The sequence below is a fragment of the Lactobacillus helveticus genome, assembly GCF_046109915.1.
In the GTDB taxonomy this organism is placed as follows: Bacteria; Bacillota; Bacilli; order Lactobacillales; family Lactobacillaceae; genus Lactobacillus; species Lactobacillus helveticus.
This window is the reverse complement of record NZ_CP151471.1, coordinates 748,639-863,981: the sequence shown is the minus strand read 5'-3', so window position 1 is coordinate 863,981 and position 115,343 is coordinate 748,639. Positions and strand designations below refer to the sequence as shown.

Here is a 115,343-nt window from a genome sequence, read left to right as displayed (position 1 = left end):
TTTCATTAAGATCAAAATAATTACTCCTTTTTTAAAAACTTATCTAATATATTTTTACCATATTTCAAGCGATTTTGCTTGATTTTAGATGAAAACAATTAAAAGTTAACTTATTGTTAAGCGTTGACCCGCGTGCAGTTAGGTGGTAGAATTCACTAACGTAACTATACAGATCAAAAATAGAAGCACTTCGATAAGGCGCAACTGCGTTACCGAAACTGTGACTCTGTCACAGTTTTTTTATTGAAGAGTGGGGAGGAATACTTTTGTCAGAAAAAAGAAGAGACGATCTTAGAAATATCGCTATCATTGCCCACGTTGACCACGGTAAAACTACTTTGGTTAACCAATTATTAAAGCAATCCGATACTTTGCCAGAACATATGAATCTGGAAGATCGTGCTATGGACTCAAACGCTATTGAACGTGAACGTGGTATTACTATTTTATCTAAGAATACTGCTGTTCGATACAAGGATACTACTATCAACATCTTGGATACACCAGGTCACGCCGACTTCGGTGGAGAAGTTGAACGTGTTATGCACATGGTAGACGGAGCATTGCTTTTGGTTGATGCTTATGAAGGTCCAATGCCACAGACTCGTTTTGTTTTGAAGAAGGCTTTGGAAGCTGGCGTAAAGCCAATTGTTGTTTTGAACAAGATTGATCGTCCAGGTGCTCGTCCTAAGAAGGTTTTGGATGATGTGCTTGAACTCTTCATCGAATTAGGTGCTAACGATGAACAGCTTGATTTCCCAGTTGTTTACGCATCAGCTTTGAATGGTACTTCATCATACGATGCAGATCCAAGTATTCAAAAGGAAACTATGGATCCTATCTTTGATACCATTATTAAGAATATTCCTGCTCCAATCGACAATTCAGATGAGCCTTTGCAATTCCAAATCACAATGCTTGACTGGGATGACTACGTTGGTCGAATTGGTGTTGGTAGAATTTACCGTGGTAAGGTTAAGGTTGGAGACAACATCACTGTTATGAAGCGCGATGGCTCTACTCAAAACTTCCGCGTTACTAAGTTATTCGGTTACTTCGGTTTGAAGCGTAACGAAATTAAGGAAGCTAAGGCTGGAGACATTATTGCCATTAGTGGTATTAATGATATTTATGTTGGTGAAACTATTGCTTCAGCAGAACATCCAGAAGCATTACCACTTCTTAAGATTGATCCACCAACACTTCAAATGGACTTTGTAGCCAATGACTCACCATTTGCAGGTCGTGAAGGTGATCAAGTAACACCTAAGAAGCTTGAAGACCGTTTGATTCGTCAAACTCGTACTGATGTTTCATTAAAGGTTGAACCTACTGATCAATTGAATGCATGGACTGTTTCTGGTCGTGGTGAACTTCACCTATCAATTTTGGTTGAAGAGCTTCGTCGTGAAGGATTCGAATTACAACTTTCACGTCCTAAGGTTATTTACCGTGAGATCGATGGTACTATGTGTGAACCATTTGAATCTGTACAAATTGATACTCCAGATGAATACGTTGGTTCAGTTATTGATTCTCTTTCACAAAGAAAAGGTGAAATGAAGAACATGGAATCAACTGGTAACGGTCAAACTCGTCTTGAATTCTTAGTTCCATCACGTGGTTTGATTGGTTACAACAACGAATTCATGTCACAAACTGGTGGTTACGGTATCATGAACCACACCTTTGAAGCATACAAGCCAGTAGTTAAGAATTGGAACCCAGGTCGTCGTAATGGTGCTTTGGTATCAATTAATCAAGGTCAATCAACTACTTACTCACTTCAATCAGTTGAACAACGTGGTGAATTATTCATCGGCGCTGGTGTTGAAGTTTACGAAGGTATGATCGTTGGTCAATCATCACGTGAACGTGATATTGCCGTTAACGTAACTAAGGGTAAGAACTTGACTAACACCCGTGCTGCAGGTAAGGACCATGCTGCTGCAATCAAGACTCCTAGAACTTTGACTCTTGAAGAAGCTATCGAATTCTTGAACGATGATGAATACTGTGAAGTAACTCCGGAATCAATTCGTTTACGTAAGAAGATTTTGAACACTTCAGAACGTCAAAAGGCTGATAAGAAGCGTAACCGTGCTAATTAATTTTAGATAATCTTAAAAAGGTCATCACTTAATAGAAGTGGTGGTCTTTTTGTTTTATAATGAAAAAGTATTATTTCATAAAAGGGGCAACGCTCGTGCGTCGAAAATTAAGATACCTTAACTATCGTATATTTATCCCGTATCTAATTTTGGTAGTACTGGGGATAGTTTTGGTTTATTCAGCAAGTTCAGATATTTTATTAGTTAATGGTTTTAAACCAAATGTTTACGGCATTAGGCAGGCAATTTATGCTGTAGTGGCCTTCTTATTTTTTGGTGTTCCATTTTTTGCATTAAAAATAAAAGTATTTAAAAGTCCTAAATTTGTTGCGGGCTTTTTAATTATTTGTATTTTGATGCTGGTATGGCTAGTTTTCTTGCGGTTCTTTCATAGTTCGGCGGCAGTTAATGGTGCTGTGGGTTGGATTAATTTAGGTTTTATAAATTTGCAGCCACTGGAAGTTACCAAATTAGCATTAGTTATTTACTTAGCTTATGTTTTAGATCGGCAAGATGGAAAATTTACTAGAGGAAGAATTAAGACTAATTTATCTCATCCAGCCATCTTAGCCGCATTTTTAATGTGCTTAGTTATTGTTGAGCCCGATTTAGGTGGTACAGCAATTCTTTTTATGATTACTCTGGTAATGTTTTCGGTATCAGGCATACCAGCTAAATTAGCTTTGACTTGGTTAATTGGCATCGCACTTTTTATTGGGCTTGTGGTGCTTTTAATCATTATTTGGAATCCTGAATTTTTGCAAAAGAGTTATCAATTCCAACGATTAATGTCGTTTTTGCATCCGTTTGAACTAGAAAGAAAAGGTGGAGCACAGTTAGTAAATTCCTACTATGCTATCCATAATGGCGGAATATTAGGAGTTGGACTAGGTAATAGTATGCAAAAAAGAGGCTACTTGCCAGAGCCATATACTGACTTTATTTTGTCAATCACAGCGGAAGAAATAGGGGTAATTCTAACTATTTTATTAGTAGGATTATTATTCTATCTAATGCTGGAAATCATGAATGTTGGTATTCATGCCGTTTCTCAATTCGACGCCTTAATTTGTTTTGGTGTTGCTACAATTATTTTTACCGAAGCATTTTTTAATATAGGGGCCGTATTAGGGCTATTGCCAATTACTGGGGTAACGTTGCCGTTTATTTCATATGGTGGTTCTTCTATGATTGTGTTAACCGCAGCGATTGGATTAGTTTTAAATGTCTCTGCAAATGAAAAAATGCTCAAAGAAAAGGATGAAGCAGTAGCGTGAGTATTAATCAAGAAATAGAAAATACACATTTAACTAAGCGTGTTGCATTAATTATTTATCTAAAATCTGTCAGTGATCAGTACAAATTGCGTCATTATGGCGATATAGTTTATTTCTCTAAAAAAATGAAATATTGCATTTTATACGTAAATCGCAAAGAAGCTAAAGATGTGAAAAATCAAATAGTCCAACTAGATTTTGTAAATTATGTCGAAATTTCTCCTGAAGAAAAGGTCAATTTAGATAGCCAACATATTGAAGGACAGTTGGTTAAAATGGCTAAAGAAGCAGAGAAAAAGTTACAACTTGAACAAGAGAAGAATGAGGATCAAATGCAATGAGAATCATTTCAGGAAAATATGCTAAAAGAAATTTGTTTACTTTAAAGAGTAATAAAACACGTCCTACAAGCGATAAGGTTAAGGAATCTCTTTTTAATTCATTAGGCCAATTTTTTAATGGCGGTAATGTTTTGGATTTATATGCCGGCAGTGGTGCTTTAGGAATTGAAGCTGTTTCAAGAGGTTATGATCATGCTAGTCTGGTAGATATCAATCATGCTGCATGTTCTATTATTAAAAAGAATGTTGCTTTAACTAAAGAAGAAAATCGTTTCAGTGTTTATAACATGCGCAGCAATGCTGCTTTAAAGTTATTTGCAGAAAACCAAGAAAAATTTGACTTAGTTTTTCTAGATCCACCATATGCTAAGGAAAAAATTGCAAAAGATATGTTGCAAATGAATAAATTAGGATTGTTAAACTCAAGCGCTACTATAGTAGCAGAAACTGATGATCATACTGAATTAGGTGATATCAGCGGTTTTTCTTTAATTAAGGAACATCACTTGGGTAAAACGATTGTAAGAATATATCGAAAGGATTAGAAATGACTATTGCACTTTTTCCAGGAAGTTTTGATCCTATTACAAATGGGCATATAGAAACCGCTAAAAAAGCAGCTGAAATTTTTGAAAAAGTTTATTTGGTAGCAATGACTAATACTTCTAAGCATTATCTGTTTTCTCCAGGAGAAAGAGCTGATTTTGCTAGGGATGCATTAAAAGATGTGGCTAATATTGAGGTGTTAGAAAAGCCTGATGAAATTACAGTTGATTTAGCACATGAATTGAACGCTAAGGCAATTGTGCGTGGAGTTCGTAATAGTGCCGATTTTCGTTATGAACAAGAAATTGCTGGGATTAATAAGCGCTTGGCTCCAGATATCAATACGATTTTATTATTCAGCAGTCCAGAAAATTCATTTGTAGCTTCCAGTATGATTAAAGAATTGGCTAAGTTTGATAAAGATGTTAGTCAATTTTTACCTGAAAAAGCTGCTAAAGCTTTAAGAAGGAAGTTAGGTAATGAATACGCAGAATAAAAAGCATCAACTACGAAATTGGCTACTTGCGCTTCTTGCCATTTTAATTGTCGGTATATTAGTATTTTGGCCGACTGATTATTTTATTGAATCTCCAGGTGAAGCTGTTCCAGTTAGTCAGTTTATTAAGTCTAAAAATAAAAAGCCAGATAATTTTTATCTTGTTACTGTTAGTGTGACTAGTCGACCTGCGTCTATTTTGCAGTATTTGTGGAGTTATACCAAACCGTATGATGAACGCGTTCCAAGTAAGGAACTATTGGGTGGCCAAACTAATGCTCAATATAATGAATTGCAAGATTGGTATATGGAAACTAGTCAGCAAAATGCCATTTATTATGCAGCTAAAAAAGCAGGTAAAAAGCATAGCTTGCAGTACTTAGGAGTTTATGTGATGGAAGTTCAGAAAAACTCTAGCTTTAAACATAAACTTCAACTAGGCGATACTGTTTTAGGCGCAAACGGTCATCGTTTTCATTCTACAGAAGAAATGATGTCTTATTTGCGCAAACAGAAAATCGGTTCTAAGATAACTATTTCAGTTTTAAGAGGAAAACAAAAGAAAAAGTTTACTGGTAAAGTTGTTAAGGTTAAGGGTACCAATAAACCAGGAATTGGAATTCAGTTAGTTGAACATGTTGAAGTTAAAACTAAGCCTAAATTAACAATCAATGCTGGTGAAATCGGTGGCCCTTCTGCTGGATTAATGTTTACTTTAGAAAGTTATGAAGTATTTAGTAAGCAGAATCTCAGTCATGGTCATAAAATTGCAGGTACCGGTACAATATCGCCAACTGGTAAGGTGGGTATTATTGGCGGTGTAGATAAAAAAGTAGTAGCAGCTAGTCGAGAGGGTGCGGAAGTCTTTTTTGCACCAACTGATTCATCCAGCGTGAAAAAGAGCGAGACCAATTATGCTGTTGCCAAAAGAACTGCCAAAAAGATTCATACAAAAATGAAAATAGTTCCAGTCGATACTTTTGATGATGCAATTAACTATTTAAAAGCACACTACTAAAAATTTTTGCAAAAAATTTAAAGTCCAGAAAAAATTCTGGGCTTTTTTTGCGTATTAAATAGTAGAGGTGAAATTTTATGGATTTTGAAAAAATCAAAGAATTCGTGTTGGAAAAGAAGTTATATTTTATTGTGGCAGTTGTACTGCTAGTAGGAGGACTGTGGCTCAAAAAAGGAGATGGAGCAGAAGATTCATATGATAATGCTCAAAAAATGAGTCAATCTAGCAGCGCCAATACCAGCGCATCAGCTAAAGTCAATTCGGCAAGCAGTGCATCAAATTCCGCTACAACTAATTCTAAAACAGTAACCTGTGATATTTCAGGAGCTGTTAAACACCAAGGTGTTTATACCTTGAAAAATGGGGCTAGGTTGCAAGAGCTAATTGAAGCCGCTGGTGGTACTACGGGAAAAGCACAACTAAAGGCGATTAATCGGGCTATTCTGTTAAAAGATCAGGATAAGATTCATATTCCGTATAAAGGCGAAAAAGTAGAAAGTGCGGCAACTGCAGGGACAGGTACAAGTACTAATTCAACTTCAACGTCTTCAAATAGTTCAGCTTCAAACCAAGAAAGTGGAGAAAAAGTAAATTTAAATACAGCTGATGTAGCTGGCTTGCAGAAATTGACAGGGATAGGAGAAAAGAAGGCAGAACAAATTATTGCCTATCGTGAACAAAATGGTCCCTTTAAAAAAGTAGAGGATTTGATGCAAGTATCAGGTATAGGAGAGAAGACCTTTGCAAGCCTCAAAGATCAACTTACTGTTTAAAAATGATGTTGGATTTTATTTGTTGACGGCGTTGTTGCTGATTGCAGTTTCATTTCTAGCCTTTGTTTGTGAATCATTTAGTCAAAAAATTATCTGCATTCTGATTACTGGCTACTTTGCTGTATTGTTGCTGAAAAAATATGCTACAAGTTTAAAACTAGTTCTAATATTGGTTAGCTTGTTTATAGGCGTGATTACTTTAAATAAAAGAGAGGCGTCGTTTGAATTAACTGAACAAAGTCAAATTAAAATTTATCCAGATCAGGTTCATGTCAAAGATGATTATTTAACTGGTATTGGGCATTTTCAACGAGGGAAGATTTTAATAAGCGGCAAAGTTACAAGCAAACAAGAAAAAGATTTAAAAAAGGGTTTGCCACTAATAATCAGTCAAATTAAAGGTGAATGCGGAGAAATTGAACCTGCGACTAATATTGGTGAATTTGATTATCAAAATTATTATGCCGCAAAAGGGATTATCCAAAAAATAAAATATTCTACTTGTAATATGCGGGTTATGAGATCTAATAGTGTTTTAACTAATTTACATAAAATACGATTCGATTTGCAAAATTATTTTCAAAAAATGCCGCAATTGTTGGGCTTTTTTGCTAGTGAATTAATCCTAGGTGAAAATAATGCGCAAGAAAACCAAGAGATTTTGAACAATTATCGTGATTTAGGCGTAATTCATTTATTGAGTATTTCAGGTTTGCACGTTGGACTATACGTCTTGATAATTAGTACGATTTGCTTTTATTTGAAAATGACGGATGAAGAAGCATTTCTTTGTTGCTGCATAGTATTGTTGTTAGGTATCTTTTTAAGCTATGGGCAAGCAGGGTTCGTCAGAGCAAGTTTAACGTATTTTTTGGGTAAAATTTGCAAGTTCAAGGGCTATCGGGTAGCTGGAATTGATATATTGGGATTAGCCTACATTTTGCATATTATATTTGTGCCACGTTTATTTATGATGGCGGGGGCGATTTTGAGCTACTTGTTAGCCATAGGACTGCAGTTAACAAATAAATTTGGCAAAATGTCACAATCAATTTTATTAAATGTATTGCTGACACCTTTATTATTGTTTTATTTTTATCAAGTTAATTTTCTTACTGTTCTGTTTAACTTGATGGTAGTTCCATATTTTAATTGGGTTGTGATGCCTATTGCTTTTGCTAATGTCTTGTTGTTTGGCTTTACTAAAAAGCTAGCTCCGTTTTTTGAGCAAGTTTTAGAGTTAGGTGAAAAAGCAATTGGCAATTTATCTAATACTAAATTAGGTTTGTTAACATTTGGCAAAATAAATTGGTGGCAGTGTTTGATTTTGATATTGCTGACTGTTTTGCTGATTATTGCTTTAAGAGAAAAAACAGAATGGAAGATTAATAAAAAGAAGCTGAGCTGTAGTTTAATTGGCACGTATTTTCTGTTCTTTAGCATGATTCATTTCCCGTTGCGAGGGCAGGTGACCTTTATTGATGTAGGTCAGGGTGACAGTATTTTGATTACTACTCCGTTTCCGCGCAGAGCGTATATGATTGATACAGGCGGAAAATTGAATTTCTCTGGTAAAAAAATGACACCGCAAATCAACCGTATTACAATTCCTTTTTTAAAGAGTTTAGGGATTAGTACGCTTGATGGGGTATTTGTTTCTCATCAGGATGCAGATCATGTTGGTGATTTGGGGCCGTTGCTGGAACAGATTTACGTAAAAAGACTTTTTATGGCAAAAGGGTTAATTAATAATCCTTCTTTTCAAAAAAGATTAAATGGGCGAGTTAAACATACCAAGTTAATAGAGTTATTGGCCGGGATGCAAGTAAAGGAGCCGCAAATCAAATTTAACGTTGTTTATCCGTATCAGCCAGGAGAAGGGAAAAATGAAGATTCCTTAAGCTTGTTTTTTAGAGTTGCCAATAAAAATTGGCTTTTCACAGGTGACCTAGGTCAAGATGGCGAAAAAGAAATTATGCAGAAATCAAATTTATCTGTTGTTTATTTTAAGTTGGGACATCATGGTAGTAAGACTTCGTCTAATCCAGATTTCTTGCGAGCAATTCATCCGCAAAAGGTTTTTATTTCAGCGGGACGTAAGAATCGTTTTGGACATCCGCATCAAGAGACTTTAACGACGCTCAGCGAGCAACAGATACCATGGGTTTCAACTCAAGACTGTGGTATGATTAGCTGGTACTATGGTGGAATGCAAAAGCCAAAATTTAGTTACTTTTTAAAGCGGGGTAAAAGATGACCTTACTTTCTTTGTTTAAGAATACAAATAATAATAATCCCCATACTTTAATTTGGGGTGGGGATGATTTTCTCAATGATTATTTAGCTAATTCATATATTAAAGAAGATCAGTTTAAAGATTTAGAACATGTCAGTGTAGATTGCGAAAATGATGGTTTGGATGAACTGATTGCCAGTTTGACAGAATCGAGTTTATTTAGTGAAAATAAATTGATTTTAGTGAAAAATCCGTTCTTCTTGACTGAAAAGGTGCCAAAAAAGCTGAAGAAGCAGATTGATGATTTACAAAAAATATTTGATAACCTAAATGAACTAGAAGATGTAGTGGTGATCGTTGCTTCATATGATAAGCTGGATCGCCGCAAAAAGCTGACTAAGACAGTTTTAAAGCAATTCAATGTGGTTGAGCCAACTATTCGTTCTTACGAGGTAGGAGCGGTAGTCAAGTCGCTAATTAAGACTGAAGGCTACACTATTACTCAATCAGCCTTACAATTGTTGATTGAACGCAGTGATCAAGTAATTGATACCATTTTAAGCAACTATCAAAAGCTTAAGATGGCAGTTAATGATAATAAGATTACAGAAAAATCCGTTATTCAAAATGTAGATCTGTCATTAGCACAAAATATTTTTGCTATTTTAGAAGCTGCGCTAAATAAAAATTATCAAGAGGCAATTGAGCGTCTTGATAATCAATTAAGAGAGGGCACAAATCCGATTCAGCTATTAGCAGTTTTTGAAAATCAATTAGAATTAATTTTAGTGGTAAAAATTTCAGCTCAAAGAGGCAGAAGTGAAGTTCAAATTGTTAAAGAACTAGGTGTTCATCCTTATAGAGTGAAGTTAGCATTGAGAAACAAATTAACCGTACCTAAGCTGGAACAATTGCTGCAAAAAGCAATTCAGTTGGAGTTTAATTATAAAAATGGAATATATCATGAAGACAATTTCTTAAAATTGTTTGTATTATCTGTTTAAGGCAAAAAAAGAGAGAAGAAACATAGTTCCTTCTCTCTTTTTGATTAGTAATAAGTAAAATTACTTGTTTGCTAATTTAGTTAAACGACTCTTGTCACGAGCAGCCTTGTTCTTGTGGATTAAGCCCTTTGAAGCAGCCTTGTCCAAAGCGCGAACAGCTTCTAAATGCAATTTGGAGACGTCTTCTTTACTATCACTTTCAACAGCGTTCTTGAACTTCTTAACAGCAGTTCTTAACTTGCTCAATTCAGAAGCGTTGCGTTTGTTAGTAGCATTTTGCGTCTTAACACGTTTGATAGCTGATTTGATTTGTGGCATGAAATTCACCTCCAATGATTTAGAAATTTACTCCATCCATTATACTTAAGAACTACTTGGGATGCAAGATAACTAAGTGTATAATTTTTTGCGGTAAGCTGAATAAAGGATTAAAAAAAGCTCAAGTCCGTTGAATTTGGACTTGAGCTAAAACAAAAAGACCAGTAGTCTGATGTTAACCAAAAAAACACATTAGAAGCTGGTCTTTTATGGAATCTATTATAACTGATATCGTGAAAATTATTAAGTCTGAAAATAATGTTCTTGCCCGTGAAAAGGCATTAATGTGCTATTTCTTTGATCTGATTGGAGAGTTGATGAAGCTGGCACTAGAGGAAGTTGATGTTGGTTTAGTTGATGAAACTAAAAAGCAAGGCTATCAGATTGAAAAGAAAAATAAGCGTTCAGTGGTGACAGTTTTTGGCGAAATCAGTTACTGGCGCAGAAGATATGTCTGTCCAGGCAGGAAGGCAAAATACCCGTTGGATCAATTGATGGGCTATGACAAGTATAAGCGCTATAGTGTTTTAGCAGTTAAAAATATTTTGCAGGTTAGTGCTGTATCAACTTACCGCAATACTGCCTTAGCTGTTAATACCCTGTCTAGCTTTAACATTAGTCATAGTCAAGTTGGTAAGCTGATTGTTCAAGCGGGCAAGCAAATCAAGGCACAGCAACAGTCTGAAGAAAGGTACGATGGCATTACCCAAAAGAAAAAAGTACCAGTGCTTTATCTTGAAGGCGATGGCGTTGTAATTAAAGGGACCAAAAAGCGGCTGGAGTTTCACCGCTATCAAGTCTGTGAAGATATTATTAATGTGAGCAAGACGCGCAGAAAGAGAGTTCAAGCCAAAGAGTTCGTTTCTTTAAGCCGCTTGAATGCCTTGCAAGAAATCAAAGCTTATTTAGCTAATACCTATGACTTAAGCGATACTTTGATCATCAGTAATGCCGATGGCGGCGCTGGCTATGCCAAAAAAGATTTTGATGAAATAGTCGGTCGCTGCAAGCAGCACGAACACTTCTTGGATGTCTTTCATTTGAATAAAAAGATTAAAGATCGTCTGGGCTTTATGCCGGCTATGCAAGGCAAATTAATTAGTGCAGTTGAGTTTAAGTACGATCGTCGCTTGACTGATGTGATTTTAGATACAATTGAAAGCAATCTGATTGACGAACTGAATACGCCAGAAAATCATGAAAACCTAAGGCGTCTGCGCGGCTATCTTCATCGGCACTGGGCTGATATTGAGCCGTTTAAGATGCGCAATTTGCCAGTAATTAAAGCAATAGGCTGCTGCGAAAGCAATCACCGCAAGTATACCTATCGGGTTAAAGGACAAGGAAAATACTGGTCAGAGGATGGCGCCGAAGGGATTCTGCGTGTGCTGACTTGCATCAAAAACAATGAACTGGAATATTGGCTAAGCAGCGAGTTTGCAGGCTCAGAAATAAATGCAATAACTGAGCAAGAATTAAAAGCGGCAGCCCGTGATAGCCTAAAGAAGCGACATGAAAGTCATTTAGGCATACAGCGCGGAGCTTTAACAACGCAAACGGCTGGAAGCAGCTATTTAAGCAAATTCAATCGGATGCTAAACCGCATAAATTATTAAGAAATTAAGGTCAGACTAATGGTTTTTAGGTTACCGCAAAAACATTGACACTTACCAAGATAATTTGAGCTTGCTTTTTTAAAAAATATTGTGTAATATAGTTCGAGTGAACCGTTAACGCTGTTTACCCGCTCACACCGACGATAAACGTTGTTAATGGCAATTTAATTTATGAAAGGTGAAATTTTTATGGCAATTTCAAAGACTGAAAAAGATAACATTATTAAAGAATACGCAACTCATGAAGGTGACACTGGTTCTGTTGAAGTTCAAGTTGCTCTTTTAACTGCAGACATCAACAACTTGACTGACCACATGAAGAGTCACAAGCACGACCACCACTCATACGTTGGTTTGCTTAAGAAGATTGGTCACCGTCGTAACTTGCTTCGTTACTTAGAAAACAACGACATCAACCGTTACCGTGAATTGATCAAGAAGTTAGGTCTTCGTCGTTAATTTTTTAATTAGCAATAATAAGCCAGCCCGTGGGGCTGGCTTTTTTGCATCTGTCATATTTTCTTTCTTTATGCTAAAATTGAAACAGATATTTTTACGTTGTGATCTTTTAGATCCATAAAAAATTAAAAATTTTAATATAGAAAAGGAAATATAATGGCTAATCAACTAAAGATTATGATCTTGAGTGGTGTGCGTGAACAAGGTAAAGACATGTTCGCCGTTCAAGTTAATGATGAAATTTTTGTCCTTGATGCCGGATTGAAGTATCCTGATAGTTCTTTATTTGGTATCGATGTAGTAATTCCTGACCTTGATTTCTTTGAACAATATGGTGATCGAGTAGCAGGAATCTTTTTGACGCATGGGCATGCTGATTCAATTGGTGCATTACCATATATTTTGAGTAAGTATGATATTCCAGTTTTTGGTTCTCAATTAAGTATTGAACTTGCTAAGATTGAGGTTCAACGCGAAAACAAGCACCGCAAGAACAGTTTGTTCCATGTGATTGATGCAGATACTGAAATCGATTTTAAGAATGCAAGTATCTCATTCTTCCATACTACACACTCAATTCCTGATTCATTGGGAATCGATGTACATACTCCAGCAGGTGAAATTGTTTATACTGGTGATTTCAAATTCGATCCAACAGCTGCTGATAACTATCGTACTGATATGGATCGTTTGGCAGAAATCGAACAAAAAGGAGTTCTTGCTCTTTTAAGTGATTCTTCAAATGCCGAAGCTTCATATCCTAATGCTTCAGAACAAGATATTGGTAACTTTGTAACTAATGTCTTTAGGAATGCAACAGGTCGAATTATTGTTGCAGCTAAGGCTTCTAATTTGAATCGTGTACAAGAAGTTTTGAATGCAGCAAAAGCTACTGGCAAGAGAGTGCTCTTAACTGGTCGTGATTTGGCTAAAATCGTTAGAACTTCAATGAAATTAGGCTATTTAGACGTTCCAGATGGCCTTTTGATGAGAGTTAAAGATTTAAAGACAGTGCCCGATAATCAAACGGTTATTTTGGAGACTGGCCGAATGGGCGAACCACTTAACTCTTTGCAAAAGATGGCTAAAAAGCGTCACAGCATGATTACTATTCATGATGGTGATTTAGTCTTTATTGCTACCACTCCATCTCATGCAGTTGAAACTATGGTGGCTGAGACTAGTGACTTAGTTTATAAAGCAGGCGGAACCGTTATTCAGTTAGGTCGCAACATACATACTAGTGGTCACGCAACCGGTCGTGATATTCAATTATTGATCGATACTTTAAAGCCTAAGTTTTTGATCCCAGTTATTGGTGAATATAGATTGTTAGAAATTGTTCGCAGTTTGGCTATCAAGACTGGAATGAGTCCTAAGAATATTTACATTACTAAAAACGGTGATTGCTTAGATTACGACTTTAAGAAGAAGAGTTTCTACTTATCTGATCCTGTTCCTGGTGAAGACACAATGATCGATGGCTCAGGCGTTGGTGATGTGGGCAATATTGTTTTGCGTGACCGTGAAGTGCTTTCCGATGATGGTATTTTCATTGCTGTAGTTACGATTGATCGCAAGAAGAAAAAGATTATTGCAGAACCTAAGGTAACTAGTCGCGGATTTGTTTACATTAAAGCTAATAAACAATTGATGAATGATTCAATTGAGGTAATCAAAAAGGCGATTAACAGCAATTTCGAACACAAGAAGTTTGACTGGACAGAATTAAAGCAAGATATTCGTAGCGATTTGGAAAAATTCTTATATAAGAAGACAAATCGGCGCCCAGTTATTTTGCCAGTTGTAATGGAAGTAAATCAAAATCGTCATCGTGCAATGCAAAAGCGCAATGAGAAAAAACAGGAAAACAATAAGACGCATTCGTCAAATAATAAAACCAGAAATAATAAAGAAAAGAAAGATTAATTATGACATCAGTAAGTCAAAAGAATTTATTGAAACTTGCTGAAGAAAATAAGCACAAGGGAGATCTTGCTGCAGCAATTCAAAATTTAGAAGAAGCATTGCGGGGAGAGCATTCATTAGATGTGATCTTGAAGCTATGTGATCTCTATTGTGCAAATAAACAAGAAGATCAGGCCTATGCTTTAATTAAAGAAGAGCCTGATCTTTTTTCTGATAAGCAAGTATATCGCATGTATTGTAAAGTTTTAAAAGAAAATAACTTCTTAATAGAAGCTTTGCAGTTAAAAGAAATTACAGGATTAGAACTGCCTTTTAAAGTGCAGCCAGTTTCTGAAGAAAAGCAAAAACAAATTATGCAATCTTTTAAAGCAAAAAAGCAGGTTAACCAAATGGATTATGAAAGTTTGCATAAATTAAATTTAATTAATTTTACAACTTTTGCTCAAAGTATTTTATTAGAACCAGTTTCTGATTTTGCCGTACGTTTATCACTTTGCGAGGATCTTATTAGATTGAAGCTAAAAGATAAATTTAAAGTATGGGTTATAGATGATTTAACTGAGTTTGTACCTGCAGATACGTTGCTTTTAGAAAAGGATCCTAAATATAGAGAAATAATTTCAGCTATTGGAGCAAAATTTAGTCATAACCCCAGTCAATTGCCTTTAATGATAGGTGAAACCAACTTAGTGTTGGGCAGTTTGTATCCCAAGTTGAATAATTATGTAGATGAACCTGATAGTTTTGCCAGTGATTTGGTAGCTTATTTGCAACAAAAAGATGGTAGAACTCATCAAAAATTATTTGAAAGAATTTATCAGAAACTTACAAATTAAAAAATAGGTAAAAAAGGTTTACATTTTCAAAGTATTTAGTATAATTAGCAAAGGATATTTTCGTTAGGCAAATTAGCTTAAGCTTTTTTACTAGGCAATTGCCGAAGAAAGTAGTACAATATTCAACAGAGAATTATCCGTTAACTTATCTCAACGGACTTCTTGCAAATTTACAGGAGGGTCATTTTAATGGCAGAAAAAGAACATTACGTTAGAACTAAGCCACACGTAAACATTGGTACTATCGGTCACGTTGACCACGGTAAGACCACTTTAACTGCGGCTATTACTACTGTTTTAGCTGAAAAGGGTTTGGCTAAGGCTGAAGATTACTCACAAATCGATGCTGCACCAGAAGAAAAGGAACGTGGTATCACTATTAACACCGCCCACGTAGAATACGAAACTGAAAATCGTCACTACGCTCACATGGACGCTCCAGGCCACGCCGACTACATCAAGAACATGATTACCGGTGCTGCACAAATGGATGGGGCCATCTTAGTTGTTGCTGCAACTGATGGTCCTATGCCACAAACTCGTGAACACATTTTGCTTGCTCGTCAAGTTGGTGTTAACTACATCGTAGTATTCTTGAACAAGTGCGATTTAGTTGACGACCCAGAGTTGATCGACTTGGTTGAAATGGAAGTTCGTGACTTGTTAACTGAATACGATTACCCTGGTGACGATATTCCAGTTGTTCGTGGTTCAGCTTTGAAGGCTTTACAAGGCGACAAGGAAGCTCAAGAACAAATTCTTAAGTTAATGGACATCGTTGATGAATACATCCCAACTCCAGAACGTCAAACTGACAAGCCATTCTTAATGCCAGTTGAAGACGTATTCACTATCACTGGTCGTGGTACTGTTGCTTCAGGTCGTATCGACCGTGGTACTGTTAAGGTCGGCGATGAAGTTGAAATCGTTGGTTTGGTAGACAAGGTTCTTAAGTCAGTTGTTACTGGTTTGGAAATGTTCCACAAGACTTTGGACTTAGGTGAAGCCGGCGATAACGTTGGTGTATTGCTTCGTGGTATTGACCGTGACCAAGTTGTTCGTGGTCAAGTATTGGCTGCTCCAGGCTCAATCCAAACCCACAAGGAATTCAAGGCTCAAGTTTATGTCTTGAAGAAAGAAGAAGGTGGACGTCACACTCCATTCTTCTCAGACTACCGTCCACAATTCTACTTCCACACCACTGATATTACTGGTGAAATTGAATTGCCAGAAGGTACTGAAATGGTTATGCCTGGTGATAACACTGAATTCACTGTTACTTTGATTAAGCCAGCTGCCATCGAAAAGGGTACTAAGTTCACCATCCGTGAAGGTGGTCGTACCGTTGGTGCCGGTCAGGTTACTGAAATCCTTGACTAATTTCTAACGATATAGCAAAAAAGATGCACTTCTTCACAGGAGCGCATCTTTTTTCTTTTAGATTTGTTTTTTGTGCCAGTTTAAGGTAAGATAACTTAGTATGCAAGAAGCAAACTCAAACTTGACATTGGAGGTATTTTATTAATGTCTGTAAAATGGAAAAAGACCGGTAAAACAACCGGTGAACTTACTTTTGATATTTCAAAAGATGAAATTAAATTAGGTTTGGATCAAGCTTTTAGAAGAGTTAAGAAAAACTTACGTGTTCCTGGTTTTAGAAAAGGTCACGTTTCTCGTGTTATCTTTGATCAATACTATGGTGAAGAATCATTATATGAAGATGCTTTAAACATTGTATTGCCAAATGCATATTCTGCTGCTGTTAAGGAAGCAGGTATTGCTGCAGTTGGTCAACCTCAAATTGTTCCAGTATCAATGGATAAAGACAAGGACTGGACTATGAAGGCTACTGTTACTGTAGAACCAGAAGTTAAGTTAGGCGACTACAAGGGTATTGAAGTTCCAAAGCAAAATACTCGTGTATACCAAAAAGACGTTGATGCTGAACTTGACAAGCGTCGTGAACAAAATGCTGAACTTGTACTTAAGAAGGGTAAGTCAGCTAAGGGCGACACTGTAACCATTGATTACAAGGGTACTATTGATGGTAAGGAATTTGAAGGTGGCTCAGCTGAAAACTACTCACTTGAATTAGGTTCAGGTGCATTCATTCCTGGCTTTGAAGACCAACTTATTGGTCACGAAGCAGGTGACGATGTTGATGTTGTTGTAACCTTCCCTAAGGATTACGGTGCAAAGGATTTAGCTGGTAAAGAAGCACACTTTGCAACTAAGATTCACGAAGTTAAGTCAAAGCAACTTCCTAAGTTAGACGATGAGTTTGCTAAGGATGTTGACGATTCAGTAGATACTCTTGATGAATTAAAAGACAAGATCAAGAATCAATTGAAGGATCAAAAGGAACAAGCTGCAAACGATGCTATTCAAGAAGCAGCTATTGAAGGTGCAGTAAAGAACGCTACTGTTGACGAAATTCCTGATGCAATGATTCAAGACGACGTTGATACTCAATTGAACCAATACTTAGGTAACATGCAACGTCAAGGTATCGATCCACAAACTTACTACAAGTTGACTAACACTAATGAACAACAATTACGTTCACAATTTGCTAAGAACGCTGCTGAAAGAGTTAAGACTAACTTAGTTCTTGAAGCTATTGTTGAAAAAGAGGGTCTTAAGGCAACTAAGGAAGAAATTGATAAGGAAATCAAGGACCTTGCTGCTGAATACAACATGGATGAAAAGACTATACGTAACACCTTATCAGATGATATGTTAAGTCACGACATCACTGTACGTAAGGCTATGGATCTTGTTACTGATAATGCTAAGCAAGTTGCTAAGGCAAAGTTTGAAGCAAAAGAAGCAGAAGACAAGAAGGAAAACAAGTAATAAAAAATTATTACTGATTTCTCATTAAAAAGCGGCTTTAGGCCGCTTTTTTTGATATATAAGTTTAATATTTATCAAAATATGATAATTTATGATAATCTATTTTGGTAGGTATAGGGAGGAAATATAATGGCAAATCAGTTTACAGATCAAGAAGAGATTAAATGTTCTTTTTGTGGTAAAACTCAAGACCAAGTCAAAAAGATGATCGCCGGCAATGGCGTTTATATTTGCAACGAATGCGTTGACTTATCTAAGAAAATAATTGATGATGAACTGCGTGCAGATTCTGTTAAGACTGCAAGTGAATTACCAAAACCAATGGAAATTAAGAAACAGCTTGATCAATACGTAATTGGCCAAAATCGTGCTAAAAAAGTATTGTCTGTTGCTGTTTATAATCACTACAAGCGAATTAGTCAGATGGACGTTGATTCTTCTACAGAATTACAAAAATCTAACATTGCAATGATTGGACCTACTGGATCAGGTAAGACTTATTTAGCTCAAACTTTAGCTAGAATCTTAAATGTACCTTTTGCAATTGCCGATGCAACTACATTAACTGAAGCTGGTTATGTTGGTGAAGATGTAGAAAACATCTTGCTCAAATTATTGCAAAATGCAGATTACGATTTGGAACGTGCTCAACGCGGCATTATTTATATCGATGAAATTGATAAAATTTCTAAGAAATCTGAGAATGTTTCAATTACTCGTGATGTTTCAGGTGAAGGCGTACAACAATCATTATTGAAGATTTTGGAAGGTACTATTGCTTCAGTTCCACCTCAAGGTGGTCGTAAGCATCCACAACAAGAAATGATCAAGATGGATACCACAAATATCTTATTTATTGTTGGTGGTGCCTTCGATGGTATTGAACAGATCGTTAAGAATAGATTAGGCAAGAAGACAATTGGCTTTGGCGCCGAAAATGAAGTTGATAAAATTGACGCAGATGATTGGACTCGTCATTTGACTACAGCAGATTTAGTTAAGTTTGGGATGATACCTGAATTTATCGGTAGAATTCCAATTATCACAACTTTAGATAAACTCAGTAGCGAAGATTTGGTTAGAGTATTAACCGAACCAAAGAATGCTTTAGTTAAGCAATACAAGAAGTTGCTTTCACTTGATGGCGTTGATCTTAAATTTACTGATGGTGCACTTAAGGCAATTGCTGACTTGGCAATTCAAAGAAACATGGGTGCTCGTGGTTTAAGAACTATAATTGAAAACTCAATTATGGATATCATGTACAAGACTCCAAGTGAAAAAGATATTGAAGCTGTCGAAGTAACTAAAGATGTAATCACACGTCATGCTGAACCTAAAGTTATTCGTAAAAAGGATAAAAAAGAAAGTAGTAAAGCACGGGTAGGCGCGAATGATAATTAAAAGTAGTAATTATGCTGTCAGTGCAGTTAGAGAAGATCAGTATCCCAAGGATAATTTGCCTGAGATTGCATTATCAGGCCGTTCAAACGTGGGAAAGTCAAGCTTGATTAATACTATACTTAACAGAAAAAACCTGGCTAGAACCTCTTCACAGCCTGGTAAAACACAAACTTTAAATTTCTATCTAATAAACGATGAGTTTTATCTTGTAGATGTACCGGGATATGGCTATGCTAGAGTTTCACAAAAGAAACGCCAAGAATTTGGTGAAATGATCCAAGATTATTTGGAAACAAGACCTAACTTAAAGGGTTTAGTAATTTTAATTGATTCTCGTCATGAACCAACTAAAGATGATATTGCAATGTATAATTATGCTCAATATCTGAATTTGCCTATTTTAGTTGTATGTACGAAGATCGATAAAATAAAAAAGAGCCAAGTAAATAAAGTAATGTCCCGTTTGAAAAAGAACATAGATCTTAATTATGATCATGTAACGGTTTTGACATTTAGTTCTGTAACTAAATTACATGTTGCAGAATTAGGTAACTGGATTGAAGAAAAGATTAGTAAATAAAAAGCAAGAAAGCTGTTAACTTAGGTTAGCAGCTTTTTCTTATGAGATTCTTATTAGAATAAATTTGCTTAAAAGAAAGGGTGCTAAAATTGAAAGTGTAGTAAAGAAAGTAGAGGCTTTATCTTGGATGATAATAAAACGCAGAAAAAGACATTAACTACACTAAGCCTGGTTTTGATGATTATTACTACGGTTTATGGTTTTGGTAATGTCTCAGTTTCATATCGGCAAATGACTTATGCCGGAATTATTTGGTTTATTTTAGCCGGAATATGTTTTTTCTTTCCAGCTGGATTAATGATGGCAGAATACGGTTCAGCCTTTCATGATGCTAAAGGTGGGATTTATTCTTGGCTTGCTGGCTCTATTGGTGAAAAATGGGCCTTTATCGGGACTTTTGTATGGCTGGCCAACTGGGTATTATGGCTAGTATCTAGCGCCTCAAGGCTTTGGATTTCGATCTCAGCGCTAATTTTTGGTAAAGATATAACGCAAAGCTGGGATTTATTTGGCTTGCGCGGAACTCCATTAATAGGTGTGCTGGCTATCTTATTCATGATTGTATCTACATACTTATCATCAAGAGGGATGACCGGAATTAAGATCATGTCCTCAATTGGTGGTTGGTTTATGATTGGCATGAACTTGATTTTTATTCTATCTAGTTTACTAGTTATTATTATGAATCATGGACAATTGGCTCAACCAATCACTGGTTGGCAGAGTTTTATTATTTCACCTAATAAAGATTTCCAAACGCCAATAACCATTATTTCCTTTGTTGTCTATGCGGTATTTGCATATGGTGGTATGGAAACTGTTGGTGGGGTTATCGATAGTATGAAGCACCCAGAAAAGGACTTCCCTAAGGGCTTAATTATCGGTAGTTTATTTACTATTATCTCTTATGTCTTAATGATCTTTATGACCGGTTTTTCAGTTAATTATCAAAAAGATATTGTTCAAACTGGAGCCAATACAGGTAATATTACTTATGTGGTTTATGGTACTTTAGGTAAGGCTTTTGGGTCTGCGCTTAATTTAGATCCTCAAACCAGCTTAATGATTGGCAAAATCTTTACGAGAGCGATCGCATTATCAGGATTGATGGGAATGATGGGTGCTTTCTTCGTTTTGCTGTATTCACCTGTTAAGTCCTTTATTATGGGGTCTGATCCACGACTTTGGCCTAAGGCTGCTACTAAATTAAACAAGCACGGCATCCCTGCCAATGCAATGTGGGCCCAAACTGTTTTCGTTTGCTTATTGATTGCAGTAGTTTCATTTGGCGGTAGTGCAGCAACAAGCTTTTATCAGATTTTGACTGATATGGGGAATGTTGCAGCCACAGCACCGTATATCTTCTTGATCGGTGCGTTTCCATTCTTCTTAAAGAAAGATTATCCACGTAAATTTAGGGTATTTACGAATTATAAATGGACAGTAGCGTTAGTTGTGTTTGTAGAAATAATTGTCTGCACAGGAATCATATTTACGGTTCTACAACCAATTTTGGAACATAGATATGCAACAGCCTTCTGGACTGGATTTGGCCCAATATTCTTTGGTTTAATAGCCTATATCTTTTATCGTACTTCGAAGAAAAAACATGGTTTAACTGATTTAGATTAAAAACAAAAAAGACTTGCTTCAAAAAAGCAGGTCTTTTTGATTACGCTAAAGTTGTAATGTCGTTGAATTTATGTAAATTATCGACAAATCTTTCATAAGCATTTTGCTCATTAGTCTCAGTAATTTGTGCAGTAGCAAAGTTACTATTTCTTAAATCTTCTTCATCAATAGAAATTTGATGAGTAAATGTGGCATTTCCAATAAGTTCAATCCAATAATTATTGTTTTCATAATGGACAATAGTTTTAACCATGCCACCAGGATTATACACGTTAATTGGCGTATCAAATTCTGCTATCTCCGGTTTGGTTAAACAAAACGCTAATGAAGTAGCAGACATTCCAGTACCACAGGCATTGGTAAAGCCGACGCCGCGTTCATAAGTCCTTACAAATAAACGATTTTTATCTAAAATTTGGGCAAAATTAACATTAACGCCATCAGTAAAATAAGGATTTTTATCGTTGAGTCGTTTGCCAATAATTCCTAAAATAGGTCCAGTGATTTGTCTTTGATTAACGAAACTAATTAAATGAGGATTGGGTACGGCAATGGAAGAAAAACGCAAACCTTGATAAAGTTCGGGAGCAAAGTCGTCTATTAATCGATCATGTCCTAAATTATCGAATGGTAAAGCCTCTTTGTTGAAATGAACAGGCGAGATTTCAACGGCAAAAGCAGGAACGTTTGATGCGAAGTCATCGTCTTTTCTGACACGGAGACTCGCATTCATCGTATCAACCAAGAAATTAGTTTTTTGGTACTTTTCGCTTAAATAACGAGCGACAGTTCTAAGACCGTTGCCACACATAGAAGCTTCACTGCCATCGGCGTTAATAACACGCATTTGAGCTAAAGCATTTTCTCTGACAGGATCATTGACTACTAAGACACCGTCTGCACCGCCAAGGAGTCCGGTCTTTGGATTTGTAAGTTTAATAGTTAGCTTCTTTAATTCCTCGTCAGACAATTTTTGCTTTAATTCAGTTTGATCAAGAATAAAAAAGTGATTTTGTGAGCCGTGTACTTTTAATAAATTAACCATGATTTTCTTCCTTTGCAAAAAATTGATGATAGATAATCTTAACTGCTTCGTCTGCTTTTTCTTTTTTAGTTCCAATCATCATTGAAATTTGGGATGCACCTTGGTTGATCATGCGAGGTGAAATATCATGATCACCTAAAGAATCTAAGATTTGACGACTTACGACATGATATTTTTTCATCCCTTCACCAACGACCATGATGATTGCGTAATCGTCAATCCACTCAAGCTGATCTGGATTGATGGTGGCTTGAATTTCATTACAAATTTGATCGATCAACTGATCATTTAAAAAGTCATTGTTAAAAATAATTGTAATATCATCAATACCAGAAGGCATGTGTTCATAAGGAACATTGTGCTTGTACAAGATTTGCAGGATACGCAGTGTAAAACCAGCTTCTTTGTTTAATAAATATTTATGCAAATAAAGAGCTGAAAAGTGTTTTTGACTAGTTACACCTGTAATGATGTTATCTGGTACAAAATCTTTTTCTGGAACAATAATAGTGCCAGGTTGGTCAGGCTCATGTGTATTTTTAACATTGATAGGAATTTGACCTTGGATAGCTGGGATCAAAGCTTCATCGTGGAAAACGGAAAAGCCAGCATAAGATAGTTCCCGCATTTCGCGATAAGTCATTTTTTTAATGGATTGCGGATTATCTACGATATGCGGATTAGCTGCAAAAATTCCATTGACGTCGGTAAAGTTTTCGTACATATCAGCATGAAAGCCGCGAGCTAAAATTGCTCCGGTAATGTCGGATCCGCCACGTGAGAATGTAGCAATATTGCCTGATGGCGTGATGCCAAAGAAGCCAGGGAAAATAATGCGTTCACCTGTTGCAATTTTTATTTGATCAAGATTTAAATAGCTTTCTGGATTAACGAGCGCATCATTAGGTTGACCAGTAACGATTAAACCAGATTCTGTTGGATCAAGAAAGCGACTTTTAACGCCTTGGTGTTGTAATATCATAGCAATTAAACGTGCGTTAAGGCGCTCACCATGAGCCTTAAAAGCAGCCATTAAATAGCTGGAGTTAGGGTAGGTCTGATTAGGCAAAGCTAACAGAATATCCTTGATAACCTTGAGTTCTTGATCTGATAAGCCGAAATAATGACCAATTTCTTGATAACGCATAAAAATATTTTGAACGATCTCATTCGTATCTTCGCTCTTAAGCGTCATATCCGCATATTTGATTAAAAGATCCGTGATTTTGATATCGTCATCGCTTCTTTTTCCTGGTGCGGAAACTACGATTGCGCGTCTTTCAGGATCGCTCAAAACTATATTTAATGCTTGTTCAACATTTTGTCCATCAGCTAAAGAGCTGCCACCAAACTTAACTACTTTCATAACACAATCCCCTTAAAGTGAAATTTCATAATTCATTAATTAAAAATGGATTCAAACTAAATTAATTTGAATTTTAGCATTATTTTTTAATCTTGCAACTAAAAGTTGGTAATACTAGTCTTGAATAGAAAAGCATATATAGTACAAATTAAAAATTAATAAAAAAGTATTGACTAAAATTTAATAAGAATGTAGACTACATGTAAATCGAAGAGGCGCAAATGACAAAAGTAACAATTACGAGTTAGGCGAAACGAAGACTAATTGTGAAAGGGGAAGTTGCCGAAGCTTAAACCAAGCTAAAGGTATTAAGCTGGGTCGTGATTGAACAAATTACGGACTGTCGCGAACAAAATTCGCGGAGCGCTGTCGACCATAAGATTAAGTGAAAACTAATCCATTGTTTGTTTAGCGCAGACAATGGATTTTTTTATTGGGTGCTTCGCATGTATAAAGGCTAGGGGCAAGATATGAATTCACAAATTTCAGAAAATCAAATCAATCAAGCAGGACATTTAACTATTGGTGGTGTTGATACGGTTGAATTAGCTAAGAAGTATGGCACACCTCTTGTTGTATACGATGTAGAGCAAATTCGTCATCAGATTAGAGCTTTTAAGAAAGTATTTGAAGAAGAAAACGTAAAATATGCAGTTAGCTACGCTAGTAAAGCTTTTGCTTGTATAGCGATGTATCAAGTAGCTGCAGCAGAAGGTGCTTATACTGATGTGGTTTCGGATGGAGAGTTATATACAGCTTTGAAAGCCAATTTTCCAGTAAAGAAAATCAGTTTTCACGGTAATAACAAATCTAAGTCAGAGCTTGAAATGGCCGTTAAAAACCATATTGGCAAGATCATCATTGATAATTTTCATGAAATTAAGCTATTGGATCAGGTATTGCAAAAGCACGATGCCAAAATTGATGTCATGTTAAGAATTACACCAGGCATTTCAGCTCATACGCATGAATATGATCAAACCGGTCAAGTAGATAGCAAGTTCGGATTTGATTTGGAATCAGGCCAAGCAGATTTGGCTTTAGAACAAGTTCTAGCTAATTCAAGAATGAATATGATTGGAATTCATGCTCATATTGGATCACAAATTTTTGAATTAAATGGCTTTGAAATGGCTGCAAAAAAATTAATGGAAGTTGCTGAAAATTGGCGCAGTCAATATGGTTATACCGCTCAAGTAATTAATGTTGGCGGTGGATTCGGCATTAAATATACTGTAGAAGATAATCCATTAAGGCCAGAAGAATTTGTTAGAGCAATTGTTAAAACTATCAAGAAAGAAGCTAAGAATGCTGCCTTTCCACTTCCAGAAATTGATATTGAACCTGGACGTTCTATCGTAGGACCAGCTGGTTATAACTTATATACAACTGGTAGTCGCAAAATTGTACCAGGTCATTGTCCTTATGTAACGGTGGATGGCGGAATGGGTGATAACATTCGTCCGGCTCTGTATGATGCAAAATATGAAACAGTTTTAGCCACTGATCCGCGAGCTGATTTGACTGAACATGTGAGAATTGCCGGCAAATATTGTGAAAGTGGCGACATCTTAGCTGATGATCAAGCACTTCCTGCAACGAAGTCAGGTTCACTTTTGGCAATGCTTGATACTGGAGCATATGGCTATTCAATGGCCTCAAATTATAATCGAAATGCTCGTCCAGCTGTTGTTTTTGCGGAAAATGGCAAGGCCCAACTAGTCATTAAACGAGAAAGTCTAGAAGATTTAATTCATTTAGATCAACCATATAATAATGAAGATTAATTTTTAAAGAGGAAACATTATGACGAAATTAGATGCAAAAAGTATTATCAATTACATTGGCAATGCTCCTAAGAAAACGCCAGTTAAGGTCTTTATTAAAGGACAACTTGATCAAATTGATTTCCCAGAAGAAATTGAAAATTTTAATGAAACACATTCTGGGGTGATTTTCGGCGACTGGAAAGATGTCGAACCATTTTTAAAAGAAAATCAGGATAAGATTCAAGATTATCGTATTGAAAATAATGCTAGAAATTCAGCTGTGCCTATGATCGATATGAAGAAATTTGATGCGCGGATTGAACCAGGTGCCATTATTCGAGATCAAGTGGCTATCGGTAAAAATGCAGTCATCATGATGGGTGCAATTATTAATATCGGTGCAGAAATTGGCGATGATACCATGATTGACATGGGCGTGGTTTTAGGTGGACGTGCAATTGTCGGCAAGCATTGTCATATCGGTGCAGGCAGCGTGCTAGCCGGTGTAATTGAACCAGCTTCTGCCACTCCAGTTAAGATTGATGACAACGTAGTGATGGGTGCCAATGCAGTGGTGATCGAAGGCGTCCATGTTGGTGAAGGTGCCGTGATTGCTGCTGGTGCTGTAGTAACTCATGATGTAGAACCACATACAATGGTAGCGGGTGTTCCAGCTAAGGTGATTAAAAAGGTTGACGATCAAACTGAAAGCAAGACAGGTTTAGAAGATAATTTGAGAAAGATTTAGTTATGGCGGTTTTAACTGAAAGTGAACTAATTCAGATTAGAAGACATTTGCATGAGATTCCTGAATTAGCTTTGCAAGAAAAAGAGACTCATGATTATTTACTAAAAGTAATTAAGGGATTTAATTCAGAGTTTTTAACTATAAAGGTTCCTGAAGAATTGCCGACCGCAATTTTAGTACTAATTAAAGGAAGCAATCCGCAAAGAACAATTGGCTATCGGACTGATATTGATGCGTTGCCGGTAGAAGAAAAAACTAATTTGCCTTTTTCATCAACGCATCCCGGAATAATGCATGCTTGTGGCCATGATATTCATATGAGTGTTGCATTAGGGCTGCTTAGCTATTTTAGTGAAAATCAGCCTAAGGATAATCTGTTGTTCTTTTTCCAGCCAGCTGAAGAAAGCGAAAGTGGCGGTAAAAAAGCTTATGAAGATGGAATCTTTGAAGGAAAGTTTAAACCTGATGAATTCTATGGCTTGCATGACAATCCTGAATTGCCTGCCGGAGCCATTGGCTGTCGTGAAGGTACACTATTTGCTGGAACCACTGAGGTCAACATTGACTTGATTGGTAAGGGTGGACATGCAGCTTTTCCGCAAAATGCTAATGACACTGTGGTGGCTGCTGCGAGTTTAATCATGCAGATTCAAACGGTAATTTCACGAAGTATTGATCCAATTCAAAGTGGTGTGATCACTTTAGGTAAGGTCAGAGCTGGAACTATTAGAAATGTGATCGCTGGGCAAACACGGATTGAAGGAACAATTCGAGGCTTGACGCAAAAAATGATTTTGCAAATTGATCAGCGTTTGCAAGATTTATGTGAAGGCATAGCTCGTAGCTACAACATGAAAGTAAATCTGGAATTAAATCAAGGCGGTTATTGGCCGGTAGAAAATAATCCAGAGTTAACTAAAAACTTCATTAATTATATGAAGAATAATCCTGAAGTCGATTTTGTTGAAACTAAGCCAAAAATGACGGGAGAAGATTTCGGCTTTTTACTTGCCAAGTTTCCAGGAACTATGTTCTGGTTAGGTGTTGGTGATCCAGATTCACAATTGCATTCGGCAACTTTGAATCCAGACGAAAAAAGTATTATTCGTGGAGTTAACGCAATTAAGGGATTTTTAATCAATAGAATGGGGATTTAATATGGCTACATTAATTGATGCAGATTTATTGACGGCAATTGTGACGCCATTTGATGAGAATAAAAAGATTGATTTTGATAGTTTAAAGAAATTAACGAATTATTTAATTGATCAGGGATGCAACGGTTTTGTAATTGGTGGCACAACGGGTGAAACACCAACTTTGACTCATGATGAAAAAATTGAACTCTACAAGCAGTTTGGTCAAATCGTTAATGGCCGCGCTGTTGTAATTGCTGGAACTGGCAGCAACAATACTGCTGAAACTATTAAGTTTACCAATGAAGTGGCAGAAATTGACGGTATTGATTACGCCTTAGTCGTTGTACCGCCATATAATAAGCCAAATCAACGCAGCATGGTTGCGCACTTTACTGCAGTGAACGACAACGTTAAGATGCCATTTTTAATCTACAATATTCCAGGCAGAACTGGGGTCAAGATGGAAAAGGAGACTGTTGTTCAACTATCTCAATTAGATAATATTAAAGGAATTAAACAATGTGCATCTCTTGAAGAGATGGAATATATCATTGATCACAAGGCTGCAGATTTCCAGGTCTTTACCGGAGAAGATACCCAAGCATTAACCGCAAGATTGCTTGGAGCAAATGGGGTTGTTTCCGTAGCTTCTCATATCTATACCAAAGAAATGCGTAGAATGTACGATGCTTTATATGAAGGAAAATATCCTGAGGCAGCTAAAATTCAACGTTGGTTGACACCTAGAATGCAAGCCCTATTCATGTATTCATCTCCATCACCAGTAAAGGCAGTTTTAAATGCACAAGGCTTTGAAACCGGAGATTGTCGCTTGCCTTTAGTCGCCTTGAATGATGAAGAAAAAGTAACCCTGGCTCAACATTTAGGCTTAGAAGATAATGCTTTATTGCAAAAATTGCCATTAGATTTAGGAAAGGATCTTGAAAATGACTAAAAAAGTATTAGTTGCTGGTTTTACGGGTGCAATGGGACAAAAGGCTGTTAATTTAGTTAACAATATGCCAGGTTTTGAAGTAGTTGCTGGACTTTCTCCAATTGCAGAAAATAATCCTGAGCAATATCATTTGCCTGCAAGTGCTAAAATTTTTAAGAATTTAACAGAAATTTCTGATAACTTAGCAGATTTTTGGATCGACTTTACCACTCCTAAGGCAGTATACGAAAACGTGAAATTTGCCTTGCAACACCATATTAGACCAGTAGTAGGAACTACCGGGATGAGTGATGAACAAGAAGCAGAATTAATTGTGCTTTCCAAAAAAGAAAAAGTAGGCGGCTTAATTGCTCCTAATTTTGGGATGTCTGCAGTTTTATTGATGAAATTTGCTAAAGAAGCTGCTAAATACTTCCCAGATGTTGAAATTATTGAAATGCACCACGCAGATAAGAAAGACGCTCCATCAGGCACTGCCTTGGCTACTGCTAAGATGATTGCAGAAAATCGCCCTGAACATCAAACAGCGCCAGATGAGGTAGAAACTTTGAAGAATGTTCGCGGTGGAGATTATCAAGGAATTAAGATTCATTCAGTGCGTCTGCCTGGCTATATTGCACATGAACAAATATTATTTGGAGGACCAGGTGAGGCCTTGACCATTCGCCAAGATTCATTTGATCGTGGCTCATTTATGAACGGAGTAAAAGTAGCCTTAGAAAAAGTTGACCAATTAGATGAATTGGTAATTGGATTAGAAAATATCCTTTAAAGATAAAGGGAGGAAAAACTATGCAAGAATTAGCTAATGATTTGGGTTTTAGCCAAAAAGTACAAAATGTCAGAGCTTCTGGAATTAGAATTTTTGATAATAAAGTCTCAACCATTCCAGGAATCATCAAACTAACTTTAGGTGAACCTGATATGAATACGCCTGAGCACGTTAAAGAAGCTGCAATTAAAAGTATTCAAAATAATGATTCTCACTATGCTCCTCAAAAAGGCAAGCTGGAGTTAAGAAAAGCCATTAGCAACTATCTCAATAAGACTATCGGTGTTAAATATGACCCAGAAACAGAAGTTGTAGTAACCGTTGGTGCCACTGAAGCGATTAATGCTGCACTTTTTGCTATTACTAATCCTGGTGATAAAGTAGCTATTCCAACGCCAGTTTTCTCATTATATTGGCCGGTTGCTACCTTAGCCGATGCCAGTTATGTGTTGATTAACACTACTGAAGATAATTTCAAATTAACACCGCAGAAATTGACTGAAACTATTAAAGAAAATCCTACAATTAAAGCAGTAATTTTGAATTATCCCACTAACCCAACAGGCGTGGAATATACAGAGGATGAAATTAAGGCCTTAGCCAAAGTAATTGCAGAAAATCATTTGTACGTTATCACTGATGAAATCTATAGTACTTTGACTTATGGTGTTGAACATCATTCTATTGCTAGTTTGATTCCTGATCGAGCAATTTATATTTCAGGTTTATCAAAGTCTCATGCAATGACTGGTTATCGTCTGGGCTATATTGCAGGTCCTGCTAAAATTATGGAACAAATTGGTAAGGTGCATGGCTTAATGGTGACGACGACAACTGATTCATCGCAAGCTGCGGCTATCGAAGCGTTAGAAAATGGATTAAATGATCCAGCAGAATATCGTAAAGTTTACCAAAAACGAAGAGATTTTGTTTTAGAGAAATTAAGTGAAATGGGGATGCAGGCAGTCAAGCCTGAGGGAGCTTTCTATATTTTTGCAAAAATCCCCGCCCAATATGGTGAAGATGATATGAAGTTTGCATTGGACTTAGCCTTTAAGGCTAAAGTTGGCGTGACTCCCGGTAGCGCCTTTGGTTCAGGCGGCGAAGGATATGTAAGATTGTCATATGCATCTAGCGATGATAATTTACGTGAAGCAATGAAGAGAATGAATGATTTTTTACAAAAGGTTGAATAAGAATGGTAAGAGAATATAATGTTGCAATTTTAGGTGCTACAGGTGCCGTTGGTAGAAGAATGATTGATCAATTGGCTAAGTCAACTATTCCAGTAAAAAGCGTGAAGTTGTTAGCTTCATCACGTTCAGCTGGCATGGTATTAAAGTTTAGAGATCAAGACTTGGTAGTTGAAGAAACTACACCGGAATTTTTTGATGGCGTTGATCTAGTTCTTTCATCAGCTGGTGGTGCCGTATCAAAGAAATTTTTACCAGAGGCTGTTAAACGTGGCGCAGTTTGTGTAGATAATACTAGTGCCTTCAGAATGGAGCCAGACGTTCCATTGGTTGTTCCAGAAGTAAATCCAGATGCTTTGAAAGACCATCACGGTATTATTGCCAATCCAAATTGTTCAACCATTCAAATGGTAATGGCCTTAGAACCAATTAGAAGAAAGTTTGGTTTAAAGCAAATTATCGTTTCAACTTATCAAGCCGCTTCAGGTGCGGGTCAAGCTGCAATTGATGAGTTAAAGAAAGAAGCCCAAGATTATTTAGATGGTAAAGATACGCAAGCAGATGCACAAATTTTGCCAACTAAAGGGGATAAGAAGCATTATCCATTAGCATTTAACCTCTTACCACAAATTGATGTTTTAGAAGATTCTGGCTATTCTCATGAAGAATGGAAAATGATTCATGAAACTAAGAAGATCATGTTAAACGACATGAATGCTAAAGATATTAAAGTAACCGCAACTTGTGTTAGAGTTCCTGTTCCAATTGCACACGGCGAAAGTGTTTACTTCACTGTTGAAGATGAAAGTGCAACGACTCAAGATATTATGGATGCAGTTGCTAACTTTCCAGGCGTAGTTCTTGAAGACGACATTAAGCACCAAATTTACCCTCAACCAATCAATGCAGCTGGCAAGCGCGAAACTTTTGTTGGTCGCATTCGTCCTGACTATGAAAATCCAGGTGCCTTCAATATGTGGATCGTAGCTGATAACCTCTTAAAGGGTGCAGCTTGGAACACTGTTGAAAATGCTGAATACTTAGTAAAAATGAATTTGATCTAAAACTAAAAAGAAAAAGCACAAATATTGTCAAATAGGCAATATTTGTGCTTTTAATTTTGTGGTAGAATATTTCAGGATTAAATGGCAGAGGGGGATTTTTAGATTGAAGTCAAAAAAGATAATGTTAGCCATTGCATTTTTATCTTCGTTTATTTTTTTAGGTAATAGCACAACAGTTAATGCTAAGACTTATTCTAATAGTCAATTGCGTAAGTATGCTATTAAGGCAATGAATAAGCATCATTTACTGGGCACAATTGAAATTGTAAAAGATGGACATCGTCAGACAGTTAATGTTGGCTATGGTTATTACAGACGTAAAATTAAAAATGGTAATAAGAAATTACTATATCCTGTTGGTTCGTTGCAAAAATCTATCACAGCGGCAATTATTACTCAGTTAATTTATCAAAAGAAATTTTCGCAAAATACCAAAATTTCGCGTTGGTATCCAAAATTAAAACATTCTAAGTATATTACAGTTGGTCAATTAATGACCCATACTTCAGGAATTAATGTAATTGGAACCGAATCGAGTCACGGTATTAATTTCTCTGAAAAGGGTGCAATTAATTGGACGATTGCTAAGGCAAATGCGACAGCTAGAACCAAGCGTGCAAGCTTTAATTATAATAATGCTAATTATGTTCTTCTAGCAGGCATCATTCGTAAAGTAACAGGCAAGTCTTATGCTGCTAACGTCAAAAGCAGAATTGTTAAGTCACTTCATTTGAAACATACATATATTTATCAAAATATTCCTCGTTCAAAAACAGATGCTATTTCTTACTTATACCATCATGGTAAAAACTATCAAAGTGCATCTTATGCTAATAAGTACGTAGTTTCGCAATTGCCAGGTGCAGGGAACTTATTCTCTACAGCTAGTGATTATTATAAGATTCAACAAGGATTGCATAATGGCAAGATTTTAACTGAAAAACAGTTTAATTACTTGAGCCATTTGAAATCAAAAGTTAATACATGCTCTGGTGGCTATTATTTGAAAAATGGCGGTAAACTAAAGTTAGCCTATGGCAATTTTGGTGATACTCATTTTACCAATTGGATGCAGCTTACTACAGACAATAAAAATGGAATTGTGATGTTTTTGAATCAGCCATATGGTAGTAAAAATCAAATCAAAAGTGTAGGCTACAGTATTTTGAAACATATTAAGTCTGGTACTTTTATTAGAAGATAGAGGTAAAAATGAAAACTGGGGATAAATTTACTGATTGGGCAGTTGAACTATAGAGCATTGCTCAAAATGGCTTGAAATATGGTCATGATGTGTTTGATCGTGAACGGTATGAACAGATTCGTCAAATTGCGGCAGAGATGATGACTGCTAAGACGGGGATGCCGATTGAAAAAGTTAAAACCCTGTTTTGCGGTGATGAAGGCTATCAAACCCCTAAGATAGAAACTAGAGCGGCGATTTTTAAATCTGATAAAATCTTATTGGTTCATGAAAAATTAACAGATGATTGGTCACTTCCAGGTGGCTGGTGCGAAGCTAATCTTTCTACAGAAGAAAACTGTATTAAGGAAGCCAAAGAAGAATCAGGTAGGGATGTTAGGCCGATTAAATTAATAGCTTTGCAAGACCGTAACAAGCATAATAAACCTATTTTGGCTACTGGAATTATGAAGGCTTTTTATCTTTGCAAGGTATTAGGCGGTGAATTTGAGAAGAACACGGAAACTACAGATTGTCGCTACTTTTCATTAGATGATTTGCCTAAGCTGTCGATTGATCGTAATACGCCTGAACAAATAAGAATGTGCTATGAGGCTTCTAAAGATCCTAATTGGCAAACTATTTTTGACTAATAAAAAGCAAGATGGAATGTATCAAACAAACCATCTTGCTTTTTTTATCTGTGCTTTTTTGGCATCTTCGGTCGCTGTTCAAATAATTCACCAATTAGTTTAAAGAAACCATAGATGATTAACAAAATTCCCATAATGAGGATGGATTTGCGATCGAATGCTCGTGGATTGACTATAACGATAATTCCTAGAGCAAATGCGATGACTGCTTCAGTTGCTACAACCGTAATATGAAAAACTCCAGAAATTCTGTGAAGAATTAATTGTCGTAATCTGACATAGGAATAAATAATTAAAAACAGTCCTAAGAAATAGTGTGCTAAGAAAATTAATAAACGGTTATTAGAAATCAAAGCCGTAGAGAGGGCAAAAACAACTAGATAAGAAATAATGAAGAATTGTTTTTGTTTTGCTTTTAAGCTGGAATTAGCAGTATCCAAGATTTGGTGAACACTAAAACCGATTCCGGCGAATGCTACTAAAGCTCCGAATGCACGTAATGCATATTGTGGCATTGTTAAACTGATAATACCTAGCACAATTAGGATCCAACCGACAATTGTATCAGTTGAGAATAATACTTTAGTCAAATGACGACTTTTAATTGTTTGCCAAATTGATGAAAATAAAGAGCCAAAGACAAATCGAGTTCTACGAGAAGAATTAGTAAATGATAAAAGAATAGCGCCAAAACCGCCAAACCCATTTTTGTCTAATTCGTTAATCTTGGTGGCACCTCCTGCTCCTAAGGCAGAAAAGAGATCGTTAGTCAAAGCTTCTCGTTCCTCAAGTATGGCATTTCCAATCCATTGGTTAATCAGTTGGTTGTAAACCTTGGATTGTGGATTTCTATGCCGTTTAGTATCAAAACTAGAACCAATGATTTGCCAACTAAAGGCATCATGTTGACTCAAGTTATTGCGAGTACTGTTAACAATAGTAGGATGAATGCCTTCAGGTTCAAATAGGCGCCCGATAACACTGAACTCTGGCACGAATCTTCTTAATGTATTTTGCAAATATTTTAAAGGAAGCTGTGCGCCGACTTCTTCGGCAATGCCAGGAGAGTCGAAAGTGTAGATACGTTTGATTCGCTTACGAAGCTTAGGCTCGATATTAATGGCCGCATATTCGGCTAAATTGCCGCCTTTAGAATGACCACCAAGATAATAATCTTGATCATCCGCCTTTAAAATGCGCTCAAGTAGTTTCACTGCTTGCTTTTGTGCAACAGTGATCCTGAAACTAATTTCAAAGTCTTCTTTCCAACCAACAAGTGAATCGTCAGTACCACGAAAGGCGATAAAATTAGTTCCATCGGTCAATTCAATCTTGATAGCACTAAACTGAGTGTGTTCAGTTAACGTACTAACAAAGTAGGATAGGCGTGCATTTTTAAAGCGTTCAGCCTGAGCCATTAATTTAAATAATTCTTGATATTGCAAGTTATCATTGCGTGGGTGATCATCGGCAAAGTATAATTTAGCAGCTTCATCCACCGTAATTGTTTTAGCATCGCCACTAACAATATCGTGCAATTCAAGATAAGAAAAAATAGATAAAACAAGTGCATCAATATCATTGAAAGGCGATGTACTAAAGTCAATGTCTCCACGCCATTTTAAATATGTAAGAATATTATTATCTGGATACATGTTTTACCTCTTCAATTGAAAAACTATAACTCCCTTTACAATTCTAACGTAACTGTTGACAGATAGCGTAAAAAAACTTTTTTAGTTATTTAACAACAGCTGTTATTATATGCTGTAATAAAAAGCAGGTAGAAGGGGATTCAACTACCTGCCAAGGATGGATTATAATAAGGACTTATAGAAATTATAACCCGCACATAAGTATATCAGTTATCGATGATTAATGGTATACTTATGACAATATCTTCATATTTTTTCAAGAAAATACTCTCATATATATGTACAATGTATATAAGAGTGTTTTTTATTTTAAAAGGGGAATTTTTATGTTAAAAGATGGAACATATGATGCTGAGGCAAGAGGCATGGCAGGATTTGTTAAAGCAAAATTAACTATTAAAGATCAAAAAATTGCTGCTGTAGATTTAGATTTATCTACGGAAACTCCACAATATGGTCAAAAAGCAGAAAAACAATTAAAAAATGAAATTTTGGCTAATCAATCTGCAGATATTGATGCTGTAAGTGGTGAAACTTTTACTTCAAACGGGGTTAAAGAAGCAGTTGCGGATGCTTTAAAACAGGCGACAAAGTAGAGGAAGATTAATGCACGTTACAACGTATTTTGTTATTGGTGCAATTATCGTATTGATAATTGCGCTTTTTCGATCAGAGCATAAATTTGAATTCCTGAAGGCGGCAATTTTATTTATTGTCCAAATTTTCTTCAGTACGATTAATTTTTTGCTCTTTTTCATAATTGCGTATCTGTTAATGCAGAATAAGGATCATGTAAACTTGGGCAACCTTTTCTTACTGCTAGCTGCATTTGTGGTGCTTTCCGGGATGTTTATCTATTGGGCTATGCGTCTGGCCGCCCATGTATTTAAATTCTCGACTACGACTTTGACTTTAGTTGAATATTACATTCAATGGTCGCTTATCTATGTGACGGTTTACCAGGCAATTTTCAGCAATATTAAGCATATTAGTTCGATTACGCATTTCATTCGAGTAGGTAATTTCTTGGATCCTAATTTGATAGTTGTGGTTATTTTGCCATCATTTATTTCGGCATGGATTGCTGTAATTCTGTATAAAAAGTTTATTAAAGCAATATAATAAAGATAAGTTAAGTAAAAAGCATCCCTAAATTGGGATGCTTTCTTTATATACAGTGAGATTATTTAGTTCTTTCAAGAATTTCATCCATCTTTTGGAAGAATAACTCCTTATTTGCTTTAGTAACGATGTCAACTTCACGGCCGTTAGGATCACGTCTAAAGCTACCAGCACTCATGCCGTCGGTAATGACCGTTGCCTTAGCCTTTTCACTCTCAACAACTTCTGGGTATAAAGCACTGACAGTAGTAAGTACGTCCCAAAGGTAAAGCTCAGCGGAAGGAATCGAAATAATCAAGCTGTAGCCTTGACCAACTAAATCCATTGCTGGATATTTACGTAAACTTGCCCAGTGTTGACGCAATTCATCATTTAATGGAATTTCTTCAGTACTTTCAAGTCCCACTATTTGAATAGGAATATTAGAATCAAAGACGCGCTTAACAGCGTATGGATCCCAGAATGAATTCCATTCTTGGCTGCCATCTGCGTTAACCATAGCTACGTTACCATGACCATCAAGAGAGCCGCCCATCCAGTAAAGCTTCTTAATATGTTGTTCGATATCTGGATCAACGTCAAGAGCACGTGCCAAGTCTGTTAAAGGACCAGTCATGATTAAAGTGACGGGTTCTTTTGCATGCTTAAGTTTCTAAACCATATCAAGGTGAGCAGGCAATTCAGCTTGCGGGGTATCGACTGAACCCTTTTCGTTCAAAATAGGTAAATAGTTAAAAGAGTAGGTAGCCATACGCCAATCGTGTGGGAATTGGTTGACAGCTCTTGAGTTTGAACGTGCTACAGCCAATTCATCTCCGCGCAAGTTAAAGAGATCAGTCATCTTGCGGCATGCTGCAACAGAAGGATCGATAAAACCGTCTGCATCAATTGCACCGACACCTAATAATTTGATATCAGGAGCTTGTAAAAGAAGCAGGTAAGATACTAAATCGTCAATGTTACCATCATGATTAAAATATATTTGTTTCATTTTTTGAACCTTTCTAACTAATTACCTTCATTTTAACATGGTCTAATTAACAAAAAGAATTTTAATTTGAAATATTAGCAAAACCGCTTACATTAATCTTATAATAAGAATATTGAAATACTTAGAAAGGCAATAATTATGAAACAAATCAAAGTGGGACCATCTACGCTCTCTATTCCAGCTATGGCGCTTGGCATTATGCGGATGGATCAAAAAAATGTAACAGAAGCGGCGGATGCAATTAGTGCAGCTTCTGGAGAAGGAATTAATTTCATCGATTCAGCTGATATATATGGCGGAGGAAAATCAGAGACCGTTTTTGGTCAAGCATTGAAGCAAACTAAAATTAGTTGAGATAAGTTGTTTATCCAATCTAAAACAGGCATTGTGCCAGGAAAACGTTATGATTTTTCTAAAAAGCATATTTTAACTGCCGTAGATGGTATCTTAGAAAGAATGCAAATCGATTACTTAGATAGTTTAGTTTTGCATCGACCTGATATTTTGATGAATCCGGAAGAAGTGGCAGAGGCTTTTGATACATTGCAAGTCCAAATCAGTAGATCATGATGGACAAACGTGGAATTATTTATTAAGGGACAAAATAACTTTGCAGTGCTGGTCACCATTCCAATATGGGATGTTTGAAGGGACGTTCATCAATAATCCGAAGTTCCCTCAGCTGAATGAAGAATTAGAAAAGTTAGTTGAGCATTATCAAGTAGGTAAAAATGCAATTGCTGCTAGTTGGATTCTGCGTTGTCCTGGACAAATACAGATTTTAGTTGGCTCCATGAATCCTAAGCATATTGCGGATTCCGCAGCTGGCAGCGACATTCAGTTAACCAAACAGGAATGGTATGATCTGTATTTAGCAGCTGGCAATGATTTGCCATGATGAGTTAAAAAAGCATAAAGAAAAAGAGTTAAATAGAATCTAATCTAACTCTTTTTTGGTAGTTTAATAATTGTATTAGTCTAAGTCTTTACCGTTTGATTCGATGACCTTCTTGTACCAGAAGAATGAATCCTTACGTGAACGTGCTAAGGTACCTTCACCGGCATCATTCTTATCAACATAGATAAAGCCGTAACGCTTGTCCATTTGACCAGTACCAGCAGAAACTAAGTCGATGCATCCCCATGGAAGGTAACCCATTAAGTCGATACCATCGAGTTCAACAGCCTTTTCCATTTCTGAAATGTGGTTTCTTAAGTAGTCGATTCTGTAGTCATCATGAACCTTGCCGTTTTCAACCTTGTCGTAAGCACCAAGACCATTTTCAACGATGAATAGTGGCTTGTGGTAACGATCTTGCAATTGGTTTAAGGCAATTCTCAAACCTTCTGGGTCAATTTCCCAACCCCAGTCACTACGCTTCAAAGTAGGGTTCTTAGCTACAGCTTTTGCCAAATCAGTTAAGTCATCAGGCTTAACTTCTTCGCTTGAAACTGTAGTAGTTTGGTAGTAGCTGAAGCCAACATAGTCAACGGTACCTTCCTTTAAGACAATTCTGTCTTCATCAGTGATGTCAGGACGGTAGCCATTTCTTTCAATATAAGCTTCAACTGCATTTGGATATTCACCAAAAACGTGAACGTCTGAGAACCAATCACGACGTTGTTCCCATTTATCAGCTAAAAGAACATCGTCACTTGATGGAGTAAGTGGACGAACAGGTGAGTAGTTGATCATACAACCAATTTGGAAGTTAGGGTTGATCTTGTGGCCAATCTTAACAGCTAATGCGGAAGCAACTAATTCGTAGTGCCCAGCTTGATACATTGCAGCTTCCTTATCATGGTCAGTCATACCATCCTTGAAAAGAATGCCTGAGTTAGTAGCCATTAAGAAGTCATTGTTAAATGCTGATTGATTATCGATTTCGTTGAAAGTCATCCAGTACTTAACCTTGTTCTTGTAACGCTTGAAGCAAACTTCTGCAAAACGTACAAAGAAGTCGATTACCTTACGATTGGTAAAACCACCGTAGTTCTTAGCAAGGTTGAATGGCATTTCAAAGTGGGAGAGGGTAATTACAGGCTCAATGCCATATTTATGACAGGTATCAAATAAATCGTCATAAAACTTCAAACCTTCTTCATTAGGTTCTTTTTCGTCACCATTAGGGAAAATTCTAGTCCAAGCAATGGAAGTTCTGAAAGCTTTAAAGCCCATTTCAGCCATTAACTTAATATCTTCCTTGTAGTGGTGGTAGAAATCAATAGCTGAGTGGTTAGGATAGTTCTTGCCTGGAAGCACGCCATCAGTGATTTCACGTGGTTTAGTAGCAGAACCAACAGTCATAACATCGGCAACAGAAACTCCTTTGCCGCCTTCTTTCCAAGCACCTTCAAGTTGGTGAGCAGCTACAGCGCCACCCCATAAAAAGTTTTTTGGCATTTTTGCTGAATACATTAATTAATTCCTCTCTTTCTGTATGTAACTGTGAGCGTTTACAATAGCCATTCTGACACAGTGAATTTTTAAAATCAAGTTGAATTTAATCACCGTTGACTGTTAAAGCTCCTCGATCATAGCGATTGCGCGATTCTGATAGTTCGAATAGGCGACCATCTTCTAGGAATGCTTTTTGCTGAATGCACAAAACAGGATCGTCATTAGCACAATCAAGGTATTTCATGTCATAGGCATCGGATTTTTCGGCAGTGATAACGCGATTGTCTTTGCCAATTTTAAGACCTAGTTCATTTTGGATATAGGAATAAACGGATTGATGAAGAATATCGATGGTGATGCCAGGAATGCGCTTGATAGGCATTATCGTATATTCCAATCTAGCAGGCTTTCCATTTAGGATACGCTGCCTAATAATGTCGTAAACTTCGTCATTTTTATCCAAGCACAGCGCTTTGCATTCTTCAGCACTTGGCTTTCTGATGTTAAAAGAAATTACATTGCTAGTTAGTTGAAAAGCGCTATTAACATGTTTAGTAAAACCACCATGTTCGTTAACGCCGGAGTTTAGGAATATATCAGGAATCGACTTGTTGGTGATGAAAGTACCATGTCCCTTAACTGCTTTGATTAATTTTTTATTTTGCAAAATTTTAAGTGCATGGACAATAGTTATGCGACTAGTGTGATATTTTTTAGCCAAATCGAATTGTTCAGGCAGTTGCCTAATATACTTTTTTTCAATAATATCTTTTTCAATAAATATCTTTTTCTATATCATTGGCTATTTCTTGATAACGACTCAAGGTAAGCCTCCTTTCTAATGTAAAGGAAATTATTACATTGCTATTTTACCAGTTTTTTGTATATTTATGTAAGCGGTTCCTAATATTTCTATAAAAATTGTAAGCAATTTCATAAGTGAAGTGGTATGCTTTACATGTAACCGGTATGTATTTGAAAATGCATACAAGTGGTGCATAATATTTGGTGAGAATTGAACAAAAGTATATATTTTTGTTTACAAACTAATGAAAGCGTTTTATAATAATTGGCGTAGATCAATAAAAGAGATTTAAATATAAAACGTAATGATCAGGGGGATTTTATATTATGGCTGAACAAACTATTATGTTAAATTGTAGTGCAGGTATGAGTACTTCACTTTTGGTAACTAAGATGCAAGAAGCTGCTAAGGAACAAGGCATTGATGCAGAAATCTTTGCTTGCCCAGCTGCAGAAGCTGATGAGAAGATTGCACAAAAGGAAATTGACTGTGTTCTTCTTGGGCCTCAAATAAGTTACATGAAGGGTGACTTCGAAAACAAAGTTAAAGGCAAGGGTAAAGACGGTAAGGACATTCCTTTAGCTGTTATCAACATGCAAGATTACGGTATGATGAACGGTAAGAACGTTTTGGCTCAAGCCGAAAAAATGATTAAGGGTTAATTGACTAATTAAAGGAGAGACAGATTTATGGCAGAAGAAAAGCAAACTCCAGAGCAAAAGGAACAAGAAACATTAATGGCTGCTATGGGCCTTATTGCTAATGGTGGTAACGCAAAAAGTTTAGCCTTTGAAGCAATTCGTCTTGCTAAGAAGGGCGATATTGAAGGTGCACGTGAAAAACTTAAGGAAAGTGACAAATCACTTCTTGAAGCTCACAACTCACAAACCAACATGCTTACCAAAGAAGCACAAGGTGACCATATGCACGTCACTTTATTAGTGGTACACTCACAAGACCACTTGATGAATGCTATTACCTTTAGAGATTTAGCTGGAGAAATGGTAGATCTTTACGAAAAGCTATATGAATCTGGCTCTCTTAAGAAATAATATAAGTAATCGCTAATAAAATAGGCTCTTTGTCAAATCCTGTTGATAGAGAGTAAATGAATAGAATCAGGCAGTCATTAAAAGGCTGTTTGGTTCTTTTTCTACCTTAAGTCAAGTAATATCAATAATTTAATAGATTATTTTATTAGAATTATTGGTACGAATGAAGCTAATTAAGTTAGAAAACTAAATTTATTAATAATTATATGTAACACAAATAAGCCTATGAGTACTGTAGTTTTTTCATAGGTTGTTATACTGAAGTTGATCATTTGATTTCAACTAAAGTCTTTGGTTATGTGTGGCTACGTTGTAATCATATAATTGATCATGTTTGATAAGAGCAAACATTGTACGTATCAGTTTATGAACTGATGCAATGGCGATTTTCTTATAGCCCCGGCTATTTGAAGATCGTTTTTTCTTATCATAATAATCAGTGATATGACAAGGCTGAGTAGCTTTGACAGTTTCCATTTGAGTAATTGTTCGATAAAGAATCTTTCTAGCTAAGTGATTGCCATGTTTGGTTATTCCTAAATGACTGTCCTTTTCACCTGATTGATAGCGGCCTGGATCAATGCCAACAAAGGCATCAATTTGGGCTGAAGTATCAAACCGTCTTAAATCACCTAATTCGGCTACCAACCTAACAGCAGTAGTTTTGGCAATGCCAGGAATACTCTCATAGATATTCAAAGACCGTGCATTTGCTTGCATAGCAAGCTTTTCCATATAATTGATCACATTATCTCTTTCGGCACTTAGAGAAAGCAAATTGGCAATATTACGCTGAATTGCTCGAATAGTAATACTGCTTTCATTGTCATATGGATAAGCTTGTCTGGCTAAGGCATAGAGCCTAGTTGTTAAATAATGAGCTCTTTGTCTGCCAATTCCTGAAATGGCCAACAAACTTTGAAAGACCTGGTTTTCATTGTGATTTAAAACATATTGGGCATGCGGGAATAAGCTGACAATCGTCCAATAAACTCTGCCAGATGAAGTTGAAAGGATACTCTCTATCTGAGGAAAAGTAGACTGCAAATTACGATGGAGCTGATTTTTATTGATTATCAGGGCTTGAGTAAGCTCTTCGTAATAACGACTCGCATTTTGCAGTTCATGATATTCCTTAGGTTGAGGAGCACGCAATTTTTGTGGCGCATTGAATTGAATTAAAGCTAACCGATAAGTATCAACTTTATCGGTTTTATTATGCCTTAGATTATTGTCCATCAGCTTCTTAGCCTTTAAGGGATTAAGCTTTAAATACTTGATATGATAATCTTCTAAAAAAGCCTGTAAACTCAATGAATAAACTCCCGTAGCTTCAAAAACTACTAAAGGCGTGATCAAGTATTGATTTAAACGATCCAATAGATCTTGATAGCCAAAGGAATCATTAGTAATCTTAAAGGTTTCACCTTGCTTAATTCGATCAATTACTACACAAACTGTAGACGATTTACTGCTAACATCAATGCCAAAGATAATATTTTGTTTCATCATTCTAACCTCCAAGTGAAGACAAACAGTTTTATCAACCTATTAATTCTCATTTTCTGAACTCGGCATCAAGTGCCCACAGACTTCGAAGAGACTTATAAATAGGCGGTAAAGCAGTCCGTTTTCTTTGCGACGTTACACGTCCAAAAGAACCAAGACTTTATTTGCTTTATCTTCACTTTCTATTTTAGACAAAATAAAAAGTGCCAGATCATGAATCCGTCGATTCATAATCCAACACTAGGTTAGTATGTTTTCTTTAAACAAGTTTTCCTCTAAACGAATTCTGGTTAAAAGATTGGTAAAATTGGAATAGCCAAAAGCTGTTCGTTCGATTTGTTTGATTTTGCGATTGAAGCCCTCAAGACAGCCGTTAGAATAAGGCAGGGCTGCTCCGTTAAGCACAGCTGTTAGATTATGCTTAAAGGTTAATAGTGTTTTGTGCATTAAAGTTCCAATTTGATCTTGGCAGTTGATTAACGATTTGAGCTCATGCGTATTGCCAGTTTCAACGGCTTGAATAAAGCTTTGCATCAGGTTATATGAATTCTCTAAAGCAGTGCTGGTGTTAATGCCTTCTGTAACTACTTGTGCTTGAGTTAAGCAGTCTTTGTAATGCCAGTTGTAGCGAGGATGAACTTTTTCAAGCTCATCAAACTTCTTCAAGTATAATTTCCAGGGAGATTTGAGTAGCTGATACTGTCTGGATCTTTTATCAAAGGTCTTCATGACTTGGACTCTTAGTGAGTTGAAAGAACGCGTAAGCATTTGAATCATATGAAAACGATCGATGACAATCTGAGCGTTAGGAAAACAAGCTCTGACGATATCTTGATAGTAAAAATTAAGATCCATCGTGACCGTCTTAACGTTAGCTCTAGCTTGGGGCGAGAAACGACCAAAATACTTAAGCAGCGTCTTCTTGTAGCGAGTTCTAAGAATCTGCACGACTTGATGACTATCGCCGTCTAAGCAGATAAAGTGCAGCTGACGGTCGACTCCTTTAAACTCATCAAAAGCCAAATGAGCTGGCAGATACTCATAGCTGTCAAGGAAACGGTGAGAGCAGCTGCCTAAAACTCTTTGAACAGTGTTGACAGAAACATTGTTTTCGCTGGCAATGCTGGTCATCGAACGATCTTCAGTTAAAGCTGATAATACTTTAAGCTTGGAAGCATTAGAAATAGAACAGTATTTGTTTACTAATTCAGATTGAGCCATTGACAGCGATTGCAAGCGCGACATTTAACTCGCTGTTTAGCTAGTCTGATAATTACAGGATGACTAGCATTAGCTGTCAAATAGTGAATGTTGGTAATCAAATGGCCATTGTGTAAGAGATCTAGGGAGCCGCAGAAAGGACAAGCAGGTTGAATTAATTCAGCTTCATAGATTTTATGCTTTTGCAGTTTGATCGATTTATAAACATACTAACCTAAGTGTTGGATAATCTTTCGACGGAAGGATTATCTAGCGCTTTTATTTTTGCTTTAAAATAAAAGTTGAGATGAAGCACTTAATGCCGTGATCTTTTTGGGCACTTGATGCCATTATATAAACTGGCAGTTTCACCGGCTTTTCAGGAAATTTCATTGGAGTATGTTGGCTCTTTAAGCCTTGTTCAGAAAATTAATGACTGATAGCTTATGTGAACAGTAACTTCATCTCGTTAGAGCATGGATTGAAAGGATGGCTTAGTGATGACCTATAACGTAGTTTTTGGAATTGATGTTAGCAGTAAAAGTTCAACGGTAAGTGTTTTGATCAAAAGAAATGAGTTTAAACATTTTACTATCGCCAATGACTTAGTTGGCTTTAATGAACTGCTAGAACAATTACAGTGCTACAAGCATCCTGTAGTTATCTTTGAGGCTACTGGTGTCTATTCCTTACCACTGCAATCATTTTTAGATCACCATAACTATGATTACACGCGCATCAATCCATTAAGTGCTAAGAAGCTAATGGATAACAATCTGCGCCATCTAAAGACAGATCGTACTGATGCACATAACTTAGCGAAAATTCAATTTGATGTGCCACAGCCACTGACTCCTAAGCAAGACTACCGTTATCACGAAATGCAAAATGCCAGTCGGTTTTATGAAGAACTAACCAGAGATTTAGTCAAATATAAGAATCGCTTGCATCGTGCATTGCAATCTACTTTTCCTCAGATTGAACAAATCTCTAGTAGTCGAAGTGGTGAGGTTTATTGGCATATTGTTGATTTATTTCCACACGCCAAATTTGTCTTAGACAGTTCCTATGATCAAATAGCATCTCAATTGGTTAAGATCAAAGGAATTGGAGCTTCTAAAGCTAATCAAGTAGCCTGCAGCTTGCAAAGTCTTGCACAACGCACTTGGTATTACGATGACTGTGACAGTATCACAGTTGAATTAATTAAGTATTGTATTGAACATTTGCTTCAAATTGAACAAAGACGCAAGCATATTCTGGCATATATCAAGCAAATTGCACCTAATCCTAAAGATGTCCAAATATATTTATCTGTACCTGGTATTGGCAAGAAGACGGCCTTAAGAATATATGCGGAATTAGGTGATTTAAGACGCTTTAACAATGCTAATCAAGTTGATGCTTTCATTGGAATTGATCCTGGTGAATCTCAATCTGGAAATACTGACAAGCACTTACCGATTACAAAACATGGTAATGCAATAGCGAGAAAGATTATGTACCGTATCATTACCCAAATGGAATCGGCTAAGAAGACTAAACCTTGCCATATTACAGACTATTATGAACATAAAAAACAGCTTTCTCAGACGAAAGGTCATAAGAAAGCTGCCATCGCATCAATGCATAAACTGATTCGCACAATCTATGCTCTAATTATTAATGATCAATCATACGATTACCATAAAGCACTCCGTAATCAAAGGTAATGATTAATCACTCATAGTATATCAGCCTGCACAAACAGAATAAAGTGAAGGTTTAGTTTGTTGTGCTCAAAATCATGCTTTAACATGAAATTATTGAGCATAACTCGCTCCATTAGTGATAAAAGCAAAAAATAAATTGCTCAGAATCATTGATAATACTTGATTTTTGGTAGAAAAAATAATCTTTAAAAACAATATTTTCGTCTTTAACATCAAGCTCGAATTTAATACAATGATTAAGAGAGGACATAGAAAGCACCTTTATTTATAAAATGTTTAGTGGAATACGCGTGGTGCTAGTTAAATCGTTCTAGACAATAAGCTAGATTATAAGTCAGAATAGCAATTTCTAATCGTGCTTGAAAGCCAGTTAAACTGCGCGCTCGATTGTTCTCGGTGTTGTAAGAAGTTAGAAGTGAAAAGTCGCTTTCAATTGTTCTGCGAATAGCCATCAATTGACGATCATTGTGCTTTTTGGCGCCAGCCCTGTTTTTCCGATATGGCGTCCACAGTTCAAAGCCCATTTGCTTTAATCGATCATGCAATCGTTTGCCTAAATAGCCCTCATCGCCAAGCAGATAGCGATTGGCTGGATGAGTATTTTTCATTAGTTCCACCGTTTCCTTGGCATCATGGACTGAGGCGCGGGTTACGGCATAATCAAGAACATAGCCGTCGTCGCTGACAATCGCATGAACTTTGAAACCATAATAGTAGATCTTTTTGGCTGCCTTATAGCCAATATTCGCAGAACCGCGAAAAATCCTTACGCGATAATTGCGAACCGGCTGACAAACTGGAACGGGAAAACTGTCAATAATCAAGAATTGTCCGCTTAAATCAACTTTTTGATTCATTTTTTGGCGTATCTGATAAATCAACTGGAGCAGCTGTCGAGAACGGCGGTTAAAACGCGAATGCGATAGACAGCCGAAGCATTCGCAGAACCTTCTTTGTGATTCGATTCCAGTCTTGGCCTGCCAGATAAGCAAAGCCAAGATTAAACTGTCCGTAGCTCAATCAGATCAGACTCTTTTCTATTGAATACTAAAACTTGAGTCTAGTCCGATTGGACTTTTTTATTAACTAAAACGATTTAACTAGCACCACGCGTAGTGGAATAGATTTTTTATTAAAGAGGACTATGTCCTCCTTTTTTAATGCAATAAAAAACCTGTTAACAGCTTATCATATAGATAAGTCATCAACAGGAAAAATTATAGAGCCATAAAATAGATCTCACAAAAGTGGGATCTATTTTTTTGCCTAAAAATGCTAAAATGAAAATAATTAAGTTTAGATTGAGAGAAGAAATATGGATCAAAAAGAAGTCGAAAAAAAAGCCGAGGTAGCAAAGACTAAGCACCGTGAAAGTATCAAATACATGTATTTTAGTCGGTATTTGATGATTAGATATATTGTAACTATCTTTTTATTTTGCAATCTGATGTGGTTTATTATCAGTGCCTATTATGGCTCACGATTTGACATTTTTGCCGCATTGATTATAGGAATTTATTCTGCTGTAGCTAGTTTTGAACAGCTGTCAAAGATGCATAATCGCAAGCGTGATATTCCAATTACTAGAATATATTTATACGTCCAGATGGCAGTTAATGCATTGCTGGTAATTGTTTTGTTTACTCCACTTAAAAAGATGATTTTTCCATTTGTCATTAACAATGATATTTTGTACTTCATGGTTGCTTTTCTATTAATTGGAATTGTTTTAGCAGCTTTATGTGAATTTAGAATTTATCAAATTCTGAATGATAAAGATCGTTATTACCGTGTAATTGAAGTTTTCAAAAAACATCAACAATAGAACCGAGTATATTAAAAAAACTTATAAATAACTATAAGTTTTTTTATTTTGCTCAAAATCCCATAATGACAGGAAAAGTAAAGACTTTTATTTTTAAAAATATACTGTATGTTAAGGAAAAAGCGTTTACATAAGAAATCGTTTTCGCTATAATGAAATTGTTCAGATTTGATGAATGTTTCAGAAATATTGAGGGGGAAAAGAATATGGCTGATTCTAACTCAGCTTCTTTCAAAGAAAAGATTGCGGCAAAAGTCGGGAAGTTTGCTTCATCTCGCTTTGTTAGAGCTATTATGGACGCTGGTTACAGTGTTATTTCGTTTTCTATTATTGGGGCAATTTTCTTAATTTTAACTGTATTGCCACAAGCATTTCCAATTCCTGGATTTGCTGATTTTTATGCAAATACTTTGGGTCGTTTTAGTAACTTGTTCCAAGTTGTTTACAACTCAACTATGGGTATCTTGGCATTAGTATTTGCCGGTACTTTTGCATATTCATACACTAATATTTATCGTCAAGAAGAAAAATTGGACTTAGTTCCAATGAACGCTTTGTTAATGTTCTTGATGGCATTCTTTATCACTGTGCCAGAACTTGTTTGGAAGAATGGTTCAATTCAATTCTTAACCATTCTTACTAAGGCTAAGATGGTTGCCGGTGGTTACGAAGCTTCAACTGGTGGTATTACTAGAATTGCTTCAGTTGGTATCTTTACCGGTTTAGTAGTTGCATGGTTAACTGTTCAAATTTACCGTTACACTGTTAAGCATAACTGGAGAATTAAGATGCCTGCATCTGTTCCATCTGGTGTTGCTAACTCATTCAGTGCCTTAATTCCAGGTTTCTGTATTGCTTTAGTAGTTGCTATTATTGAATTGATTTTGGTAACTCTAGGAACTGATATCTTCAAGGTTCTTTTCATTCCATTTTCATTCATCAGTAACATTGCCGATACTTGGTGGGGCTTCCTCATCATTATCTTCTTAATCCACTTCTTATGGTGGTTCGGTATTCATGGTGCTACTATCATGAGTTCATTCTATACTCCAATTGTTTTGGCTAACATGGCTGCTAACGTAAAGGGTGCTTCACACTTCTTTGCTGGTGACCCATTGAACTCATTCGTAATCATCGGTGGTTCAGGTGCTACTTTAGGTATGGCTATTTGGTTAGCCTTTGGTTCACGTTCAGCTCAATTGAAGGAAATTGGTAAGGTTGAATTGGTACCAGCTATCTTTAACATTAACGAACCTCTTCTTTTCGGTTTGCCAATCGTTTATAACATTAACTTATTGATTCCATTTATTTGTGCACCACTTGCTTCAGGTATTGTTGGTTACGTTGCCGTAACTACTCACATCGTACCTAAAATCATCGTTCAACAACCATGGCCAACTCCAGTTGGTTTGAGTGGTTACATTGCTACTGTTAGTTGGCAAGGTGCCGTTCTTTCCATCGTGTGTGCACTTGTTGCATTCTTGATCTGGTTCCCATTCATTAAGCACTACGACAATGTATTGCTTAAGCAAGAACAAGCAGATGCTGCTAAGAACTAATAAGATTGAAAAATTGAAAATAAAACTTTATTGACTTTGAACGATAAAAGACATTGTCTTATCAGGCAACGTCTTTTTGATTTCTAAAGAAAGTATTAAGCTTTATAAATTGAAAGAGAATTTGATGTTTTCTTGCGTAATTAAGTATAGAAGGTAAAAGTATTAAAAATATGATTAGTAAAATTTGATCAGTTATAATGATAAAAATGGAAAATATTTGTGAGGAAATTTCAATGAAAGCTTTACAATTAGTTAATTGGATGAGAGTAAAAAATTACGCGCAGTTAAAAGATACTGACGAAAAGTATATTAATGTAGAACCTTTAACGCAAATGAAAGCAATGAAAATTCTGTATTATATGCAGGCAGCTAGTCTTGTTTTAAGAGAAAAGCCTTTGTTTGATGAACCAATGCTAGCTTGGAAATATGGCCCCGTTATTAAGTCGGTACATGATAAATATCGAGGTCAAAGATCAATTGTTGATAGTATTGATGATCAAGCAAGAGCTGATTATAAAATGATTTAGCAAGATCCTGAGATCCGAGATATCGTCAATACCATCTATGATCATTACAGTCCACGATCCGCAACAGATCTGATGAGGCAGACGCATCAAGAAGGGCCATGTCGACAAACCACAATTAATGGGATTATTACACAAGATATTGTTAAGAATTATTTTAAAGATATTTTTGTGAAGGAAGCATAAAAGAAATAATACGTATGAAGCAAAAACAAAAAAGGCCGTAATTCAAATGAACTACGATCTTTTTCATGCTGAGAGGATGATTCTAAGCAACCATATTGGCATATTGGCATAAACATTGTCACCCATACGTTTTAATTCTTTTCTAGCACCCATTTTTAACTGCCAGTTATAGAACATAGTTTGCAACTTACCATGCTTTTCACGATCAAAGCTGAGCATGTCCTCACTAAAGGTAATCTTAACGCCTTCATCATTATCTTCAGTTACATACTTAATCTGGAGCTCTAGGCGGCTAGTCTTGAAGTGAGCACCATAAACCTTGTTGCGCTCATAATCGGTGATTTCAACCTTAGCGCCATCCATTTCATACTTGGTACCCTTGGTTAAAACAACGGGCATATCATTGCCTCTAGCTTTCTTAATAGCAGGGATGAGTTGTTCTTCTAAATAATCAAAAAAGTCCTTAGCTTTAAAGTTAAATTGTTTTGTAATGGTAATCAATTATTTCTCTTCTCTCTATACTATATTACTTATATCTTATTATATTTATTAAAAAATAGAGTCTAGCTTTTTCATAAGTTAGGCTCTATTTTAGGATTAAATTAGTCTAAATCTTCACCATTTGAAGAAATGACTTTCTTATACCAGTAGAATGAATCCTTAGGGTAACGCTTAAGTGATCCGTTGCCGCGATCATCACGATCAACATAGATGAAGCCGTAGCGCTTCTTCATTTCACCTGTACCGTTAGATACTAGGTCAATTGCTGACCAAGTAGTGTAGCCCATTAAGTCAACACCATCGATTGTAACGGCATCCCTCATAGATTTAATTTGACTACGCAAGTAATTGATACGGTAATCGTCGTGAACCTTGCCGTCTTTTTCTAAAGTATCGGCAGAACCTAAACCATTTTCAACTACCCATAAAGGCTTGTGGTAACGGTCCCAGAGATCGTTAAGGGCAATTCTTAAAACGTTGTGCCCAACCCCAAGCATTACTTTCAAGGTAAGGGTTCTTAACGCCACCAGCGCTAACATTACCAGAAGCTTTAGCTTCTGCTTCATGAGTAGTTAAAACATTTGAAGTATAGCAGGAGAAGCTTAAGAAGTCAGCAGGGTACTTAGCGATCAATTCATAATCTTCTGGTGTATCGTCCAATTTAATACCATCACGTTCATATTTCTTTAAACGATATTCTGGGTAGTGTCCACTAGTTTGAACATCACTATAAAAGAGCATATCTTGCTTAACTTCCATTACCTTAATTTGATCCTTAGGATCACAAGTGTATGGATAGTAAGCGGAATAGGCTAGCATCTGACCAACACGGTTGTTTGGATCGATTTCGTGGGCTAATTTAACTACTTTAGCACTTGCTACAAACTGATTATGAGCACCTTGGGCACGATTTTGTTCACTGCCATCGATTAGGCCACCACCCATATATGGAGCCATATCCATGGCGTTAATTTCGTTGAAGGTAAGCCAGTATCTTACTTTGCCCTTGTAGTGGTTCATTACGATGTCGGAATAATGGACAAAAGCATCGATTAAACGACGATCTTTCCAACCACCGAAATGAGTGATTAATGAAAGGGGAGTTTCATAGTGAGATAAAGTAACTAACGGCTGAATGCCATATTTAGCACATTCATCGAAGACTTTATCATAAAATGCTAAACCTTCTTCATTAGGCTTTTCATCATCGCCATTTGGTAAGATTCTGGACCAGTTCATTGATAAACGGAAAACATCAAAGCCCATGTCTGCCATATATTTAATATCTTCCTTGTAATGGTGGTAAAAATCAGTGCCTTGATGACTTGGATAATAGTAGCCGTCAAGCAAGGTAGGAACAGCTCCCTCAGGTAAACTGAATTCTTTACCCCATACTAGAGGCGTAGCCCCCGTTTCGCCATTAGGCTTTTTCCAAGTAACTTTACGTGGCTCAGTTGCTGAACCATTAGTCAAAACGTCAACGGCATTTAATCCTTTACCGCCTTCGTCATAACCACCTTCATATTGATTGGCAGCAGTAGCGCCGCCCCAAGTAAATTCTTTTGTAAATGACATATATTACCTCTAAAAACGATTATTATCTAATAACACATAGTCACGTGTATCATAGCGATTCTTGCTGACAGAATATTCGATAGGTTGACCATTAGTAAGCCAAATGATTTGTTCTAGTTCAAGAATAGGATCGTCTTGCTTAGCTTGTAAATATTTTTGATCATATTTATCAGGTTTAGCAGCGCGAATCTTACGATAAGCGTGTCCGAATTTTAAATTAAGATTCTTATGAATGTAATCATAAATTGATTTATGCAAAATATTTTCATCAAGATCAGGAACTAGCTTAACTGGTATGTAAGTATGTTCAAGAATAAGAGGTTTATCGTTATAAAGTCTTAATCGCAGAATATTGTAAACCGGCTCTGTTTTCTTGATTTCAAGATTCTTTTGCATTTGTTCATCAGAAAACTCTACGGAGAAATGAATGATTTGACTCTTTATGGCATCTTTGCCTAATTGATTTCTTAAACCAATGAACGCGTTTGCTGGGGCGTCAGTATCTCTCTTGATTAGAATTTCTCCAGCAACGAAGGTACCAAGTCCTGATTGTTTATAAACTAATCCCTGGCGTTCAAGGCCATCAAAGGCTTTTTTGACAGTTAAGCGACTGACGTTGAATTCATGAGCAAACGTCTCTTGATCGGGAAGAGGCTCTTGCTTGCTGTAGATGCCTTGTTCAATTCTTTTTCTTAATTCATCTGCTACTTCTAAGTATTTTGACTTTGCCATGTCTTTTCATCTGATTTCTATATTAGATTTACATCTTTATTGTATAGCAAAAGTCTATACTTTAGTAAAAAAGAGACATTATTTTACTATTTTTTATAGCTTAACAACGTCTCTTTTTATAAATTCAAATTTTAGCTATTTTAATTGTTGTACCACCTATATCAATTGCGGCTAAATTCATAATCAAAAATCTCCTTAGTAAAAATATATACTTTTAAATCAATTATAGTTATTTTTTTGAAAGCGCTATCAATAATCAATCTAATGATAAAATGAAAATGTAAGAAGCATATAGGAGGCTTTTATATGGTAAATCCAATTTTTGAAAATAGAAGAGCAGTCCGTAAATATTCTAAGGAAGCAATTTCTGATGACAAGATTCAAGAAATGATTGCTGCATTCCAAACTGCACCTTGTGGCATGCATCAAGCAGATGTGATGAATCTGGTCGTGGTTAAAGATGAAGGCTTGCGTAATAAAATTGAAGAGGTAACTTATAATTCTTGTTATAATGCACCAATTTTGTTTTTAATAAATTCTAAAAAAGATAGCGAATTTGGTGAACGGGATGCATCAGTTGCTGCGGAAAATATTATGCTTGAGGCAACGGATTTAAGTTTAGGTTCAGTTTACATTATGGGCGGTGCTGCAAGACTTAATGATTTCAGCGATTTGCAACAAGAGTTGGGGATTGATCCTGAATTTCAAACAACGGTAATCGTAGCTGTCGGTAAAAGCGCAGTTGAACCTGAAAAAGAAGATCGCTCTAAAAGATATCATGTAACTATCTATTAATAATGTAATTAGGGAGGGACATAAGTCTCTCCTTATTTTTATATTAAATTAGATATTCATACGCTTTTTAGCATATAATATTCATGATTACATGATAAAGATGAGGAAACTATGAATAAGAAAATTCTAGTAGGAATATCTATGCTTTTTTTAATGACTACGTTAACAGGCTGTAGTCAGATACATTTTGGAAAAGATGCAGTGACAATTGGAAATGTAAAGAAGGAGAAAAGTACTAAAGCCAAAATAAAAAAGGCACAGTCTTCGAGTAAGAAAACTGCGCCAAAAAAGAAGAAAGTAGTTAAAAAGAAAGCCACTAAGAAAAAGGTCAAAGTTCCTAAAAAGAAAATAGTAAGTAAGTGGGACATTAAAAAGACGCAAAAGCTGCAAAAAGCTGTTAATCAATGGGGCAAGGCAATAGGGCAAAGTTATCGTTTTTATGATGGTAAACGCACTTTAAAGACTAAAAATGGTCCAACTTATCCTGACGTCCTTAAGAAAAATAGATTTTTGCTGAATAAAAAGATTATCAAGATAGGCTACAGTCCATTAGGGAAGAATGATTATCAATATAACGTTGTAGCCATTGCTAATGAGAATTTTAAGTCATGGCACAATACTTATTTATTCTGCTTGATGAAGGATAAACCGGTTATTTTGTTAGATCAATCTAAAAATGCTAATCCAGTAATGGTCAAAGTAGTAAAAGACAAAAAGCTGAATAAAGATTTTAGCAAAATATATACTGAAAAATAATTAAAGATATAACAAAAAAGCATGTAGAAATTAATCTACATGCTTTTTGTTGAAATTGTACTCGGTTAATCGAAATTAATCGTGGTCAACGTCATCTGGGAAGAATGCAAGACGTTCGCCCTTGCCAAGTTCTTCTTCGATTTCAAGTAAGCGGTTGTACTTTTCAACACGTTCTGAACGAGCTGGAGCACCAGTCTTAAGTTGACCACCGTTGATAGCAACAGCCAAGTCAGCGATGAAGGTGTCACCAGTTTCACCTGAACGGTGAGAAATCATAGTGTTGTAGCCGTTCTTACGTGACATACGGATAGTTTCAAGAGTTTCAGTAACAGTACCGATTTGGTTCAACTTGATTAATGAAGCGTTACCGGCACCTTCCTTGATAGCCTTCTTCAAAAGTGCTGGGTTAGTACAAATGAAGTCGTCAAGAACGATTTGGATACGGTCTTTGTGGCTCTTAGTGAACTTAACCATACCGTCAACATCGTTTTCGTCGTATGGGTCTTCCATTGACATTAATTCTGGGAATTCGTCAAGAAGCTTGTCGTAGTAGTCTGCCAATTCTTCATCGTTAAGAACCTTGCCTTCAAGGTGGTACTTACCGTCTTCCTTGTTGTAGAAGTATGAAGCAGCACAGTCACATGCGATACCGATATCTTCACCTGGCTTGTAACCAGCCTTGATGATTGATTCGTGAAGAGCCTTCAAAGCTTCTTCTGAGTTCTTCATGTTAGGAGCGAAACCACCTTCGTCACCTAAACCAGTTTCGTAACCCATGTCTTCAAGAACCTTCTTCAAAGTGTGGTATACGTTAACGATCTTTTCGAAACCATCACGGAATGAAGTCTTAGCAAGTGGAGTAATCATGAATTCTTGAATGTCGATACCGTTGTCAGCATGTTCACCACCGTTGATAACGTTGTGGAAAGTTTGTGGCATTTCAAGATCAATACCGCCAAGGTAACGGTAAAGAGGTTGGTGGTTGTTGTTAGCTGCAGCAACAGCAGTAGCCATTGATACACCTAAGATAGCGTTAGCACCAAGACGACCCTTGTTTGGAGTACCGTCTAAGTCGATCATAGTTTGGTCGATCTTAGCTTGGTCATATGGGTCCATACCCTTTAAAGCATCGTTGATTTCAGTGTTAACATTGTTAACAGCCTTTGAAACACCCTTGCCGCCAAGACGTGAGCCACCGTCACGTAATTCAACAGCTTCGTTTTCACCAGTTGAAGCACCTGATGGAACTTCAGCCTTACCTACGACACCGTTTGAAAGAGTAACGTGAACTTCAACAGTTGGGTTACCACGAGAGTCAAAAATTTCGAGTGCGTGTACATTTTCAATAACTGATTTGAGCATTAATAAACCTCCTCAAAAACTATGGTATGTATAAAAATTTGCATACCATACGGAACAATTCTTGCTCCGCTTTACAACTCAAATTTTAGCCTAACTTTGTGATTGTGTAAATATATGAAAGCGGTTTACATTTTAAAAATAGTAAAAACCGTTAAAAATCGCTATACTCAAGAGCTATAATATATGTATGAAAATGTTACGAGAAATCAAAGGATTTTAAACATGAAAAATATTAAATTAATTCTTGATTCAAGTTCCAATATGGAAACTAACGAAAAAGAAAATTTACAAGTAGTTCCTTTAACTATTTCATTTGGAGGGCAAGACTATATTGATGATCAAACTCTCATCATGAAAGAGTTTTTAAGCAATATGAATAAAAATGATGTGGCAGGTAAGACTACTTGTCCTAGTATTCACGCCTGGCTTGAGGCATTAGAAGGAACAGAAAAGGCAATTATTATTACCATGACAAGTGGTATGAGTGGTACTTTTTCATCAGCGCTTCAAGCTAAGAAAATGTATGAGGAAAAGCATCCCTTAAGTAAAATTATTGTTGTTGATTCTAGAAGTGCCGGTCCAGAACTAACGATTGTTGCATACGGAATTGAACAAATGCTTAAAGGCAACATTCGCTTTGTTGACTTGGAAGAAGCAATCGTAGAATTTAGAATGCATACGCATCTATTATTTGTTTTGCAATCCTTGCATAACCTTTCTTTAAATGGACGCGTAGCTCTAGCAGTAGCCAAAATCGCAGGTTTATTAAAAATCAATTTGATTGGTACGGCTAGCAAGGAAGGAAAACTTGAGCCATTAACCAAGGCTAGAGGGATGAAAAAAGCATTGCGCGAAGTCTTCAAATACATGCAAGAAGACAATTATCATGGCGGTGAAGTCATTATTGACCACTGTGAAAATGAAAAGGATGCTGAGACTCTTAAAGAAAAGATTTTGGCAGAATATCCAGACGCTAAGGTTGAAATTAGACCAATGCGCGGCCTTTGCAGCTTCTATGCTGAAGAGGGCGGGTTAATGATTGGTTTTCATGAATAGTTGAAATTTGAGTAAAAGAAAAAGGTCACGTTTTGAAACGTGGCCTTTTAAAATGCTAAAAATAGTTGTTGAGAAATACTAAAGCAAACAATTGCTAAACTAGTAGCTCCAACGATGTCTGAAGGGTAGTGTGCTTTTAGGCTTAAGCGGGAAATAATTACCATCACCCATAAAGCAACAATGCCGATGATGAAGATTAACCCAAATTCTTTTGCAAATAATTGTAATAAAATTAGCCCCATCGTTGTTGCGCCAAGTACGTGACCGCTAGGGAAACTATAACCGTTTTCCATATCGGAATGCATGATTGGACGTCTGCGCCGAATTAGCTTTTTCATTACAATGCCAGATGCATCTGCAAAGCCTAAAGTTCCTAAAACCCAGATTGCAGTCAAGTTGCGTTCTTCGTTAAGTAGAAGACCTGCAAGCAAAACATCCCAAACTACCATTAACTTAGGATCATTGATAAAAGCAATTACCTGCCATTTGTAACCATCATGTTTTTTGACTAATTGCTGGTGCAACCAATGGTCAAATAGGTTAAATCGTCGGGATGTTTTGATGTTGAAAATAAGTAGCAATAAAATTGAGACTGCCAGTAGCAATACAATATAACTATTCATTAATCTCTAGTATTCCTTAATTCCTATCTGTACTAATTACTTATATTTTAACCAGAAAAATCCAAATAGTATCGATTTTTAGATAAAATTAATATTTAATTTTGGTAATTGAAGCAGGTCTTAGTGAGCATATCAAAAGTAATCAAGTCTTTAGAATCAAGATCTTCTTTGTTCATATCAACAACTTTGATTTGCTTGTCTGTATAAGTTGTGTAGTAGAAAATACCCTTATCTAAGTTGGTATCGTCTGAGTAAATAGTATATTCGAAGGAATCTGGACCTACTTGATCCAAGCCCTTTTGTTGTTCAGCTGAATGCAAGATGTGGAGGTAAGTATCGATGTTTTCTTCTTCGGTATCAGCAACTGGAGCATTGAACTTGTTGAATGCTACTCTGACAAAACGTGATTCAGCGTCCATACCACCTGGCAAGTTACGTGAACCAAGACCGCGGCTGTAGCCATCCATGTTAATTTTGCTTGAGAAGTTGTTCTTAGGCATGGCAGGTGAAACGTCTTGGTAGTTGTTCAAGTTGAACAATTGCTTAGGGAATTGTGGGTTGTTAGTTAAGCAGCCGACAGGGTTGTCGTAAACGTGCATACCGTCTGCGTCAGTTTCAACAACAATAGAAGCACCAGTTTTATCTGCGATGATCCAGTGAAGTGGGGATACATGCATCTTGTCGCTGAAGTTCTTCTTAGTGATGTTGATCTTGGCTAATAACCTCTTAGCTTCTTCAACAGTAGCTGCTTGGCTTAAGATCCATGGGATGAATTCGAATGAGGCGATGTTGTCCTTGCCTTCTTTTACATCTTAGTAAACGGCATTATCAGGATAATTAAGGCCGCCCATTCCTAGACCTTTTTTATTAGCTGCGTCAAAGTATAAAGGATAACCACCAGCATTTAATGCAATACCAACCATTGCATAGTGATGATCGATTTCAGGCATATCACGGAATTTGAATACGTAGTCACGTGGGGTAATAATAGCTTGTTGTCCAAAAGTGATTTCAAGGTCAAGGTTACGACCAAAGTAATGATCTTTAGGACTAAATATAATAGATGAACACATAATTGTTCTCTTTTCTATGTAACTATATCTTAAAATAAAGTACTAGAACTTGTAGCACTCAAGAAAAAATTTAGCATAGTAATTTTAAAAATTATATAAAAACATAATTGCTTTTGGATTATTTACAATAATGGGTTATAATAATACCGTTATGGAGTGTTGGCAGAGTGGTAATGCACCGGACTCGAAATCCGGCGAACCAAGTTTTCCTTGGCGCGCAGGTTCAAATCCTGTACACTCCTTATTAGAAAACCCGTAAGTGTTGAACCTACGGGCTTTTTGCATGCTAAGTTTGATAGATGAGAAGGGATTAAATGCCTAATTTTGATTGCTTCAGACCAAAGTGCTGAAAAATTTAATCCAGCTTCTTTACCCCGGATGTTTAAAAAAGAAGGGATTGTTAAAGTTTTTTTGACAAGTTTGTTTTCTTCTTTTTCACGTTCGAGTTGAAGGTCAACTTGAACAGGTACTAAAAAGTTTGGCTCTTTTAGTTTAAATTTTTCAGGATCATCTGTTGGAGTAGGTACCTCTTCATGAAAATCTTCTTCAGTTAATAAATATCCAGTCAGTGAATCATGTGCACTTTGGGTAGCTTCTTCTAAGGTATCTCCATATGTAGCAGCATATGGTTCTAGATCAGGAAAAGACACTTCATATTGATTGTCTGAGTTTTTATGAAACTTTTCAAAATATAAAACCATAATATAACTCCTTTACAAAAATTATTTCCAACCAGCTTGTTTAAAAATACTGTTGACTGTACCTTTAGGTAAATCCTTATTAGGATGTGGAATTGTTACTGTCCCTTTTTTGGTAGGTCAAGCCGTGTTCTCGTGGATTATCTAAGAGTTGATCATAAGTTTTAAATTTAATTTTTTCTTCATAACGAAAAACACCTCATGGAAAACTTACCATGAGGTGTTTTAACGACCCGCGTACCTTGCAGGCATTTCAACTAATACCTTAATGCCAAGTTGTTTTGCTCTAAAAGTCAATCTTTACCTTTCGCACGTTTGTTCTTTCTGTTAATTATAGCAAACATTCGTTTAAGTTGAAAAGGGGAATAAGCAAGAAACTAAATGAAAGTGGTTAGAGCAAACACGAGATTTGTGTTTTTCTCTTGACAATCGCCAAGATTAAAATTAAATTTATCTAATAATATTATAATAGGATAGAATTGATTTTTTGGAGTTGTTATATGAGTAAAAAGAATAACGCACCTCAATTAAGTCGTACCATGTCCGCTGGCCAGATGGAGATGATTTCTCTTGGTGGAGCAATTGGTGTCGGCTTATTTATGGGGTCAACATCAACTATTAAATGGACCGGTCCGTCTGTATTGTTAGCCTACATGTTTGTCGGGTTAATCTTGTACATTGTCATGAGAGCTCTAGGGGAAATGCTCTATGTCAATCCAGGTACTGGTTCTTTTGCTGATTATGCAACGGAATACGTGCATCCCTTAGCTGGATATCTTGCCGAATGGGCGAATGTCTTTGAATATATTGTGGTAGGGATGTCTGAAGTGGTTGCCGCAACTGAATATTTAAAATATTGGTTGCCGAACATCAGCGTTCTGTGGTCAGGGATAATCATTATCGCTTTTCTTTTGCTAGCAAACCTCGCGAGTGCTAAAGCATATGCGTCTTTGGAATTTTGGTTTGCCATGATCAAAGTTATTACCATTATTTTAATGATCATTTTAGGCTTTATCGTTATCTTCTTTGGCGTGGGTAATGGTGGTAAACCTACTGGCTTTAGCAATTTATGGGCACACGGCGGTTTCTTTACCGGCGGTTTTAAAGGCTTCTTCTTCTCAATGTCAATTATTGTAGGTTCTTATGAAGGAATCGAGCTTCTAGGAATTTCGGCTGGGGAAGTAGCCAACCCACAAGAAGCAATTGTCAAAAGCGTTAAATCTGTTTTATTTAGAATCTTGATTTTCTATGTAGGTGCGATCTTTGTAATTGTCACTATTTATCCATGGAATCAATTGAGTAGTCTTGGTTCTCCATTTGTAACTACTTTTGCTAAAGTAGGAATTACCGTAGCTGCTTCAATCATTAACTTTGTTGTATTAACAGCTGCGCTTTCTGGAGCTAACTCAGGTATTTATTCTTCAAGTCGAATGCTGTTTAAGTTGTCGCATGACAAAGAAGCTCCTGGAATCTTTAAGCATATTTCTAAGCGAATTGTTCCAGATCGTGCAATTATGGGAATTTCTGGTGGTATTTTCATCGGTTTTGTATTAAACGTAATTGCTTCGCGATTTAACCATTCAGCTTCTGACTTGTTCGTCGTAGTCTTCAGTTCATCAGTTTTGCCAGGGATGATTCCATGGTTCGTAATTTTGCTGGCCGAACTTAGATTTAGAAGACATAATAAGGATATGATGGCAAAGCATCCATTTAAATTGCCACTATATCCATTTTCAAATTATTTTGCCTTTTTAATGCTCTTAGTCATTGTTGTCTTTATGTTCATTAACCCCGATACTAGGATTTCAGTTATCGTTGGTGCCTTGGTATTGATTGTGGCAACAATCGTATACTTGGTAAGACATAAGGGTCAATTTAAGAAAAATTAAGCAATAGATCCCAAATTAAGTTTTGGGATCTTTTCTTTTGCCTAATTCATGCAAACTACTAAATATAGTAACCTTGCATTATCAAAACTACTACATCTATGGTATGGTAATAGAAAATGATTTCTTGAAAGGTGAAGAAAAATGGCGATTCTTGAACAACCGTATTTAGATCTATTGCAAAAAATTATGTCAGAAGGGCATGATAAAGATGATCGGACCGGGACGGGAACCAGAAGTTACTTCGGTGCTCAGATGCGTTTTGATCTTTCGCAAGGTTTTCCATTGTTAACTACTAAGAAGGTGCCATTCGGCTTAATTAAAAGCGAATTGCTTTGGTTTTTGAGAGGAGATACCAATATCCGTTTTTTGCTTGAACATAATAACCATATCTGGGATGAATGGGCTTTTAAGAACTGGGTAAATAGCAGCGAATATCAAGGCTATGATATGACGGATTTTGGGTTGCGCAGTCAAAGCGACCCAGAATTTAACAAGATTTATCAGGCAGAGATGAAAAAGTTTGATCAGCGGATTTTGGATGACGAAGATTTTGCTAAAAAATATGGCAATCTAGGTGATGTCTATGGTGCGCAATGGCGACATTGGGAAAAGCGCGAAGGCGGATTTATTGATCAGATTGCTGACGTGATTAAGCAAATTAAGGAAACGCCAGATTCTCGGCGCATGATTGTTACGGCATGGAATCCTGAAGATGTGCCAACTAGTGCACTTCCACCTTGTCATGTCATGTTTCAATTTTATGTGGTAGATGGCAAAATCAGCGTGCAGCTTTATCAAAGATCTGGCGATATGTTCTTGGGCGTGCCGTTTAACATTGCATCTTATTCGCTTTTGCTTAATTTGATTGCCCGAGAAACTGGTTTGCAAGTTGGTGAGTTTATCCATACTTTGGGGGATGCTCATATTTATCGCAACCACTTTAAGCAAGTTGAAGAATTGCTTAGCCGTAAGCCATATGATTCACCACAATTATGGCTTAATCCTGAAAAGAAAAATATTGCAGATTTTGAGATGAAGGATATTAAGGTAGTCGATTATCAGCATCATGGTACGATTAAAGCACCTGTTGCAGTTTAGGAATGAGATGGAAAATGATTGAATTTGTTTGGGCAGAAGATCAAAAACATCAGATAGGTTTAGATGGACATTTGCCGTGGCGATTGCCTGCAGATATGGCTCATTTTAAGGAGAAAACGATTGGTCATCCAATTATCATGGGAAGAAAAACTTTCATGAGTTTGCCAAGGTTATTGCCTCAGAGAAAGCATATCGTTTTAACCCATGATCAAGATTTGAAAAAGAAGTACCAAGATAATGATCAAGTAACAATTATTAATTCGATAGCAGAACTAGGTGATTATATTCAAAATCATCAGGGTGAAAAGCTTTGTGCGATTGGTGGGGTGTCAATTTTTAAGGCATTGCTTGATCAAGTGGATGTTTTAGAAAAAACGGAGATCGACGCTACTTTTGAAGCGGATACGGTGATGCCGGAGATAGATTATGATCAGTTTAAATTGGTGAAGAAAGAACATCATGAAGCTGATGAAAAGAATAAATATCCGTACACTTTTTTTACTTATCAGAGAAAAATTAAATCCATTAAATAAAGAGGCGCGTTACTACGATGGTTAGTAACGTGTTTTTACATCTAAAAGTTTAGAACTAATGCTTTACTATGAATTCATAGTGAAATCCTATATAATTTAGTTATATTAAGGAGAATGCTATGACTACTTCAATTAAGAACTATATCAACACTTTCAATATTAGAGGCAAAGAAATCGAAATAACTGCGCCTGCACGATTTGATGATGCTACTCAAAAAGTTGTTCCAGATATGAAACTTGATAATGCAGCTGTGAAGATGGCTCAACAAAAATATCGTGAAATGTTCGATTTTATTAAACCTGAAGAAATTAAAGCATTATGACAAAAGTGGAATTTGACACAAAAGCAATTTGCAAAGGTGATAGGGTGGAGCCCATCTACTGTAGTTTTATATGAAGTAGGTGAAATTCCTACTAAAAGTAATAATCGGTTACTAAAAGTGATGATCAAAGATTCAAACGTAATGAAAGAATTCATTGCTGAAAGCAAGGCCGATAGTGATTTAGAAGAACTGTAAAGAAAAAATTAAATCCATTAAAAAAGAGCTCGCAAGTTGCGGGCCCTTTTGTTTCTTCGGTATAATGGTATATAAAAAATATTTACTTAGGAAAAGAAAATGAACGAAGAAAAGACAAATTTAGAAACAGGATTAACTACAGCTGAAGTTGAACAAAAAATTGCAGCTGGTGAAGTCAACAAAGCAGTTGACGATCAATTTAAAACAAATAAACAAATTATTCGTGAAAATGTTTTTACCTACTTTAACTTGATTTTCTTAGTTCTATCTATTTTGCTGGTAGTGGTTGGAGCTTATAAGGACTTGACTTTTTTGCCAGTAATTATCCTGAACACCGTTATCGGGATTGTTCAGGAAATCCGGGCCAAGAAAATTTTAAGCAAGTTAAATGTGATGAATGCCACGGATATTGGAGCTTTGCGGAACGGAAAAGAGGAGCAGGTTCCAATTGAAAAACTGGTTAAGGGCGATATCGTCTTATTAAAAACCGGTGATCAGATTCCTGCAGACGGTCAGGTCATTAAAGGAAATATCCGCGTTAATGAATCACTCTTGACAGGTGAATCAGATGAAATTACTAAAGAAGTGGGCGACGAATTAATGTCCGGTTCTTTCGTGGTTTCGGGCAACGCCTACATGCAGCTAGAAAAGGTTGGTAAAGAAAGCTATATTTCCAAGTTGACTATTAAAGCTAAGGCAATGGGAAATAGTGAACAATCCGAAATGGTTCGCTCGATCAATAAGTTGATTAAATGGGTTGGGATCATCATTATTCCCCTGGGAATAGCGCTTTTTTCGATGAGCTTTTTCGTTAATAAAATGTCGCTTTACCGCAGTATTGTTTCCATGGAAGCAGCCATTATCGGTATGATTCCGGAAGGCTTGTATCTTTTGACAACGATTGCGTTGGCTCTTTCTGCCGTAAGATTGGCACGCAAACAGGTAATGCTGCACGACATGAAGAGTGTTGAAACCCTAGCCCGCGTTAACGTATTATGCGTTGATAAAACCGGTACGATTACCGAGCCTAAGATGAGTGTAGAAAAGGCAGTACCTTCCAAGAATTATCAGGGTGATTTGGACAAGGTAATTGGTGATTTTGCTCAAAATATACCAGCTGATAATGCCACAATGAAGGCTGTTCATAGCTTCTTTACTCAAAATATCGGGCAAAAAGCCAGCAGCATTTTGCCATTTACTTCAGTTAATAAATATAGTGGTGTCGTTTTTAATGATCATACTTTGTTAATTGGAGCACCAGAAATGGTATTAAGAGACCAATTTGACGAATATCAAGCCGAATTTGAGAAGTATGCAAAAACCGGTTATCGTGTCTTAATTGTTGCCGATTATCCAGGAGTTTTAACCGAAGATGATTCTAAGCTAACTAAGCCAGTTGAGGTTTATGGCTACATTCTTTTGACTAATCCGATTAGAAAAGAAGCCAAGGCAACCTTTGAATACTTTGCTAAGCAAGAGGTAGCCATTAAGGTGATCTCCGGTGATAATCCTGTCACCGTTTCGCGAGTAGCTCAACAAGCTGGTATTCAAAATTCAGATGCATATATCGATGCTTCAGAAATTCCAGAAAATGGCTATGAAGAAGCCGTTCAAAAATATAGCGTCTTTGGCAGAGTGAAGCCGGAACAAAAACGTAAATTTGTTAAAGCTTTGCAAAAGCAAGGCAACACCGTAGCTATGACAGGCGATGGTGTTAATGATATTTTAGCTATGAAAAAGGCTGACTGTTCAATTGCGATGGCTTCGGGAAATAGTGCGGCAGTCCAGGCTTCCCAAGTTGTATTGCTGGACTCAAATTTTGCTAGAATGCCGAAGGTAGTTAACGAAGGTCGACGCGTTGTTAATAATATTCAACGGTCTGCCAGTTTATTCTTAGTGAAAAATATCTTTTCATTCTTGATGGCTATCTTCTCATTGGTAATGGTAATCAATTATCCTTTGCAGCCGTCACAGATCACATTGATCTCGGCATTTACGATTGGTTTGCCATCATTCTTGCTTGCACTAGAAAGCAACCACAACCGAATCCGCGGACAATTTATTCCAAATATTTTATCCCGTGCGATCCCTGGTGGGCTAACCGACATGCTAGCAGTAAGTATTCTGGTAGTGGCAGGTGGTTATATTGCCCTAGATCATAATGATGTGGGGACTACTGCCACATTATTGTTAGTAGCAGTGGGGATGATGGTGCTTTACCACATTTCGGCACCGCTTAATCGTTTCCGCTTGCTGGTTATGCTGGGTTCGTTTTTAGGATTAATTTTGGCGATTATCTTCTTGCATGATTTATTCTCACTTAAGATGATCTCAGATAAGGCGATCTTCATCTTAGTAGTGCTATTCTGTGCGGCTACTACTATTTTCCGTTGGTTATCTAGAATTTTAGATGGTATTCGTGAAGTACTAGTGATCTTTGATCAAAAGGGCAAGAACATGACCTTCGGCGAATTTAAAGAGGCATATCGTCGCGGCCGAGAAAATAAAATTGAATAAAAATTAAAAAATATGTTGACTAGATTAAAATAAGATGATAACTTATTTATAACAATTATTAAACAAACATCTTGAAGAACTGAGTAACTAGAGCTTCTATCTATAAAGAGAGCTGACGTGGTGGTGAAAGTCAGCAGATAGAAACTAGTGAATATGGGTTTGGAACGATGACTGATGGTGATATTTAGCTATCAGCGGTTTTGCATCCGTTAACAGTGCAGGCTATTTTTTGATAGTCGCTGAGGCTTAACTGCGTAAGCAGTGAGTGAATTAAAGGTGGTAACGCGAGCATTCGTCCTTTTAGGGATGGATGCTCTTTTTATTTTCATGAAAAATGAGGGGTTGATATAATGAGAAAACGTAGACGCAGAAATACAATTATTTGGTCAATCATTGGAGTATTGATCATTATTGCTGGCTGGTTCAGCTTTGGACCAGGATTGAATTTTAATAATCAAGCACAAAATAAAGTTGTGACAGTTGGTGTTGTTGGTCAAAGTAAGCAGGACGCAGCCATCTGGAAAAGCGTAGCTAAGACTGCTAAAGAAAAATATGGCATTACGATTAAAATTAAGAACTTTACTGACTATAACCAACCAAATAAGGCTTTGAAGTCAGGGGATGTAGATTTAAATGCATTTCAACACTATGCCTTCTTAGATGCTTGGAATAAGTCAAATGGCGGTGGCGTTGTCCCAATTGGTAAGACTTACATTGCGCCAATTCGTTTGTACTCTAAGAAGTATCACAAGCTTGCAGATTTGCCAGACGGTGCAACCATTGCTATTCCAAATGATGCTACTAATGAATCAAGAGCATTGTTTGTTTTGAAAAATGCTGGCTTGATTGATTTAAGAAAGGGCAAGACACTTGTTACTGTTGCCGATATCACTAAGAATCCGCATAACCTTAAATTAAAGGAAATTAGTACTGAGCAAACCGGTCGAGTAATTAATTCAGTTGATGCATCTGTAGTTAACAATGACTATGCTGGTCCTGCTGGTTTGGGCGATAAGCAAACCATCTATATCGAACCAGTTAACAAGGATTCTAAGCAATGGATCAACATTATCTGTGCCAGAAAAGGCGAAGAAAATAATAAGCTTTACAAGGATGTAGTTAAGGCATTCCAAACTAAGAAAACTAAGCAATTAACTAAGCACTTCTACGGTAATTCTCAAATTACTGCTTGGGATATCAAGATTAAATAGGGAGGAAAAAGTATGAGCATTATTCAATTAGATCATATCGATGTAGATTTTCCGCAGAAGAAAGGTAAAGTAGTCAAGGCTGTTCAAGATGTCACTTTACATGTTGAAAAAGGCGATATCTATGGTGTAGTTGGCTTCTCCGGTGCCGGAAAATCAACTTTAGTTAGAACAATCAACTTATTACAACATCCTTCTGCCGGTGATATTCAAGTAAATGGCGTTGATTTTGTCAAAGATGGCAAGCAGGTCATTTCTAATAAAAAATTGCAATTAGAACGTAGAAAGATCGGCATGATCTTCCAAGGGTTTAATCTTTTGAATGAAACTACGGTGTTAGAAAATGTGGCTTTTGCATTGAAGCATTCTAAGCTTTCTGATGAAGAACTTGAAAAGCGTTCTTTGGAATTGCTCGACTTGGTTGACTTGAAGGATAAGGCTAACTTTTATCCGGTTGAATTATCAGGTGGTCAACAACAAAGAGTAGCGATCGCTCGCGCTTTGGCCAACCATCCAGATATCTTGATCTCTGATGAAGCAACTAGTGCCCTCGATCCGCAAAATACGCAACAGATTTTGGATTTATTAAAGAGATTGAATAAGGAATTAGGCTTAACCGTCGTGTTGATTACGCATGAGATGGATGCGGTTAAGAAGATTTGTAACAAGGTTGCCGTAATGGAGCATGGTAAGATGATTGAAAATGGCAACTTGCGTGAGATCTTCTTGCACCCTAAGAAGGAAATAACCAAGAGATTCGTTGGTGGTAGTTTGGAGGCTATTCAAACTCTTGATTCTTTGAACTTAGGCAAGCTTAGTGAAAACGAAGAAGTTTACCAATTGGTTTACAGCATTGCCAACGTGACTAAGTCAATTATTATTGAACTTTACCGTCAGATTGGTGTAGAAGTTTCAATGCTTTATGGTAATGTGGAGCTCCTAAATGGCGAGGCAATCGGTACTTTGGTTGTACTTGTTAAAGGTGATAGTGAAAAACAAAAGCAAGCTAGAGAATTCTTGGAGAAACAAAGCGTTACATTGACGAGATTGGATGAAAAGGGGAATTTAAATGATTAGTTGGTTTGAAAAAATTTGTCCAAATGTAGTGCAACTAGGTTGGGGCGGCGACGCCGGCTGGGGTACCAGTATTTTTCAAACTCTCTTTATGACCTTCTGGGCTGCAATCTTTGGTGGTATTTTAGGTATTATCTTTGGTGTATTGCTTGTAATTACTAAAGATGACGGCATTCGTCCAAATAAGTTTTGGTACAACGTTTGCGATAAGCTGGTATCTATCTTTAGAGCGATTCCATTCGTAATCTTGCTCGCATTTGTTGCACCAGTTACCCAAAAGATCGTGGGTACGCAAATCGGTATGAAGGCTGCCTTGGTGCCATTGACCTTGGGTGTTTTCCCATTCTACGCTCGTCAGGTGCAAGTTGCCCTTGAAAGTGTGGACGCTGGTAAGGTAGAAGCAGCACAAAGTATTGGTGCTACTGTTTCAGATATTATCTTTGACGTTTACTTGCGCGAATCGCGTTCAGAATTGATTAGAGTTTCTACTGTGACTATCATTTCATTGATCGGTTTGACTGCAATGGCTGGTGCCATCGGTGCTGGTGGTTTGGGTAATACCGCTATCTCATACGGTTACAACCGTTTCAACAATGATGTTACTTGGGTAGCTACGATTTTGGTTATTATCTTGATCTTCATCGTGCAAATTGTGGGTGACTTCTTTGCTAAGAGAATGAACCATCAGAATAGATAAATTTTTGAATTAAAAATAAAGAGATTGATTATCTTTAAAATGTTGATAATCAATCTCGTTTTGTTTTTTAAATTCTATTTTTCAACTACATATTCAAAATGTGAAGGGAAAGGTATTAAGTTGAAATTTTTCTTATATAATCTGAAAATCTCTGCTGGAGTATCTTTCTTAAATACAATAGTCGCTACCTTGTTTTGATCAGGTTTAGCTGAAACTACCCAATCTAGAATTTTGGCGACAATTGTTTCTTCTGGTGTAGGCATACGTAAAATATCCATATCTAAAATTTCATTTTCCATAATTAAGCTCCTTATGAAAGTATATAGGCGTATGTTTTTTGAATCGTTACAATTATTATAATTATTTTTTTATCAATTATATAAAACCCCTTTCACCAATTGAAAAAGAAAGCCTTTACAGGTATCATAAAAAGTGATTACTAATAAAGACAACAACCTTATACTTATATAATAAGGAGGAAAAATATGAGCAAAGAAGAATATCGTATTGAAAGTGACACTATCGGTCCCGTAAAGATTCCTAAGGATGCATTGTGGGGACCACAAACTGAAAGAAGTCGTAACAACTTCCCAAGTGGTGAATTAATGCCATTGCAAATCATTCGTGCCTTTTTACACTTAAAGAAGGCTGCCGCTGAATCTAACGTTGAAGTTGGCGATGAACCAAAGGAAAAAGGTGAAGCAATCGAAGACGCAATTGATCACCTTTTAGCTTTAAGTGATGAAAAACTTAGAAAAGACTTTCCACTTCACGTTTTGCAAACCGGTTCAGGTACACAAAGCAACATGAACGTTAACGAAGTAGTTGCTAACTTGGCTAATAAATTGCACCCAGGCTTAGACATCTTGCCAAACGATGACGTTAACCGTGGTCAATCCTCTAATGATACTTACCCAACTACCATGAACATCGTTGCCGTTGAAGCATTGGACAAGCTTGAACCAGCTATTCAACACTTGATCGATGAATTAGTAATTAAGGAAAAGAAGTACTGGAAGACTGTTAAGATTGGTCGTACCCACTTGCAAGACGCAACTCCACTTACTTTTGGTCAAGAATTGTCTGGCTACATTTCCGCATTGAAGCATGATCTTTCATACATTCAAGAATTGAAGCCAACTCTTTATGAATTAGCTATCGGTGGTACTGCTGTAGGTACTGGCCTTAACGCCGCACCAGGTATGACTGAAAAGATTGCTGGCAAGTTGTCAGAAGTTTATGGTCATGAATTCAAGGTTAAGACCAACAAGTTCTGGGGCTTAGCTCACCACTCAGGCCTTGACGTTGTTCATGGCGCTCTTAAGACCTTGGCTGCTGATATGTTCAAGATCGCTCAAGACGTTCGTATGCTTGCTTCAGGTCCGCGTGCCGGTTACCACGAATTAAACATTCCAGCTAACGAACCAGGTTCAAGCATCATGCCAGGTAAGGTTAACCCAACTCAAGCAGAAGCTGTAACCATGGCCGCCGTTAAAGTATTTGGTAACGATACCACCATTACTGTTGCTTCCAGTCAAGGTAACTTTGAAATGAACGTCTTCAAGACTGTAATTATCGCTTCATTCCTTGATTCTTGTGACATTTTGACTGGTACAATTACTGGTTTTGCTGATAAAATGATTCATGGTTTAACTGTTAATGAAGACAGAATGGATGAACTTCTTGAAAATTCACTCATGACAGTTACTGCTTTGTCACCACACATTGGTTATCACGCAGCTGCTAAGATTGCTCAAACTGCCGATAAGGAAGGAACAACCTTGAAGGAAGCTGCCTTAAAGAGTGGCAAGGTAACCGAAGAACAATACGATAAATGGATGGACTACATGAAGATGACTAATGTAGATAAGTCTACTCCAGAAGAATAAGGGAATGGAATATGCCGAATAATAAAGAATTAAAGAATAAATATGATGCAATTATTGTTGGTTCTGGTGGTACTGGTTTAACCGCCGCACTTCAAGCGCGTGAATTGGGCTTGAACGTAGTTATTTTGGAAAAGAATGAAAAAACTGGTGGTAATACCAGTCGTGCTTCAAGTGGGATGAACGCTTCTGAATCACTCGTTCAACTTCAAGAAGGAATCATCGACAACAACCGCGATTTTTATGAAGAAACATTAAAGGGTGGCGGTTTGTTAAACGACCGTGCAATGCTTAAGTACTTTGTTAACCACTCAGCACTTGCAATTAGCTGGCTGATGAAGTATGGCGTTAACTTGACTGATTTGACCATTACTGGTGGGATGAGCAAGAAGAGAGCTCACCGTCCAGGCTCAATGGAACCAGTTGGCTTTTATTTGACTTCTCGTTTGACTACGCAAGTAAAAAAGGCTGGTGTTGACATCTTCACTAGCGCTAAGGTAAGCAAGCTTTTGCAAGATAAAAATGGTCGCGTTAACGGTGTCGAAGTTGAAACTGAAGATGGCGTTAAGACTATTAAGGCTAAGGCTGTACTTTTGGCTACTGGTGGTTTCGGTGCTTCAAAGGACATCATTAAGAAGTATCGTCCAGACTTAGTTGATTACAAGACAACCAATCAACCAGGTGCAACCGGTGACGGCTTGAAGTTAGCCGAAAATGTTGGTGCACAATTGATGCAAATGAACTTTATTCAAGTTCACCCAACAGCTGATACTGACAACCCTCACGTTTACTTGATCGGTGAAGGATTACGTGGTGAAGGTGCGATTTTGGTTAACAAGGCCGGCGAACGTTTTGTTAACGAATTGAGTACTCGAAAGATCGTTTCAAATGCCATTACAGATTTGCATGAAGATGGTGCTTACTTGATCTTCGATTCCGGTGTACGAGCACACTTTGCTGCAGTTGAATTTTATGATCAAATTGGCTTGGTTGTACATGGTGATTCATTAGATCAATTGGCAGAAAAGATTGGCGTTGATCCCTATAACTTGAACGAAACAGTTTCAAATTGGAACAAGGCAGTTGAAACTCACAAGGATAAGGCATTCGGTAGAACTACTGGTATGGATCGCCCACTTGACCGTGGACCATACTTCGCAATTCACATTCACCCAGCTATTCATTACACTATGGGCGGTGTTCACATTGATACTGATACCGAAGTTTTGGATACTAATGGTAATGTAATTAAAGGACTCTATGCTGCAGGTGAAGCTTCAGGTGGACTTCACGGCAACAACCGTATTGGTGGTAACTCAATTGCTGAAACGGTCATCTTTGGTCGTCAAGCTGGTATTCAAATGACCAAGTATGCTAGAACAATTAAATAGTTAATACGCGTGGTGCTAGTTAAATCGTTCTAGACAATAAGCCAAATTATAAGCTAAAATTGCAATTTCTAACCGGCTTTGAAAGCCTATCAGACTACGTGCTCGATTGTTCTCGGCATTGTAATAGGTCAGAAGCGAAAAGTCGCTTTCAATTGTTCTGCGAATAGCCATCAATTGATGATCATTGTGCTTTTTAGCTCCTGTCATATTTTTACGATATGGTGTCCAAAGGTCATAACCCATTTGTTTTAGCTGTTGATGCAGTTCTTTGCCTAAATAGCCTTCGTCGCCAAGAAGATAGTAATTAGATGGATGGGTATTTTCCATCAGTTCAACTGTCTCCCTGGCATCATGAACTGATGCTTTTGTTACTACATAATCAAGAATGTAACCGTCATCGCTAACAATGGCATGAACTTTGAAACCATAAAAGTAAATTTTCTTGGTGGCCTTATAACCAATGTTGGCATAACCGCGAAAAATTTTAGCACGATAGTTGCGAATTGGTTGGCAAACAGGTACCGGAAAGCTGTCAATGATCAAGAACTGTCCATTCAGGTCAACCTTTTTATTCATTTCTTGCCGTATCTGATAAATCAATTGCAATAGCTGACGTGAACGTCGATTAAAACGTGAGTGTGATAAACAATTGAAACATTCACAGAATCTTCTTTGTGATTCAATTCCTGTCTTAGCTTGCCAGATAAGTAAAGCCAAAATCAGACTGTCCGTAGCTTTTACCCGGTTGATGTTTCGCCGTTGACTAAATTCAGCCGGAGCAGATAAACGATACCAGTGCCGACAAATTATCACTAAATCTTTAAAACTAACTTGTAAATGGTGGCTAAAACGCTTAAGCTTAAGGCAGTTCAATCAGATCAGACTCTTTTCTATTGAATACTACAACTTGAGTCTAGTCCGATTGGACTTTTTTATTAACTAAAACGATTTAACTAGCACCACGCGTAGTTAATGATTGAAAAAACAATGCTTGTCAGGAGCATTGTTTTTTTTAGTAAGATAAAAAAGATAAGAAAGCTTAAAGATTAGAAAACTTGATGTTATAATATTATTTGCCTATACACTAATTACATATACGGTTAAAGTATATAGCAGTTCTTAAAATAATGTTATTTTATAGGCCCCATGTTAAGGCAAATTAATGGTATGATAAAAGTGTATTAATTATCGGTACTGACTAAAATTTGAATATATAGATAAAAATTAAGCAGTCAGTAGTTTACTGGCTGTTTTTTATGATGGTGAGTAGGTAAAGAAGTATGAGCAAATTTACGGATATGTTTAATAAGTCAATTAGAGCAGAGATTGAGTTCATTGATTTGGACAACGGTGAAGCCAAGCTAGATAAGGTTGAGGGTAAAGGAAAGCAAAATGCCCCAATCGATTATGATCCAAGCGATAAGATCGAAGAATTCACGAATGAAGGATATGAACTTGCAAGCAACGACTTAGACATTAATGGTGTGAAACCGACTTACGATGATGATGGTCATATTTATTACATTGGTTTTCACCATGGCACCACGGTTGCTGATGCAGATTATCCTGCTTATGGCTATAGCAGCGATCAATTGGCAATGAAGGTTACCCAAACTGTTCATTATGAAGGTGCCTCGACCAGAACACCGATCGATAGCAAGCTTGAAATGGATGTTCATAAGAGATTAGTGGTCGATCGAGTTAATGGCGAAATCATTAAGGATAGTCATTGGCAAGACAAGTTTAGCAACTTTAAGTTGATCGCCACACCAATTGTGCCAGGCTTTGTGGCTGATCAAGCTGTTGTTGGTGGTAAGGCGATTAATGTTTTTCATCCTAATGAGACTTATACGGTTAAGTACGAATTGAATAAGAAGCCGGTAGCTGATCAAACGGTGAAGATCGAATACGTTGATATTTTGGATGACAACAAGGTTATTGCCACTGACGAAGTTAAGGGCAAGGCCAATATGCCAATAAGCTATGATGCCGAAGCTAAGATTGCAGCATTAGGTGAGCAAGGTTTTGACTTAGTTGACAATAGCTTCAATGGTGACGGCAATGTTCAATTCTTCGGTGACAGCGAGCAAGTGCCTGTCTTTGTCATTACCATGAAGCATAATTATGCTTTGGTTAATGAAAAGCATCCCTTGGATGGCGTTGATAAAAAAGAATACTCTAAAGAAATTTCATTCATCGTTAACTTCACAGGTGCTGGCGACAAGATACCTAAGCCTAAGAAGCAGACCGCTGTTTTAACCCGTTCGCTTTTTGTAATGCCTAAGAATAAAAATATTGTAGGTGCCAGCGAATGGAAGAGTCGCAGTGATGTTGACGGAGATAAAAAGGCTGATAGCAATTTTGCAGCAATCAAGGTAGATCCAATTGATGGTTATACTGTTTCTGCAACCAAGAATGGACAGTCAATTAATATTACTGATAATGAGATTACGTCCAGCAAATTGCCAGCTTTGATAAATGGTGAACCTGCACAAGATATTACTGTAAAGGTAACTTACACTAAAGATGGTGCAACTAAGCCAGGTACCGGCCAACAAGGCGGTAATCACAATGAAGGTGGCACCGGCAGTCAAGGTACAGGTCAACAACCAGGTGACAACCCAGGTGGTGGTACAATTGGTAACCAAAGCTCTGGCAACTCAGGCCAAGGCAATATCAGCGGCGGCACTACTGGTACCGTAGCTGGTGGATCTGCTTCAGGTACTGAATCTACTACTGGTTCAACTTCATCAACAACTAGCTCAACAACAGCCGCAACTGGTACAGATACCAAGACTGCTACAGCTGCTAGTCAATCTGACACTAGTTCAGATGACAGTGACCTAACAGTGACCTAGATGATGAAGGTTACGATGATGACTCAGGTGACGTAGAAGCACTACGTCATCATAAATCTGGAAAGAGCAGATCTAGTCGTCGTGCCGCAGCCAGTGCCAGCGGTGCCAGTGCTAGTGCTGCTTATGCTGCAGCTGCACGTCCAACTGCTGCCGCTTCCGGCTACGCATCAAACATCGGCCCTCATGGTCAATCATCTACTGCCGGTTCATCTTCTAACATCGCTCCTAACAGTGAAGCTTTACCAGATGGACAATCGATCAATGCCAAAGGCCAAGTTTTGGATGCTAAGGGTCAAGTGATTGGCTATGTTTATAAAAATGGTCAAGTTCATTACTACTCACTTCCACAAACCAGTGAAAAGCAAAACGATTTAGTAGCTATTTTAGGTGCTAGCGCAATTGCTATTAGCATGATTGGTTTAGTAGGTGTGAAGAAGCGTCGTAATAATTAAAAATAAGCAAAAAAGTAAGTATGATTACGGTTAAAGTAATTGACTTACTGTTTTTTGTTAGCAATAATAATTACAGAATAAAGGGCGTCTAATGTAAGCGCTTAGTGTATAATGGATTTGTAGATTAAAAATATACATTTTTGAAAGGACTAAATATAACTTATGAGTAGAAAAGTATTTCTTGTTGGTGATGGTGCTGTTGGTTCAACTTTTGCAAATGACTTATTGCAAAATGCTAAGGTTGATGAATTAGCTATCTTCGATGTAGCTAAGGATCGTCTTGTTGGTGACGCAATGGACTTGGAAGATATCACTCCATTCATGGGTCAAACTGACATTCATCCAGCTGACTACAGCGATGCCAAGGATGCCGACGTTTGTGTAATTACTGCAGGTGGTCCCAGAAAGCCTGGCGAAACTAGACTTGACTTGGTTGCTAAGAACGTCAAGATTTTGAAGAGTATCGTTCAACCAATTGTTGAATCAGGCTTCAAGGGTGTCTTCGTAGTATCCGCAAACCCAGTTGACATCTTGACTACCTTAACTCAAAAATTGTCAGGTTTCCCAAAGAACCGCGTAATCGGTACTGGTACTTCACTTGACTCAATGCGTCTTCGCGTTGAACTTGCTAAGAAGCTTAACGTTCCAGTTGCTAAGGTTAACTCAATGGTTCTTGGTGAACACGGTGATACTTCATTTGAAAACTTCGATGAATCAACTGTTGATGGCAAGCCACTTCGTGACTACGCAGAGATCAACGACGATGTTTTAAGTGAAATTGAAACTGACGTCCGCAAGAAGGGTGGAAAGATCATTGCTAACAAGGGTGCTACATTCTACGGCGTTGCCATGATGCTTACCCAAATCGTTAGCGCAGTTTTGGACAATCGTTCAATCTGCTTGCCATTATCAGCTCCAATCAACGGCGAATACGGTATTAAGCACGACTTGTACTTAGGTACTCCAACTGTTATCAACGGTGAAGGTATTGAACAAGTAATCGAAACCAAGCTTTCAGATGCTGAAAAGGCTAAGATGATCAATTCAGCTGACAAGATGCAAGAAGTTTTAGGCGGAATTGAACTTTAATCTAAATATTTAAAAAAAGAAGCAGTTATCGTTAATTTATCAAACGATAGCTGCTTTTTTATGTTTTTGAAAAAGAATTTTGAAAAAAGAAATAATTTTCAGGGGGAATGAAACAAAAACAACGCCATTTTTTTAATCTTGGCAAAGGTGAAGGATAAATTAATTTGTTAAAATCACTCAGGCTTTGAATATATCCTTACTTGGACTAGGGAGATCACTGATAATATATGCTTAAAAATATAATTTGGTAATAAATTTTTAAACTAATAAAATAACATAGAACGCTATTGAAATTATCCTCAAATTTTGTACACAAAGCCTTATATTTCTATTAGCTAAGGTACTTAACTGTAGATAGAGCAACAGCAAACGTCTTGTAAATAAAGAAAAAATAACTGAAATGTGGGCTGTAAAGTATAAGGATTTGAATATCGAATTATTCATCTCGTATTAGTTTGACGGGGAGTTTAAGTATGTTATCAAAGAATAATTTTAATTAACGTCTTCGTAAAATGGAGCCGAAGAAAGAGCGGTTCTCTATTCGTAAATTTTTGGTAGGGGCTGCTTCTGGTTTAATCGGGTTCTTCTTTATGAACTCTATAGGTGATCAACAGGTTCAAGCTGTGGATAATAATCCTGCGGTTAAACCAGATGATGCCAAAGTTGCACAATCAGAAAGTGGTACTAAGGATACTACGGAAGTTACCAAGAATGACGGCAGTGTAGAAAGTTTGGAAGAAAATCCTGACGTCAAGAAAGTAGCTGCAACTATTAAACCAATTAAAAAGACTGAAGAAACAAGCTCAACAGGGAATGTGAATAATGTTGAAGCAAATAAATCAGTCGATCAAAATGCTAATTCTGTAAATAAAACGTCAGAGCAGGTAGCTGCTCCTAAGCAAGAAGAAAAGAAAGCTACGCAAAAGCCTGTAACGTCTCAAAATCAGGCTCAGTCTGAATCAATTCAAAACAAGAAGAATAATACTAAGACTGATCAAACAGGCAAGACAAAAGAGACTAAGACGGTTAAGTTGTCAGATACTCCGAAGACTCTTTCTTTAGCTGATTTTACTAAGGAAACTAAGGAGTTAGAGACTAAACTTCCTAACATGAGTGAGGCTGAACGTAAAGCTGTTGCAGATAAGCTCCTTGCTGATCAAAAGACTTTGTCTGCCGCAGATCAAGCCAAACTTGCTACTATGATTAGTGAGCAAGCTGATATTTCTAATGGTCAAACTGAACACGCTCATGACTACAGTTCATTCTTAAGTGCGTTGCGTAATGCCAATGCAAGTACCATTGTCTTAGATAACGATATTGACTTTAGTAATGCTAATTTAAAGCATGGTCTTCTTAATTTACAGGGTGGTAATTGGGAGAGACTTAACAATAAAGGCATAGCTCGTACAGTTACAATCCAAGGTAGTAAGAAGGCAGACGGCACCATTACTGAATCAAAATTTGGTGATCGTTACATTGCCTTTACCGATGATAACCAAAGCAATGGTCAAGGTTGGCACATCAAATTAAGTGATCTTACGCTTCAAACTGAAACTGTTTATGGTCCACTTTACTTTGCACTTGTAGGTGTTACAAATGCTGGACAAGATTACGTTGAATATCATAATGTTACTACTACGACTGATACTAAACGAGTCTTTAATTCTGATGCTGCTAATGTTCAATTTTCAGGTGCTAACGTCCTCAACTCAAGTCCTGAAAACGGTGGTGCAGCAATTTATGCTAATAGTGTCGAAGTTTTAGATGGTAACACAATCGTTAATGCTTTGCCAGATGCTAAAACTACTGCGTAAGTGTCAATATTTTTGCGGTAGGCTATTAGCCATTAGTCTGACCTTAATTTCTTAAATATTTATTTGATTTATTTTTCTGCTAAAATCGTTTAAATAGCTATGTCCTGCTGTTAAGCTTTCAATGGCGCCGTGATGAATGCCCAGATGAGCTTCATGCGTCTTTCTTAGGCTGGCACGAACTGCACCTTTCAATTCTTCCTGATCACCAATATCGAGCTGTCCACCTGCAAACTCACTGCTAAGCCAGTATTCCAGCTCTTTGTTTTTAATGCAAGTCAGTACACGCAGAATTCCTTCGGCACCATCTTCTGACCAGTATTTTCCTTGCCCTTTGACGCGATAAGTATATTTACGGTGATTGCTTTCACAGCAGCCAATTGCCTTAATTACGGACAAATGACGCATTTTGAATGGCTTAATATCCACCCAGCGACGATGAAGATAGCTGCGCAGGCGCCTTAAATTCTCATGATTTTCTGGCGTATTCAGCTCATCAATCAGATTGCTTTCAATCGTGTCTAAAATCACGTCAGTCAAGTGACGGTCATATTTAAACTCAACTGCACTGATCAATTTGCCTTGCATGGCCGGCATGAAGCTTAGACGATCTTTAATCTTTTTGTTCAAGTGAAAGACATCCAAGAAGTGTTCGTGCTGCCGGCAATAGCCAACTATTTCATCAAAGTCTTTCTTGGCATAGCCAGCACCGCCATCGGCATTACTGATGATTAAAGTATCGCTTAAGTCATAGGTATTGGCTAAATAAGCTTTAATTTCTTGCAAAGCATCCAAGCGGCTTAAAGAAACAAACTCTTTGGCCTGTACTCTCTTTCTGCGCGTCTTGCTTAAATTAATAATATCCTCGCAGACTTGATAGCGATGAAATTCCAGTCGCTTCTTGGTGCCTTTAATCACAACGCCATCGCCTTCAAGATAAAGCACTGGCACCTTTTTCTTTTGAGCAATACCATCGTATCTTTCCTCAGACTGCTGCTGTGCTTTAATCTGTTTGTCTGCTTGCACAATCAGCTTGCCAACTTGACTATGGCTAATATTGAAACAGGAGAGAGTATTAACAGCTAAAGCAGTATTGCGGTAAGTTGCCACGGCGCTAACCTGCAAAATATCCTTCACTGCCAAAACACTGTAACGCTTGTATTTGTCATAGCCCATCAGCTTATCCAGTGGATATTTAGCCTTTTTGCCAGGACAAGCATATCTTCTGCGCCAATAGCTGATTTCACCAAAGGCAGTCACAACTGAACGCTTATTTTTCTTCTCGATCTGATAGCCTTGCTTTTTAGTCTCTTCAACTAGACCAGCATCAACTTCTTCTAGTGCTGCTGTCATCAATTCTCTAATCAGATCAAAGAAATAGCACATTAATGCCTTTTCACGGGCAATAACATTATTTTCAGACTTAATAATTTTTACGATATCAGCTATAATAGATTCCATAAAAGACCAGCTTCTAATGTGTTTTTTTCGTTAACATCAGACTACTGGTCTTTTTGTTTGAGCTCAAGTCCAATTTCAAAGGATTTGAGCTTTTTTAATTAATTATTCAACTTACCGCAAAAAATTATACACTTAGAACTACTGCTGGTAGTGATGGTAATGCTGCCATCATAATCGGTGCTTATAAATCTCATGGTAATGCTGTCATTGATGAAGGTGCTAATTTAACTGTTAACACAGATGGGCACTATGGTAAACAATCAGATAATACTTACGATCCTAACAGGAACCATGATATGTTGGGCATTCGCTACCAAGGTGCTGGTGCTCAAGGTAAGTCTATTGATGAAGCTACTGGTGGTGTAGTCCGCGTTAAGAAGCATGGTAGCTTAACCATTAATACTGGTACTGGTGGTTCAACTGCAATTGAAGCCGGACACCTTGACGTACAAGATGGCGCAAATGTAACCATTAATAGTAAGCAAGATACTCACTTAGGTCACGCCGGCGATCACTGGGGTCCTATCATGCTTGGTTACGCAGATGGTGATAACAATGCCGAAGCTCGTATTGGCAAGGGCGCTAACTTAACCATTAAGCGTACAAGTTCTGAAGCTTCTGCACCAATGATCAGTTTTGGTGGTGGTATGGCCAATAATGGTAAGACCTTTAGAGTCGAAGTTAATGGCGGTACTTTAGACTTACAAGATAGTGCTAAGGACGTAGCAACTTGGCAAAAGAGTTGGGTAACTAATGCTCCACGTGCAGGTATGATCACTATGTGGGGTACTGGTGGTAACGACACTATCGAGTTTAACAACCCTGAATACATCAACTTGCAACGTAAGAATGCAAATCAAGCTGGTAGTATGTTCAGAATGGAAGGTTCGCAGAACCATTTCTACATTAACGATCCATCAACTGATTATTATCAAAAATATGGCAATACTGCCGCCACTGTTCCAGTTTTCAAAATGCCAATTATTCGCGTTGATGCCGATCATCCTAATGAATTGGTTGATCCAAGTGCATATTCTCGTCAAATCAATTTTGTCGTTAAATATGATGGTGCAGGTGAATTAACACCTAAGGACAATGTTCAAACCATTGACTTTAAGCGTACCGTTACCGCTAGTCCAATCACCGGAAAGATCATCGAAGCTGGCAAGTACACCACTCCTTGGCAATCAGATCAAGAATCATTTAGCGATGTGGTTGTTCCTGTCGTGCCTGGATACCATGCCGACAAGAAGATGATTAATGGCATTAAGGGTGTTGATTCAATCGAAAAGACCGTTAACTATGCACCAAACGGCCGCATTATTCCGGTAGATCCTGATAACAAGGAACTTAAGGATGTTAAGCAACCAATTTACAAGACCAGTGCAACCGATGCTACCCAAGTAGAAAGCGGCATTCTTTTGCCTAAGGTTAAGGGCTACAACTGCGACTTAGTAACTATTACGCCAGAAGATCCAGGCAAGGATACCAAGGTAACCTATAAGCCGATCAAGAAGGACGACATTTTGGTAATTAAGGTTGGCAAGAATAAGGCAACTGATACTGAAGCAGTTAAGGCTCTTGAAAAGCCAGCAGAAGAGGCTCCTGCAAAGATTGCTGAAGAAAAAAAGAACCTGCTGCAGCTAAGCCAGTTGAAGAACCTAAAGAAAAGCAACCTGCTGCTCCAGCAACTGAACCAACACCTCAACCTGTTGAAAAGCCAGTTATTCCAGAACCTAAGATGGCTGAAACTTCAGAAAATCCTGAAACTGAAACTCAAGAAGCAGTAATCAACTTTATTGATCTTGATCAAAATGGTAAGCAATTGACTTCTTCAGGCGTTTTGAGAGGGATGCCAGGTGAAAGCATTAATGATCTTTACAGCAGTGAAATTCCGCTTAAAGTGATTAAGAAGGCTGGCTACAAGGTTGTCTTCAACAACTTCGACATCCCTGGTGTCACTCAACGCTTCAGCAACAATAAAGTGATGATTCAAATTTTTACTATCGGTTTGAGCAAGAAAGACTCTACTGAAGGTAACAATTAAATTATCTAAATGAAATAGTGAGCAAATATGCTTGCTATTTTTCTTTAGTCAGGTATTATTAATTAACAAAAGATTAAAATATGGAAAAGAAGGTATACTATGACAGCTATCTCAGAACAAGAACTCGCTGGCTTTTCAGCGGACTTTAACTCTAATGAAAAAAATAAAGTTGCATCCCGTGCTGCACGTCGCAGTGGCTTATACGAAGCATCATTCAATGATCGCGTTTCTGAACGCTTGAATCACGTCTTTTCTACCGAATTAGACGTTGGCGGCGTTACTGATCAAAAGCACTCTGGCCGCTGCTGGGAATTCGCTACTTTGAACGTTTTGCGTCACTACTTTGGTAAGAAGAATAAGGTGAAGGACTTCACATTCTCTCAAGCTTATAATTTCTTCTGGGACAAGATTGAAAGAGCTAACGCTTTTTATAACGCAATGATCAAGTTGGCTGATAAGCCAATCAACGATCGTGAAGTTCAATCTTGGCTTGAATTCGCTGGTCAAGATGGCGGCCTTTGGAGCATGGCCATTAACTTGGTTAAGAAGTATGGTGTAGTGCCATCATATGCAATGCCTGAAAGTTTCAACTCTAACAACACGACTGCTTTAATTGATTCACTTGCACGTAAGGAAAGAAAAGATGCTTTGCTTTTACGTAAGTTGGTTAATGAAGGCAAGCAAGATGAACTTGAAGCTGCCAAGAAAAAGTGCTTGGGTGAAGTTTATCGCATGGTTGCTGTAGCTTTGGGTGAACCACCAAAGAAGTTTGACTTGGAATATCGTGATGATGACAAGAAGTATCATTTGGAGAAGGATTTGACTCCACAAGCCTTCGTACAAAAGTACTTCAAGGACTTTAAGTTTGATGACTATGTTGTTTTGTCCAACTGCCCCAACCACGCATTTAACAAGCTTTACCACATGCCACTTTACGACAACGTTGAAGGTGGCGACCAAATTAAGTTTTTGAATGTGCCAATCGAATACTTGGCTAACGCTGCTGTGGCACAACTTAAGGCGGGGGATGCCGTAATCTTTGGTAACGACGTCTTGAAGCAAATGGAAAGAAAGACTGGTTACTTAGATACCGAACTTTACAAGACCGATGAATTGTTTGGCGTTGACACTAAGATGAGCAAGGCCGATCGTTTGAATACCGGTGAAGGCTTTGCGACTCACGATATGACTTTAGTGGGTGTTGATGAAGATCACGGCCATATCCGCAAGTGGAAGGTCGAAAATTCTTGGGGCGACAAGTTTGGTCACAAGGGCTTTTACGAGATGAGCCAAACATGGTTTGAAGACTACGTTTACGATGTTGTCGTTAAAAAAGAATTTTTGACTAAGGAACAAGTTGAACTTGCTGAAGGTCCAGCAGTAGACTTGAAGCCTTGGGATAATATTGGCTAATGTGATATAATGAAAATGAAAAAAGAGGTCGGCATTACGACTGCCGCACCTCTTTAGTGCAAAACCGTTAAAAAACGGTGGTACTGTTTAGGATTAATTAAAAACCGCTAAACTTCTTCCAAAAGCTATTGAAGCGGTTTTTAATTTTGCTATTTTTCGAGAATAAGTGCAGAAATGTACTTGTTCTTTTTATTTTAAAAAACATAAAAAATAACTTTATTTTTAAAATAGTTTAAATTCCTCCTGAAAGGTATATAATACTATGTGAAAAAATTCATTTTTGAATTGATTCTTTTATTGATACTCATCAGGGGAGAGAAATGAGAAATTTAGAGAAGGTAAATTATAAAGGCTTTATTTGGCCTTTAGTAGTAGGTATAGTGCTGTGGTTAATCACACCATGGCGACCAAGCGGTTTATCACTTCAAGCCTGGGAAATGTTTGCAATATTTGTTGCAACGATTGTGGGATGTATCACAAAGCCGCTGCCAATTGGCGGTACAACATTGCTTGGAATGGTAGTAACTGTTTTAGTTGGTTTAGCTCCAGTTAAAGATGTAGTTAACTCCAAGGGCGTTGTAGTGCAAACTGGTATTTTGAGTTCTTTTGGGAACTCTGCTGCTTGGTTAATCGCTATGGCCTTTATCATGGCTCATGGTATTAGCAAGACTGGTTTAGGTAACCGTGTAGCTTATTTAATGATTAAGAAGTTCGGTAAGCGATCAATCGGTATTGGTTATGCTGTTACTGGCTTGGAATTAATCATGGGTGCACTTATTCCATCTAACAGTGCTCGTACTGGTGGGGTAACTTGGCCTGTAGTTGAATCAATTTCTAAGAGTTACAAGTCTAATCCCCACGATCCTTCAAGAAAAAAGATCGGTGCATATTTAGACTTCACTGCCTTTCATGCAAATATTTTGTCAACAGCATTGTTTATTACTGGTGCTGCTCCTAACTTGGTTGCTCAACAGATGGCTGCACAAAAAGGCTATCAAATGAGTTGGATTAGCTGGTTCTGGGCAGGTTTAGTTCCAGTCATTGTGGCTACATTAATTATCCCAATTGTCATTTACAAGATGTATCCACCTGAGATTAAGGAAACTCCTAATGCTAAAGATTGGGCTGACGACAAATTAAAAGAAATGGGACCAATGTCTGAACCAGAAAAGATTATGGCGAGTGTCTTTTCTTTAGCAATTTTACTTTGGGTTCTTTCAGGATTCTTCAAGATTCCACAACTTGACTCAGCCTTTGTTGCATTTTTAGCAGTAACGCTTTTGTTAATCACTGGTGTGTTAAGCATGGAAGATGCTTTGCATGAAACTGGTGCTTGGAATATTTTGATTTGGCTTTCAATTTTGATCTTCATGGCTGGCAAGTTGATTTCTTACGGCTTCATTGATTGGTTTGCTAAATTTATTCAAAGCGAAGTTCACGGCATTAGCTGGGGATTTGTTCTTGTAGTATTAATTTTATTAATGTTCTACACGCACTACTTCTTTGCTAGTGGTACAGCTCATATGACAGCTCTTTATTTGCCATTTTTAACTGTGGCTACTGCAATGGGTGCTCCACTTGGCCTTTCAGCTATGCTTTTAGCCTTTACTGGTGTAATTAATGCTTCAACTACTCACTATGCTAATGGTCCTGCTTCAATTTTGGCTACGACGGGTTATGTTAAGCAAAAAGAATGGTGGAAGATGAATTTCATCTTGGGAATTCTCTACATGCTGATTTTTGGTATTGTAGGTTCACTTTGGATGAAAATTATTGGTGTTTGGTAGAAAAAGCAATCTGGGAAACCAGATTGCTTTTTTATGTGATAATAAGGTTAAAACTAAGAAGACAAATAAGGATCAAAATGAAATTTAAAACAAATGATGATGTCATGCTGCATTACAGCGATACAGGAGAAAAAAATCGTCCCGTTTTGTTGGGCATCCCCGGTATTGGCGGTTCTAGTCAAATGTGGCAAGACTTAATTACACTTTTTAATGATCGTTATCGCTTTGTCATGCTTGATCCGCGCAATCAAGGACAATCCGAGCGTACTTATCGCGGTCAACGAATCAGCCGTCATGCCGTCGACTTAGAAGAATTGATGGAAGAGCTGGATTTGCATGACGTAGTTGCCATCGGCAATTCCATGGGAGCTGCCAACATTTGGGCTTACTTATCTATCTATGGCAAGGGCCGTCTTAAAGCTATGGTCGATTTGGATCAGTCACCTAAGATGATTGCCGATAAGACCTGGCAATATGGTTTTAAGGATTTAACCTGGGACAACTATCCAGAAATGTTAAAGTTCGATTTTGGCAAGGCTTTTTACCATCATATTGATGAAAAAATGTTCCAAGATGCCAAAAATGAATACCAAGCCTTTCCATATAATCCTGAGGAAAACTACAACTGCTTAGTAGAGCATGCCGAACAAGATTGGCGCGATATGATTATGGATAGTCCTGTGCCGATGCTGGTAATTGCTGGTGAAAAATCACCATTCTTCAATCCTGATTTTACTAAGGCAATTAAATTCCTGAATGAAAAGGTCGAAACCGCGATTATTCCGGAATGTGGACACTTGCCTCAAGCAGAACAGCCAGCTAAAGTGCACAAGGTTATTAGCAATTTTTTGCAAAATTTGAAAAACTAAGCACAAATTTGAAATATTAAAATGGCAGGAGTAAACTGTTCTTTGTGAAAAAGATTACTTGCTCTTTGATAATAGTAAGGTGGCATATCAATGGATAAAGTAGTTGATTTGTTTTTAAGTGATGCCGCAACTCGTCAAAAATGGGAGAATTTGCTTTCATCTTTAGATTTGCATAATTTTAGTGCAAGAGAAGTTGATCAGATCGACCATACGATTGGTTTGGTGGATGAGGATTGCAATCTAGTTGGTACAGGCAGCGTTGCCGGTAATGTGTTGAAGTATGTGGGCGTGATTAATGAAGATACGCAAGGCGCACGCTTTAACAAGGTCGTTACTAACTTGATGCAGTATTTAGCTGGACAGAAGATTTACCATTCATTCGTTTTTACTAAGGCTAAGTATGCGACTAGTTTTGAACACTTGCATTTTAATTTGCTGGCTAAGACAGATGAGGCAGCCTTTTTAGAGAACGGGATGCCAGATATAAATGATTTCTTGAGTGACTTGCCAAAGGTAGAGGATCAAGCAGATAAGAAGATCGCAGCGATCGTAATGAATGCCAATCCTTTTACCTTGGGGCATCAGCACTTGGTTAAGATGGCAAGTGAAGAAAATGATTTAGTCTATGTCTTCGTAGTGGCTAATGATGTTTCTTTGTTTAATTTTAACGAAAGAATGAAGCTGGTTAAGGAAGGAACCAAGCAATTTGCTAATATAAAAGTTGTTTCAGGTGGCGATTACATGGTTTCTCCAGCAACTTTCCCAGCTTACTTCTTAAAATCACCTGATGAATTGATTGACGTCCAAACCTCAGTCGATGCAGCAGTGTTCAAGAATGAGATTGCACCTGCTTTGAACATTGCCCGTCGTTATATCGGTCAAGAACCTATTTCACGTACGACGAACTTTTATAATGTTAGTTTGGCTCATGAGCTTGGTCCTGATATTGAAGTGATTACTGTTAAGCGCCTAGAGAAGGCAGGGCAAATTGTGACTGCTACTCAGGTAAGACAATGGATCAAGGATGGAGATTTGACCAAGATAAATAAGTTTGTGCCAGAATCTACCTATGAGTTTATCAAGCAAAATATGAGTGAATTGCAATCGAGAATTGAGAAAGGAATGAATATTGATGGAAATTAAAACTACTGCCGTAGCAGGAACTCTTGAAAGTTCTGATATTCAAATCATGATCTCTAAAGGTTCTAACGGCATTGAAATCGATTTGGAATCTGAAGTTAAGAAAGCATATGGTGATCAAATTGAAAAAGTGATCACCGAAACCTTAAAGAAGTACGGTTTGGAAAATGCCAAGGTTAAGGCAACTGACAAGGGTGCACTTGATTGTGTAATTAAGGCTCGTACTTTAGCAGTTGCTCAACGTGCAACTGAAACACAAGATAAGCCTGACTTGGAGGTGCTTTAAATGACTTACGTTAAAAATCGTTTACGTAGAACCATGATGTTCGTTCCCGGCAACAATCCTGCCATGATTAAAGATGCAGGTATCTATGGTGCCGACTCAATTATGCTTGACTTAGAAGACTCAGTATCTTTGACTGAAAAAGATGCAGCTAGAATGCTGGTTTATGAAGCAATTAAGACTGTTGATTTTGGCGGCATTGAAATCGTAGTCAGAGTAAATGGTCAGGATACGCCATTTTATGATGAAGATGTTCGTGCCATGGTCAAGGCTGGTGTTGATGTCATTCGTTTGCCAAAGACCGAATCTGCAGCAATGATTCAAAAATTGGTTAAGGACATTGAACACTGGGAAGATGAATATGGCATTGAAAAGGGCTCAATCGGTGTTATGGCTGCCATTGAAAGTGCCAAGGGCGTTTTGAATGCTCCAGAAATTGCCACAGCTACGCCACTTATGATGGGACTTGCCGTATCTGGTGAAGACTACACCGCTGATATGCACACCCACCGTTATCCAGATGGCCGCGAACTTGAATTTGCACGCAACATGGTTTTACAAGCAGCTCGTGCAGCTGATGTTTATGCCTTTGATACCGTATTTTCTAACATGAAGGATACTGAAGGCTTCTACCGTGAAACTAATTACATTCACGAATTAGGCTACGATGGTAAGAGTTTGGTTAACCCACGTCAAATTGCTATGGTTAACAAGGTCTTCAATCCAACTAAAGAAGAAATTGAACAAGCTAAAAATGTTGAAAATGCTATTCGTGAAGCCAAGGCTAAGGGCAGCGGCGTTATCTCACTTAACGGCAAGATGGTTGATAAGCCAGTTGTAGAAAAGGCAACCCGTGTACTTGAAACTGCTAAAGCTTCTAACTTGATTGATGAAGAAGGTAACTACATTGGAGAATAAAGTAAAACGCGAATTACCAGACGATTTAATGAATAAAATGGGTTTAAAGCCATTTGAAACTACTGAAATTGGTCATCCAGAAGTAAAGCGTGTAGCTCCAACAGTTCGCGTAACTATTGGCCAAAATAAGGTCGTTGCTTCTCTTGATGAGGTAATCAAGAATAACTTGAAAGATGGCATGACTATTTCATTCCACCACCACTTTAGAAATGGTGACTACATCTTTAATATGGTCATGGACAAGATCATTGCTATGGGCTACAAGGATTTGACTTTGGCTCCAAGTTCATTGACTGGTGTCATGAATGATAAGGTAATTGAAGCTATCAAAAAGGGTGTTATTACTAACATTACTTCTTCAGGGATGCGTGGCTCACTTGGTGACTTCGTTTCTCACGGCGGCTTGAAGAAGCCTGTAATTTTCCGTTCACACGGTAATCGTGCTCGTTCAATCGAAGAAGGAGAAATCAAGATTGATGTTGCCTTCTTAGGTGTACCTGTATCAGATCCTGCAGGTAACGCTAATGGTCAAGATGGGGATGCTGTATTTGGTTCATTAGGCTATGCTTTAATGGATGCTCAATACGCTAACAAGGTTGTTCTTTTAACTGATAACATTGTTGACTATCCAAACACCCCTGCTTCAATCAAGCAAGATCAAGTTGACTACGTAGTCAAGGTTGATAAAGTAGGTGACTCTGACAAGATCGGTTCAGGTGCTACTCGTTTCACTAAGGACCCGAAGGAACTTAAGATTGCTCGAATGGTTAACCAAGTTATTGTTAACTCACCATACTACAAGCAAGGCTTTAGCTTCCAGACTGGTTCAGGTGGTGCCGCATTAGCCGTTACTCGCTATCTTCGTCAAAGCATGATTAAGGATGGCATTACTGCTTCATTTGCTTTGGGCGGTATTACTAAGCCTACTACTGATTTGCTTGAAGAAGGTCTTGTCAGAAAAGTGATGGATGTTCAGGACTTTGATAAGGGTGCTGCTCAATCTATGGCTAACAACAAGAACCAACAAGAAATCGACGCTTCATGGTATGCGGATCCACATAACAAGGGTGCAGTAGTAAACAACCTTGATGTTTCTATCTTGTCCGCATTGCAAATTGATACTGACTTCAATGTTAATGTTATGACTGGTTCTGATGGTGTCATTCGTGGTGCTGTTGGTGGTCACCAAGATGCTGCCGCAGGTGCCAAGATGACTATTATTACTGCTCCACTTGTTCGTGGTAGAAATGCTACTGTTGTACCTAGCGTTGAAACTATCGTTACACCAGGGTCATCAATCGATGTCTTGGTTACTGAACGAGGCATTGCAATTAACCCAGCCCGCAAGGACTTGATTGATGCATTTAAGAATGTACCAGGACTTAATATTTTGGACATTCATGACTTGCAAAAGATGGCTGAAAAACAAGTTGGTGTACCAAAGCCACTTGAATATACTGACCGTACTGTAGCTTTAGTTGAATACCGTGATGGTACAATTATTGATGCTATTAAAGAAGTTAAAGACTAAAAAGTAGATTTGCCTTAAAAGCATGTGCATTGCGCATGCTTTTTTGTTTTTTGCCAAAATTTGGATTAAATTTATAAATGTCTAAAATATGATGCATTTATTAGCTAAAGTTAAAAATTTTAATTTAAATAATTGAGATACGTATTTTTAATTTTAACCGTAGTTCTAGCTTGAAAATGTAAATTAAGTAATAATTAAAAATGTAAAATCAGCATTTTATAAGTAATTATTAATATTGACTTAAATAAAAATTCAGGGTATATTAACGTTCAAATCTATGCGTGGCGCCTAATTAGATTGATTTATAAAAAATATAGTTTAATATTTTATTTGTATAGTATTACTTATAGTTAATACAGCTACCGAGACTGTAAAATAGTTTGTGTAAGGATGAATGATTCCTTAAATTAATTTCTTAAAACATTAGAAAAAGGAGTTCCTTTCTCGTATGATTGGTTTGAACAAAAAACACATACAGAAAGAAGAACTCCTTCATGAATGATTTTACCAAAAATATTGCTCAAGCTCTATTCAATCAAGACAAAATTAATGATTTATTGCGTAAAGAATTACAACAAGCAGTTAATGACTTGTTAGAAGCTGAATTAACCGCCTTTTTAGGTTATAATCCTTATGCAAGAGACGGCTGGAATACCGGCAATTCTAGGAACGGTACCTACTTTCGCAAGGTGGATACGCAGTTTGGCAAAATTGAAATCCAGGTGCCACGAGACCGCAACGGCCTGTTTCATCAGCACACGCTGCCTGACTACAAGCAGCATGCAGATGTGTTGGAAAACATGATCATCAAGCTTTACTCTAAAGGCGTAACTACCAGAGAGATAGCTGATTTGATTGAAAAAATGTATGGCAGCCATTACAGCCCCGCTCAAGTATCCAATATTTCTAAGCAGATGATCCCCAAGGTAGAGGCCTATCACAAGCGTAAGCTTAGCGATAAGTTCTTCTGCGTTTATCTAGACGCTACCTACGTTCCTCTGCGCCGAGAAACTTTTGAACGTGAAGCTGTCTATATTGCCATTGGTATCAAACCTAATGGCCACAAGGAAGTTATCGACTACTGCATTGCGCCCAATGAAAACATTGAAGTCTGGACGGAGCTGCTCCAAAGCATGAAGTCTCGCGGCTTAGAGCAAGTAGAGCTTTTTCTTTCAGATGGCGTTGTGGGCATGAAGACAGCACTGGCAAAGACCTATCCTCAAGCTCATTTCCAGCGTTGCTTGGTTCATGTCATGCGTAATATCTGCGCTAAAGTACGCGTGGAGGATCGCGAGGCAATTATGAACGAATTCAAGCAGATTCACCAGCAAGCCAATAAAGCAGCTGCTGTTGATGTATTGCATGCCTTCTATGCCAAATGGGACAAGAGTTATAATCATGTCATAAGAAACCTGAAAGACATCGAGCCGGACCTGCTGGTCTTCTATAATTATCCTAAGCAGATCAGAGCTTCAATTTACTCTACCAACATGATTGAATCTTTTAACAACGTCATTAAGCGCAAGGTTAAGCCTAAAGCAGAGTTTCCGACTGAACAGTCGCTTGATACTTTCATTGGCATCCAAGCAATGAGTTACAATGACCGCTACTTCAACCGAATTCACAAAGGCTTTGGTCAGGTTCAGGACACCTTAGAATCTTACTTTGATTAAATAAAGAATAAAAAATCAATCTATGAGAAAGATCTATTTACACAAAAGATTTGACAGTTTCCAGCTACCAAATTAAAATATGTTTTACTGGGAGTTTAAAGCATATGAAAAAACAATTAAAAGTGATAATGGCTGGAACTACTGTTTTTTGGGGAGCGAGCATATTTAATGATCCTGTACAAGCTATAGTTTTTTAAAAAGTGCCGACTACGCAAACAAGTAGTGAAAAAGAACATGAAGACTTTAGTATTTATCAAGATAAGACAGAGTCTAAGGATGTAGATGGCAATTTGACTATGGTTGGTGAGATTGCAGAAGATCAAAACAAGCACAACGTATTAGGCGTGGCTGGGATGTTCCATATTTTTTCAAAGGAAACTAATATTAGTGCAGATACTAATGGTAATGTTGCCACTAAGACTTATCATTCTGGCAATGAGTTTGGAACTAGGGGAGAAAGTCACAATTTAACTGCTACTAAAGATGTCAATTACATCGAAAAGATAGAAGATATTGGGGCTAATGCTGTTAGGGCTCAAGATCAAACAGTAGTAGTGGGAAAAGATAGCGATAATGTGCAAAAGCAAGGCAATCAGGTATTTGTGAATGGAAAGCGGCTGGACCATTTGCATGCCAAAGATCTGCGTAAAGAAGATGAGATTCATCTGGGACATAAATACATTGATATAGATCGTGAATTTAAGAAGTTGGAGTTGAATAGCAACAGTTTTGCTAGAAATAAGCAGTCTGAAGGGATGCAGGTCAATTTTAACGATATGAATAATCGCTATATTGATGTCTCCAATGCTAAAAAAGATGAGTTCAATAATATTTATGTTGATTTGGATGCGCAATATCTGATGGCACCGCAGCCGATTACTATTAAGGGGATCTCTGAAGAAAAAGAGGCACCAACGATTATTGTTAATATTAGAAATAGTAATGCGGGACTAACTGCGAGCACGCAAACTAGGTTGATTTATCATGATAACGTAACTTTATCACCAAGTGAATCGCATCCTCGCCGCAATAAAGTGTTGTGGAATTTTGGTGAAGAGCTTAAAAAGCTAGATGTTTCTTCGGGCTACATGATGGGGAGCATTTTAGCACCTAATGCCGTTGTGACCTTGAATGTTAATGTTGATGGAAATATCGTAGCTGAAGTGGTTAACGTAAAGGGCGGCGAAAGTCACCGTTGGGACTTGCAGCCAAGCAAGCCGAAGGTTCCGAAATTGCCGGACAATGAATTTATTGTTCCGCCACCATTGCCTGAAGATCCGAATAAGGATAAGCCGGGGTCTGATGATCCAGGGAAGGATGAGGAGAAACCAAAATCTGAGGATCCAAATAAGGATAAAGAAGAACCTAAGCCGAAAGTTCCAAATAAGGGCGAGGAAACTCCAAAGCCGGAGAATCCAGGTGAAGAAAAGCCAACTCCTCCTGCTGGGGATGAGGAACAACCAGAGGTGGAAACTCCTCAAACTGAAAATCCAATTCCTTCAGATCCAGGTGATAAACCATCTATTTCAGATGAACCAGTAACACCTCACGTAGTAGAGCCATCTAAGTCTGCAATAGTAAAACAAGTTAAAAAGGAAACATCTAATAAAAGCGCTTCCGATCTTAAGACAATTAGACCAGCAGTGAGTGTCACCGCGACCGAAACTTCTGTAAAAAACTCAAAAACTAATCAAAATGATTTACCACAAGCTGGCGAAGATAAAACTCATCTAACGCTAGCAGGGTTAACACTCAGTCTTTTGGCTTTGATTGCAGGTATTTTTACCAAATCAAAAAGAAATTAAGCTTTAACTCTAAGGGGGATGCTTCAAATGAAAACTTACGCAAATAAAGAAGAACTAATTACAGAACTCAAAAAATGTTACCAAAAATATATTGCTGAATTTGAAGATATCCCAGAAGAGTTAAAAGATAAGCGAGTTGAAAAAGTAGATAGAACACCGTCTGAAAATCTGTCTTATCAATTAGGCTGGGTGACCTTATTAATTGAATGGGAAGAAAAGGAAAAAGCTGGAATCAAAGTGCAAACTCCAGCAGAAGGGTATAAGTGGAATAATTTGGGTGAACTTTATCAATTGTTTTACCAAAAATATGGTTCAGTCTCTTTAGCTGAACAGATTCAACAGTTAGATGTAAAAGTCGCAGAATTATGTGCTTGGGTGGAAACGTTAAGTGATAAGGAGTTGTTTGAACCTGAACAAAGGAGGTGGGCTACTTCCAAAGCAAAATGGCCACTCTATAAATGGATTCATATTAATAGTGTTGCGCCATTTACAAATTTTAGAGTCAAGATTCGTAAATGGAAGAAAATCGTGTTGAAAAATTAAATTCAATCCCTAAAAATGTACTAACCTAAAAAGCCAATCTACCAAGGATTAGCTTTTTTACTACAAAAATGAGCCTATCTTGGTAGATAGGCTCTGCGTATACATATATTTTTCTGAGTATCTTTATTATGACATTTTTATAATAAGTTTTCACTTATTTTGACTTGAGAAAAAATAATTCTAGACACTGTCAAATAGTTTGTGTAAATAGATTTTTCTCGTAGATCGATTTTTAAATCTTTTATTTAGTCAAAGTAGGATTCTAAGGTATCCTGAACCTGACCAAAACCTTTGTGGATTCGATTGAAATAGCGTTCGTTGTAGCTCATTGCCTGAATGCCAATAAAAGTATCAAGCGACTGTTCAGTTGGAAACTCTGCTTTAGGCTTAGCTTTACGCTTGATAACGTTGTTAAAGGATTCGATCATATTGGTGGAGTAAATTGAGGCCCTGATTTGTTTAGGATAGTCATAAAAGACCAGCAGATCTGGCTCAATCCCCTTGAGGTTTCTGATGACATGATTATAAGCTCTGTTCCACTTGTCATAGAAGACGTGCAAGACTTTGATCGCAGCTTCTTTATTTGGCTGTTGATGGATTTGCTTGAATTCATTCATGATCATTTCGCGATCATCTACGCGTACTTTAGCGCAGATATTGCGCATGACATGTACTAGACAGCGTTGAAAATGGGCTTTGGGATAAGTCTGTTCCAGCACTGTCTTCATACCAACAACGCCATCTGAAAGAAAGAGCTCAACCTGTTCTAGACCGCGAGACTTCATGTCTTGAAGCATTTCCGTCCAATTCTCGACGTTTTCGCTAGGATCAATGCGGTAATCGATGACTTCCTTGTGGCCATTAGGCTTGATGCCAATGGCAATATAAACTGCTTCACGATCAAAGGTTATGCGGCGCAGAGGAATGTAGGTAGCGTCAAAATAAACGCAGAAGAACTTGTCACTGAGTTTGCGCTGATGATAGGCCTCAATTTTTGGAATCATCTGCTTGGAGATGTTAGATACCTGAGCTAGGCTGTAATGACTGCCATACATCTTTTCAATCAAGTCGGCTATTTCTCTGGTGGTTACGCCTTTGGAATATAGCTTGATAATCATACTTTCCAAAACATCGGAGTGCTGCTTGTAGTCAGGCAGCGTGTGCTGATGAAACAGGTCGTTACGGTCTCGTGGCACCTGGATTTCAATCTCGCCAAACTGCGTATCAACCTTGCGAAAGTAAACACCATTGCGTGAACTGCCTGTATTCCAGCCAGCTCTGGCATAAGGATCATAGCCTAAAAACGCAGTCAGTTCAGCTTTCAATAGGTCATTAACTGCTTGCTGGAGTTCTTTGCACAATAAATTGTTTATTTTGTCTTGATTGAATAGAGCTTGTGCCATATTTTTGGTAAAATCATTCATGAAGGAGTTCTTCTTTCTGTATGTTTTTTTTGTTTAAACCAATCATACGAGAAAGGAACTCCTTTTTCTAATATTTTAAGAAATTAATTTAAGGAATCATTCATCCTTACACAAACTATTTTACGGTCTCTAATTCTATTTTCAAGCAGATTTAGTTATAATGAAAATATTCTAATTGAAAGTTAGTGAGCCATCTTCACTAACTTTTTTCTTGTGTAAATTTAAAAAGAAAGATAGATGAAATGAAGGGGAAGAATATGGAGAGTTGGCTATTTTTAGCATTAGTATTAGTTGTAGCCTTAGTTGGTAAAAACATGTCGTTGATCATCGCTACAGGCGTGGTAATGGCATTAAAATTAATTCCATTTGCCAGCAAGTGGCTGCCAGTGATTCAAGCCAAAGGAATTAATTGGGGCGTTACCGTTATTTCAGTAGCAATCTTAATTCCAATTGCTACCGGACAGATTGGTTTTAAGGAGCTAATCAATACCTTCAAATCGCCAGCAGGTTGGATCGCTATTTTAGCCGGGATCGCCGTAGCTATTTTATCAAGATATGGCGTTGATCAGTTGGCAGCCGTACCGCAAGTAACTGTCGCACTTGTTTTAGGAACGATCATCGGCGTAGTAGTATTTAAAGGGGTAGCCGCCGGTCCAGTAATTGCTAGCGGTATGACTTATTTGGTTATCACTTTATTTAACTTGCATTTCTAATATATAATGTAGAAAAGGAAGGTGAGTGTATGGCAGTTATTGTTCATGAAGATATAACGCAGCGACTAGATGATTACTTAGAAAAACGGTTGCGTAACTATGAAGTTATTACACCGCCAATTCCTAAGAAGCCAGAAGTTGTCACGATTGATGACGATGATAAAAAGAAGAAACATAAAAAGGACTAATGCAAAATTAGTCCTTTTTTGCTACATGAATGGATTATAAAAGCGGCCGTGATTCAATTGCCAGAGCAAAATTACTATTAAAATAGCTAAGACCGACAATCCCATCACCCAATAATCTTCTTTCTTAAAAGATTGAGCTACATACCAAGTTCTTTTCTTCTTAGAACCAAAGCGTCTTAACTGCATGGCCGTACTGATGGTATCGATTCTCTCCAGACTAGAGAAGATGAGCGGCATAATAATGTTTAAAGTGCCTTTGATTCGTTGCGATAACTTAGCCTTTTTTGACAATTCGTTGCCTCGAGCTTGCTGGGCAACGGAGATTGCCCAATATGAATTCTGAATATCGGGAATATAGCGTAAGGCCAGTGCCACAGCATAAGAAATTTTATAACTAATGCCAATTTTGTTTAAACTAGCGGCGAATTGGCTCGGATTGGTCGTCAACAAGAATAATAAGACAATCGGGATTGAGCAGATATACTTTAGCAGCAGATTGAATAAGTAGAAAACTTCCTGAATTGTTAGAGTGAAGTAGCCAGCATGAATTAGAATACTGCGTGAATGATAAATTTCTTGACCATAGGTTGGTTGAAAGAGATAAACGAAGATTAAGTTTAAAATCATGAAGGCAACGATAAATTTCACAATAAAGGAAATCTGCGACCATTTGATTTGTGCTTCTTTGAATAAAATAATGGAGAAGACACAGATTGCAAGTAAGAAGCGTGTATCATAAGTGATCATACAAGCGGCTGAGACCAGCAACATGAAGATTAGCTTCGTAGTAGCATTTAATTGATAAATAAAGCTGGTGCCAGGCTGGTAGCCTAGAATCTGGTTTTGATCATGCATTTTTACTGGTCCTTTCTGAATCGACATAGGCACGGACGAAGTAATTAGGATCCTTTAGATTATATTTACGTGCTAGGTCATAAAGACTAGTTCTTTTAAGAGAAGCCTTTTTAATTAAACTGTTTTCGGTTAATAATCTAATCGGCTCAGTGTCCGCAATTAGTTTTCCATCGGCAAAAACCAATGAGCGATTAGTGTATTCCATCATCAAGTACATATCATGCGTAATAATCATGATAGTCTTGCCTTGATCGTTTAACTTCTTTAAAAAGCTCATGATTTCCGTGTAGGTCTTCCAATCTTGACCAGCGGTTGGCTCATCTAAGATGATTACGTCAGGTTCAAGAACTAGGATAGCGGCGATGGTAACGCGCTTTTTTTGACCAAAACTCAAGGCAGAGATTGGCCAATGGCGGTAAGGGTAAAGGCCACAGATTTTTAAAGTCTCAAAAACCTTATCCTTGATTTCTTCTTTGCTGTAGCCACGTAGACGTAACCCCAAGGCAACTTCATCGAAAATCATCTTTTGTGAGATCATCTGATTTGGATCTTGCATGACATAGCCAATTTTTTCAGAAATTTGCTTAATAGAGTATTGTGATAGGTCATTGTCATCAAATAAGATTTTGCCTTCATTGGGAATAAAACCGCAAATAATGCGGCAGAGCGTAGTTTTACCTGCACCGTTTTGTCCTACAATAGACACAAAATCGCCCTTATTAATAGTGGTTGTAACATCACGCAATGGATTAACCTGCAAGTGATTGTAGCGATGTCCCACGCCTTTTAGTTCAAGCAAGGAATGCTTTTCTTCTTTAGTAGAAATTAAGGAAGCATCGTCTGTCCATTCTTGCAATTTTTGTCCAATCTTAGCATCATCAGGCAAAGCCTCTATTGAAGTTAGATCAGGAATCGTATCTAAATCAACAGCAGCTTTGACTAAGGCAGTTAGATAAAGAGGGCTTCTTACACCGATATCTTCTAACTTATTTTGATGAAGCAAGTCATTAGGTGATTTATCAGCGATAATTTTGCCATCATTAACTAAAATGACACGATCGATAGGCTGGCTGAGCACCTCTTCTAAACGGTGCTCAATGATAATTACCGTCGCATTATTTAATTCCTTTTGAATTTGATCGATTAACGCCATCGTTTTCATCCCTGAAGCAGGGTCTAAGTTGGCCAGTGGTTCATCGAATAACAGAATAGGAGATTCGTCAATTAAGACGCCAGCAAGTGCTACGGTCTGCTTTTGCCCACCAGATAAACTCTGTGGTGCCTGCTTTAATAAATGGCTGATCTCTAATTCATCGGCCCAGCGGTGAACAGTCTGTCTAATCTTATTCTGCGGACGACAATCGTTTTCTAATGCAAAAGCGATGTCTTCACCGACAGTTAAACCGATGAATTGACTGTCAGTGTCCTGCAAGATGGTTGATGTAGTGAATGATAAGTCAAAGAGGTCGGTTTTTTTGATATTTTTGCCATTAATTAAGCATTCACCAGTAATTGTTCCAGTATCAATATTAGGAATCAGACCGTTGATGCAGCGACCAATAGTTGATTTGCCACTGCCAGATGGCCCTGCAATTAATATTTTTTCACCGCGATTAATAGTTAAATTAATGTCCTGTAGCGTAGGGAATGCTTGGCTGTCATATTTAAATGAAAAGTTTTTAAAAGTAATAATAGGTTCAGTCATGCCTAAGTCTTTCTAATCTTCTTTACGTAAACTGCCTTTTTTAATTTTGGTACCAGCATAAGCCTTTAATAAAAGCGTGCCGACTACTAGGATAGTGATGCCGTTAGAGAGGGTAGCACTAATTCCTTGAACAAAAACTTTGTTGGCAGGTTCGCTGTAAATGATAATATCTCCGATAGGAGCAACCACTATCCAGGCTATGATATTGGCAAAGATTTGAACAATATTAAACAGCAGAATTTGTTTAATGCCAAAAATACCATTTTTAGGATCAAGCTTTTTGCTGGCTAATCCAATAATCAAACCTAATACACCGGTAGCCAAAACCCAGCTCCACCATGTTTGACCATACATGATAAAATCAGATAAAGTATGGCCGATAAAACCTACTGCAAAGCCAACTTTAGCGCCGTAGATTGCGGCAAAAAGAGCCAAAAATGGGAAGACTAGCTCAATGTTGGTATTAGGAATAGGAGTTGGAATAGAGGTGAAACGGGCCAGGATAACATAGATAGCCGAACCGATTCCCATAGCGACAACATTTTTAACAGATAAATCTTGTTTTTTCATATTTTTTCTCCGTTTTGTGATAATAATACCGTATAATTGGAAAGCGGTTACCGTCAAGGGGATGTAGCAGAAAAGCTGGATATGTTACAATTAAAATTATGATAATAATGAACTAGTAGTTAGAGGTAAAAATGAAACAGGACGAACTAAAAAAATTAGATAATGAAATTGGTCAATATGCGGCCGATCAGACCAAGATTATATGGGTTGATGATCAAACCATGCAAATTGCTACAATGATGATTGATTCTTATGGTGACACCGTTTATGTGTGGGTTAAGGAAGATGAAGATAATTGCCGGGTAAGTGATGGCGGTCGTATTTTGTTTAAACTTGATCCTAATCAAGAAGATATGGAATTGTATGAGACTGCGGCAGATATCGCTCTTGGATCAGGCTATCAGTTTGATGAAGAACATTGTGAGATTTATGTTGATGTTGATCGCAAAAATGTGGCTCAGGCAGCAATGAAGCTGGCCCAATTGCAAGTGGCAATTTCATATTTAGGCTAAAAAAATGCATCCCTCGATCTTTTTTGTTGATCAGGGATGCATTTTTATATTCAAATTTCTTCGGGCAACTTTAGGCATTGATAATCCTTCCTACGTGAACATCTTCTGGTTTTTGGCATTTAAATCAAAATCAGCGATATCCTCGGCTAAGGCCATAATTGTTTCAACATCTGGAATACAGTCATCTACTCTAAATTCCATAATTATCACATCTACCGTCATTGTAGATCGGATTTATCGAAAAGTTAATCTGATTATCCTTTTTTCTTATTATTATGTTGCATAAAAATAAAGAATGCAGAAATGATGTTAATAATCACTGCAGGCAATGCTAATACTGCTGTAAAACCATAAAGTGCATTGCCTATAACGCCTAAGATTGGTCCTACTAGTGAAATGCTTAAATTATGTGATTGGACAATAGCAATTGCGTTAAGAATTACGCCTATCCAAGCAAACAGATAGAAAAAGAAGGCGATTTTAGCTGTGAAATCTGCTCCAAAGATTGCAAACCAAGAACAGATGAATAGGCAGCAGTTAATTAAATTGATTGCTCCGATCCATAGATCATATTTTGATTTTTTCATATTATCCCCCCTAAAAGTTAATCTGCTTCGCGCAATACACGTTGAGTTAGACCATCGTTAATAACTAGGTGTGTGATGATACCGCTGCGCAAAGCGCCTAATAATGCTTTTGACTTGAACCGATTGCGGACGATGCAGAAGCGGATTGGTGTTCGCGTGATGTCATTCATTGATATACCGCAGATATGTTTTTCAAAATCAGAGAAAAATTCACCGTTGATATTGTAAGGCCGTCCCATAATAAAACCAGCTACTTGTTCTTCCGGGATGTTTTGGAATAGTCTAGGACCATAGTTTTTATCCAAAAATGGATTAGTCTTAAATGATTCAATAGTGCCCAGACCCGTAAAGAGGAGGTCTAAGTTATGGTAGCAGTTTTCAATTACTTTGAAGTAGGGCTCTTTTTTTAAAGCTGGAATAATCTTAGGATTCAAGATATAAAGTGGCGTAGGCAAGCCTAAGCTTTTAGCATGGAATTTTTCAGCTGCTTCTTGCATCAAAGGATTTTTGCGACGATTTGAATTGATGGCGTGACCTAAGAGCTGAACGAAGCAAAGCTTATTAAAGTTTTCTTCATTAAAGTTGTTAATGACGCTGCGCACTGTGCTGCCCCAGGTGAGACCAGCGATACGGGTATTTTGCAAATATGTTTGAATTTGCTCAGCCGCAAAATTAACCACAGCTTCACCATCATCGCTACCATGTTCTGAATCCTTTAAAATAAAGACTTCTTTTAAACCAAATAATTTTTGAAATTTTCGCTCCAAAACTTGGTTGCGTTTGATGCCTTGCGTGATTTTAATTTTAACAATGCCACGCATTTCCGCGTCATCTAGTGCCTTGGCGATTAAATAGCGTGATAGGTTATATTTTTGTGAAATTTCCGCAATATTTAGCTTGCTGAGATAAAAATCATGAGCAATACTAGCAAGTTGTTCATCAGTTAATTGTGCCACTATAAACCGTCCTTTATTTTTAATTCATATATTCATTATAGATTTAAAATAGTAAAATGGAATGCTTAATTTTTGAAAAATATAAAATACGTTCCACTCAAAATTACTGTGTTAAAATAGAGAAGCGTATTTTAATCGAATTTAAAAATGAGGGAAAGAAATTAGTCTAATGAAGGAAAAGGAACGAGAATATCATTTGTCGCAAAAACATCACATGAAGATTTTATGGGAGGAGTTCTTCAAGAGTGATAATAAGACAATGGCACAGGATGCTACTCTAGTTGAAAAAGCATCGATCGTTGGCCGAGTAGGGATTATGCTGCTGAGCTGCGGAACCGGTGCTTGGCGTGTGCGGGATTCGATGGATACGATCGCTAGAACTTTGGGGATTACCTGTTCAACAGATATTGGCTTAGTTTCAATTGAATATACTTGTTTTGACGTAGACAATGAATCATATTCACAGACATTGTCTTTGCCAGCAACGGGTGTGAACATGACCAAGTTGAATGAGTTAGAAAAATTCGTTCGTCAGTTTGAAGCTGGGCACGGTAATTGGAAGATTGGTCAAATTCACAAGCGTTTGAGTGAGATCGAAAATCAAAAATCAGCTTATTCAGCAGCAATTGCTGGTCTTAGTTCTGGTTTAGCCTGTGCAGGCTTTATCTTTTTGCTAGGTGGCGGCTTGCCTGAAGTCATTTGTGCCTTTTTAGGTGCAGGAGTAGGTAATTATGTACGAGCACTTATGGGCAAGCGCAAGATGACTCTTGTAGCTAAAATTGCGGTAGCCGTTGCAGTAGCTTGTGCGGTTTACTTTTTATCTTTCCATATTGGCAAAATGATTTTCCACTTAGATTATCATCATGCTTATGGCTATATCGGTGCAATGCTGTTCGTAATTCCGGGATTTCCGTTCATTACGTCAGGACTGGACATGTCTAAGCTGGATATGAGATCTGGGCTTGAACGAATGACCTATGCACTTTTGATAATTACGATTGCCACTATGTCAGGCTGGGCAGTGGCTACGATTTTGAATTTGCATCCGGGTTCTATGCCTAAGTTGAATCTCAATTCAGGGATGCTAACATTCTTGCGTTTGATTGCTAGTTTTTGTGGGGTATTCGGCTTCTCAATCATGTTTAACAGTCGTCCTAATATGGCCGCAACTGCCGCAATCATGGGTGCTATGGCGAACACTTTACGTCTTAGCTTAGTTGATTATGGTCATATGGCACCAGCCCTGGCTGCCTTTATTGGAGCTCTTGTTTCAGGGCTTTTAGCAAGTATTGTTAGACAAAAGGTTGGTTTCCCACGAATTGCAATTACGGTTCCTTCAATCGTAATTATGGTTCCAGGGCTGTATATGTACCGCGCAGTTTTCAACCTCGGTATTACTAATATCAATATTGGTGCTTACTGGATTACTGAAGCATTGATGATCGTTATTGCACTTCCGTTAGGATTGCTTGCCGCACGTATCTTAACAGACAAGAAGTGGAGACATGCAGATTAAATAAATTGAATAGCAAAAAGAGTCAGATTTTCTGGCTCTTTTAATTTGCTTTTGATAGCCTTTTTGAGTCAAGGGCTAATATAATGAACATGAGGTGATAATATGAAAATCGAAATACCAACAATGAACGGTTACTTATTTGACCGTTATGGCAAATTTGCACCTGCAGACCAAAAAATTGAAGGCAAGCCTAGCCGCTCTTTTCCTATTTTTGTTTCTGACGTGCCCAAAGATGCAAAAGCTTTAGCAGTTTATTTTCATGATTATGATTCAGTTCCAGTTTGTGGTTTTACTTGGATTCATTGGTTAGCTGCAAACTTGCCTGTCAAAGATATTCCTGCTGATATTAGTCAATATCATCAAAATATTGATTTTGTTCAAGGCTATAACAGCAATATTAGTAAGTTTTTGCCAAAAGATTCAAGACCAGTATTGGGCTATACAGGTCCTATGCCACCAGATAAGACGCATAACTATTCATTAACTGTTTATGCCTTAGATCATGAATTGGAATTAAAAGATGGTTATTATCTAAATGAATTTTTAGACAAAGTTAAAGATCACATTATTGCTAAGACAACTATTGAAATTCCAAGTCGTGCTAAATGAAAAATAAGACTACTGATTTTTCAGGAGCCTTATTTTTTGCGCTATTGTTTAATTTTTACGCTTTTTGATAGCTAATCCCATTAAGCCAGCTACAGCTGCCAAACTTAATCCAATTACGCCTAAGTTGGATTTCTTTTCACCAGTTTCTGGAAGAGTATTGGCTGAAGCAGAGTTATGATCTGCTTTTGAAGAAACTAAATTACTTTGCTTAGTAGGGATATTTTGACCCTTAGGACCAATATTATGGTTGTAATCTTCACCCTTAGGAACGTAGTTATAGTTGTAATCCTTCTTCTTGTTGTGGTCTAAGCTTTCACCATTTGGATTATGGTTAGTGCTCCATGAATGATTCTTCTTAGGAATATGTTTCTTGTGCTTAGGCGTCTTAGTTGGAGTAGGAGTTACAGGCTTATCTGGTTTTGTGGCTTAGGTGTTGGTTTAGGTTGTGGCTTAGGCTCTGGTTGTGGTTCTGGGGCAGGAGTAGTTATAGCATATGGAACTTGAATACCGATTACGCCATTTTCTGGTAAAGCAGTAATTCCATCATTGTTAAATGGAATTACTTTGATTTCACCGTTTTTACCTTTGACAATTAAAGCTTGTTCGCTTTCATGTTTGCCAGTGTTATCGGTGATGATAAATTTGCCATTAGGATCAATGGTGTAGCCATCATCTAATTCTTGGTAAAGATCTTTAAATGGAATGGCCTTGAATGAAAGACCATCATTATTAGTACTGGTCTTCTTAGCATCGAGTGACCAATTAGTCCAATCCTTTTTAACGCCAGTAACTAGATCAACATCTTGTGTACGAACAAAGTAGAGATCATAGTCTTTAGGTTGGAAGCGATCTGGGACAGGATGACCTTGCTTTGGACCATTTTCGTAGTAGCCTTTGACTACTTCGTTTACAGTAGCAGTTTGTGTTTGCTTTTCTGTTTCATGGGTGAAATATACATAGTATACTTGATCATTTGGCTTCTCTGTATTGTCAAAGACCAAGTTTTTAGCTGCATAACTATTAACATGGTTTTGGTCTTTTGACAAAGCGATAGTTTGTGAGAAGTTATTACTTTGATCAAGATTTAATGTAGTCCCATCTGACATTACCACATCATTTAGAACAAAATTATTATTTTTACCATCTGTTGCAGTTGTATCAAGAATATAATGATGGTTAGGTAAGTTTTCAATGACATTAGTTGCAGGGTTGATAGTTGTGACAGATAGTGGTTCTTAGTTAGAGATTACAGAAGGATTACCAATTTCTTTTTTACTATCTTCATCAATATAGTGAATGGTGATGTTTTCATGAAGTTTGTATGGAATAGTGATAGTGTAGGTAGTTTTGGTACCATTTGCCCAATTAGAAGTTGGTATTTCATAAGTGTTATTTTTACCATCTAATGAAAGTCCTTTAATACTTGTAGAACCATTATTAGAATTGATTAAATCAATGTTTGCGTTATTATCATTAGTTCGGATCTTAATATCCTTACTATTTAATGCATATGTTGCTGGATCAGAATTTTCAACGCCTCTGACTGTATTAGATATATGATTTCACTAAATTGAGGTTGATCTTTATCTGGAGTCCATTCACTCCATTCAATGTGGTTCCCATTAGGATCTTTTGTTGCGTCATAAGTACCAGTACGAGTATAAGTTACAGTTATTGTCGTATTTGGTTTATCAGTTACAGGATTTGATGCATGTGGACCATTTTCATAGTAATAGTTAACATTTTCAGTAACTGAAGCATGTTGGGTAACAGTTTTAATATCTTCTTGTTCAGAATCACTAGATGCTGTTCCATAATAAAATGGTTCAGTATACGTTTCTTGGCTCTTCCCACTACCTTTAAAATTAGACGTAATAAGCACTGGAATGGAGCCTGGAGACACCGTGCTAAGTGTATCTAACTGAATGAAGTAGGCGGTATTACCATTTACATTATTACCTAAAGAACTATCAGCATTAAAAGTAGTGTTGCCTTCTTTTTTACCAAAGGTAATCGTATTATCTTTAGAATCTTTAGTTAATGCTTGACCAAACTGTGTACGTTGTAATCCATTAGCACCGTAAGTAATGTAATTATAGATAGTAGGTGCATAGCCGTTATTATCTTTTTTCCAATTAGTTATAAATTGATTATATTTTGGTGTATCGGGAGCTTATCACCAATTCCAAATCGAATTCCATTTCCATTTTGTAAAAGATCACTTGGAACTTCGAATACTTTAATAGAAGTAGGTAGTAATTTTTGTGCTCCACCGAATTTGGCTTGGAAGTTAGGATCCAGTAATTCATTCCAATCTTTATTTAGCACCTTACTATAATTGAAATAAATACCCCATTGATAGATAGTTTGATCAGAATTTGATTCTACTGTTCCATTAGTAATCTTGGCATTAGGATCAATATTTTTAATTAAATCGTAATCAGTGGCACCGATGTTACCATACTCACTTTCTTTTTTTACAGTTGTTTCTGCTAAATGAAAGCCTTTAATTAACTCATATTCATTAACTTTGTCTTCAAATGGAGTGTATTCCTTTTGATAAAGTGGAGTAGGGGTTGAAGGTATTGTTTTATCATCATATTTAACTGTTACTACGGGAGCTACCATGGTTGGAGTTTTAATGGTGCTATCGTCTCCTAGAATATGAAAATTAAATTTCAATTCTGTTGGAGAGGAAGTGCCTTTCCACGTGCATTATAAATACCATTATCTGCATATTGGATGTTCCAATCACCATTATTGCTAATTTTAGTATTTACCTTAATATGATTAAATTGATTGTCTGCATCTGCATTAGTGACAGCAATTTGAATAGGATTGTTTTTGGTAATATCTTTATTAGCATTTTTGAAATTAATATTAACGTTAACTTTAATTGGGTCTTGACAAGCTATTAAAGTATCTTTTTTGAGGTTATTTACAGTATCTTTGTCTGTATCATTGGTTTTAATAGTGACATCACTAGAGTTGATTTTACTTTCTTCCAGTTGTTTTGAATTGAGCGTTTGTGGATGTTGAGCCACCTTTAAAGTAGTAGTTGCTTCATCATCTTTTTGTGCAGCAGGTTGTTTATTAACCGCAGAATCGTTTTCTTCCTTTACCTGTTGAGATTGGTTAGCTTGATCATCTTTTGCAACATCTTCATCATGATTTTGAGTTGATTGAGATTGACTATCAACTTCTTCAGTTTTTGCCTCTGAAGCTTGTGTATCATTTTCTACATCAGCGTGAACAAGTTGACCATTACTTAAGAAAAAGGTAGTGCCAAGAGCAACAGCAGCTAAGCCAACAGATAATTTTCTAAAACCAAATTTTTGTGTTTCATTCTTTTAAACCCCTTGTATTTTAGAAATTTGGAAGATTTAATGTTAAAAGTTATATAACATCTTTGCTTATTATTTTTAACACATGTAGCTTAGCACAAAAAATAACAATCGTACCCAATAATTGTAATTATTTTGTAAAAAATACTAATCTGTGAAAAGAGTTACGGCAGTATATAAGATAAAAATTTTAGAAAAATAAAGTTATCTTAATAACGAAAGGCAAACTGAAAGCAAACAAAAAGAGCAACATGAAGCTGCTCTTTTTATATATGTAATATGTTATCAATTTTATTTTGGTTAATTTGAAATTGCCACCGCTGTAACAATAAACGCAGCAGTCATAGCAACTGTAAAACCAACAATTCCTAATAATATATTCAGTTCAGTCATCTTCTTCTATATCTGTCATGTTTCTATATGCGGTACATGATTAGTTTAACATAAAACGAAGATGATGACGCAATAATTTGAAAGCGCTTTTATCCTTTTAGATCTACAAAAGGTGCATGACAGAATTTTGCTAAATCTTCAGGATTTAAAAAAACACTTCGACCTAATTCACCACTTGAAACGGCAATTTCTTCGTTGTCTTTCATAGAATCATCTAAGTAAATAGGTAGTTTTTCTTTGAAGTAAATACCAATTGGCGTATTAGCTCCATGAACATAACCGGTAGTTTTAGCCAATTTCTTCAAAGGAAGCATTTCACATTTTTTATTGCCGGAAACTTTGGCTAATTTTTTCATGCTTAAATGCTCTGTAATTGGAACGACTCCGACTAATGGACCAGTTTTATTTCCTTCACAGACTAACGTTTTGTAGACTAAATGCTCTTTGTCTTCTAGAATAGAAGTGTCCATCTGTGCAACGCCACCTTTATCTTTGGTGACTGCAAATGAAGCTTGACGATATTTGATCTTATTTTGATCTAAGATCTTTTCAACTAAAGTTTTTTCAAGTTTGTTTTTTTTATTCTTTTTCTTTGACATATTTATCACCTTTATCATGATAGCATTGTACAAAGAAAATCCCAAAAGGAGATTACTATAATGAAATTATTAATTATTAAAATCGATACTAGTCAAGAAGTAGAAGATGCTTTAAGCATTTATGCTATGGATAATTTGAATGCCTTAGGCGTTGAATCTAGAAACCGCAGCGATTTTGAACAAGCGGGTTGGCTTCATGATTCAACCGTTGTTGATATGGACGATATCAAAGATTTGCCTAAAGATACATATTTCTACGCTTACTTTGACGAAGAAGCAGATAGAGATGAATTAGTTAAAAAGTTCCAAGACAAGATGCAGGAACTTAAGGGATATGGTCTTAATATTGGGGATGCAAAAATTACTACTTCCTATATTGAGGATCAAGATTGGAACACTGCTTGGCAAAAGTATTACCATGTGATCAACTTCTCTCGTCACTTGGCTATTGTGCCTAAGTGGGAAGACTATAAGCCTGCCTTTAAGGAGCAACAATTGATCAAGCTTGATCCAGGTTTGGCCTTTGGTACCGGTAATCACAAGACTACTCAATTAGCAATGATGGGCCTTGAGCGTGCAATCGTGAAGAAGCCAATTAGTGTGGTTGACGTTGGTACTGGTTCAGGAATCTTAGCAGTCGCAGCTTCAAAGCTTGGTGCTACTGATATCTTGGCTACCGACATTTCTGATGAATCAATGACTGCAACTGAACAAAACTCCGCTTTAAATGATATTAAAAATATTCGTGTTCAAAAGACTAGTTTGCTTGCAGATGTAGACGGAAAATTTGATATTATTGTGGCTAACATTTTAGCCGAAATTTTGCTAGAGCTTATTCCACAAATGGATGCTCACTTAAATGAAGGCGGACAAGTCATCTTTTCAGGAATTGACTACTTGCAATTGCCTAAGATTGAAAAATCATTAGATGAAAATGGCTTTAAGATCGACCTTACTATGAAGCAAGGTCGTTGGGTTGGACTTGCCATTACTAGAAAAGAAAAATAATCGTGGTAAAATATTATCAATTAAATTAAACTTTGATGAGAGGCACAAACTTTTAATGAGAAAAATAGGGGATAAAATTAAGAACATTCCGATAATTAGAAAATTAAACACCTATCGATGGATGCCACTTGTCTGGTGGAGTATTTTAGTGGTGATCTTGCCTTACGTTTCAAGTCTTTTACATGTGCCCATTGTTTGGCGCGAAGGCCTACTATTTATGATAATTGATAGCACAATTGCTTATCATGTAGGTAATCTAATCTTGAAACTAAAGCTGAAAAGATGGTGGCTGCTATTGTTGCCGATTGTTTTTTGCTTGGCAATGTTGCCTAAATTTGCTTTGTATAATTTAATGTTTGGCTTGATTTATTTAATAATTGAAGCCTTTGGATTAATGAATAAAAATATTTACCGTTAGAAGGGATGACCAGAATGTCTAAATACATTGAAATGACACATGATCAAGTGATTGATACTTGTAAAAAGTATATGAATGATGATCAGGTTGCTTTTGTAGAAAAGGCATATGAATTTGCAAATAAAGCACATGCTGGCCAAAAACGGGCATCCGGGCAACCTTATATTATTCACCCAACGCAAGTTGCTGGGACTTTAGCTACATTGGGCTTGGATCCAGATACGATCGCTGCAGGTTTTTTGCATGATACTGTTGAGGATACGCCAGTTACTAATGACGAATTAAAGGAAAAGTTCGGTGAAGACGTTGCTTTTATTGTTGATGGCGTAACCAAATTAAACAAGTATGAGTACAAGTCTCACCAAGAATTTTTGGCAGAAAATCACCGTAAGATGTTAATTGCGATGGCTAAAGACTTACGTGTAATCATGGTCAAGTTAGCCGATCGCTTGCATAATATGCATACTCTGCAGCACCTGCGTCCTGACAAGCAGCGCCGGATTGCTTCTGAAACAATGGATATCTATGCACCACTGGCTGATAGATTAGGTATTGGTACTATTAAGTGGGAACTAGAAGATATGAGTTTCCACTACTTAAACCCTGAAGCTTACTACCGCATCGTTAATTTAATGGATGTTAAGAGAAGTCAACGGGAAAAGTATATTGCTGATACTATCAAGACCTTGAAGAAGACTTTGGACGAATTAGGCATTAAATATGAGATTTATGGCCGTCCTAAGCATATTTATTCCATTTATAAAAAGATGGTTAATAAGCACAAGGATTTTGATGAAATCTATGACTTGCTTGCTGTGCGTGTAATCGTTAAGAACGTCCGTGACTGTTATGCTGTCTTGGGTGCCGTTCATACAGAATGGAAACCAATGCCTGGTCGTTTTAAAGACTACATTGCTATGCCTAAGGTCAACGGCTATCAATCCTTGCATACAACAATCATCGGGCCTGGCGGTCGACCACTAGAAATTCAGATTAGAACTGAACAAATGCATGAAGTTGCTGAATACGGTGTTGCTGCCCACTGGGCATACAAGCGTGGCAACTTTACTGGTGTCCAAGAAAGCTCTTCTGGTGAAAAGCTTGACATGGTACGTGAAATTCTGGAATTAAAGGACGAAACCAAGGATGCCGGCGAATTCATGAAGTCAGTTAAGAGTGATATCTTTTCTGATCGTGTTTATGTCTTTACGCCAAAAGGTGAAGTATATGAATTGCCAAAAGGATCAGTTACATTAGACTTTGCCTATGCCATTCATACTCAAGTGGGTAATCATGCGGTAGGTGCGAAAGTTAATAATAAACTGGTTCCGCTTGATTACAAGCTGAGAAACGGCGACGTAATCGAGATTATGACGCAAGCTAGTGCTGCGCCATCACGTGACTGGGCAGACATGGTCAAAACTTCTAGAGCTCGTAATAAGATTCGCCGCTACTTCAGAAGTCAAGACCGCGAAGAAAGTATTGAACGCGGTAAACAGATGATAGCCAATATGATTCGTGAAGAAGCCCTTGCGCCTAAGGACTTTATGGATAAGGATCATATTGAAAAAATTCTTGATCATTTTAATTACCATACTACTGAAGAATTATATGCTGCCGTCGGTTTTAGTGATTTGTCTGCGCAAGCTGTAGTTAACCGTTTAACAGTTGATTTGCGCCGTGAGGATGAAAAGCAAAAGCAAAAGGAATTAGAAGAAAAGATTCTGAACTCTGGGCAACAATCTATTCAAGATGAGCAACCAAAGAAGAATTCTAATTCTACTATGAAGGTCAAGCATAAGAACGGTGTCATGATTCAAGGCGTTAGTGACTTGATGCTTCATTTGGCTAAGTGCTGTAACCCAGTTCCTGGTGACAAGATTATTGGTTATGTTACTAAAGGCCGTGGTGTAACCATCCACAGAACAGATTGTAGAAATATTACCAAAGAAGCAGAAGAACAAGGTCGTTTAATTGACGTTGAATGGGAAAATGTTGAAGAAAATAGCGTTCAATCATTTAATGCCAATATTGAAGTCTTCGGCTACAATCGCTCTAATTTGCTCAGTGATGTAATTAACAAGCTAAATTCACTTACTAAAAATATCAATAATATTTCAGGCAAGGTTAATGAGGATAATATTGCACATATCTATGTAACTGCTGCGGTTAAAAATTCACAACAGCTTGATGAGATTTTAAGTAAATTGCATGATATTCCAGATGTTTATGAAACTAAGAGGTCAGATAATTAATGCGAGTTGTAATTCAGAGAGTTAACCATGCTCAAGTAAATATTGACGGTAAAACCGTTGGTAAGATTGGCAAGGGGTTTATGCTATTAGTCGGTATCAAAAATGGGGATGAACTACCAGTTGTAAAGAAGGCAGCTGATAAGATTGCAAAGATGCGAATTTTTGAAGATGAGGAGGGCAAGACTAACTTATCTTTGAAAGATGTTGGTGGTGAAATCTTGAGTGTCAGTCAATTTACTTTGATGGCTAATACTAAGAAGGGCAATCGTCCAAGTTTTGTGGATGCTATGCGTCCGCCTAAGTCTAAGAAATTATGGGAAGATTTTAATAAAGAGCTTGAAGCAGATAGCTTTCATGTTGAAACCGGTGAATTTGGAGCAGACATGCAAGTTGAACTTGAAAATGATGGTCCATTCACAATTGTGTTAGATCTTTAAATTATTCAGCCGTATGGGTTGACTTATTGCATTAAAGAATATAAGCTAATAAAGAATATAAGCTAATAAAGAATTATCGATGACAAAGAATGAAGATTAGCAATGATCTATTGAAAGAGACTGCTTGTGTTGGTGAGAGAGCAGATAGATCGCAGTCTGTGACACCTTTACCAGATAATGGATCGTTTTGCGAGCGTTAATCGTAGTAACCAATAAGGTGGTACCGTGCTAATATAAGCGCCCTTGATTTATTTCAAGGGTGCTTTTTATTTTTTAACAGGTTATCAAATATAAAAAGGATGATTAAATGAGAGTTCAAAAACCTAAAGGTACAGTTGACATTTTGCCTGAACAATCTGGCTCATGGCAAAAAGTCGAAGAAACTGCTAGAAACTTTTTCAATCGTGCAAATTATCGCGAAATTCGCACACCAAGTTTTGAAAACTACGAGATTTTTTCTCGTTCAAGTGGTGATAGTTCCGAAATCGTAGAAAAGCAAATGTACGATTTTAACGATAAGGGTGGTCGTCATATTGCACTTCGCCCTGAAGGAACAGCTGGCGTAGTTCGTGCATACGTTGAAGATAAGATGTATGCTCCTGAAGTTGTTAAGCCATTTAATGTTTTCTACATGGAATCAACTTTCAGATATGAAAGACCACAAGCTGGTCGTCAACGTGAATTCCACCAAATTGGTGTTGAAAGCTTCGGCTCAAGCAACCCATTAGCTGATGTACAAACTATCATGATGGGTCATGACTTATTAGGTGAACTTGGCGTTAAGAACTACCAATTGCACATTAATACTTTAGGGAATGAGCAAGTTCGTAAAGATTACCACGATGCATTGGTAAACTACTTCACTCCAGTTAAGGATGAATTGTCAGAAGATTCCCAAAGAAGATTACGTGATAATCCTCTTCGTATTTTGGATTCCAAAGATGATCGTGATAAGAAGTTCTTGCCAGATGCACCTAAGATTCGTGATTTCTTGGATGATAATTCTAAGGCAAACTTTGAATCAATCTTAAAGATGCTTGATCAATTAGGTATCGATTATGTAATCGATGATGACTTGGTTCGTGGTCTTGACTATTACACTGGTGTTATCTTTGAATTTATGGTTGAAGATAAGAGCCTCTGGGAATCAGCAACTACCATTTTGGGTGGTGGTCGTTACGATCACTTAGTTGAAGAATTTAATGGTCCAGAAACCCCAGCCGTTGGTTTTGGTATTGGTGAAGAAAGATTAATGCTTGTTCTTGAAAAGCAAAACCCAGAATTGTTTAAGAATGAAGGCATTGATTTCTTCATTACTAACATCGGTGAAGGAACTGCACAAAAGGCTATTGAGATTGCTAGAAGCTTGCGTAAGCAAGGCTTTGAAGCTGATTTTGACGTTAACCAAAAGAAGCTTAAGGGCCAATTCAAGAAGGCTGACCGTGAAGGAGCCAAGTATGTAATTACTTTGGGTGAAAAAGAACTTGCTAACGGCGTCTTGAATATTAAGCGTTTAGCAGATGGAAAGACCATTGATCTTAGCCTTGAAGATATTAATGATATGAATAAGGTAATGAAAGAATTAAAGGACTAGAAATAATGGAAAAGATCGAAAAAAGAACAGATTATTGTGGCAATATTACTGAAAAATATATTGGTGAAAATGTAAACCTTTATGGTTGGGTACAACGTGTACGTAACCTTGGTAACTTGGTATTTATCGATTTGCGTGACCGTGCAGGTATCGTTCAAATCGTTGTTAACAAGGATTCTGGTAAGAAGTTAATGGACATTGCCGACTCACTTGGTAACGAATACGTTTTGCAAGTTAAGGGTAAGGTTGTTAAGCGTTCAGAAGTAAACCCTGACATGAAGACTGGTCAAGTTGAAGTTGATGCAACTGATATTATTGTTTTGAACAAGGCTAAGAACCCTCCATTTGAAATTAAGAATGGTGTTGAAATTTCAGAACAAACTAGATTGAAGTACCGTTACCTTGACCTTCGTCGTCCAGAGGTACAACAAGCTATTATCTTACGTTCAAAGATTTTGCGTGCTACTCACGAATTCTTTGATGAAAATGGCTTTATTGATATTGAAACTCCAATTTTAGGTAAGTCATCTCCAGAAGGTGCACGTGACTACTTAGTTCCATCAAGAATTTACCCAGGTAGTTTCTACGCACTTCCTCAATCACCACAATTGTTCAAGCAATTGCTCATGGGTGCTGGCTTTGACAAGTACTACCAGTTAGCTCGTTGTTTCCGTGACGAAGACCTTCGTGGTGACCGTCAACCAGAATTTACTCAAATCGATATGGAAATGTCATTTGCTGACGAAAAGACTATCCAAGATTACACTGAAGGTCTTTTGAAGAAGATCATGAAGTACGTTAAGGGTATTGATCTTAAGACTCCAATTAAGCGTATTTCATGGACTGATTCAATGAACAAATATGGTTGTGATAAGCCAGATACTCGTTACGGCATGCTTATTCATGACTTGAGCCCAATCTTTAAAGACAGTGACTTCAAAGTCTTCTCAGGTGCAATCGCTGATGGCGGTTTTGTTAAGGGTATCGCTGTTAAGAATGGTGCTAAGGTATACTCACGTAAGAAGATTGACCAAAAGGCAGAATTCATCAAGCGTTTCCACGCTAAGGGCTTAGCTTGGGTTAAGTTTGAAGATGTTGAATTCTCAGGTCCTGTTGCCCGTTTCTTAACTGACGAAAACAAGGAAGCTTTGAAGAAGGAATTCGATCTTGAAGGCGGCGAATTAGTAGTATTTATCGCTGACAAGTGGAAGGTCTGCTGTGACAGTTTGAACCACCTTCGTCGTGAATTCGCTAAGGAAACTGACATTATTCCTAAGGGTGTTTATGACTTTGTATGGGTTGTTGACTGGCCATTATTCGAATACGATGAAGGTCTTGGCCGTTGGGTAGCAGCTCACCACCCATTCACCATGCCAGATGATGAAGGCGTAAAGCTTTTGACCACTGAACCACATAAAGCACATGCACGTAGTTACGACATCGTAATGAACGGTGACGAAATGGGTGGTGGTTCAATCCGTATCCACAAGCGTTCAATCCAAGAAGATATGTTCAAGGCATTAGGCTTCACTGAAAAGCGTGCTTATGAACAATTTGGTTACTTGCTTGACGCCTTAGACATGGGCTTCCCACCTCACGCAGGTTTGGCAATCGGTCTTGACAGATTCGCTATGATGCTTGCTGATAAGGATAATATTCGTGACGTATTGGCATTCCCTAAGAATGCTAGTGCTTCAGAACCTATGATGCATGCTCCAGCTCCAGTAGCAGATCAACAATTGAATGATTTGGGTATTGAAGTTGAAGCTAAGTACGAAGATAGCGTTAAGGCAGCTGAAAAGCGTCTTGAAGATTTAGCAGTTGAAGATGCTAAAGAAAACTCAACTTGGAATAAGTAAATAAGAGATAAATAAATTATTAACAAAATCAGTAATTCTACGTAAACTTTCACGTAATTGCTCAGTTGATGAAGCATATGAAAGGCGAACGTATCCTTCGCCACCTTTACCGAAGTAGCGACCAGGAGTAACACCGACTTTTGCTTTTTGAGCTAATTCATAAGCAAAGGTTTCATCGTTAGTACCATATTTTTCAGGAATCTTAGCAAAAATATAGAAGGCACCTTGTGGTGTAGCCATTTCAAAGCCTAATTTTTCCAAGCCAGTTTGCATAAATTG

At 37.3% G+C, this 115,343-nt stretch carries 103 protein-coding genes, 1 tRNA gene, 11 pseudogenes and 1 riboswitch (2 of these 116 only partly in view); of the genes and pseudogenes, 79 read left to right on the top strand and 36 right to left on the bottom strand.

Annotated features, from left to right (window positions below; genetic code table 11):
* Nucleotides 1-15, bottom strand: the beginning of a protein-coding gene (gene def, locus AADV52_RS04425) for a peptide deformylase (RefSeq protein ID WP_003628072.1). 540 nt of this gene lie to the left of the window's left edge; the window shows 15 of its 555 coding nt (coding positions 1-15); it begins with the start codon at nucleotides 13-15; its stop codon lies off the left edge, out of view.
* Nucleotides 16-266: 251 nt separating this feature from the next.
* On the opposite strand from def, the gene typA reads away from it, so the two are divergent.
* The 9 genes from typA to holA all read left to right on the top strand — a co-directional run bounded on the left by typA (nucleotide 267) and on the right by holA (nucleotide 9,802).
* Complete coding sequence (typA, locus tag AADV52_RS04420) at nucleotides 267-2,111, top strand: translational GTPase TypA (protein ID WP_014919015.1); 1,845 nt, start codon at nucleotides 267-269, stop codon at nucleotides 2,109-2,111.
* A 95-nt stretch (nucleotides 2,112-2,206) separates the two neighbouring features.
* The gene (locus AADV52_RS04415) at nucleotides 2,207-3,388 is read left to right on the top strand and encodes an FtsW/RodA/SpoVE family cell cycle protein (RefSeq protein WP_014919014.1); all 1,182 of its coding nucleotides are present in this window, start codon (nucleotides 2,207-2,209) and stop codon (nucleotides 3,386-3,388) included.
* Nucleotides 3,385-3,729: a YlbG family protein gene (locus tag AADV52_RS04410; protein WP_003627937.1), complete on the top strand. Its 345-nt coding sequence runs from the start codon at nucleotides 3,385-3,387 to the stop codon at nucleotides 3,727-3,729. Before AADV52_RS04415 ends, AADV52_RS04410 begins: the two co-directional genes overlap by 4 nt.
* On the top strand, nucleotides 3,726-4,274 hold the full coding sequence (gene rsmD / locus AADV52_RS04405; RefSeq protein ID WP_014919013.1) for a 16S rRNA (guanine(966)-N(2))-methyltransferase RsmD: 549 nt from the start codon (nucleotides 3,726-3,728) through the stop codon (nucleotides 4,272-4,274). Before AADV52_RS04410 ends, rsmD begins: the two co-directional genes overlap by 4 nt.
* 2 nt (nucleotides 4,275-4,276) lie before the next feature.
* Nucleotides 4,277-4,771, top strand: coding sequence for a pantetheine-phosphate adenylyltransferase (coaD, locus tag AADV52_RS04400; RefSeq protein ID WP_003627939.1), 495 nt, complete (start codon nucleotides 4,277-4,279; stop codon nucleotides 4,769-4,771).
* Nucleotides 4,755-5,789 carry a SepM family pheromone-processing serine protease gene (locus AADV52_RS04395; protein ID WP_014919012.1) on the top strand — a complete coding sequence of 345 codons (1,035 nt, stop codon included), beginning with the start codon at nucleotides 4,755-4,757 and terminating at the stop codon, nucleotides 5,787-5,789. The genes coaD and AADV52_RS04395 overlap by 17 nt, the downstream gene beginning before the upstream one ends.
* A gap of 77 nt (nucleotides 5,790-5,866) precedes the next feature.
* The gene (locus AADV52_RS04390) at nucleotides 5,867-6,562 is read left to right on the top strand and encodes a helix-hairpin-helix domain-containing protein (RefSeq protein ID WP_014919011.1); all 696 of its coding nucleotides are present in this window, start codon (nucleotides 5,867-5,869) and stop codon (nucleotides 6,560-6,562) included.
* Nucleotides 6,531-8,819: a DNA internalization-related competence protein ComEC/Rec2 gene (locus tag AADV52_RS04385; RefSeq protein WP_014919010.1), complete on the top strand. Its 2,289-nt coding sequence runs from the start codon at nucleotides 6,531-6,533 to the stop codon at nucleotides 8,817-8,819. The genes AADV52_RS04390 and AADV52_RS04385 overlap by 32 nt, the downstream gene beginning before the upstream one ends.
* The gene (gene holA / locus AADV52_RS04380; RefSeq protein ID WP_014919009.1) at nucleotides 8,816-9,802 is read left to right on the top strand and encodes a DNA polymerase III subunit delta; all 987 of its coding nucleotides are present in this window, start codon (nucleotides 8,816-8,818) and stop codon (nucleotides 9,800-9,802) included. Before AADV52_RS04385 ends, holA begins: the two co-directional genes overlap by 4 nt.
* A gap of 60 nt (nucleotides 9,803-9,862) precedes the next feature.
* Here the strand turns inward: holA and rpsT are convergent, their stop codons facing one another.
* Nucleotides 9,863-10,120 carry a 30S ribosomal protein S20 gene (gene rpsT, locus AADV52_RS04375; protein WP_014919008.1) on the bottom strand — a complete coding sequence of 86 codons (258 nt, stop codon included), beginning with the start codon at nucleotides 10,118-10,120 and terminating at the stop codon, nucleotides 9,863-9,865.
* A 209-nt stretch (nucleotides 10,121-10,329) separates the two neighbouring features.
* Between rpsT and AADV52_RS04370 the strand changes: the two genes are divergently transcribed.
* The 9 genes from AADV52_RS04370 to yjeM all read left to right on the top strand — a co-directional run bounded on the left by AADV52_RS04370 (nucleotide 10,330) and on the right by yjeM (nucleotide 21,432).
* Nucleotides 10,330-11,736 (top strand): ISLre2 family transposase, encoded by a 1,407-nt coding sequence (locus tag AADV52_RS04370; RefSeq protein WP_126096175.1) that lies wholly within the window; start codon nucleotides 10,330-10,332, stop codon nucleotides 11,734-11,736.
* A 189-nt stretch (nucleotides 11,737-11,925) separates the two neighbouring features.
* Nucleotides 11,926-12,195 carry a 30S ribosomal protein S15 gene (gene rpsO / locus AADV52_RS04365; protein ID WP_003628079.1) on the top strand — a complete coding sequence of 90 codons (270 nt, stop codon included), beginning with the start codon at nucleotides 11,926-11,928 and terminating at the stop codon, nucleotides 12,193-12,195.
* 156 nt (nucleotides 12,196-12,351) lie between these two features.
* A complete protein-coding gene (locus tag AADV52_RS04360; protein WP_014919006.1) occupies nucleotides 12,352-14,124 on the top strand; it encodes a ribonuclease J in 1,773 nt (590 codons plus the stop codon).
* Nucleotides 14,125-14,126: 2 nt separating this feature from the next.
* A complete protein-coding gene (locus tag AADV52_RS04355; RefSeq protein WP_014919005.1) occupies nucleotides 14,127-14,960 on the top strand; it encodes a tetratricopeptide repeat protein in 834 nt (277 codons plus the stop codon).
* Between the two features lie 189 nt (nucleotides 14,961-15,149).
* The gene (gene tuf, locus AADV52_RS04350; protein ID WP_014919004.1) at nucleotides 15,150-16,340 is read left to right on the top strand and encodes an elongation factor Tu; all 1,191 of its coding nucleotides are present in this window, start codon (nucleotides 15,150-15,152) and stop codon (nucleotides 16,338-16,340) included.
* 144 nt (nucleotides 16,341-16,484) lie between these two features.
* On the top strand, nucleotides 16,485-17,816 hold the full coding sequence (gene tig / locus AADV52_RS04345; protein WP_014919003.1) for a trigger factor: 1,332 nt from the start codon (nucleotides 16,485-16,487) through the stop codon (nucleotides 17,814-17,816).
* A 129-nt stretch (nucleotides 17,817-17,945) separates the two neighbouring features.
* A complete protein-coding gene (clpX, locus tag AADV52_RS04340; RefSeq protein ID WP_014919002.1) occupies nucleotides 17,946-19,220 on the top strand; it encodes an ATP-dependent Clp protease ATP-binding subunit ClpX in 1,275 nt (424 codons plus the stop codon).
* Entirely contained in the window at nucleotides 19,210-19,800 is a 591-nt protein-coding gene (yihA, locus tag AADV52_RS04335; protein WP_014919001.1) for a ribosome biogenesis GTP-binding protein YihA/YsxC, read from the top strand. The genes clpX and yihA overlap by 11 nt, the downstream gene beginning before the upstream one ends.
* Before the next feature lie 123 nt (nucleotides 19,801-19,923).
* Nucleotides 19,924-21,432 (top strand): glutamate/gamma-aminobutyrate family transporter YjeM, encoded by a 1,509-nt coding sequence (gene yjeM, locus AADV52_RS04330; protein ID WP_014919000.1) that lies wholly within the window; start codon nucleotides 19,924-19,926, stop codon nucleotides 21,430-21,432.
* 40 nt (nucleotides 21,433-21,472) lie between these two features.
* On the opposite strand, the gene dapF is transcribed toward yjeM, so the two are convergent.
* A complete protein-coding gene (gene dapF, locus AADV52_RS04325; RefSeq protein WP_014918999.1) occupies nucleotides 21,473-22,477 on the bottom strand; it encodes a diaminopimelate epimerase in 1,005 nt (334 codons plus the stop codon).
* Nucleotides 22,470-23,843, bottom strand: coding sequence for an aspartate kinase (locus tag AADV52_RS04320; protein WP_014918998.1), 1,374 nt, complete (start codon nucleotides 23,841-23,843; stop codon nucleotides 22,470-22,472). Before AADV52_RS04320 ends, dapF begins: the two co-directional genes overlap by 8 nt.
* 202 nt (nucleotides 23,844-24,045) lie before the next feature.
* A riboswitch (Lysine riboswitch) is annotated at nucleotides 24,046-24,221 on the top strand.
* A gap of 92 nt (nucleotides 24,222-24,313) precedes the next feature.
* On the opposite strand from AADV52_RS04320, the gene lysA reads away from it, so the two are divergent.
* The 9 genes from lysA to AADV52_RS04275 all read left to right on the top strand — a co-directional run bounded on the left by lysA (nucleotide 24,314) and on the right by AADV52_RS04275 (nucleotide 33,319).
* Complete coding sequence (gene lysA, locus AADV52_RS04315) at nucleotides 24,314-25,630, top strand: diaminopimelate decarboxylase (RefSeq protein WP_014918997.1); 1,317 nt, start codon at nucleotides 24,314-24,316, stop codon at nucleotides 25,628-25,630.
* A 19-nt stretch (nucleotides 25,631-25,649) separates the two neighbouring features.
* Nucleotides 25,650-26,360, top strand: coding sequence for a 2,3,4,5-tetrahydropyridine-2,6-dicarboxylate N-acetyltransferase (gene dapD, locus AADV52_RS04310; RefSeq protein WP_003626729.1), 711 nt, complete (start codon nucleotides 25,650-25,652; stop codon nucleotides 26,358-26,360).
* A gap of 2 nt (nucleotides 26,361-26,362) precedes the next feature.
* Nucleotides 26,363-27,517 (top strand): N-acetyldiaminopimelate deacetylase, encoded by a 1,155-nt coding sequence (locus AADV52_RS04305; RefSeq protein WP_014918996.1) that lies wholly within the window; start codon nucleotides 26,363-26,365, stop codon nucleotides 27,515-27,517.
* 1 nt (nucleotide 27,518) lies between these two features.
* A complete protein-coding gene (dapA, locus tag AADV52_RS04300; RefSeq protein ID WP_014918995.1) occupies nucleotides 27,519-28,454 on the top strand; it encodes a 4-hydroxy-tetrahydrodipicolinate synthase in 936 nt (311 codons plus the stop codon).
* Entirely contained in the window at nucleotides 28,447-29,226 is a 780-nt protein-coding gene (dapB, locus tag AADV52_RS04295) for a 4-hydroxy-tetrahydrodipicolinate reductase (protein ID WP_014918994.1), read from the top strand. The genes dapA and dapB overlap by 8 nt, the downstream gene beginning before the upstream one ends.
* A 20-nt stretch (nucleotides 29,227-29,246) precedes the next feature.
* Complete coding sequence (locus tag AADV52_RS04290) at nucleotides 29,247-30,422, top strand: aminotransferase class I/II-fold pyridoxal phosphate-dependent enzyme (protein WP_014918993.1); 1,176 nt, start codon at nucleotides 29,247-29,249, stop codon at nucleotides 30,420-30,422.
* A 2-nt stretch (nucleotides 30,423-30,424) separates the two neighbouring features.
* Entirely contained in the window at nucleotides 30,425-31,483 is a 1,059-nt protein-coding gene (locus tag AADV52_RS04285) for an aspartate-semialdehyde dehydrogenase (RefSeq protein WP_014918992.1), read from the top strand.
* A gap of 121 nt (nucleotides 31,484-31,604) precedes the next feature.
* Nucleotides 31,605-32,687, top strand: a complete 1,083-nt coding sequence (locus AADV52_RS04280; RefSeq protein WP_041809049.1) for a serine hydrolase domain-containing protein — start codon at nucleotides 31,605-31,607, stop codon at nucleotides 32,685-32,687.
* Between the two features lie 56 nt (nucleotides 32,688-32,743).
* Nucleotides 32,744-33,319, top strand: a complete 576-nt coding sequence (locus tag AADV52_RS04275; protein WP_227028485.1) for an NUDIX hydrolase N-terminal domain-containing protein — start codon at nucleotides 32,744-32,746, stop codon at nucleotides 33,317-33,319.
* A 44-nt stretch (nucleotides 33,320-33,363) separates the two neighbouring features.
* Here AADV52_RS04275 and AADV52_RS04270 read toward each other — a convergent pair whose 3' ends face one another.
* Nucleotides 33,364-34,974 carry an Mbeg1-like protein gene (locus tag AADV52_RS04270; protein ID WP_014918989.1) on the bottom strand — a complete coding sequence of 537 codons (1,611 nt, stop codon included), beginning with the start codon at nucleotides 34,972-34,974 and terminating at the stop codon, nucleotides 33,364-33,366.
* A gap of 326 nt (nucleotides 34,975-35,300) precedes the next feature.
* Here AADV52_RS04270 and AADV52_RS04265 point away from each other — a divergent pair, with 326 nt between their 5' ends.
* Both AADV52_RS04265 and AADV52_RS04260 read left to right on the top strand, forming a co-directional pair.
* The gene (locus AADV52_RS04265) at nucleotides 35,301-35,570 is read left to right on the top strand and encodes an FMN-binding protein (protein WP_014918988.1); all 270 of its coding nucleotides are present in this window, start codon (nucleotides 35,301-35,303) and stop codon (nucleotides 35,568-35,570) included.
* 10 nt (nucleotides 35,571-35,580) lie between these two features.
* Nucleotides 35,581-36,096 carry an SA1002 family membrane protein gene (locus tag AADV52_RS04260; RefSeq protein ID WP_014918987.1) on the top strand — a complete coding sequence of 172 codons (516 nt, stop codon included), beginning with the start codon at nucleotides 35,581-35,583 and terminating at the stop codon, nucleotides 36,094-36,096.
* Between the two features lie 61 nt (nucleotides 36,097-36,157).
* On the opposite strand, the pseudogene AADV52_RS04255 reads toward AADV52_RS04260, so the two are convergent.
* Nucleotides 36,158-37,087, bottom strand: a pseudogene (locus tag AADV52_RS04255) (nucleoside hydrolase).
* Nucleotides 37,088-37,225: 138 nt separating this feature from the next.
* Between AADV52_RS04255 and AADV52_RS04250 the strand changes: the two are divergent.
* Nucleotides 37,226-37,985 (top strand): annotated as a pseudogene (locus tag AADV52_RS04250) (aldo/keto reductase family oxidoreductase).
* Between the two features lie 75 nt (nucleotides 37,986-38,060).
* On the opposite strand, the gene AADV52_RS04245 reads toward AADV52_RS04250, so the two are convergent.
* Together AADV52_RS04245 and AADV52_RS04240 are read right to left on the bottom strand one after the other, a co-directional pair.
* Complete coding sequence (locus AADV52_RS04245; RefSeq protein ID WP_014918986.1) at nucleotides 38,061-39,506, bottom strand: 6-phospho-beta-glucosidase; 1,446 nt, start codon at nucleotides 39,504-39,506, stop codon at nucleotides 38,061-38,063.
* An 85-nt stretch (nucleotides 39,507-39,591) separates the two neighbouring features.
* A pseudogene (locus tag AADV52_RS04240) lies at nucleotides 39,592-40,312 on the bottom strand (GntR family transcriptional regulator).
* Between the two features lie 307 nt (nucleotides 40,313-40,619).
* Here AADV52_RS04240 and AADV52_RS04235 point away from each other — a divergent pair.
* On the top strand, nucleotides 40,620-40,955 hold the full coding sequence (locus tag AADV52_RS04235; RefSeq protein ID WP_014918984.1) for a PTS sugar transporter subunit IIB: 336 nt from the start codon (nucleotides 40,620-40,622) through the stop codon (nucleotides 40,953-40,955).
* 27 nt (nucleotides 40,956-40,982) lie between these two features.
* Nucleotides 40,983-41,345 carry a PTS lactose/cellobiose transporter subunit IIA gene (locus tag AADV52_RS04230; protein WP_014918983.1) on the top strand — a complete coding sequence of 121 codons (363 nt, stop codon included), beginning with the start codon at nucleotides 40,983-40,985 and terminating at the stop codon, nucleotides 41,343-41,345.
* 282 nt (nucleotides 41,346-41,627) lie between these two features.
* Here the strand turns inward: AADV52_RS04230 and AADV52_RS04225 are convergent, their stop codons facing one another.
* A complete protein-coding gene (locus tag AADV52_RS04225) occupies nucleotides 41,628-42,857 on the bottom strand; it encodes an IS110-like element ISLhe4 family transposase (protein WP_080588363.1) in 1,230 nt (409 codons plus the stop codon).
* Nucleotides 42,858-43,094: 237 nt separating this feature from the next.
* Nucleotides 43,095-44,284: pseudogene (locus tag AADV52_RS04220) on the bottom strand (ISL3 family transposase); the annotation flags it as partial.
* 267 nt (nucleotides 44,285-44,551) lie between these two features.
* On the opposite strand from AADV52_RS04220, the gene AADV52_RS04215 reads away from it, so the two are divergent.
* Complete coding sequence (locus AADV52_RS04215; RefSeq protein WP_107775408.1) at nucleotides 44,552-45,766, top strand: IS110 family transposase; 1,215 nt, start codon at nucleotides 44,552-44,554, stop codon at nucleotides 45,764-45,766.
* A gap of 296 nt (nucleotides 45,767-46,062) precedes the next feature.
* Here AADV52_RS04215 and AADV52_RS04210 read toward each other — a convergent pair.
* Nucleotides 46,063-46,779 (bottom strand): annotated as a pseudogene (locus AADV52_RS04210) (IS982 family transposase); the annotation flags it as partial.
* Nucleotides 46,780-47,081: 302 nt separating this feature from the next.
* On the opposite strand from AADV52_RS04210, the gene AADV52_RS04205 reads away from it, so the two are divergent.
* The 3 genes from AADV52_RS04205 to AADV52_RS04195 all read left to right on the top strand — a co-directional run bounded on the left by AADV52_RS04205 (nucleotide 47,082) and on the right by AADV52_RS04195 (nucleotide 49,677).
* A complete protein-coding gene (locus AADV52_RS04205; protein WP_014918976.1) occupies nucleotides 47,082-47,591 on the top strand; it encodes a PTS cellobiose transporter subunit IIA in 510 nt (169 codons plus the stop codon).
* Nucleotides 47,592-47,797: 206 nt separating this feature from the next.
* Nucleotides 47,798-49,150 (top strand): PTS cellobiose transporter subunit IIC, encoded by a 1,353-nt coding sequence (celB, locus tag AADV52_RS04200; RefSeq protein WP_014918975.1) that lies wholly within the window; start codon nucleotides 47,798-47,800, stop codon nucleotides 49,148-49,150.
* Nucleotides 49,151-49,383: 233 nt separating this feature from the next.
* Nucleotides 49,384-49,677, top strand: a complete 294-nt coding sequence (locus tag AADV52_RS04195) for a Panacea domain-containing protein (RefSeq protein ID WP_014918974.1) — start codon at nucleotides 49,384-49,386, stop codon at nucleotides 49,675-49,677.
* A 246-nt stretch (nucleotides 49,678-49,923) separates the two neighbouring features.
* Here AADV52_RS04195 and AADV52_RS04190 read toward each other — a convergent pair whose 3' ends face one another.
* The 3 genes and pseudogenes from AADV52_RS04190 to AADV52_RS04180 form a co-directional block, all read right to left on the bottom strand.
* Nucleotides 49,924-50,361, bottom strand: coding sequence for a DUF3284 domain-containing protein (locus AADV52_RS04190; RefSeq protein WP_014918973.1), 438 nt, complete (start codon nucleotides 50,359-50,361; stop codon nucleotides 49,924-49,926).
* Nucleotides 50,362-50,462: 101 nt separating this feature from the next.
* Nucleotides 50,463-51,936 (bottom strand): annotated as a pseudogene (locus AADV52_RS04185) (family 1 glycosylhydrolase).
* A 9-nt stretch (nucleotides 51,937-51,945) separates the two neighbouring features.
* The gene (locus AADV52_RS04180; RefSeq protein ID WP_014918972.1) at nucleotides 51,946-52,668 is read right to left on the bottom strand and encodes a GntR family transcriptional regulator; all 723 of its coding nucleotides are present in this window, start codon (nucleotides 52,666-52,668) and stop codon (nucleotides 51,946-51,948) included.
* Nucleotides 52,669-52,974: 306 nt separating this feature from the next.
* On the opposite strand from AADV52_RS04180, the gene AADV52_RS04175 reads away from it, so the two are divergent.
* Both AADV52_RS04175 and AADV52_RS04170 read left to right on the top strand, forming a co-directional pair.
* The gene (locus AADV52_RS04175) at nucleotides 52,975-53,463 is read left to right on the top strand and encodes a nitroreductase family protein (protein ID WP_014918971.1); all 489 of its coding nucleotides are present in this window, start codon (nucleotides 52,975-52,977) and stop codon (nucleotides 53,461-53,463) included.
* Between the two features lie 111 nt (nucleotides 53,464-53,574).
* A complete protein-coding gene (locus AADV52_RS04170; RefSeq protein WP_014918970.1) occupies nucleotides 53,575-54,219 on the top strand; it encodes a DUF4767 domain-containing protein in 645 nt (214 codons plus the stop codon).
* Nucleotides 54,220-54,294: 75 nt separating this feature from the next.
* Here the strand turns inward: AADV52_RS04170 and eno are convergent, their stop codons facing one another.
* Nucleotides 54,295-55,581, bottom strand: a complete 1,287-nt coding sequence (gene eno / locus AADV52_RS04165) for a phosphopyruvate hydratase (protein WP_014918969.1) — start codon at nucleotides 55,579-55,581, stop codon at nucleotides 54,295-54,297.
* Between the two features lie 222 nt (nucleotides 55,582-55,803).
* Here eno and AADV52_RS04160 point away from each other — a divergent pair, with 222 nt between their 5' ends.
* On the top strand, nucleotides 55,804-56,637 hold the full coding sequence (locus AADV52_RS04160; RefSeq protein WP_014918968.1) for a DegV family protein: 834 nt from the start codon (nucleotides 55,804-55,806) through the stop codon (nucleotides 56,635-56,637).
* A 47-nt stretch (nucleotides 56,638-56,684) separates the two neighbouring features.
* On the opposite strand, the gene AADV52_RS04155 is transcribed toward AADV52_RS04160, so the two are convergent.
* Both AADV52_RS04155 and bsh read right to left on the bottom strand, forming a co-directional pair.
* Entirely contained in the window at nucleotides 56,685-57,260 is a 576-nt protein-coding gene (locus tag AADV52_RS04155) for a phosphatase PAP2 family protein (protein WP_014918967.1), read from the bottom strand.
* Nucleotides 57,261-57,355: 95 nt separating this feature from the next.
* A pseudogene (gene bsh / locus AADV52_RS04150) lies at nucleotides 57,356-58,333 on the bottom strand (choloylglycine hydrolase).
* A gap of 153 nt (nucleotides 58,334-58,486) precedes the next feature.
* On the opposite strand from bsh, the gene AADV52_RS04145 reads away from it, so the two are divergent.
* A tRNA-Ser gene (locus AADV52_RS04145) sits at nucleotides 58,487-58,575 on the top strand.
* A 159-nt stretch (nucleotides 58,576-58,734) separates the two neighbouring features.
* On the opposite strand, the pseudogene AADV52_RS04140 reads toward AADV52_RS04145, so the two are convergent.
* Both AADV52_RS04140 and AADV52_RS04135 read right to left on the bottom strand, forming a co-directional pair.
* Nucleotides 58,735-59,034, bottom strand: a pseudogene (locus AADV52_RS04140) (type II toxin-antitoxin system HicB family antitoxin); the annotation flags it as partial.
* A gap of 21 nt (nucleotides 59,035-59,055) precedes the next feature.
* A pseudogene (locus tag AADV52_RS04135) lies at nucleotides 59,056-59,139 on the bottom strand (type II toxin-antitoxin system HicA family toxin); the annotation flags it as partial.
* Between the two features lie 392 nt (nucleotides 59,140-59,531).
* On the opposite strand from AADV52_RS04135, the gene AADV52_RS04130 reads away from it, so the two are divergent.
* From AADV52_RS04130 to AADV52_RS04090, 9 genes are all read left to right on the top strand, one after another.
* Nucleotides 59,532-60,920, top strand: a complete 1,389-nt coding sequence (locus AADV52_RS04130; protein WP_014918965.1) for an amino acid permease — start codon at nucleotides 59,532-59,534, stop codon at nucleotides 60,918-60,920.
* A 141-nt stretch (nucleotides 60,921-61,061) separates the two neighbouring features.
* A complete protein-coding gene (locus AADV52_RS04125; RefSeq protein WP_014918964.1) occupies nucleotides 61,062-62,018 on the top strand; it encodes a thymidylate synthase in 957 nt (318 codons plus the stop codon).
* A gap of 14 nt (nucleotides 62,019-62,032) precedes the next feature.
* Nucleotides 62,033-62,551, top strand: coding sequence for a dihydrofolate reductase (locus tag AADV52_RS04120; RefSeq protein WP_014918963.1), 519 nt, complete (start codon nucleotides 62,033-62,035; stop codon nucleotides 62,549-62,551).
* A 119-nt stretch (nucleotides 62,552-62,670) separates the two neighbouring features.
* On the top strand, nucleotides 62,671-62,874 hold the full coding sequence (locus tag AADV52_RS04115; RefSeq protein ID WP_080588361.1) for a hypothetical protein: 204 nt from the start codon (nucleotides 62,671-62,673) through the stop codon (nucleotides 62,872-62,874).
* Nucleotides 62,875-62,886: 12 nt separating this feature from the next.
* On the top strand, nucleotides 62,887-63,069 hold the full coding sequence (locus AADV52_RS04110) for a helix-turn-helix domain-containing protein (RefSeq protein ID WP_080588360.1): 183 nt from the start codon (nucleotides 62,887-62,889) through the stop codon (nucleotides 63,067-63,069).
* A 99-nt stretch (nucleotides 63,070-63,168) separates the two neighbouring features.
* Nucleotides 63,169-65,586 carry an HAD-IC family P-type ATPase gene (locus AADV52_RS04105; protein WP_014918962.1) on the top strand — a complete coding sequence of 806 codons (2,418 nt, stop codon included), beginning with the start codon at nucleotides 63,169-63,171 and terminating at the stop codon, nucleotides 65,584-65,586.
* 350 nt (nucleotides 65,587-65,936) lie between these two features.
* Entirely contained in the window at nucleotides 65,937-66,797 is an 861-nt protein-coding gene (locus tag AADV52_RS04100; protein ID WP_014918961.1) for a MetQ/NlpA family ABC transporter substrate-binding protein, read from the top strand.
* A gap of 12 nt (nucleotides 66,798-66,809) precedes the next feature.
* Nucleotides 66,810-67,871: a methionine ABC transporter ATP-binding protein gene (locus tag AADV52_RS04095; RefSeq protein ID WP_014918960.1), complete on the top strand. Its 1,062-nt coding sequence runs from the start codon at nucleotides 66,810-66,812 to the stop codon at nucleotides 67,869-67,871.
* The gene (locus AADV52_RS04090) at nucleotides 67,864-68,565 is read left to right on the top strand and encodes a methionine ABC transporter permease (protein ID WP_003626660.1); all 702 of its coding nucleotides are present in this window, start codon (nucleotides 67,864-67,866) and stop codon (nucleotides 68,563-68,565) included. Before AADV52_RS04095 ends, AADV52_RS04090 begins: the two co-directional genes overlap by 8 nt.
* Before the next feature lie 74 nt (nucleotides 68,566-68,639).
* Here AADV52_RS04090 and AADV52_RS04085 read toward each other — a convergent pair whose 3' ends face one another.
* On the bottom strand, nucleotides 68,640-68,864 hold the full coding sequence (locus tag AADV52_RS04085) for a hypothetical protein (RefSeq protein ID WP_003626652.1): 225 nt from the start codon (nucleotides 68,862-68,864) through the stop codon (nucleotides 68,640-68,642).
* A 186-nt stretch (nucleotides 68,865-69,050) separates the two neighbouring features.
* Between AADV52_RS04085 and AADV52_RS04080 the strand changes: the two genes are divergently transcribed.
* Together AADV52_RS04080 and AADV52_RS04075 are read left to right on the top strand one after the other, a co-directional pair.
* Complete coding sequence (locus AADV52_RS04080; protein WP_014918959.1) at nucleotides 69,051-70,454, top strand: class II fumarate hydratase; 1,404 nt, start codon at nucleotides 69,051-69,053, stop codon at nucleotides 70,452-70,454.
* 11 nt (nucleotides 70,455-70,465) lie between these two features.
* Nucleotides 70,466-71,842: a flavocytochrome c gene (locus AADV52_RS04075; protein ID WP_014918958.1), complete on the top strand. Its 1,377-nt coding sequence runs from the start codon at nucleotides 70,466-70,468 to the stop codon at nucleotides 71,840-71,842.
* 15 nt (nucleotides 71,843-71,857) lie between these two features.
* Here the strand turns inward: AADV52_RS04075 and AADV52_RS04070 are convergent, their stop codons facing one another.
* Nucleotides 71,858-72,715 (bottom strand): IS982 family transposase, encoded by an 858-nt coding sequence (locus tag AADV52_RS04070; protein WP_126096188.1) that lies wholly within the window; start codon nucleotides 72,713-72,715, stop codon nucleotides 71,858-71,860.
* Nucleotides 72,716-73,122: 407 nt separating this feature from the next.
* Here AADV52_RS04070 and AADV52_RS04065 point away from each other — a divergent pair, with 407 nt between their 5' ends.
* The 5 genes and pseudogenes from AADV52_RS04065 (at nucleotide 73,123) to AADV52_RS04045 (ending at nucleotide 78,055) form a co-directional block, all read left to right on the top strand.
* Entirely contained in the window at nucleotides 73,123-74,700 is a 1,578-nt protein-coding gene (locus AADV52_RS04065) for a mucin-binding protein (RefSeq protein WP_014918955.1), read from the top strand.
* 278 nt (nucleotides 74,701-74,978) lie between these two features.
* Nucleotides 74,979-75,152, top strand: coding sequence for an LPXTG cell wall anchor domain-containing protein (locus AADV52_RS04060; protein WP_014918954.1), 174 nt, complete (start codon nucleotides 74,979-74,981; stop codon nucleotides 75,150-75,152).
* Nucleotides 75,153-75,314: 162 nt separating this feature from the next.
* On the top strand, nucleotides 75,315-76,241 hold the full coding sequence (locus AADV52_RS04055) for an L-lactate dehydrogenase (protein ID WP_014918953.1): 927 nt from the start codon (nucleotides 75,315-75,317) through the stop codon (nucleotides 76,239-76,241).
* 512 nt (nucleotides 76,242-76,753) lie between these two features.
* Nucleotides 76,754-76,819 (top strand): annotated as a pseudogene (locus AADV52_RS04050) (YSIRK-type signal peptide-containing protein); the annotation flags it as partial.
* A 12-nt stretch (nucleotides 76,820-76,831) separates the two neighbouring features.
* Entirely contained in the window at nucleotides 76,832-78,055 is a 1,224-nt protein-coding gene (locus AADV52_RS04045) for a pectate lyase-like adhesive domain-containing protein (RefSeq protein WP_041809043.1), read from the top strand.
* Between the two features lie 51 nt (nucleotides 78,056-78,106).
* On the opposite strand, the gene AADV52_RS04040 is transcribed toward AADV52_RS04045, so the two are convergent.
* On the bottom strand, nucleotides 78,107-79,513 hold the full coding sequence (locus tag AADV52_RS04040; protein ID WP_126096187.1) for an ISLre2 family transposase: 1,407 nt from the start codon (nucleotides 79,511-79,513) through the stop codon (nucleotides 78,107-78,109).
* Nucleotides 79,514-79,809: 296 nt separating this feature from the next.
* Here AADV52_RS04040 and AADV52_RS04035 point away from each other — a divergent pair, with 296 nt between their 5' ends.
* The 12 genes from AADV52_RS04035 to AADV52_RS03980 all read left to right on the top strand — a co-directional run bounded on the left by AADV52_RS04035 (nucleotide 79,810) and on the right by AADV52_RS03980 (nucleotide 93,522).
* Nucleotides 79,810-81,303 (top strand): mucin-binding protein, encoded by a 1,494-nt coding sequence (locus AADV52_RS04035; protein ID WP_227028425.1) that lies wholly within the window; start codon nucleotides 79,810-79,812, stop codon nucleotides 81,301-81,303.
* The gene (locus AADV52_RS04030) at nucleotides 81,255-81,560 is read left to right on the top strand and encodes a mucin-binding protein (RefSeq protein WP_227028424.1); all 306 of its coding nucleotides are present in this window, start codon (nucleotides 81,255-81,257) and stop codon (nucleotides 81,558-81,560) included. The genes AADV52_RS04035 and AADV52_RS04030 overlap by 49 nt, the downstream gene beginning before the upstream one ends.
* Before the next feature lie 99 nt (nucleotides 81,561-81,659).
* Nucleotides 81,660-82,973 carry a C1 family peptidase gene (locus AADV52_RS04025; protein ID WP_014918950.1) on the top strand — a complete coding sequence of 438 codons (1,314 nt, stop codon included), beginning with the start codon at nucleotides 81,660-81,662 and terminating at the stop codon, nucleotides 82,971-82,973.
* A 320-nt stretch (nucleotides 82,974-83,293) separates the two neighbouring features.
* Nucleotides 83,294-84,760, top strand: a complete 1,467-nt coding sequence (locus tag AADV52_RS04020; protein WP_014918949.1) for a DASS family sodium-coupled anion symporter — start codon at nucleotides 83,294-83,296, stop codon at nucleotides 84,758-84,760.
* A gap of 77 nt (nucleotides 84,761-84,837) precedes the next feature.
* A complete protein-coding gene (locus AADV52_RS04015) occupies nucleotides 84,838-85,629 on the top strand; it encodes an alpha/beta fold hydrolase (RefSeq protein WP_014918948.1) in 792 nt (263 codons plus the stop codon).
* A gap of 90 nt (nucleotides 85,630-85,719) precedes the next feature.
* Nucleotides 85,720-86,772: a [citrate (pro-3S)-lyase] ligase gene (citC, locus tag AADV52_RS04010; protein WP_014918947.1), complete on the top strand. Its 1,053-nt coding sequence runs from the start codon at nucleotides 85,720-85,722 to the stop codon at nucleotides 86,770-86,772.
* A complete protein-coding gene (citD, locus tag AADV52_RS04005; RefSeq protein WP_003628158.1) occupies nucleotides 86,762-87,055 on the top strand; it encodes a citrate lyase acyl carrier protein in 294 nt (97 codons plus the stop codon). Before citC ends, citD begins: the two co-directional genes overlap by 11 nt.
* A complete protein-coding gene (citE, locus tag AADV52_RS04000) occupies nucleotides 87,056-87,970 on the top strand; it encodes a citrate (pro-3S)-lyase subunit beta (RefSeq protein WP_014918946.1) in 915 nt (304 codons plus the stop codon). It abuts the gene before it with no gap.
* Nucleotides 87,960-89,501: a citrate lyase subunit alpha gene (gene citF / locus AADV52_RS03995; protein WP_014918945.1), complete on the top strand. Its 1,542-nt coding sequence runs from the start codon at nucleotides 87,960-87,962 to the stop codon at nucleotides 89,499-89,501. The genes citE and citF overlap by 11 nt, the downstream gene beginning before the upstream one ends.
* Nucleotides 89,502-89,995: 494 nt before the next feature.
* Nucleotides 89,996-91,174 carry an IS256-like element IS1201 family transposase gene (locus AADV52_RS03990; protein ID WP_012211245.1) on the top strand — a complete coding sequence of 393 codons (1,179 nt, stop codon included), beginning with the start codon at nucleotides 89,996-89,998 and terminating at the stop codon, nucleotides 91,172-91,174.
* 200 nt (nucleotides 91,175-91,374) lie between these two features.
* Nucleotides 91,375-92,979 carry a collagen-binding domain-containing protein gene (locus tag AADV52_RS03985; RefSeq protein WP_014918943.1) on the top strand — a complete coding sequence of 535 codons (1,605 nt, stop codon included), beginning with the start codon at nucleotides 91,375-91,377 and terminating at the stop codon, nucleotides 92,977-92,979.
* A 27-nt stretch (nucleotides 92,980-93,006) separates the two neighbouring features.
* Nucleotides 93,007-93,522 (top strand): ClbS/DfsB family four-helix bundle protein, encoded by a 516-nt coding sequence (locus AADV52_RS03980; RefSeq protein WP_014918942.1) that lies wholly within the window; start codon nucleotides 93,007-93,009, stop codon nucleotides 93,520-93,522.
* Nucleotides 93,523-93,767: 245 nt separating this feature from the next.
* Here the strand turns inward: AADV52_RS03980 and AADV52_RS03975 are convergent, their stop codons facing one another.
* Nucleotides 93,768-94,946, bottom strand: coding sequence for an IS256 family transposase (locus AADV52_RS03975; protein WP_014918941.1), 1,179 nt, complete (start codon nucleotides 94,944-94,946; stop codon nucleotides 93,768-93,770).
* 257 nt (nucleotides 94,947-95,203) lie between these two features.
* On the opposite strand from AADV52_RS03975, the gene AADV52_RS03970 reads away from it, so the two are divergent.
* Both AADV52_RS03970 and AADV52_RS03965 read left to right on the top strand, forming a co-directional pair.
* The gene (locus AADV52_RS03970) at nucleotides 95,204-95,659 is read left to right on the top strand and encodes a DUF441 domain-containing protein (protein ID WP_014918940.1); all 456 of its coding nucleotides are present in this window, start codon (nucleotides 95,204-95,206) and stop codon (nucleotides 95,657-95,659) included.
* Between the two features lie 29 nt (nucleotides 95,660-95,688).
* The gene (locus AADV52_RS03965; RefSeq protein WP_003626603.1) at nucleotides 95,689-95,847 is read left to right on the top strand and encodes a hypothetical protein; all 159 of its coding nucleotides are present in this window, start codon (nucleotides 95,689-95,691) and stop codon (nucleotides 95,845-95,847) included.
* A 21-nt stretch (nucleotides 95,848-95,868) separates the two neighbouring features.
* On the opposite strand, the gene AADV52_RS03960 is transcribed toward AADV52_RS03965, so the two are convergent.
* From AADV52_RS03960 to AADV52_RS03950, 3 genes are read right to left on the bottom strand one after another with little or no spacing between them, the layout of a single operon-like run.
* Nucleotides 95,869-96,702 (bottom strand): energy-coupling factor transporter transmembrane component T family protein, encoded by an 834-nt coding sequence (locus AADV52_RS03960; protein WP_014918939.1) that lies wholly within the window; start codon nucleotides 96,700-96,702, stop codon nucleotides 95,869-95,871.
* The gene (locus AADV52_RS03955) at nucleotides 96,695-98,407 is read right to left on the bottom strand and encodes an ABC transporter ATP-binding protein (protein WP_014918938.1); all 1,713 of its coding nucleotides are present in this window, start codon (nucleotides 98,405-98,407) and stop codon (nucleotides 96,695-96,697) included. The genes AADV52_RS03960 and AADV52_RS03955 overlap by 8 nt, the downstream gene beginning before the upstream one ends.
* Before the next feature lie 12 nt (nucleotides 98,408-98,419).
* Nucleotides 98,420-98,977, bottom strand: coding sequence for an ECF-type riboflavin transporter substrate-binding protein (locus AADV52_RS03950; RefSeq protein WP_014918937.1), 558 nt, complete (start codon nucleotides 98,975-98,977; stop codon nucleotides 98,420-98,422).
* Nucleotides 98,978-99,108: 131 nt separating this feature from the next.
* Between AADV52_RS03950 and AADV52_RS03945 the strand changes: the two genes are divergently transcribed.
* The gene (locus AADV52_RS03945; protein WP_014918936.1) at nucleotides 99,109-99,489 is read left to right on the top strand and encodes a DUF1828 domain-containing protein; all 381 of its coding nucleotides are present in this window, start codon (nucleotides 99,109-99,111) and stop codon (nucleotides 99,487-99,489) included.
* Nucleotides 99,490-99,743: 254 nt separating this feature from the next.
* Here AADV52_RS03945 and AADV52_RS03940 read toward each other — a convergent pair whose 3' ends face one another.
* Together AADV52_RS03940 and AADV52_RS03935 are read right to left on the bottom strand one after the other, a co-directional pair.
* Nucleotides 99,744-100,076 carry a hypothetical protein gene (locus tag AADV52_RS03940; RefSeq protein WP_014918934.1) on the bottom strand — a complete coding sequence of 111 codons (333 nt, stop codon included), beginning with the start codon at nucleotides 100,074-100,076 and terminating at the stop codon, nucleotides 99,744-99,746.
* A gap of 17 nt (nucleotides 100,077-100,093) precedes the next feature.
* Nucleotides 100,094-101,032 carry a sugar-binding transcriptional regulator gene (locus AADV52_RS03935; protein ID WP_014918933.1) on the bottom strand — a complete coding sequence of 313 codons (939 nt, stop codon included), beginning with the start codon at nucleotides 101,030-101,032 and terminating at the stop codon, nucleotides 100,094-100,096.
* 169 nt (nucleotides 101,033-101,201) lie between these two features.
* Between AADV52_RS03935 and AADV52_RS03930 the strand changes: the two genes are divergently transcribed.
* Complete coding sequence (locus tag AADV52_RS03930) at nucleotides 101,202-102,548, top strand: threonine/serine ThrE exporter family protein (RefSeq protein ID WP_014918932.1); 1,347 nt, start codon at nucleotides 101,202-101,204, stop codon at nucleotides 102,546-102,548.
* Between the two features lie 102 nt (nucleotides 102,549-102,650).
* Nucleotides 102,651-103,157 (top strand): YbhB/YbcL family Raf kinase inhibitor-like protein, encoded by a 507-nt coding sequence (locus AADV52_RS03925; protein WP_409045318.1) that lies wholly within the window; start codon nucleotides 102,651-102,653, stop codon nucleotides 103,155-103,157.
* A 48-nt stretch (nucleotides 103,158-103,205) separates the two neighbouring features.
* Here AADV52_RS03925 and AADV52_RS03920 read toward each other — a convergent pair whose 3' ends face one another.
* The 7 genes and pseudogenes from AADV52_RS03920 to AADV52_RS03890 all read right to left on the bottom strand — a co-directional run bounded on the left by AADV52_RS03920 (nucleotide 103,206) and on the right by AADV52_RS03890 (nucleotide 107,493).
* Nucleotides 103,206-103,376, bottom strand: a complete 171-nt coding sequence (locus AADV52_RS03920) for an LPXTG cell wall anchor domain-containing protein (protein WP_227028484.1) — start codon at nucleotides 103,374-103,376, stop codon at nucleotides 103,206-103,208.
* 182 nt (nucleotides 103,377-103,558) lie between these two features.
* The gene (locus tag AADV52_RS03915) at nucleotides 103,559-104,263 is read right to left on the bottom strand and encodes a hypothetical protein (RefSeq protein ID WP_014918930.1); all 705 of its coding nucleotides are present in this window, start codon (nucleotides 104,261-104,263) and stop codon (nucleotides 103,559-103,561) included.
* Between the two features lie 395 nt (nucleotides 104,264-104,658).
* Complete coding sequence (locus AADV52_RS03910) at nucleotides 104,659-105,060, bottom strand: mucin-binding protein (protein WP_014918929.1); 402 nt, start codon at nucleotides 105,058-105,060, stop codon at nucleotides 104,659-104,661.
* Nucleotides 105,061-105,296: 236 nt separating this feature from the next.
* On the bottom strand, nucleotides 105,297-105,785 hold the full coding sequence (locus tag AADV52_RS03905) for a hypothetical protein (protein ID WP_041808748.1): 489 nt from the start codon (nucleotides 105,783-105,785) through the stop codon (nucleotides 105,297-105,299).
* 50 nt (nucleotides 105,786-105,835) lie between these two features.
* Complete coding sequence (locus AADV52_RS03900; RefSeq protein ID WP_014918927.1) at nucleotides 105,836-106,201, bottom strand: hypothetical protein; 366 nt, start codon at nucleotides 106,199-106,201, stop codon at nucleotides 105,836-105,838.
* Between the two features lie 222 nt (nucleotides 106,202-106,423).
* Nucleotides 106,424-106,492, bottom strand: a pseudogene (locus AADV52_RS03895) (YSIRK-type signal peptide-containing protein); the annotation flags it as partial.
* A 491-nt stretch (nucleotides 106,493-106,983) separates the two neighbouring features.
* On the bottom strand, nucleotides 106,984-107,493 hold the full coding sequence (locus AADV52_RS03890; RefSeq protein ID WP_014918926.1) for an aminoacyl-tRNA deacylase: 510 nt from the start codon (nucleotides 107,491-107,493) through the stop codon (nucleotides 106,984-106,986).
* Nucleotides 107,494-107,553: 60 nt separating this feature from the next.
* Here AADV52_RS03890 and prmA point away from each other — a divergent pair, with 60 nt between their 5' ends.
* The 6 genes from prmA to aspS all read left to right on the top strand — a co-directional run bounded on the left by prmA (nucleotide 107,554) and on the right by aspS (nucleotide 115,064).
* Nucleotides 107,554-108,501: a 50S ribosomal protein L11 methyltransferase gene (gene prmA, locus AADV52_RS03885; RefSeq protein ID WP_014918925.1), complete on the top strand. Its 948-nt coding sequence runs from the start codon at nucleotides 107,554-107,556 to the stop codon at nucleotides 108,499-108,501.
* Nucleotides 108,502-108,556: 55 nt separating this feature from the next.
* Entirely contained in the window at nucleotides 108,557-108,919 is a 363-nt protein-coding gene (locus AADV52_RS03880) for a hypothetical protein (protein WP_041809037.1), read from the top strand.
* Nucleotides 108,920-108,933: 14 nt separating this feature from the next.
* On the top strand, nucleotides 108,934-111,174 hold the full coding sequence (locus tag AADV52_RS03875; protein WP_014918923.1) for a RelA/SpoT family protein: 2,241 nt from the start codon (nucleotides 108,934-108,936) through the stop codon (nucleotides 111,172-111,174).
* Complete coding sequence (dtd, locus tag AADV52_RS03870) at nucleotides 111,174-111,611, top strand: D-aminoacyl-tRNA deacylase (RefSeq protein ID WP_014918922.1); 438 nt, start codon at nucleotides 111,174-111,176, stop codon at nucleotides 111,609-111,611. The genes AADV52_RS03875 and dtd overlap by 1 nt, the downstream gene beginning before the upstream one ends.
* Before the next feature lie 307 nt (nucleotides 111,612-111,918).
* A complete protein-coding gene (hisS, locus tag AADV52_RS03865; RefSeq protein WP_014918921.1) occupies nucleotides 111,919-113,205 on the top strand; it encodes a histidine--tRNA ligase in 1,287 nt (428 codons plus the stop codon).
* A 5-nt stretch (nucleotides 113,206-113,210) separates the two neighbouring features.
* A complete protein-coding gene (gene aspS / locus AADV52_RS03860) occupies nucleotides 113,211-115,064 on the top strand; it encodes an aspartate--tRNA ligase (RefSeq protein ID WP_014918920.1) in 1,854 nt (617 codons plus the stop codon).
* Here aspS and AADV52_RS03855 read toward each other — a convergent pair.
* Nucleotides 115,047-115,343, bottom strand: partial view of an aminotransferase class I/II-fold pyridoxal phosphate-dependent enzyme gene (locus AADV52_RS03855; protein ID WP_014918919.1) — the 3' portion only. Its footprint extends 915 nt past the window's final position; only the last 297 of its 1,212 coding nucleotides appear in the window; the start codon falls outside the window, past its right edge; the stop codon is at nucleotides 115,047-115,049. The two genes, aspS and AADV52_RS03855, sit on opposite strands and share 18 nt — an antisense overlap.

Bases quoted from the DNA above. Each gene is read 5' to 3' on its own strand.
- rsmD (WP_014919013.1), top strand. From the start codon at position 3,726: ATGAGAATCATTTCAGGAAAATATGCTAAAAGAAATTTGTTTACTTTA.
- coaD (WP_003627939.1), top strand. From the start codon at position 4,277: ATGACTATTGCACTTTTTCCAGGAAGTTTTGATCCTATTACAAATGGG.
- AADV52_RS04395 (WP_014919012.1), top strand. From the start codon at position 4,755: ATGAATACGCAGAATAAAAAGCATCAACTACGAAATTGGCTACTTGCG.
- AADV52_RS04390 (WP_014919011.1), top strand. From the start codon at position 5,867: ATGGATTTTGAAAAAATCAAAGAATTCGTGTTGGAAAAGAAGTTATAT.
- holA (WP_014919009.1), top strand. From the start codon at position 8,816: ATGACCTTACTTTCTTTGTTTAAGAATACAAATAATAATAATCCCCAT.
- rpsT (WP_014919008.1), bottom strand. From the start codon at position 10,120: ATGCCACAAATCAAATCAGCTATCAAACGTGTTAAGACGCAAAATGCT.
- AADV52_RS04370 (WP_126096175.1), top strand. From the start codon at position 10,330: ATGGAATCTATTATAACTGATATCGTGAAAATTATTAAGTCTGAAAAT.
- rpsO (WP_003628079.1), top strand. From the start codon at position 11,926: ATGGCAATTTCAAAGACTGAAAAAGATAACATTATTAAAGAATACGCA.
- AADV52_RS04360 (WP_014919006.1), top strand. From the start codon at position 12,352: ATGGCTAATCAACTAAAGATTATGATCTTGAGTGGTGTGCGTGAACAA.
- AADV52_RS04355 (WP_014919005.1), top strand. From the start codon at position 14,127: ATGACATCAGTAAGTCAAAAGAATTTATTGAAACTTGCTGAAGAAAAT.
- tuf (WP_014919004.1), top strand. From the start codon at position 15,150: ATGGCAGAAAAAGAACATTACGTTAGAACTAAGCCACACGTAAACATT.
- tig (WP_014919003.1), top strand. From the start codon at position 16,485: ATGTCTGTAAAATGGAAAAAGACCGGTAAAACAACCGGTGAACTTACT.
- clpX (WP_014919002.1), top strand. From the start codon at position 17,946: ATGGCAAATCAGTTTACAGATCAAGAAGAGATTAAATGTTCTTTTTGT.
- yihA (WP_014919001.1), top strand. From the start codon at position 19,210: ATGATAATTAAAAGTAGTAATTATGCTGTCAGTGCAGTTAGAGAAGAT.
- dapF (WP_014918999.1), bottom strand. From the start codon at position 22,477: ATGGTTAATTTATTAAAAGTACACGGCTCACAAAATCACTTTTTTATT.
- AADV52_RS04320 (WP_014918998.1), bottom strand. From the start codon at position 23,843: ATGAAAGTAGTTAAGTTTGGTGGCAGCTCTTTAGCTGATGGACAAAAT.
- lysA (WP_014918997.1), top strand. From the start codon at position 24,314: ATGAATTCACAAATTTCAGAAAATCAAATCAATCAAGCAGGACATTTA.
- dapD (WP_003626729.1), top strand. From the start codon at position 25,650: ATGACGAAATTAGATGCAAAAAGTATTATCAATTACATTGGCAATGCT.
- AADV52_RS04305 (WP_014918996.1), top strand. From the start codon at position 26,363: ATGGCGGTTTTAACTGAAAGTGAACTAATTCAGATTAGAAGACATTTG.
- dapA (WP_014918995.1), top strand. From the start codon at position 27,519: ATGGCTACATTAATTGATGCAGATTTATTGACGGCAATTGTGACGCCA.
- dapB (WP_014918994.1), top strand. From the start codon at position 28,447: ATGACTAAAAAAGTATTAGTTGCTGGTTTTACGGGTGCAATGGGACAA.
- AADV52_RS04290 (WP_014918993.1), top strand. From the start codon at position 29,247: ATGCAAGAATTAGCTAATGATTTGGGTTTTAGCCAAAAAGTACAAAAT.
- AADV52_RS04285 (WP_014918992.1), top strand. From the start codon at position 30,425: ATGGTAAGAGAATATAATGTTGCAATTTTAGGTGCTACAGGTGCCGTT.
- AADV52_RS04280 (WP_041809049.1), top strand. From the start codon at position 31,605: ATGTTAGCCATTGCATTTTTATCTTCGTTTATTTTTTTAGGTAATAGC.
- AADV52_RS04270 (WP_014918989.1), bottom strand. From the start codon at position 34,974: ATGTATCCAGATAATAATATTCTTACATATTTAAAATGGCGTGGAGAC.
- AADV52_RS04265 (WP_014918988.1), top strand. From the start codon at position 35,301: ATGTTAAAAGATGGAACATATGATGCTGAGGCAAGAGGCATGGCAGGA.
- AADV52_RS04260 (WP_014918987.1), top strand. From the start codon at position 35,581: ATGCACGTTACAACGTATTTTGTTATTGGTGCAATTATCGTATTGATA.
- AADV52_RS04245 (WP_014918986.1), bottom strand. From the start codon at position 39,506: ATGTATTCAGCAAAAATGCCAAAAAACTTTTTATGGGGTGGCGCTGTA.
- AADV52_RS04235 (WP_014918984.1), top strand. From the start codon at position 40,620: ATGGCTGAACAAACTATTATGTTAAATTGTAGTGCAGGTATGAGTACT.
- AADV52_RS04230 (WP_014918983.1), top strand. From the start codon at position 40,983: ATGGCAGAAGAAAAGCAAACTCCAGAGCAAAAGGAACAAGAAACATTA.
- AADV52_RS04225 (WP_080588363.1), bottom strand. From the start codon at position 42,857: ATGATGAAACAAAATATTATCTTTGGCATTGATGTTAGCAGTAAATCG.
- AADV52_RS04205 (WP_014918976.1), top strand. From the start codon at position 47,082: ATGGATCAAAAAGAAGTCGAAAAAAAAGCCGAGGTAGCAAAGACTAAG.
- celB (WP_014918975.1), top strand. From the start codon at position 47,798: ATGGCTGATTCTAACTCAGCTTCTTTCAAAGAAAAGATTGCGGCAAAA.
- AADV52_RS04195 (WP_014918974.1), top strand. From the start codon at position 49,384: ATGAAAGCTTTACAATTAGTTAATTGGATGAGAGTAAAAAATTACGCG.
- AADV52_RS04180 (WP_014918972.1), bottom strand. From the start codon at position 52,668: ATGGCAAAGTCAAAATACTTAGAAGTAGCAGATGAATTAAGAAAAAGA.
- AADV52_RS04175 (WP_014918971.1), top strand. From the start codon at position 52,975: ATGGTAAATCCAATTTTTGAAAATAGAAGAGCAGTCCGTAAATATTCT.
- AADV52_RS04170 (WP_014918970.1), top strand. From the start codon at position 53,575: ATGAATAAGAAAATTCTAGTAGGAATATCTATGCTTTTTTTAATGACT.
- eno (WP_014918969.1), bottom strand. From the start codon at position 55,581: ATGCTCAAATCAGTTATTGAAAATGTACACGCACTCGAAATTTTTGAC.
- AADV52_RS04160 (WP_014918968.1), top strand. From the start codon at position 55,804: ATGAAAAATATTAAATTAATTCTTGATTCAAGTTCCAATATGGAAACT.
- AADV52_RS04155 (WP_014918967.1), bottom strand. From the start codon at position 57,260: ATGAATAGTTATATTGTATTGCTACTGGCAGTCTCAATTTTATTGCTA.
- AADV52_RS04130 (WP_014918965.1), top strand. From the start codon at position 59,532: ATGAGTAAAAAGAATAACGCACCTCAATTAAGTCGTACCATGTCCGCT.
- AADV52_RS04125 (WP_014918964.1), top strand. From the start codon at position 61,062: ATGGCGATTCTTGAACAACCGTATTTAGATCTATTGCAAAAAATTATG.
- AADV52_RS04120 (WP_014918963.1), top strand. From the start codon at position 62,033: ATGATTGAATTTGTTTGGGCAGAAGATCAAAAACATCAGATAGGTTTA.
- AADV52_RS04115 (WP_080588361.1), top strand. From the start codon at position 62,671: ATGACTACTTCAATTAAGAACTATATCAACACTTTCAATATTAGAGGC.
- AADV52_RS04105 (WP_014918962.1), top strand. From the start codon at position 63,169: ATGAACGAAGAAAAGACAAATTTAGAAACAGGATTAACTACAGCTGAA.
- AADV52_RS04100 (WP_014918961.1), top strand. From the start codon at position 65,937: ATGAGAAAACGTAGACGCAGAAATACAATTATTTGGTCAATCATTGGA.
- AADV52_RS04095 (WP_014918960.1), top strand. From the start codon at position 66,810: ATGAGCATTATTCAATTAGATCATATCGATGTAGATTTTCCGCAGAAG.
- AADV52_RS04090 (WP_003626660.1), top strand. From the start codon at position 67,864: ATGATTAGTTGGTTTGAAAAAATTTGTCCAAATGTAGTGCAACTAGGT.
- AADV52_RS04085 (WP_003626652.1), bottom strand. From the start codon at position 68,864: ATGGAAAATGAAATTTTAGATATGGATATTTTACGTATGCCTACACCA.
- AADV52_RS04080 (WP_014918959.1), top strand. From the start codon at position 69,051: ATGAGCAAAGAAGAATATCGTATTGAAAGTGACACTATCGGTCCCGTA.
- AADV52_RS04075 (WP_014918958.1), top strand. From the start codon at position 70,466: ATGCCGAATAATAAAGAATTAAAGAATAAATATGATGCAATTATTGTT.
- AADV52_RS04065 (WP_014918955.1), top strand. From the start codon at position 73,123: ATGAGCAAATTTACGGATATGTTTAATAAGTCAATTAGAGCAGAGATT.
- AADV52_RS04055 (WP_014918953.1), top strand. From the start codon at position 75,315: ATGAGTAGAAAAGTATTTCTTGTTGGTGATGGTGCTGTTGGTTCAACT.
- AADV52_RS04045 (WP_041809043.1), top strand. From the start codon at position 76,832: ATGAACTCTATAGGTGATCAACAGGTTCAAGCTGTGGATAATAATCCT.
- AADV52_RS04040 (WP_126096187.1), bottom strand. From the start codon at position 79,513: ATGGAATCTATTATAGCTGATATCGTAAAAATTATTAAGTCTGAAAAT.
- AADV52_RS04035 (WP_227028425.1), top strand. From the start codon at position 79,810: ATGTTGGGCATTCGCTACCAAGGTGCTGGTGCTCAAGGTAAGTCTATT.
- AADV52_RS04030 (WP_227028424.1), top strand. From the start codon at position 81,255: ATGGCTGAAACTTCAGAAAATCCTGAAACTGAAACTCAAGAAGCAGTA.
- AADV52_RS04025 (WP_014918950.1), top strand. From the start codon at position 81,660: ATGACAGCTATCTCAGAACAAGAACTCGCTGGCTTTTCAGCGGACTTT.
- AADV52_RS04020 (WP_014918949.1), top strand. From the start codon at position 83,294: ATGAGAAATTTAGAGAAGGTAAATTATAAAGGCTTTATTTGGCCTTTA.
- AADV52_RS04015 (WP_014918948.1), top strand. From the start codon at position 84,838: ATGAAATTTAAAACAAATGATGATGTCATGCTGCATTACAGCGATACA.
- citC (WP_014918947.1), top strand. From the start codon at position 85,720: ATGGATAAAGTAGTTGATTTGTTTTTAAGTGATGCCGCAACTCGTCAA.
- citD (WP_003628158.1), top strand. From the start codon at position 86,762: ATGGAAATTAAAACTACTGCCGTAGCAGGAACTCTTGAAAGTTCTGAT.
- citE (WP_014918946.1), top strand. From the start codon at position 87,056: ATGACTTACGTTAAAAATCGTTTACGTAGAACCATGATGTTCGTTCCC.
- AADV52_RS03990 (WP_012211245.1), top strand. From the start codon at position 89,996: ATGAATGATTTTACCAAAAATATTGCTCAAGCTCTATTCAATCAAGAC.
- AADV52_RS03980 (WP_014918942.1), top strand. From the start codon at position 93,007: ATGAAAACTTACGCAAATAAAGAAGAACTAATTACAGAACTCAAAAAA.
- AADV52_RS03975 (WP_014918941.1), bottom strand. From the start codon at position 94,946: ATGAATGATTTTACCAAAAATATGGCACAAGCTCTATTCAATCAAGAC.
- AADV52_RS03970 (WP_014918940.1), top strand. From the start codon at position 95,204: ATGGAGAGTTGGCTATTTTTAGCATTAGTATTAGTTGTAGCCTTAGTT.
- AADV52_RS03965 (WP_003626603.1), top strand. From the start codon at position 95,689: ATGGCAGTTATTGTTCATGAAGATATAACGCAGCGACTAGATGATTAC.
- AADV52_RS03960 (WP_014918939.1), bottom strand. From the start codon at position 96,702: ATGCATGATCAAAACCAGATTCTAGGCTACCAGCCTGGCACCAGCTTT.
- AADV52_RS03955 (WP_014918938.1), bottom strand. From the start codon at position 98,407: ATGACTGAACCTATTATTACTTTTAAAAACTTTTCATTTAAATATGAC.
- AADV52_RS03950 (WP_014918937.1), bottom strand. From the start codon at position 98,977: ATGAAAAAACAAGATTTATCTGTTAAAAATGTTGTCGCTATGGGAATC.
- AADV52_RS03945 (WP_014918936.1), top strand. From the start codon at position 99,109: ATGAAACAGGACGAACTAAAAAAATTAGATAATGAAATTGGTCAATAT.
- AADV52_RS03940 (WP_014918934.1), bottom strand. From the start codon at position 100,076: ATGAAAAAATCAAAATATGATCTATGGATCGGAGCAATCAATTTAATT.
- AADV52_RS03930 (WP_014918932.1), top strand. From the start codon at position 101,202: ATGAAGGAAAAGGAACGAGAATATCATTTGTCGCAAAAACATCACATG.
- AADV52_RS03925 (WP_409045318.1), top strand. From the start codon at position 102,651: ATGAAAATCGAAATACCAACAATGAACGGTTACTTATTTGACCGTTAT.
- AADV52_RS03915 (WP_014918930.1), bottom strand. From the start codon at position 104,263: ATGTCAGATGGGACTACATTAAATCTTGATCAAAGTAATAACTTCTCA.
- AADV52_RS03905 (WP_041808748.1), bottom strand. From the start codon at position 105,785: ATGGTAGCTCCCGTAGTAACAGTTAAATATGATGATAAAACAATACCT.
- AADV52_RS03890 (WP_014918926.1), bottom strand. From the start codon at position 107,493: ATGTCAAAGAAAAAGAATAAAAAAAACAAACTTGAAAAAACTTTAGTT.
- prmA (WP_014918925.1), top strand. From the start codon at position 107,554: ATGAAATTATTAATTATTAAAATCGATACTAGTCAAGAAGTAGAAGAT.
- AADV52_RS03880 (WP_041809037.1), top strand. From the start codon at position 108,557: ATGAGAAAAATAGGGGATAAAATTAAGAACATTCCGATAATTAGAAAA.
- AADV52_RS03875 (WP_014918923.1), top strand. From the start codon at position 108,934: ATGTCTAAATACATTGAAATGACACATGATCAAGTGATTGATACTTGT.
- dtd (WP_014918922.1), top strand. From the start codon at position 111,174: ATGCGAGTTGTAATTCAGAGAGTTAACCATGCTCAAGTAAATATTGAC.
- hisS (WP_014918921.1), top strand. From the start codon at position 111,919: ATGAGAGTTCAAAAACCTAAAGGTACAGTTGACATTTTGCCTGAACAA.
- aspS (WP_014918920.1), top strand. From the start codon at position 113,211: ATGGAAAAGATCGAAAAAAGAACAGATTATTGTGGCAATATTACTGAA.